This window comes from Metabacillus mesotrionivorans (genome assembly GCF_052171315.1).
In the GTDB taxonomy this organism is placed as follows: Bacteria; Bacillota; Bacilli; order Bacillales; family Bacillaceae; genus Bacillus_P.
Genome location: NZ_JBQMFF010000004.1, coordinates 221,624 through 316,232, shown reverse-complemented (window position 1 = coordinate 316,232; position 94,609 = coordinate 221,624). Strand labels below are relative to the sequence as shown.

The 94,609-nt window shown below is 45.8% G+C and carries 87 protein-coding genes, 1 tRNA gene, 1 riboswitch and 4 other annotated features; of the genes, 9 read left to right on the top strand and 79 right to left on the bottom strand.

Annotated elements, in window-relative coordinates:
- Positions 1–105: 105 nt before the first annotated feature.
- The 28 genes from obgE to ACTSEZ_RS13660 all read right to left on the bottom strand — a co-directional run bounded on the left by obgE (position 106) and on the right by ACTSEZ_RS13660 (position 28,805).
- On the bottom strand, positions 106–1,392 hold the full coding sequence (gene obgE, locus ACTSEZ_RS13795; RefSeq protein ID WP_029279391.1) for a GTPase ObgE: 1,287 nt from the start codon (positions 1,390–1,392) through the stop codon (positions 106–108).
- A 22-nt stretch (positions 1,393–1,414) separates the two neighbouring features.
- Entirely contained in the window at positions 1,415–1,963 is a 549-nt protein-coding gene (locus tag ACTSEZ_RS13790; RefSeq protein ID WP_369734735.1) for a Spo0B C-terminal domain-containing protein, read from the bottom strand.
- Between the two features lie 227 nt (positions 1,964–2,190).
- Complete coding sequence (gene rpmA, locus ACTSEZ_RS13785) at positions 2,191–2,484, bottom strand: 50S ribosomal protein L27 (RefSeq protein WP_029279387.1); 294 nt, start codon at positions 2,482–2,484, stop codon at positions 2,191–2,193.
- Between the two features lies 1 nt (position 2,485).
- The gene (locus ACTSEZ_RS13780) at positions 2,486–2,839 is read right to left on the bottom strand and encodes a ribosomal-processing cysteine protease Prp (RefSeq protein WP_369734733.1); all 354 of its coding nucleotides are present in this window, start codon (positions 2,837–2,839) and stop codon (positions 2,486–2,488) included.
- Positions 2,840–2,850: 11 nt separating this feature from the next.
- A complete protein-coding gene (gene rplU / locus ACTSEZ_RS13775; RefSeq protein WP_029279382.1) occupies positions 2,851–3,159 on the bottom strand; it encodes a 50S ribosomal protein L21 in 309 nt (102 codons plus the stop codon).
- Between the two features lie 15 nt (positions 3,160–3,174).
- Positions 3,175–3,258 (bottom strand) — a sequence feature (ribosomal protein L21 leader region).
- 52 nt (positions 3,259–3,310) lie between these two features.
- Entirely contained in the window at positions 3,311–4,741 is a 1,431-nt protein-coding gene (locus ACTSEZ_RS13770) for an Rne/Rng family ribonuclease (RefSeq protein ID WP_369734732.1), read from the bottom strand.
- Positions 4,742–4,800: 59 nt separating this feature from the next.
- Entirely contained in the window at positions 4,801–5,667 is an 867-nt protein-coding gene (locus tag ACTSEZ_RS13765; RefSeq protein ID WP_369734731.1) for a M50 family metallopeptidase, read from the bottom strand.
- Entirely contained in the window at positions 5,660–6,436 is a 777-nt protein-coding gene (locus tag ACTSEZ_RS13760; RefSeq protein WP_369734730.1) for a peptidoglycan DD-metalloendopeptidase family protein, read from the bottom strand. The genes ACTSEZ_RS13765 and ACTSEZ_RS13760 overlap by 8 nt, the downstream gene beginning before the upstream one ends.
- A gap of 283 nt (positions 6,437–6,719) precedes the next feature.
- Positions 6,720–7,526 carry a septum site-determining protein MinD gene (minD, locus tag ACTSEZ_RS13755; protein WP_029279375.1) on the bottom strand — a complete coding sequence of 269 codons (807 nt, stop codon included), beginning with the start codon at positions 7,524–7,526 and terminating at the stop codon, positions 6,720–6,722.
- 2 nt (positions 7,527–7,528) lie between these two features.
- Positions 7,529–8,212 (bottom strand): septum site-determining protein MinC, encoded by a 684-nt coding sequence (gene minC / locus ACTSEZ_RS13750; protein WP_369734729.1) that lies wholly within the window; start codon positions 8,210–8,212, stop codon positions 7,529–7,531.
- A 177-nt stretch (positions 8,213–8,389) separates the two neighbouring features.
- Entirely contained in the window at positions 8,390–8,911 is a 522-nt protein-coding gene (gene mreD, locus ACTSEZ_RS13745; protein ID WP_369734728.1) for a rod shape-determining protein MreD, read from the bottom strand.
- A complete protein-coding gene (mreC, locus tag ACTSEZ_RS13740) occupies positions 8,908–9,804 on the bottom strand; it encodes a rod shape-determining protein MreC (protein ID WP_029279369.1) in 897 nt (298 codons plus the stop codon). The genes mreD and mreC overlap by 4 nt, the downstream gene beginning before the upstream one ends.
- 110 nt (positions 9,805–9,914) lie before the next feature.
- Positions 9,915–10,937 (bottom strand): rod shape-determining protein, encoded by a 1,023-nt coding sequence (locus tag ACTSEZ_RS13735; RefSeq protein ID WP_369734727.1) that lies wholly within the window; start codon positions 10,935–10,937, stop codon positions 9,915–9,917.
- Between the two features lie 135 nt (positions 10,938–11,072).
- Positions 11,073–11,756, bottom strand: a complete 684-nt coding sequence (radC, locus tag ACTSEZ_RS13730; RefSeq protein WP_369734726.1) for a RadC family protein — start codon at positions 11,754–11,756, stop codon at positions 11,073–11,075.
- Between the two features lie 36 nt (positions 11,757–11,792).
- The gene (locus tag ACTSEZ_RS13725; protein WP_369734725.1) at positions 11,793–12,362 is read right to left on the bottom strand and encodes a Maf family protein; all 570 of its coding nucleotides are present in this window, start codon (positions 12,360–12,362) and stop codon (positions 11,793–11,795) included.
- Positions 12,363–12,519: 157 nt separating this feature from the next.
- A complete protein-coding gene (locus ACTSEZ_RS13720) occupies positions 12,520–13,548 on the bottom strand; it encodes an SPOR domain-containing protein (protein ID WP_369734724.1) in 1,029 nt (342 codons plus the stop codon).
- A 117-nt stretch (positions 13,549–13,665) separates the two neighbouring features.
- A complete protein-coding gene (locus tag ACTSEZ_RS13715; RefSeq protein WP_369734723.1) occupies positions 13,666–14,493 on the bottom strand; it encodes a hypothetical protein in 828 nt (275 codons plus the stop codon).
- Positions 14,474–15,091, bottom strand: coding sequence for a PilN domain-containing protein (locus ACTSEZ_RS13710; RefSeq protein WP_369734722.1), 618 nt, complete (start codon positions 15,089–15,091; stop codon positions 14,474–14,476). Before ACTSEZ_RS13710 ends, ACTSEZ_RS13715 begins: the two co-directional genes overlap by 20 nt.
- Complete coding sequence (pilM, locus tag ACTSEZ_RS13705) at positions 15,092–16,063, bottom strand: type IV pilus biogenesis protein PilM (protein WP_369734721.1); 972 nt, start codon at positions 16,061–16,063, stop codon at positions 15,092–15,094.
- Between the two features lie 16 nt (positions 16,064–16,079).
- Positions 16,080–16,829 carry a prepilin peptidase gene (locus ACTSEZ_RS13700; protein WP_369734720.1) on the bottom strand — a complete coding sequence of 250 codons (750 nt, stop codon included), beginning with the start codon at positions 16,827–16,829 and terminating at the stop codon, positions 16,080–16,082.
- A gap of 17 nt (positions 16,830–16,846) precedes the next feature.
- Positions 16,847–17,266: a type IV pilin protein gene (locus ACTSEZ_RS13695; protein WP_369734719.1), complete on the bottom strand. Its 420-nt coding sequence runs from the start codon at positions 17,264–17,266 to the stop codon at positions 16,847–16,849.
- Between the two features lie 106 nt (positions 17,267–17,372).
- Positions 17,373–18,578, bottom strand: a complete 1,206-nt coding sequence (locus tag ACTSEZ_RS13690; RefSeq protein ID WP_369734718.1) for a type II secretion system F family protein — start codon at positions 18,576–18,578, stop codon at positions 17,373–17,375.
- The gene (locus ACTSEZ_RS13685) at positions 18,578–19,618 is read right to left on the bottom strand and encodes a type IV pilus twitching motility protein PilT (RefSeq protein WP_369734717.1); all 1,041 of its coding nucleotides are present in this window, start codon (positions 19,616–19,618) and stop codon (positions 18,578–18,580) included. Before ACTSEZ_RS13685 ends, ACTSEZ_RS13690 begins: the two co-directional genes overlap by 1 nt.
- Before the next feature lie 5 nt (positions 19,619–19,623).
- Positions 19,624–21,291 carry a GspE/PulE family protein gene (locus ACTSEZ_RS13680; protein ID WP_369734716.1) on the bottom strand — a complete coding sequence of 556 codons (1,668 nt, stop codon included), beginning with the start codon at positions 21,289–21,291 and terminating at the stop codon, positions 19,624–19,626.
- A complete protein-coding gene (locus ACTSEZ_RS13675; RefSeq protein WP_369734715.1) occupies positions 21,284–22,591 on the bottom strand; it encodes a VanW family protein in 1,308 nt (435 codons plus the stop codon). Before ACTSEZ_RS13675 ends, ACTSEZ_RS13680 begins: the two co-directional genes overlap by 8 nt.
- Before the next feature lie 398 nt (positions 22,592–22,989).
- Complete coding sequence (locus tag ACTSEZ_RS13670; protein WP_369734714.1) at positions 22,990–24,702, bottom strand: sensor domain-containing diguanylate cyclase; 1,713 nt, start codon at positions 24,700–24,702, stop codon at positions 22,990–22,992.
- Positions 24,703–24,797: 95 nt separating this feature from the next.
- The gene (locus ACTSEZ_RS13665) at positions 24,798–26,090 is read right to left on the bottom strand and encodes a bifunctional folylpolyglutamate synthase/dihydrofolate synthase (protein ID WP_369734713.1); all 1,293 of its coding nucleotides are present in this window, start codon (positions 26,088–26,090) and stop codon (positions 24,798–24,800) included.
- 72 nt (positions 26,091–26,162) lie between these two features.
- A complete protein-coding gene (locus tag ACTSEZ_RS13660; RefSeq protein ID WP_369734712.1) occupies positions 26,163–28,805 on the bottom strand; it encodes a valine--tRNA ligase in 2,643 nt (880 codons plus the stop codon).
- Between the two features lie 75 nt (positions 28,806–28,880).
- Positions 28,881–29,110 (bottom strand) — a binding site (T-box leader).
- A 161-nt stretch (positions 29,111–29,271) separates the two neighbouring features.
- Between ACTSEZ_RS13660 and ACTSEZ_RS13655 the strand changes: the two genes are divergently transcribed.
- Entirely contained in the window at positions 29,272–29,463 is a 192-nt protein-coding gene (locus ACTSEZ_RS13655; RefSeq protein WP_029279333.1) for a YszA family small membrane protein, read from the top strand.
- Positions 29,464–29,567: 104 nt separating this feature from the next.
- Here ACTSEZ_RS13655 and ysxE read toward each other — a convergent pair whose 3' ends face one another.
- Positions 29,568–30,590, bottom strand: coding sequence for a spore coat protein YsxE (gene ysxE / locus ACTSEZ_RS13650; RefSeq protein WP_369734711.1), 1,023 nt, complete (start codon positions 30,588–30,590; stop codon positions 29,568–29,570).
- 108 nt (positions 30,591–30,698) lie between these two features.
- Complete coding sequence (gene spoVID, locus ACTSEZ_RS13645; RefSeq protein ID WP_369734710.1) at positions 30,699–31,715, bottom strand: stage VI sporulation protein D; 1,017 nt, start codon at positions 31,713–31,715, stop codon at positions 30,699–30,701.
- Between the two features lie 158 nt (positions 31,716–31,873).
- Between spoVID and ACTSEZ_RS13640 the strand changes: the two genes are divergently transcribed.
- Positions 31,874–32,062, top strand: a complete 189-nt coding sequence (locus tag ACTSEZ_RS13640; protein WP_029566802.1) for a CsbD family protein — start codon at positions 31,874–31,876, stop codon at positions 32,060–32,062.
- 83 nt (positions 32,063–32,145) lie between these two features.
- Entirely contained in the window at positions 32,146–32,313 is a 168-nt protein-coding gene (locus tag ACTSEZ_RS13635) for a SoxR reducing system RseC family protein (RefSeq protein ID WP_139015502.1), read from the top strand.
- Positions 32,314–32,352: 39 nt separating this feature from the next.
- Here ACTSEZ_RS13635 and hemL read toward each other — a convergent pair whose 3' ends face one another.
- Genes hemL through hemA form a run of 6 tightly spaced genes read right to left on the bottom strand, consistent with a single transcriptional unit; the run spans position 32,353 to position 38,597 of the window.
- Positions 32,353–33,639, bottom strand: coding sequence for a glutamate-1-semialdehyde 2,1-aminomutase (gene hemL, locus ACTSEZ_RS13630; protein ID WP_369734709.1), 1,287 nt, complete (start codon positions 33,637–33,639; stop codon positions 32,353–32,355).
- 19 nt (positions 33,640–33,658) lie between these two features.
- Positions 33,659–34,639: a porphobilinogen synthase gene (gene hemB / locus ACTSEZ_RS13625; protein ID WP_369734708.1), complete on the bottom strand. Its 981-nt coding sequence runs from the start codon at positions 34,637–34,639 to the stop codon at positions 33,659–33,661.
- A gap of 3 nt (positions 34,640–34,642) precedes the next feature.
- The gene (locus tag ACTSEZ_RS13620) at positions 34,643–35,425 is read right to left on the bottom strand and encodes a uroporphyrinogen-III synthase (protein WP_369734707.1); all 783 of its coding nucleotides are present in this window, start codon (positions 35,423–35,425) and stop codon (positions 34,643–34,645) included.
- Complete coding sequence (gene hemC / locus ACTSEZ_RS13615) at positions 35,425–36,357, bottom strand: hydroxymethylbilane synthase (protein WP_369734706.1); 933 nt, start codon at positions 36,355–36,357, stop codon at positions 35,425–35,427. Before hemC ends, ACTSEZ_RS13620 begins: the two co-directional genes overlap by 1 nt.
- Positions 36,358–36,389: 32 nt before the next feature.
- The gene (locus ACTSEZ_RS13610) at positions 36,390–37,223 is read right to left on the bottom strand and encodes a cytochrome C assembly family protein (RefSeq protein ID WP_369734705.1); all 834 of its coding nucleotides are present in this window, start codon (positions 37,221–37,223) and stop codon (positions 36,390–36,392) included.
- A gap of 18 nt (positions 37,224–37,241) precedes the next feature.
- Positions 37,242–38,597 carry a glutamyl-tRNA reductase gene (hemA, locus tag ACTSEZ_RS13605; RefSeq protein ID WP_369734704.1) on the bottom strand — a complete coding sequence of 452 codons (1,356 nt, stop codon included), beginning with the start codon at positions 38,595–38,597 and terminating at the stop codon, positions 37,242–37,244.
- Between the two features lie 268 nt (positions 38,598–38,865).
- On the opposite strand from hemA, the gene ACTSEZ_RS13600 reads away from it, so the two are divergent.
- Together ACTSEZ_RS13600 and ACTSEZ_RS13595 are read left to right on the top strand one after the other, a co-directional pair.
- Complete coding sequence (locus tag ACTSEZ_RS13600; protein ID WP_369734703.1) at positions 38,866–39,351, top strand: LiaI-LiaF-like domain-containing protein; 486 nt, start codon at positions 38,866–38,868, stop codon at positions 39,349–39,351.
- Between the two features lie 717 nt (positions 39,352–40,068).
- Positions 40,069–40,326, top strand: a complete 258-nt coding sequence (locus ACTSEZ_RS13595) for a hypothetical protein (protein WP_234703411.1) — start codon at positions 40,069–40,071, stop codon at positions 40,324–40,326.
- A 573-nt stretch (positions 40,327–40,899) separates the two neighbouring features.
- Here ACTSEZ_RS13595 and ACTSEZ_RS13590 read toward each other — a convergent pair.
- The gene (locus tag ACTSEZ_RS13590; RefSeq protein ID WP_369734702.1) at positions 40,900–41,148 is read right to left on the bottom strand and encodes a hypothetical protein; all 249 of its coding nucleotides are present in this window, start codon (positions 41,146–41,148) and stop codon (positions 40,900–40,902) included.
- 82 nt (positions 41,149–41,230) lie between these two features.
- Between ACTSEZ_RS13590 and ACTSEZ_RS13585 the strand changes: the two genes are divergently transcribed.
- Positions 41,231–41,866 (top strand): hypothetical protein, encoded by a 636-nt coding sequence (locus ACTSEZ_RS13585; protein ID WP_369734701.1) that lies wholly within the window; start codon positions 41,231–41,233, stop codon positions 41,864–41,866.
- 38 nt (positions 41,867–41,904) lie between these two features.
- Here the strand turns inward: ACTSEZ_RS13585 and yihA are convergent, their stop codons facing one another.
- From yihA to ACTSEZ_RS13455, 26 genes are all read right to left on the bottom strand, one after another.
- Positions 41,905–42,492 carry a ribosome biogenesis GTP-binding protein YihA/YsxC gene (yihA, locus tag ACTSEZ_RS13580; protein WP_029279293.1) on the bottom strand — a complete coding sequence of 196 codons (588 nt, stop codon included), beginning with the start codon at positions 42,490–42,492 and terminating at the stop codon, positions 41,905–41,907.
- Entirely contained in the window at positions 42,489–44,813 is a 2,325-nt protein-coding gene (lon, locus tag ACTSEZ_RS13575; protein ID WP_369734700.1) for an endopeptidase La, read from the bottom strand. The genes yihA and lon overlap by 4 nt, the downstream gene beginning before the upstream one ends.
- Before the next feature lie 495 nt (positions 44,814–45,308).
- The gene (gene lonB / locus ACTSEZ_RS13570) at positions 45,309–46,967 is read right to left on the bottom strand and encodes an ATP-dependent protease LonB (RefSeq protein ID WP_369734699.1); all 1,659 of its coding nucleotides are present in this window, start codon (positions 46,965–46,967) and stop codon (positions 45,309–45,311) included.
- Between the two features lie 271 nt (positions 46,968–47,238).
- Positions 47,239–48,504: an ATP-dependent protease ATP-binding subunit ClpX gene (gene clpX / locus ACTSEZ_RS13565; protein ID WP_029279286.1), complete on the bottom strand. Its 1,266-nt coding sequence runs from the start codon at positions 48,502–48,504 to the stop codon at positions 47,239–47,241.
- Positions 48,505–48,952: 448 nt separating this feature from the next.
- Positions 48,953–50,239: a trigger factor gene (tig, locus tag ACTSEZ_RS13560; protein WP_369734698.1), complete on the bottom strand. Its 1,287-nt coding sequence runs from the start codon at positions 50,237–50,239 to the stop codon at positions 48,953–48,955.
- Between the two features lie 242 nt (positions 50,240–50,481).
- Positions 50,482–51,489 carry a tetratricopeptide repeat protein gene (locus ACTSEZ_RS13555; RefSeq protein WP_369734697.1) on the bottom strand — a complete coding sequence of 336 codons (1,008 nt, stop codon included), beginning with the start codon at positions 51,487–51,489 and terminating at the stop codon, positions 50,482–50,484.
- A 71-nt stretch (positions 51,490–51,560) separates the two neighbouring features.
- Complete coding sequence (leuD, locus tag ACTSEZ_RS13550) at positions 51,561–52,148, bottom strand: 3-isopropylmalate dehydratase small subunit (protein ID WP_369734696.1); 588 nt, start codon at positions 52,146–52,148, stop codon at positions 51,561–51,563.
- Positions 52,120–53,559, bottom strand: coding sequence for a 3-isopropylmalate dehydratase large subunit (gene leuC, locus ACTSEZ_RS13545; RefSeq protein WP_369734695.1), 1,440 nt, complete (start codon positions 53,557–53,559; stop codon positions 52,120–52,122). Before leuC ends, leuD begins: the two co-directional genes overlap by 29 nt.
- A gap of 77 nt (positions 53,560–53,636) precedes the next feature.
- Positions 53,637–54,749: a 3-isopropylmalate dehydrogenase gene (gene leuB / locus ACTSEZ_RS13540; protein WP_369734694.1), complete on the bottom strand. Its 1,113-nt coding sequence runs from the start codon at positions 54,747–54,749 to the stop codon at positions 53,637–53,639.
- A gap of 43 nt (positions 54,750–54,792) precedes the next feature.
- Entirely contained in the window at positions 54,793–56,337 is a 1,545-nt protein-coding gene (locus ACTSEZ_RS13535; protein WP_369734693.1) for a 2-isopropylmalate synthase, read from the bottom strand.
- Complete coding sequence (gene ilvC, locus ACTSEZ_RS13530; protein ID WP_369734692.1) at positions 56,324–57,346, bottom strand: ketol-acid reductoisomerase; 1,023 nt, start codon at positions 57,344–57,346, stop codon at positions 56,324–56,326. The genes ACTSEZ_RS13535 and ilvC overlap by 14 nt, the downstream gene beginning before the upstream one ends.
- Positions 57,347–57,426: 80 nt before the next feature.
- Positions 57,427–57,942, bottom strand: coding sequence for an acetolactate synthase small subunit (gene ilvN, locus ACTSEZ_RS13525; protein ID WP_369734691.1), 516 nt, complete (start codon positions 57,940–57,942; stop codon positions 57,427–57,429).
- Positions 57,939–59,657 carry an acetolactate synthase large subunit gene (gene ilvB, locus ACTSEZ_RS13520; RefSeq protein ID WP_369734690.1) on the bottom strand — a complete coding sequence of 573 codons (1,719 nt, stop codon included), beginning with the start codon at positions 59,655–59,657 and terminating at the stop codon, positions 57,939–57,941. The genes ilvN and ilvB overlap by 4 nt, the downstream gene beginning before the upstream one ends.
- Before the next feature lie 154 nt (positions 59,658–59,811).
- Positions 59,812–60,069: a binding site (T-box leader), on the bottom strand.
- Positions 60,070–60,072: 3 nt separating this feature from the next.
- Positions 60,073–60,978, bottom strand: a complete 906-nt coding sequence (gene ilvE, locus ACTSEZ_RS13515; protein WP_369734689.1) for a branched-chain-amino-acid transaminase — start codon at positions 60,976–60,978, stop codon at positions 60,073–60,075.
- An 833-nt stretch (positions 60,979–61,811) separates the two neighbouring features.
- Positions 61,812–61,887, bottom strand: a tRNA-Arg gene (locus ACTSEZ_RS13510).
- Between the two features lie 125 nt (positions 61,888–62,012).
- A complete protein-coding gene (locus tag ACTSEZ_RS13505; protein ID WP_369734688.1) occupies positions 62,013–62,525 on the bottom strand; it encodes a metallophosphoesterase family protein in 513 nt (170 codons plus the stop codon).
- 19 nt (positions 62,526–62,544) lie between these two features.
- Complete coding sequence (locus ACTSEZ_RS13500; protein WP_369734687.1) at positions 62,545–63,132, bottom strand: XTP/dITP diphosphatase; 588 nt, start codon at positions 63,130–63,132, stop codon at positions 62,545–62,547.
- Between the two features lie 5 nt (positions 63,133–63,137).
- A complete protein-coding gene (gene rph, locus ACTSEZ_RS13495) occupies positions 63,138–63,896 on the bottom strand; it encodes a ribonuclease PH (protein WP_369734686.1) in 759 nt (252 codons plus the stop codon).
- A 167-nt stretch (positions 63,897–64,063) separates the two neighbouring features.
- A complete protein-coding gene (locus ACTSEZ_RS13490; protein WP_369734685.1) occupies positions 64,064–65,149 on the bottom strand; it encodes a GerMN domain-containing protein in 1,086 nt (361 codons plus the stop codon).
- Between the two features lie 746 nt (positions 65,150–65,895).
- Positions 65,896–66,693: a glutamate racemase gene (gene racE / locus ACTSEZ_RS13485; RefSeq protein ID WP_369734684.1), complete on the bottom strand. Its 798-nt coding sequence runs from the start codon at positions 66,691–66,693 to the stop codon at positions 65,896–65,898.
- Between the two features lie 9 nt (positions 66,694–66,702).
- A complete protein-coding gene (locus ACTSEZ_RS13480) occupies positions 66,703–67,155 on the bottom strand; it encodes a MarR family winged helix-turn-helix transcriptional regulator (RefSeq protein WP_369734683.1) in 453 nt (150 codons plus the stop codon).
- 188 nt (positions 67,156–67,343) lie between these two features.
- Entirely contained in the window at positions 67,344–67,568 is a 225-nt protein-coding gene (gene gerE, locus ACTSEZ_RS13475) for a spore germination transcription factor GerE (RefSeq protein WP_029279253.1), read from the bottom strand.
- Between the two features lie 134 nt (positions 67,569–67,702).
- Positions 67,703–68,170, bottom strand: coding sequence for an acyl-CoA thioesterase (locus ACTSEZ_RS13470; protein ID WP_369734682.1), 468 nt, complete (start codon positions 68,168–68,170; stop codon positions 67,703–67,705).
- Positions 68,171–68,242: 72 nt separating this feature from the next.
- Positions 68,243–69,007 carry a succinate dehydrogenase iron-sulfur subunit gene (gene sdhB / locus ACTSEZ_RS13465; protein ID WP_369734681.1) on the bottom strand — a complete coding sequence of 255 codons (765 nt, stop codon included), beginning with the start codon at positions 69,005–69,007 and terminating at the stop codon, positions 68,243–68,245.
- Positions 69,008–69,010: 3 nt separating this feature from the next.
- Positions 69,011–70,771, bottom strand: a complete 1,761-nt coding sequence (sdhA, locus tag ACTSEZ_RS13460; RefSeq protein WP_029279247.1) for a succinate dehydrogenase flavoprotein subunit — start codon at positions 70,769–70,771, stop codon at positions 69,011–69,013.
- A 30-nt stretch (positions 70,772–70,801) separates the two neighbouring features.
- A complete protein-coding gene (locus ACTSEZ_RS13455; protein WP_029279245.1) occupies positions 70,802–71,410 on the bottom strand; it encodes a succinate dehydrogenase cytochrome b558 subunit in 609 nt (202 codons plus the stop codon).
- 345 nt (positions 71,411–71,755) lie between these two features.
- Between ACTSEZ_RS13455 and ACTSEZ_RS13450 the strand changes: the two genes are divergently transcribed.
- A complete protein-coding gene (locus ACTSEZ_RS13450) occupies positions 71,756–72,172 on the top strand; it encodes a YslB family protein (RefSeq protein ID WP_369734837.1) in 417 nt (138 codons plus the stop codon).
- A 49-nt stretch (positions 72,173–72,221) separates the two neighbouring features.
- On the opposite strand, the gene ACTSEZ_RS13445 is transcribed toward ACTSEZ_RS13450, so the two are convergent.
- From ACTSEZ_RS13445 to zapA, 13 genes are all read right to left on the bottom strand, one after another.
- Positions 72,222–73,463: an aspartate kinase gene (locus ACTSEZ_RS13445; protein WP_369734680.1), complete on the bottom strand. Its 1,242-nt coding sequence runs from the start codon at positions 73,461–73,463 to the stop codon at positions 72,222–72,224.
- Positions 73,464–73,605: 142 nt separating this feature from the next.
- Positions 73,606–73,787: riboswitch (Lysine riboswitch) on the bottom strand.
- Between the two features lie 74 nt (positions 73,788–73,861).
- Positions 73,862–75,646: an excinuclease ABC subunit UvrC gene (gene uvrC, locus ACTSEZ_RS13440; RefSeq protein WP_369734679.1), complete on the bottom strand. Its 1,785-nt coding sequence runs from the start codon at positions 75,644–75,646 to the stop codon at positions 73,862–73,864.
- A gap of 281 nt (positions 75,647–75,927) precedes the next feature.
- On the bottom strand, positions 75,928–76,242 hold the full coding sequence (gene trxA, locus ACTSEZ_RS13435) for a thioredoxin (RefSeq protein WP_029279237.1): 315 nt from the start codon (positions 76,240–76,242) through the stop codon (positions 75,928–75,930).
- A 165-nt stretch (positions 76,243–76,407) separates the two neighbouring features.
- On the bottom strand, positions 76,408–77,385 hold the full coding sequence (locus tag ACTSEZ_RS13430; protein ID WP_369734678.1) for an electron transfer flavoprotein subunit alpha/FixB family protein: 978 nt from the start codon (positions 77,383–77,385) through the stop codon (positions 76,408–76,410).
- Positions 77,386–77,442: 57 nt separating this feature from the next.
- On the bottom strand, positions 77,443–78,216 hold the full coding sequence (locus tag ACTSEZ_RS13425) for an electron transfer flavoprotein subunit beta/FixA family protein (protein WP_029279233.1): 774 nt from the start codon (positions 78,214–78,216) through the stop codon (positions 77,443–77,445).
- A 72-nt stretch (positions 78,217–78,288) separates the two neighbouring features.
- Positions 78,289–79,062 (bottom strand): enoyl-CoA hydratase, encoded by a 774-nt coding sequence (locus tag ACTSEZ_RS13420; RefSeq protein WP_369734677.1) that lies wholly within the window; start codon positions 79,060–79,062, stop codon positions 78,289–78,291.
- 42 nt (positions 79,063–79,104) lie between these two features.
- Positions 79,105–79,689 carry a fatty acid metabolism transcriptional regulator FadR gene (gene fadR / locus ACTSEZ_RS13415; protein ID WP_029279229.1) on the bottom strand — a complete coding sequence of 195 codons (585 nt, stop codon included), beginning with the start codon at positions 79,687–79,689 and terminating at the stop codon, positions 79,105–79,107.
- Positions 79,690–80,412: 723 nt separating this feature from the next.
- Positions 80,413–82,101, bottom strand: coding sequence for an AMP-binding protein (locus tag ACTSEZ_RS13410; RefSeq protein ID WP_369734676.1), 1,689 nt, complete (start codon positions 82,099–82,101; stop codon positions 80,413–80,415).
- Positions 82,102–82,663: 562 nt separating this feature from the next.
- Positions 82,664–83,068, bottom strand: coding sequence for a DUF350 domain-containing protein (locus ACTSEZ_RS13405; protein WP_029279225.1), 405 nt, complete (start codon positions 83,066–83,068; stop codon positions 82,664–82,666).
- A gap of 17 nt (positions 83,069–83,085) precedes the next feature.
- Positions 83,086–85,443, bottom strand: a complete 2,358-nt coding sequence (locus ACTSEZ_RS13400; RefSeq protein WP_369734675.1) for an endonuclease MutS2 — start codon at positions 85,441–85,443, stop codon at positions 83,086–83,088.
- Positions 85,444–85,487: 44 nt separating this feature from the next.
- Positions 85,488–87,212: a DNA polymerase/3'-5' exonuclease PolX gene (gene polX, locus ACTSEZ_RS13395; protein ID WP_369734674.1), complete on the bottom strand. Its 1,725-nt coding sequence runs from the start codon at positions 87,210–87,212 to the stop codon at positions 85,488–85,490.
- A gap of 114 nt (positions 87,213–87,326) precedes the next feature.
- Complete coding sequence (locus tag ACTSEZ_RS13390; protein ID WP_029566831.1) at positions 87,327–87,869, bottom strand: CvpA family protein; 543 nt, start codon at positions 87,867–87,869, stop codon at positions 87,327–87,329.
- A gap of 8 nt (positions 87,870–87,877) precedes the next feature.
- Positions 87,878–88,150 carry a cell division protein ZapA gene (gene zapA, locus ACTSEZ_RS13385; RefSeq protein WP_369734673.1) on the bottom strand — a complete coding sequence of 91 codons (273 nt, stop codon included), beginning with the start codon at positions 88,148–88,150 and terminating at the stop codon, positions 87,878–87,880.
- A gap of 102 nt (positions 88,151–88,252) precedes the next feature.
- Between zapA and rnhC the strand changes: the two genes are divergently transcribed.
- Complete coding sequence (gene rnhC, locus ACTSEZ_RS13380; RefSeq protein WP_369734672.1) at positions 88,253–89,191, top strand: ribonuclease HIII; 939 nt, start codon at positions 88,253–88,255, stop codon at positions 89,189–89,191.
- A 53-nt stretch (positions 89,192–89,244) separates the two neighbouring features.
- On the opposite strand, the gene pheT is transcribed toward rnhC, so the two are convergent.
- From pheT to ACTSEZ_RS13365, 3 genes are all read right to left on the bottom strand, one after another.
- A complete protein-coding gene (gene pheT / locus ACTSEZ_RS13375) occupies positions 89,245–91,659 on the bottom strand; it encodes a phenylalanine--tRNA ligase subunit beta (protein ID WP_369734671.1) in 2,415 nt (804 codons plus the stop codon).
- Between the two features lie 14 nt (positions 91,660–91,673).
- Positions 91,674–92,708, bottom strand: coding sequence for a phenylalanine--tRNA ligase subunit alpha (gene pheS, locus ACTSEZ_RS13370; protein WP_369734670.1), 1,035 nt, complete (start codon positions 92,706–92,708; stop codon positions 91,674–91,676).
- A 67-nt stretch (positions 92,709–92,775) separates the two neighbouring features.
- Positions 92,776–93,019: a binding site (T-box leader), on the bottom strand.
- 60 nt (positions 93,020–93,079) lie between these two features.
- Positions 93,080–93,832 (bottom strand): TrmH family RNA methyltransferase, encoded by a 753-nt coding sequence (locus ACTSEZ_RS13365; protein ID WP_369734669.1) that lies wholly within the window; start codon positions 93,830–93,832, stop codon positions 93,080–93,082.
- Between the two features lie 475 nt (positions 93,833–94,307).
- Here ACTSEZ_RS13365 and sspI point away from each other — a divergent pair, with 475 nt between their 5' ends.
- Positions 94,308–94,520 (top strand): small acid-soluble spore protein SspI, encoded by a 213-nt coding sequence (gene sspI, locus ACTSEZ_RS13360; RefSeq protein WP_029279208.1) that lies wholly within the window; start codon positions 94,308–94,310, stop codon positions 94,518–94,520.
- Positions 94,521–94,609: the final 89 nt, after the last annotated feature.

Genomic DNA, 94,609 nt, shown 5'->3' with positions numbered 1-94,609 from the left:
TCTTACTAAAAAAAAGGTTTCTTCTTTCATGACCTTCTCCTTTATGAAAACTGCACTTTTTTCCTTTTGAAAAAAGAAGAGCAGGCAATCGCTCTTCTTTCATGACTATTCAACAAATTCAAATTCAAAATCAAGCAGACGAACAATATCGCCGTCTTTCGCTCCGCGCTGACGCAGGGCTTCATCGACACCAAGTCCGCGAAGCTGTCTTGCAAAGCGGCGGATTGATTCTTCGCGCTGGAAGTTTGTCATTTTGAAGAGATATTCGACTTTCTCTCCTGTTACGTTGAACGTACCGTCGCTGTCACGGTTGATTTCAAACTCCGCTGCCTCTTTATCGAATTTGTAAAGGACACGGTGATCAGACAGATCCTCTTCCTCATAAAGAGGGAACTCAGGCGTCTTCTCTATCGTATTCATCACTTCATAAAGCAGTTCGCGAACACCTTCGCGGGTAATGGCTGAAACAGGGAAAATCGGAAGGTCGTCCTCAAGCTTCTCTTTGAAGATCTTCAGATTTTCTTCTGACTCAGGCATGTCCATTTTGTTGGCTACAATAATCTGCGGTCTTTCAGTCAGACGCAGGTTGTATTCCTTCAGCTCTGCATTGATCGTCAGATAATCCTCATAAGGATCACGGCCTTCGCCGCTCGACATGTCGATCACATGCACAATGACGCGTGTGCGTTCGATGTGACGGAGGAACTGGTGGCCAAGTCCGACACCTTCATGCGCCCCTTCAATCAGACCCGGAAGATCTGCCATGACGAAGCTTCGGCCATCGCCCGTTTCAACCACTCCAAGGTTTGGAACAAGAGTTGTAAAGTGGTATTCTGCAATTTTCGGTTTTGCCGAACTGACAACAGAAAGAAGCGTTGATTTTCCTACGCTCGGAAAACCGACCAGTCCTACATCGGCAAGAAGCTTAAGCTCCATGATAATGTTGCGCTCCTGACCTGGCTCACCGTTTTCAGAAAGCTCCGGTGCCGGGTTTGCAGGAGTGGCAAAACGGCTGTTTCCGCGTCCTCCGCGTCCGCCCTTTGCAATAACAGCCTGCTGGCCGTGCTCTGTTAAATCAGCAATAACCGTTCTTGTTTCTTCTTCCATCACAACGGTACCCGGCGGAACTTTGACAATCATCGCTTCCGCATTTCGCCCGTGCTGGTTTTTGGACATGCCGTGCTGTCCGCGGTCTGCTTTAAAGTGGCGCTGATAACGGAAATCCATCAGTGTGCGCAGTCCTTCTTCCACCTGGAAAATGACATCTGCGCCTTTACCGCCGTCTCCGCCTGCAGGTCCGCCCTTCGGTACGTATTTTTCTCTGCGGAACGCGACAAGGCCATTGCCCCCGTCTCCGCCTTTCACATATATCTTCACCTGATCTATAAACATGGTAATCCTCCGTCCAAGCCAATTATGCAAGTTCAACCGCAACGGTCAATTCATTCGGGGAAAGCTCATAGTGCTTCACTTCAACCCCGCTTTGCTCATTTGCCTTCAGCCAGTTTAATAACAGTGCTTTATCTGTTATTATGCCGTTAAAGTCAAAAAAGAACCGGGCTTGTCTTTGATTGGCTTCTGTTTCTATTGTAATGCTCATATGATTTTCAGCGCAGCGGTCCGCAGCATCATCAAGAATCTGAAAGAACTGTCCGCACCACTCTGCTGCTGTCTGATCGAGTTCAGACAAATCACACGCAGTGCCAAGCACCTCGTATTCGAGGGCATAGTGATGCCTGTGCCAGTTAAATGTCATCAGCATGCTTGCAAACGAAAGCATTTTCAGATTGCAGAGCTTTGATTCATTCTGGGATTCAATCACAATTTCTTCGATTATCTGCTGTACGCGGTCATATTTATTCAGCGTTATGTTTCCTTTTAGTAACTGAAGTTTATTCATCCAGTCGTGGCGGGAATGACTCAGCACCTCGACAATATTCCACTCTTCATTTGTTTTTTTCATGTCGGCACTCCTGCTCCCTTATCTTTCTCTATTCATTTCTCTAGGAGTTTCAACTTGGAAACTGAATGTCGTACTAAATTATAACAAACAATCCAGGGGAAAATAAGGGCAATTTGAAAAAAGCAGAAGGAATGAGCTTGATGGGGGTATTAAATGAGGCTTCCATCGTTTGCATCTATTAAACAAAAGAAAAACTCTAACCGTGGGCTAGAGTTTTCCTAAAGAAATTATGCTTCTTGTGCTACAGGATATACGCTAACTTTTTTGCGGTCACGTCCGAAACGCTCGAAACGCACAACTCCGTCCACTTTCGCGAAAAGAGTGTCGTCGCCGCCGCGGCCAACGTTTTCACCTGGATAAATTTTCGTACCGCGCTGACGGAAAAGGATAGAACCACCGCTTACGAATTCGCCATCTGCACTCTTAGCGCCAAGACGCTTAGAGATTGAATCACGTCCGTTCTTAGTAGAACCTACTCCTTTTTTAGAAGCGAAGAACTGAAGATCTAAAGTTAAAAACATTCTAGTCCACCTCCTGCTGGTTGTTATTTATAACAATGTGTATGAAATGTCCGTAGCTAAGTTCAATTGACTGCAGAGAAACAAGCATTCCCTCAAGCAGAAGCTGTGCCTTAGCGGCTGCTTCCTGCTCCAGTTCCTGCGGCAGCTGAAACGAAAGATATCCTCCGTCGCCGCCCTGCTCGACAATCGGCGTTATGCCTGTTAATTTATGTACTGCATTAACAGCGCCGAATGCGACAGCAGATGCTCCAGCACAGACAATGTCCTTGCCGTGAACATCAAAATCGGCATGTCCAGATAATGTAAACGATTCAATTAAGCCGCTGCGAGAGCGGTTAATGACTGCTTTTATCATCTTAAAAAGCCTTAAGCGTTGATTGCATCAATAACAAGTTTCGTGTATGGCTGACGATGACCTTGCTTTTTGCGGTAATTTTTCTTAGCCTTGTATTTGAATACAGTGATCTTTTTAGCGCGGCCCTGTTTTTCAACTTTCGCTGTAACAGTCGCACCAGCAACGATCGGGCTTCCAACTTTCACGTCATCTCCGCCGATAAATAATACTCGGTCAAAAGTAACAGTGTCACCTTGCTCACCAGCAAGCTTTTCAACGTAGATCGCCTGACCAGCTTCTACTTTGATTTGTTTGCCACCAGTTTCAATAATTGCGTACATTCCTATGCACCTCCTAATTAGACTCAGACTCGCCAGCAGACAGGTGTTCCGGATGATCCGAAAGGCTTTATACCTGCATCTGAGCGGTTGTAGCACGGGTGCTACAATCAATAACATAACAATACTATCAAAAGCGGGCTATCTGTGTCAATCACATTTTCTCTTTATTTTTCAGCAGGCGGATGATTTCATCCTCATCTCCCTGATGCACGATCCTGTATGTGCCTGTTTCTGAAGAAGGATTCAGGAAGATGCGAAAATGCAGAACGCTCTCAAGGCGCTTTACATGCTCGTCCTGTTCTCCCCTGAAAATCCGTGCCGCGTCCGCCGGGAGTTCGACTAAAACGGCTTCATGCTCCATATACTGCCGCTCCCACAGCTCCCGCTCAAGTCGGAACGCTGTCGTTTCCGCTGAAACGACCGTTCCGGTGCCGCTGCAGTGCGGGCAGGGGCTCATCAGCAGGGAGGCAAGATCTGGCCGGACTCTTTTTCTTGTCATCTGAAAAATATTCATCTGGGTAAACCCGATGATCCGTGACTGCACCTTATCCCGTTTCGCCTCTTTCAGCATTTCAGAGAGAACAGCCTGCCTGTCATCCTGCCTGTCCATATCAATGAAATCAATGATGATCATTCCGCTCAGATTGCGGAGCCTGATCTGGCGGGCGGCTTCCTTTGCTGCTGCAAGATTTGTCTTCAGCACCGTATCCTGAAGAGAGCTCTTGCCGGAAAATTTCCCAGTATTGACATCAATGACAGTCATAGCCTCAGTCTTATCGATCACAAGGTACGAGCCATTGGACAGCCAAACGATCCTCTTGAGGGCTTTCTCCATTTCCTGTTCAGCACCATACGCTTCAAAGACCGGCTGCTTAGACTGGTGAAAGATCACCTCCGCCCCTCTGCACCGCGCTTTAAGATCCAGAGCAAGCTCACTATCATCACAGACAATCCGGTCAGCTTCCCCCAGGTCATACTCCCGCAGCATCCGGTCAAAAAACGGTGTCCCCTCGGCAAGCAGGGATGGCACTTTTTCCGGTTTCTTCATTTTTACTTCTTCGTATTTCCCTTTTAAATAATCAAATTCACGCGTGAGTTCCTCTTTCTCTCTTCCGTTTGCCGCGGTCCTGAAAACAAGGCCTTCTTCTTCTTTGCAAAGAGAGGCTCCGATGGCAAGCAGCCTCTCTCTTTCAGCGGAGTCTTCAATTTTTTTAGAGACGGCTGTATATCCGGAATGGGGCATATAAACAAGATACTGTCCGCCAAACTCCAGTTTTGCTGTGAGTTTTGGCCCTTTATGCTCTGTTGCCTCTTTTGCCACCTGAACGATGATCTGCTGTCCTTCTCTTATTCTTTTTTCCATAGAGGAAGGAAGATCATGGACAGAAAGATAGCCGTTTTTCTCCGACCCGATATCAACAAACGCAGCCGCCATTCCCTTCAGAACATTTAAAACACGGCCCGCGTAAATGGCGCCGGCCGTTTCATGTATATGATGAATGTGTATCTCCTGAACATCTTTGTCTTCAAGCAGCGCGCAGCGGTTCTCACTGCCCTTTGCATTGAAAAGTAACGTACGCAATGAAACATCCTCATTTCTATAAGTGCTTTCTCTTATTTACTCATTTTATGAGGCCAGCGTCAATAGAGGTAGTTCAGCTCACCGACTGTCGACTGCACGCGTTTATCGGCAAAATAAGCATGCAGCAGCTCATTTTCATCAAGCTCAAACAGTTTTTTTCCGTCACGTTCTACAATAATCGGGTGCTTGCATCCCCTCCTGAACTTCAGGAGAGTCTGATAGATCATCTCATCCTCATCTACTACAATCGGCTCAAGGATCCCCGGGTCCTGTTTATTGCCGTAATACCTCTCAAGCAGAAAACGCATGCTTACAAAGCTTCGGTGTTTGTATTCAGTATATAAGGAGTAGATGAGAAACCCTGCAATGATCCAGACGTTCAGCTGCTGCGGAGAAAACAAGAGGAAAAACAGCAAATACACCCCAAGAAAAACAGCTGACACCATCAGCATCAATCGGTGGGCCTCCTGATAGGACCGCCTCACAGATACAAACAAAAACAGCAGCTTTCCGCCATCCAGCGGCCAGATCGGCAGCAGATTAAACAGAAAGATCATTCCGTTGTAAAACGTAAAAAGCTGAAACGTTTCCGGACTCATATAGCCTGCTGAAAACAAAAGAAAGGCAGCTCCCTGCAGAGGAAGATGCTGAAACGGTCCCGCAGCAATCGTAATAAGTTCTTCCTTCAGCGGCCTGTTCCCATGCTCCTCAACTTCTGCCACCCCTCCAAATGGAAGGAGGACAATTGATTTCAGCCTCCAGTCAAAATGTCTTGCAGCCATTGCATGCCCAAGCTCATGCACAAGAATGATCACAAGCAGAATCAGCAGTGACTGAAAGTGGGCAGTCATGACTGAGATTCCCATGATTAGCCATAGAATGGGGTGAATATGAATGTGAAGAAACACAGACAAATATTTATTCAAAGGAGATCACCTGTATCGGGTCTATAAATTGCTCACCCTTTTTAATAGCAAAATAATACGTTCCCTTTTGATCTTCTGCTGCTTTGATTTTGCCGATTTCTTTGCCGTTCTCAACAAAGTCATACAGGGAAACCTGCACTTCTTCGAGGTTTCCGTACCAGCTTTCTGTTGAATCGTCATGCTGGACGACTACCGTCAGACCTGACTCTTCCTTTTTTCCGATTTCAATGACGATACCCTCATTCATCGCTTCCACAAGCGTGCTGCTTGTTTCTACCATCACACCCTGGCCATTGTCTTCAAACGTTTCAAGCACCTTGCCTGATGCAGGAGCGGTATACTGGTCTGAAGCAGGCTGTTTGTCAGCAGCAGGCTTTATCAGAGCCAGCGGGTCACCGAACTGTTCCCCGTACCATTTCGATATTCTCGCAAACTGGAACTCTTCTTCAAACGTGCTTGTGACAACATGCTGAACCTTTTCAAACGGAGGCGAATCATTTTTAAACACGATTGCTGATACCAGCACAAGACAGGCGCCGATCAGCAGCTTGAACATAAACACATCCGGCTTAAACAGCGGATGCTGTCCTTTCCCGCCGTCACTGCCGGGATCGTACGAATGATACGCAGCGCCGCTGTATTTCTCCTCATCATCCGTGTAAGGAAGAGCTGAAAACGGTTTGGGATCCCGTTTAGAAGCATCCCCCAAACGGAGCTCCCGTTTTCTCTTCGCCATTTTTTTCCGCAGATCATCCGCACGATTCCCCATTGCAGCTCCCATCCCCTCATAGCACATTTACTGCATCATATGCCTTGTCCGACGGGATTATGACAAGCCCTGATACAAAAGCGCAAGCGCCAAGGCCCTCTCCGATAGGCAGATAAGAATCCGGCAGAAAAGTCCGGTTCCCGCCTTTTTTGACGGATTTGTTCTGACAGAGGATCTAGGCGCTTCCGCTTGCCGATGATGACTTTGTTTTGTTAGCCTATTATTTTTTATAATTTACTTAACAACGAAAAAAACAGCCTCCCTGAATAAGGAGACTGCCCGTTTATACTCTTACACCAAAAAAGCGTTTGATTTTTGTAAACATGCCCGGATTCGCATCCTCAAGCGACTGAAGAGGAACGGCTTCGCCAAGGATCCTGCGCGCGATGTTCCGGTAGGCAATGGATGCGCGGTTTGAAGCGTCCATTGCGATCGGCTCGCCTTTATTGGAAGCTTTAATCACATCATCGTCATCCGCTACAATCCCAATGAGGTCAATCGACAGATGAGCAACAATATCATCTATATCAAGCATGTCGCCGTCTTTTACGAGATGATTCCGTATCCGGTTAATCACAAGTTTCGGAGGCTCAATGCCTTCTTCACGTTCAAGCAGTCCGATAATTCGGTCTGCATCCCTCACCGCAGATGTTTCGGGAGTTGTTACAACAATTGCCTTGTCAGCCCCTGCGACTGCGTTTTTAAAGCCCTGCTCAATGCCTGCCGGACAGTCGATCACGATATAATCGTAGTCCTGTTTCAGCTCATCAACAAGCTTTTTCATCTGGTCGGGATTCACAGCCGACTTGTCGCTCGTCTGAGCAGCAGGAAGCAGGTAAAGCCTGTCTTCAAAGCGTTTATCTTTAACCAGAGCCTGATGAATTTTGCAGCGGCCTTCTACAACATCCACCAGATCATAAATGATCCGGTTTTCAAGTCCCATTACAACATCGAGGTTGCGAAGACCGATGTCAGTATCAATGAGACATACCCGTTTTCCTAAAATCGCCAATGATGTTCCTAGATTGGCAGAAGTCGTTGTTTTTCCAACTCCGCCTTTGCCAGAGGTAATAACGATTGCCTCACCCACGGTTAAATTCCTCCCTCAAACCTTGTCAATTCAGGTCGTAAATGAGTTAACTGCTGCAGCCGGTCAATGACGATCGACTCGCTTTCATCTATGTACGCACATTCCATCTCATGCGTTTCTTCCCGGTCATAATCAGGCGCTCTGCCGACTGTTGAGCCAATCCGGATTTGCGACGGCATCATCACGGATGCGGCTATGACAGCTGAGCTCTTCCCGTTATATCCGGCATGAGCAATTCCTCTGAGTGTTCCCATAATGAAAATGTTGCCCCCGGCAATCACAGTGCCGCCGGGATTCACATCTCCTATCAAAAGAAGATCTCCGTCAACCTTAAGAACCTGGCCTGAACGGATGACCTTTGCCACAGAAACGATTTCCGCTTCTTTCTTCATGCGTGCGGCATGTTCTTTTGTAACAACATTGCTTTCAAATGTTTCAACAACCAGATTACGCTTTTTCTGAATCACAGCCTCAATTTGTTCCTGATGGCTTCTGTGAAGCAGGCGGTTGCCCGCTTTTACGTTAACGGTGATCGTTGGCCCATCTTCATGTATATACTGTTTTAGAGACAGCATCTGCTCAAGATCATTCAGCAGTTCTTCAAACGAACACGAATCATCAAGATGCAGGGTTAAGCCGTCTTTCGTGCCTTTTATTGTGACATAATGCTGTTTTTGAGCCTTCATGACGTTCACCTCAACGACTATACAATTTCGACAGATCGATGCATTCTTCCTCTTTTTAAAACGCAATTTCTCAAACTTTGTCCGTTTCCTGATTCAGGAAGAATGGCTCACAAGCAGTACTCATTTCACCCGGCCATATCTGTCTGCACAGGCAGTAATCTGCTGTCAGATTACAGTCTACAGATCATCCATGTAGTCCCTTTTCACTTTTGAAATAAAACGGCTCATCGGATAGATCAGGACGATGGCGCCAACTGAGTTTGCAAGAATCGTCGGAAGAAGCCTCAGATTTGTAAAGTCATAGAATGGCAGATTCGAATAGCCGATCAGCATCTGAATGCCGTAAGAATAAAACTCCAGAAGAGTAACTGCCAGCAGAGACAGGAAAAGCACAACAAGCATGTTCCCCTGAAGAGCCTTCAGCGCTTTTGAGATCAGGTAGGCAAACAGCGGATAGGCAAACAAATAGATGCCGAGGATTTCGGTATACACAATATCATGCAGCAAACCGAAAACCATTCCATAGATAATCCCCATCTTCTGGCTGTAGTAAGCCGTAATAAAAACGACGGAAAGCATCACAAACCTCGGGATAATCACTTGATCTTCAGATGTGAACGGAAGCTCAATCAGATCGGTAAACGTGCTTTCCGAGATAAAAACGAACAAAATGAAAAGAGGAAGGAGGATACGGTTCATGATTCCTCCTCCTCCTCTGGATCCATATTTGTAATATCGATCGTTTCTTTTACTCTGTCTGTTACAAATACCCGGTCAATATCATAGAGATCTGCTTCCGGCTTAATGTAGGCCATTTGCGATAGTCCGTAGGAATCGGGTTCAACCTCGAGCACTTCACCGATGACAAGACCTTCCGGGAAGATTCCGCTGCTGCCGGAAGTCACAACTTTCTGCCCTTTTTCGATTTTGACGTCCGATTCAATCTTCTTAAGCAGAAGAGCTTTTTTCTTCTCGTCATATCCTTCGATCAGACCGAAAATATTCGGCTGTCCGTCTTTGCCCTGAATTTCAGCAGCGATCCGATTTTTCCGGTCAGGGGAACTTAAAAGCTGAACGGTGGAGTTGAATTTAGAAGTGCTTTTCACTTTTCCGATCAGGCCTTTATTTGTGATAACGGCCATATCCTTTTCAACGCCGTGCTGTGATCCTTTATCAATGGTAATCAGATCAAACCATCTGCCCGGGTCCGGGTTTCTCGCAATCAGCGCTGCCGGAATCGGATTGTATTCTCTCAGTGATTCCTGTGCACCCAGCTCTTCGCGCAGCTTTTCATTATCGCGTCTGAGAGCCTGCAGCTCTGTTTCAATTTTCATATGCTCATCGATCTTGCTTTTGAGGAGCTTGTTTTCTTCATACGTATTTTTAAGATCGCCGACATTCTCAAAGAAGCCCGCTACATATTGTGCGGGCTTATGAAAGACTGTCTGAAATAATCCTGTTGAATCTTTGACAAATTGCTCCGGCCAAGTAAGCTCTCTGTCTTCTTTTAGCGAATAGCCGATCAATGCCACTAAAAAGATAATACTGACCAGGAGCAGGATAAGACGTTTATTCAAGAAAAACTGCGGCATGTGACTTTACACCCTCTTACTGTTTGCTGCTGTTCGCAGGGATTTGCCCGTTGCAAATCACTCCGTGCGAATGCAGCTGTTATGGAGCGGACCTTCTGCAGGTACCTGTATTATCTGCTGTCTTTTGCTTTTGTTTTGAAAAGATGAATATGTTCAAGAGCTTTGCCGGTGCCGATTGCTACACAGTCAAGAGGATTCTCGGCAATAAGGACAGGCATGTTCGTTTCTTCACTAATCACTTTATCAATATTGCGGAGCAAAGCGCCGCCGCCGGTAAGGACGATGCCGCGGTCCATAATGTCCGCTGCAAGCTCAGGCGGAGTCTTTTCAAGTGTGTTTTTAACAGAATCGACAATTGAATTTACCGTATCGCGAAGAGCTTCTGCAATTTCTTTCGCCGTAATTTCAATTGTTTTCGGAAGACCTGTCAGAAGATCACGGCCGCGGATGTCCATGTTCTCAACGCCCTCAGGAGATCCTGCTGAACCGATTTCCATTTTAATGGATTCAGACGTGCGGTCACCGATCATTAAATTGTATGTTTTGCGGATGTAGTTGACGATCGCATCATCCATTTCATCTCCTGCCACGCGGATTGACTGTGATGTGACAATTCCGCCAAGAGAGATGATGGCTACTTCAGTCGTACCGCCGCCAATATCAACAACCATGCTTCCAGTCGGTTCCCAGACAGGAAGATTTGCACCGATCGCAGCTGCAAACGGCTCTTCTATTGTATAAGCATCACGTGCACCAGCCTGTCTTGTTGCGTCGATCACTGCACGTTCTTCTACTGCTGTAATGCCGGAAGGAACACAGACCATAACGTAAGGCTTGCTTGAGAAAATGCCTTTCCCTTTTGTTGCTTGTTTTATGTAATACTTCATCATTGCCGCTGTTGTTTCATAGTCGGCGATAACGCCGTCTTTCATCGGGCGGAGCGCCACTACATTGCCGGGTGTGCGTCCGATCATATTTTTCGCGTCGTTTCCTACTGCCACGATCGACTTCGTATCCGTCTGCATCGCTACAACTGAAGGCTCGCGCACAACAATTCCTTTTCCTTTAACAAATACCAGTGTATTGGCCGTACCCAAATCTATACCAAGGTCTCTTGTCCCAATTCCAAACATTAATTGTATCTCCCTTTCTGAAAACCGAATTACTTATTTTAAAAGCAGTCAAATGCGACGGCGAAAAAACTCATAAACATTATTATAGCGTAATTACACACATTATTATAGCGTAATTACATAAAAATAAAAGTGTTACAAATATCCTTTTTCTTTTAAACTCACATATTTTTGCTCGCCGATAATAAGATGGTCCAAAAGCTCTATCCCTAACATTTTACCACACTCTGTTAATCTTTTAGTAACTTCAATATCTTCTCTGCTCGGGGAAGGGTCGCCTGACGGGTGGTTGTGGATGCAGATAATTGAAGCGGCAGAACGTTTCAGCGCTTCTTTAAATACTTCGCGGGGATGAACGATCGAGGCATTCAGGCTTCCGATAAAAACGGTTTGTTTATGAAGCACCTGATTTTTCGTATTTAAATAGAGGCAGACAAAATGCTCCTGTGACAAAAAGCGCATTTCCTCCATGACATAATTGGCGCCGTCCTGAGGGGATTTAATGACATATCTGTCTTCATAGGCAAGACGGTTGATCCGTCTGCCGAGCTCAAGCGCCGCCAGAACCTGAACGGCCTTAGCCTCTCCGATTCCGGAAATGCTCGTCAGCTCGGCGACTGATGCTTCCTTTAAAAACCGCAGGCCTTCAAAATGGTTGAGCAAACGGTTGGCAAGCTGCAGAACAGACTCTTTTTTTGAACCTGTTCGAAGCAGGATGGCAAGCAGCTCATGGTTTGCGAGACTTTCAGGACCGTCATGAATCAGCCGTTCACGCGGCCTGTCTTCCAACGGGAAATCATGGATTTTCAGCACGTCCAATCTGTTTCTCCTCCTGATTCCCTCTCTGCCTTTCTCTTAACGGATATAGCCCGCTTTTTTCAGCTCTCTCGCTGTCCTTGACAAAGGAAGTCCTACGACAGAAAAATAATCGCCGCGGATTTCTTTTACAAACAGCGATCCAAGACCCTGGATGCCGTAGGAGCCCGCCTTGTCCATCGGCTCTCCTGACAGCACATACTCTTCAATGTCTTCATCTGTAAGCGGCCAGAATGTCACATCTGTCTGCTCGTAAAAAACGATTTTCTTCTCCTGATGCAAAATGGCAACACCTGTGAGAACCTGATGTGTTTTGCCAGAAAGCTTGGCAAGCGTTGTCTTTGCATCCTCTTCGTCTGCAGGTTTCCCGAGAATTTCGCCGCCGTAAACGACTACTGTATCCGAGCCAAGAACAACGGAGTCTTTGAAGCGCTCTGCAACAGCAGCGGCCTTCTGCTCAGCGAGCGACATGACAATGTCAGAGGGCGAAAACGCCTGGTCTACTTTCTCTTCCACATCACTGACAACAACAGTAAACGGGATGCTGACTTTTTCAAGAAGCTCTTTTCTGCGCGGAGATCCTGAAGCTAAAATAAGATGATGTTCCATTCTTCAACATCCTTTCATTCGGTTTAAAGGGAGATACACTCGTATCTTAGCAAACACCGGCAGGATGCACAAACGGCCAAAATAGAATTTTGCACGAAAAACAGCAGCTTTTTCCCGCAAAAAAAGCACCTCTTTTCATAGAGATGCCCCTGGAAATTCAGTTAAGCGAAACGAGCAGGTCCATCAGCTTCTGCTGTGCGGCCCATCCTGTCTTTTCATCCGCGCCTTCAGCAAGCAATGACGACACATCCGTTAATTCTTTTTTCATCGAAACAAGACGTTCATCCTTCGGTTTAAGCTTTCCAAGCTCTGAAAGAACAGCTTCAGATTTCGATTTTACCTCTTTGCCGTTTCCTTCCACCGCGGCGGATGAGAGGGTAACAAGTGTTTTGAAATGGCCGATGAATGCTGACGGATCTTCATTTGATTTCACAGAGAAGTCAGCCGTTTTTCCGCTCCATGTATCAATGGAGCTGGACTTATAGACATTGCTCAGCCCGTCTGCCTCCTGTTTTTCATTGCCGACTCCCCCGTAAACGAAGTAGGAGCCGTCTTCCTCAACTGCTGCAGCAGGAAAACCTTTAGCTTTTAAGTCGGCAGCCGTGGCATCGGCACCCTCCTTAGAAGAGAACTTTCCGATTTGAGCGAAGTAAAGCTGAATCGTTTGCTCTGCAGCTCCGGCGCCCGCATCCCCGCCTGCTGCCTCAGGAGCCGCCGCTTCTCCCTCCGCCTGTCCCGCGCCTGTCTGAAGAGCGGCAGGCAGATCCTCATCTGACATGAAATTCAGGGCAAGAAATCCGAAGCTTACGCCCAGCACAATCGCAAGAACAATGGTGATGGCATATTGCTTAAATGGATACGCACTTAGATGAACCTTTTTCCCAGTACTGAAGTATGGAGAATGCTTGGATTTAGAGGATACCTTTTTAACGGCGACAACCTTGGGATCATCCTGGAAAACCTCCCCGTCATCCTCCGGGAGGACCCATGTGAACTCATCTTCTTTTTCCGCATCGGACGCGGCCGCCTCCTGCTCTGCCATCGCTTTCTCATTCCAGCTCGTTACAGGAATGTCAGGCTTTACTGCCTCTTCCTCTTTCTTTCCTTTTTTTCGATTATTCTTCCCCTTCCAATTCCGTTCCTCGCCATTGATCTTAACCTTCATTGCATGTGCACGCTTGTCCACCTCTACACCGCCTATCTGTACGAATCGAGTATTTGGTTTTCATGCTAGCACAGCAAAAATAAAAAAGAACAAGACATTTGTCGTCTTGTTCAGAAAGGTTTTCGTCAAATACCCGCTCTATTCGCCATCTTCTTCCTTTACGAGGGAAGTGTTGAGGGGATTAAGCTTGCCTCCGGGCTCCGGGGCTGCCACTTTTGGCGTTTCATCCTTAAGGTCCTGAAGGGCATCCATATAAAAAGCAGAGACCTGCAGCGAATACTTCAGCGGCTCTGCTTCCTGATCAAGGGAAGTCAGCTCTTTCACACCGTTGAATGTCAGTAGATCCACTTTCGAAATGCGCTGCTGCGTTTCAAGCTCCGCTATAAACGCCTCCATATCAAAATAGTGGCTGGACGTCACTTCAAGGGAAATGAGGATTCGCTTTAGTCCATCAGGTGCTGCTGGCAGCTCTGCCGTCTCCTGCGCATTTACAGGCTGTGCAGGCGGCGCGTCCGCTGATTCTGACGGCACCTCTGCATTTCCGGATTGATCTGCCGGTACCTCTGGACTATCAGCCCCATCAGCCGGAGCTTCACTTTGGACAGCTTCCGGTTCTGCCGGCGGCAGGAATGCATCTTCGCTTTCAGCGAACGTGACGCTATCTATTTTACTGTTAGAAACCGTTTCCGCCTTTTCAAGGTCGAGCACAAGCTGTTCCACCATCGGGGAAACCGGGACTTTTCGCTGTAATTCTACAGAATGGACAGGCGCCTTCGTTTCTGTCGAAGGATTTTCACCTAAAGTTCCAATTTGGTTCAGATACATGTCCCTTGAACTCTCAAGCGTGCTGATCTCTGCCTTAACAGGCTTTATAAAGAGATAGTACGCACCAAAATAGAGCAACCCGAGAGTGAAGGCTGCCGCAAGCAGGAGGAAAAGATGTTTTTTATGAAGATGAATCGTCATCAGCTGGTTCCCCGCTCTCTGATTGTAAATAATCCGGATTCAACGTTAGAATATACTGCGCTTCTGACCGCGGGATCCCACCTGATTCTTCTTCCTCAGCAGCCTCTGTTCCCTCTTCTTTGACAGCGGTGATGCTGATTAAATCAGCTTTTGTGAAGTAGGCGGATTCTTTTAATCTCGCAAGATAGTACGCCGCTTCGCGGTTTGTATCAAATTGAACGGAAAGCGTCAGCTCTCCTGCATCATTGTAGGAGAAGGTTTTGAAGAAGCCCCGTTCAGGAAGCTTCCCTGCGAGTTCTTTCACCACCGGAACAGAATCGAGCGATACGCCGTCAGCGTATTCAACAGCGCTTTGAAGAGAGGAAACCGAAGAGCCTGAATTGCTCTTTGTTCCTTTCTCAGCGGCGAGCCGTTCATGCTCTGATTCAAGTGCCGCAACCTGACTCTTCACCTCTGCTTTTTCTCCATTGGCAGAAGTCAGCTGTATGATAAAAAGCCCCGCAAAGATGACGGCGACAAAAGCAAGAAGAAGATAGAGAGTGGCATTGGCCACATTCCTGGGATCTTTTTTCGGCAGCAAATTAATATCAGCCAGCATTTAACGCACCTCTTTTAATGCCAGACCGGCAGTCAGATAAAACGAAGCAGGCAGCGGAGTTTTATTCAACGTTTCAGCTTGCGCATTCTTTAATGAATCAACAGGATAGTCAAACCGTTCAGCCAGAAGCCGCTCTGCTTCATGGAGCAGCGGGTGATCTCCCGTCAGGATGAAGGATGAAACTTCATCATTCCCCTGATTCAGTGAAAATCTGTAGAAATTGAGGACATGGTCGATTTCTTTCATGATTTCGTTTGCCTGAAGCCGAAATTCTTCAGCTGTCAAGGTCCCGCTCATTCTGTCAGATTCACGGACATTCTTCTCAACCTCTATGTTCCGCATAAATACAGGCTGCTCCTGCTGAAAGATGCTCAGGTTTACGCCTGAAAGATCATACTGAATGAGCATAACAGAGGATGCATGATCAACTTTTGTTTTTTGATTCAGATAAAAGCGGTACTGGCAAAGGGGAGAGATATCGGCGGCATCCGGTTTAAGGCCCACGGTGTCAAACAGGTCGGAATAGCTCCTGACAAGCTCTTCGCTCGACGCAAACAGCAGCAGATGAAGCTCTTTGTCCGTCCGGCCTGTCACGATGTAATCAAAAACAGCCTCATCAAAAGGCAGATGGATCGACGAGCCGATTTCCACATAAAGATGCCCCCGAATCTCATCGTCGATTAAATCACCTGGGACACTCACCTTCCGGATGACTACATGGGAATCAGGAACCGTAAACCGTACTTTCCTGCCCTTTATGCCCCATTCACTTATACACTCATCCAGTATGAGTGAAAGGGTGTCAAAATCCTGGATGACCCCTCCGCGGATAAGCCCTTCAGGAAGCAGGCGCTCTTCGCACATTCCCATCATCAATGGTTCTGACTGCTTTAGTTCCGCGTAGCGAATGGCATCATCTTTAATCGTAAAATTTCCTGTCTTTTTGCTGAAACGAAATCCGGAAAGCCTCAATACGCCCCCTCCTTTCCTAATAACCGATCAAACGGATATACCAGTCTATTAATTGTTCTCCGAAAAAGTAGGCTGCAAGAGTCCCCGCCATGATAGAAGGTCCGAACGGCATCGGCTCCTTCCGCTTTGCTTTTCCAAGAAGCATCGCAATTCCTCCGGCAAACGAGCCAACGAGACATGATAGAAAGAAGGCAAGCAGCACAAGCTTCCATCCAAGTGCAAGGCCAAGAACGGCAAAGAGCTTGATATCCCCGCCGCCCATACCTTTGCCCCTTGTAACGAAAGCAATCGCATAAAGCAGTGAAAATCCGGCTGCAGCGCCTGCCAGCGGATTCCACCATGGCGAAAGGGGAATGAGAACTCTTTCGAAAGCCAGAAGGCCACCGAAAAACAACAGCACTTTATCAGGGATCACCATGTATTTCACATCAGACACAAAAATAATCATAAACAGCGAAATCAGCGTCAGGGCAACAGCTAGTTCCCCTGTCCAGCCTAAAAGCAGGAAGGCCGCAGCAAACAGCAGGGCCGTCAGCGCTTCCACAAACGGATACAGCGGAGAAATGCGGACTTTGCATTTTTTGCACTTACCGCCCTGTAAAACATAAGAAACAACAGGAATAAGCTCGCCTGCTGTTAATGTATGTCCGCACCCAGGACACGCGGAACGGGGTGCGACTATGGATTGTTTCAGTGGAACGCGGAGGCCGACTACATTGTAGAAGGAGCCTAGTAGAAGGCCGTAAAATGTGATAATGACTGTCATTTTTTCATCTCAGCCACTTAATCTTCATTTGCATCTTTTGCTCTTAATTTAGTAACAGTTGGGTACGTTCGTGTAATTCCGTCTTTAATGACCTGAATATTGGAATAAGTATATTTGCCTCCAGAATAACTGATTGTAATCGTGTATGCTCCACCGCCCTCACCATCTAAATATTCATTTAGAGCGTCGCTAGTTGTAGCAGAAGCGACCTTTGTGTATGTTTTATTAGCATCAGTCGGATTGTTTGATGAAACATGTAATTTTGCAGCCTCATATACTGAAACAGCCTCAGAATGAACAGCATCCTCCTTAGAATTCTGTATCACATTCCCAATAGCTGGCACAGCAATAGCCGCAATAATCCCCAAAATGACAACAACAGCAAGCAATTCAATAAGTGTTAATCCCCGTTCGTTCTTAAGCATTTTTTTAAACATGTCTCTTTCTCCTCATCTAGTAAATTAGAAGTATAGGTCTTTGTGCTTAGTCTATCGTCATTATAGCATACAAAATTGGTTTTTACTGCTAATTTTTTCGCGAAAATTAATTTATTTTGTTGAAAATATCAAGCATAGGTACTAGGATGGAAGTCACGACTACACCGACAATTCCTGCAAGAAAGACAATCATCAGCGGTTCGATCAGGGACTTCAGTCTGTCTGTCGCCTGCTCGACCTCATCTTCGTAGAAATCTGCGACTTTTGAGAGCATTTCATCGAGTGATCCGGTCTCTTCGCCAATGGCAATCATCTGTGTAACGAGCGGCGGAAACACCCAGTGATCTCTCATTGGCTCTGTGAGAGAATGACCTTTTTCAAGTGCATTTCTCGACTCTTTCAGCACCCGGCTGATCACTTCGTTTTCTACGATGCTTTCTACAATGGAAATCGCCTGCAGGATCGGAACGGAGCTTGAGAACAGAGAACTGAGTGTCCTTGTCATTCTGGCAAGCGCCGCCTTCTGAAGCATTTTTCCGAAGATTGGCATTCTCAGTGCAGCCGCATCCAGATAATACTTCGTTGAAGGCTGTGATTTCATGGCTGCAATCCCTAAGAAGAACAGAAGGAGAAAGATAATCACAAGCCACCAGAACGACTGCATCCATTCACTTGCCCCAAGCACAAACTTCGTGATGAGGGGAAGCTCTGCCCCGAAGTCCTGGAACATATCCACAAACGTCGGCACAACGGCCACTAAAAGAAAAATGACGACCGCTATGGCAACAATTCCGACAACTGCCGGATAGGCAAGAGCGGAAATAATTTTCTGCTTTGTTTTATGCTGCTTTTCATAGTGCAGCGCCAGCCTGTCGAGTGTTTCGTCCATATTTCCTGCAGCTTCACCGGCTTTGACCATGTTCGTAAACATAGTGGAGAAGATTTTCTTATGCTTTGCCGCTGCGGCAGACAGCGGATTTCCAGACTTGAGCTCTTCTTCAACGTCAAAAAGCGCTTTTCCGAGTGCTTTGCTTTCTGTTTGTCTGGCAAGAATATTTGTCGCATCAACAACAGATATTCCTGCCTTCAGCAGCGTGGAAAACTGCCGCAGATAAATGACAAAATCCTGAAGCTTAACTGGATTGCCTATGCTGATTTCTTTTGTCAGCAAGGTTTCCTGCAGCTCTTCAATCTTTGTAATTCTAAGGCCTTTTTCCTGCAGTTTCACCATGGCATCCCGTTTTGAAGTGCCGGCGATTACGCCGCTTGTATGGCCAGCTTTTCCCCGGCCTTCATATTTGAACCGCGCCATTACCGTATCGTCTCCTGCAGGAAGGGCTCTGCCATTTCCCTCAAAATTACGCCGGATTGAACAAGCTCTCTTATTGACCCTTCAAGCGTCATCATTCCCTGATCACGGCTTGTCTGCAAGATGTTATGAATCTGGTGGATTTTCTCATTTCGAATTAAATTCGCAATGGCAGGGTTGTTCACTAAAATTTCCGTGGCTGCTCTTCTTCCTCTAAAGTCCGCCGTCTGAAAAAGGCGCTGAGACAGAATGCTGGTCAACACGGATGCAAGCTGAATTCTTACCTGTGCCTGCTGATTCGGAGGGAAAACATCTATGATTCTGTCAATCGTTGAAGGCGCGCTGGATGTGTGAAGCGTCCCAAGAACAAGATGACCTGTTTCAGCAGCAGTAATCGCCGTATGAACGGTCTCCAAATCTCTCATCTCCCCGACGAGGATTACATCCGGGTCCTGCCTTAGCGCCGCCCTCAGACCATTGGCAAAGTTCAATGTATCAAATCCCACTTCCCGCTGATCAATGATGCACGAGCCATGCTTATGAAGATATTCAATCGGATCTTCAAGTGTAATAATGTGCTTTCTCGCTGACTGGTTCATATGATGGATCATTGCTGCAAGGGTGGTAGATTTCCCGCTGCCTGTCGGGCCTGTCACTAAAATAAGCCCCTGAGGTTTATGGGACAGTGATTTCAGGACTTCCGGAAGATGCAGGTCCTCAAGTGTCGGGATGGACGTTGGAATAATCCGGATGGCAAGCGCTGTACAGGAGCGCTGCTTATAGGCGTTCACTCTGAATCTTGAAACGCCTGATATGCCGTATGAGAAATCCAGTTCCCCTTTTTCCTGAAACTTTTCCCACATCGCCTTGGGAAGTATGGATTTCGCCATTTCCTCCGTATCCTCCGGCAGCAGAGCGACACCGCTGTAGCTTCTCAATTCACCGTTGATTCTCAGCATAGGCGCTATCCCTACGGTAAGATGGATATCTGACGCCTTATGTTCAAAGGCCTCTCTCATAATTCCTTCAAGTTTCATTTTCATCATCATCACTCCGATAGGGCGACGCGCAATATTTCTTCTGTCGTCGTCAGTCCCTGCTTTACTTTCAGCAATCCGTCGTCTATCAGGAAAAGCGTTTTGTTTTTCATGGCAAGCTCGCGTATTCCCGAAAAGGATTCACCATTCATAATCACTTTTTTCATTTCATCCGTGACAACAAGCAGTTCATGGATGGCAAGGCGGCCTTTGTACCCTGTCATATTGCATGTTCCGCAGCCTCTTCCCCGTACAATGGATTCAACCGTCAAGCCCCGCTTGGCGAAAATCTCTTTTTCCCGGACAGTAGGCTGAACGGTCTCCGCACAATCGCGGCATACTTTTCTGACAAGCCTCTGGGCAACGACTCCGGAAAGAGAAGTAGCAACGAGAAACGGCTCTACTCCCATATCAATGAGACGGGTGATTGTACCGACCGAATCGTTTGTATGGAGAGTACTGAGTACAAGGTGCCCTGTCAAAGACGCACGTATGGCCACTTCCGCCGTTTCTTTATCTCTTATTTCACCGACCATGATGATGTTCGGATCCTGCCTTAGGATGGATCTGAGCCCTTTAGCAAACGTCATGCCCACAGTCTGATTGACCTGAATCTGATTGATTCCTTCAAGCTGGTATTCAACCGGATCTTCGATGGTGATGATGTTGACTTCCTCTGAATTCAGCTTGTTTAAGGTCGCATAAAGCGTAGAAGATTTCCCTGAACCAGTCGGGCCGGTAATCAGCACAATGCCCGACGGCCGATCAATCAGCTGCGAGAACCGCTCCAGATTCCTTGGATGGAAGCCGAGCTTCGTCATATCATTCAGCGCACTGCTGAGGTCAAGCACCCTGAGAACAATTTTCTCCCCGTAAACAGTCGGCAAAGTGGCGACACGAAGATCAATCGGATGAAAATCAAGCGTCAATTTAATTCTTCCGTCCTGAGGCACCCGCTGCTCCGTAATATCGAGGTTGGACATAATTTTAATCCGGGCGGTAAGAACGCTCTGCATGTGTTTGGGTAGAATCCGCTCCGTTTTCAGGACGCCGTCTATTCTGTAGCGGACAGCGAGCTTTGTCTCCTGCGGATCGATATGAATATCGCTCGCCCGCTGCTGGACCGCATTTTGAAGCAGCTGATTGACAAGCCTGACAATCGGCGAATCCGCTTCAGTAGCTTTCTCATCCTGCACCGCCTCCTGAGGCGCCCCGATCAGCTGGTCAATGTCTTCTTCCATATCAAAATACTTTGTGATCGTTCTTAAGATATCATCCTTCGTGGCAATGGCCGGTTCTACCTGAAAACCTGTGGAAAGTCTGAGATCTTCAATCGCGTAGTAATCCATCGGATCCGCCATTGCGACATACAGCTTGTCCCCCTCTTTTTTCAGGGGGATCATATAATTGCGTTTAGCCGTTTCTTTTGGTATCAGGGTGAAAAGCTTCGTATCGAAGGGATATCTGAACAGGCTCACATGCGGAATGCCAAGCTGAAACTCTAGCACTTCAATCAGCTGCTGCTCCGTTATATAGCCGCGCTGAAGGAGCGCATCCCCAAGCTTCTGCCGTTCGCTTTTTTCTTTCAGCGTTACCTTCAGCTGCTCATCGGTTATAAGGCCCGTTTCCACAAGGAGATCTCCTAGTCTTTTTCGCGTCTGCTTCAAAGCGTTATTCATCTCCTTTCTCAAATGCAGGTTCTTCCCAAAGCTCCTGGTCACGATCAGTCTGAGGACTATTCACTGGCTCGTTTTCTGATGAAGGGTTCTCCGTACTTGCCGGAGCATCATTTTGGTCAGATTCAGCGCCCTGCTGAACTTCTTCACCTGGAGCAGCCGGAACGGACCCCTGCAGTTCTTTCTTGAGCGGCTTCACTTCCACTCTGTGAACGGGGGCGTAATAGTCATCTGAGATCAGGGTGCTTGAAAGAAGCTTTCCAGCACGGTCCAGTTCGTTTCTGTAAACGGCAGCCGACTGGCCGTTTCTTCCTACTTCTATGACTCTGGTTGTATTGTCATTAAGAGCCGCATCGTATTGTATGATTTTTTTGGGCTTGTAGCTCTTTTCATTTTCCATCGTTAAACTATATGTGTTCTCAAATGCGGCACCTTCAATGCTGATGTTTAGAGAAGCGCCGTCCTGAGCAAGCTTCAGCTCATATGCAGCATCATTCGGATTGTAAAAAACAAGGTCCCGTTTTCCTTTTGCAAATGCCGCTTCTTTTCCCAGTTCTGCATAATCCGGGAGTTCTGCACTGATGTGCCGTTCCAGTATTTCAAAATCAGTCAAAAGGACCGTCTGATAGATTCCTGTTGCCAACAGGCTCAAAGCATCATCATCCAGCTGAAGAGAATTTTCTTCCATATAAGCTTCTAAAGAAAACGATCCCAAGGGTTCGATGCTGATAACAATCGGCTGCTGAAGAAGAACTGAATCCGCAGGAATGGCCGAGCCTGCAAGCAGCGTTTTAGGCAGCTTTTCTTTCACAAGGTAGTTTTCAAGAGACAGGGTGAAGATTCCCTCCGTTAATTCGGACGCTGCAAGCTCAATTTCCGATGCAAGTGCTTTCTGATCAACAGCCGGTAATATGTCCGGTTTAAGCTCGTTTTCCAGAAAAACGCCAAGAGCTTCTGCATCAACAGAGGCAATCAGCTTGTTCGTTCTGTTTGCAAGTGCAAGCTCTGCCGTTTTCTTCAGATCAAATGAGACTAGATTTAAATCAAGGCCAAGTTCCCGGTCTGCCTGAAGAAAATAAAAGCTGTTTTCTTTCCAGCCTGTGACAGCCTGATTCAGCTTCGCTTCCGCTTCTGCCTCTGTTAAACCCGATAATAAGATTCCGCCGGCCATCACACCTTCCGGAACCGTTTTTTCATTAAAAAGCGCCCCATACGCTTTCACACCGAAAAAAGAAAATCCAAAGAGAATAAAAACACATCCGAACAAAACAAGAAACACTTTCCCTTTTGATGATGTACCCACTTCATGCCCCCCCTTTTGTCACAACACGCTCTCTGCTAGTTAAATAAACCTAAGTCATTCGAATTATCATTTTCCAAATACTAGACAAAAATCGACTAGTTTTATTGTATAATAGCTCCAACCAGAAGAAAAGAAAGATTTTCCACATTGCCCATAAATTATAATAGAAAGTGCAGATTCCTTGTTGATCAGACAATATTGAGCCCTGCTCAACAATTGAATGATCCTCCTTCCCTTTATGCGTCACTGCTGCTGCAGCAATTTCCATATATAGTACTTCTTACTCAAACGCATTTCGACAAACTCCATCATTGCACCAAAAAAAGGTGAAAATCTGAGTTTTCTCAGACTTTCACCTTTTTGTTGGATCAGGACTGAATCCATTTCAGCCTTTGATCTTACTTCACATATTCCGCAACCCTGTTCCGCCCCGCCTGCTTTGCACCGATGTACATGGCGCGGTCTGCATGCCGGATGAGGTCGAGCGGTCCTTCTGCATCTTCCGGGGCTGTAGCATAGCCGATGCTTGCCGTAATGGATACAGGCTGCCTCTTTCCGTGATGCTGGATGCTTTGTTCGACGATAAAGGGACGGTTTGCAATGCTTTGGCGGATGCCCTCGGCGGTTGCAAAGCACGATGGCTTGTCCATGTTAGGAAGAAGGATCACAAATTCTTCCCCGCCGTACCTTGCCACCGTACCTCTGTCACCTATGAATCTCGTAAGCCGCTCGGCAAGCGAGATCAGAATTTCGTTTCCTGCCTGATGCCCGTATGTATCATTCACCTTTTTAAAATGATCAATGTCGAGCAGGATCATGGAAAGCTGCTGGCCCTTAAGCTGAACCAGTTCATTGTATTCATATTCAAGAAGCTTTTCCATATAGCGGTAATTGTAAAGGCCCGTCAATGGACATCTTTCACTTTGTTTTTTCGTCTCTTCGTAGCTTTTTGCGTTCTCTATTGCCACACCAAGATAAGCGGTTAACAGATCGGTGATCATCAGCTGTGCCCGGTCATAGAAGCGTTTTTTGTTTGAAGCAAGGATGACAATCCCCACTGCCTTCTGGTTTCTGACAATCGGAACCGCAATCACGCTCTCTATGCTTTGCGGCAGCAGCGTTTTCTCAAGTTTCGCCCATTGATCCCGCTTTGTGTACAGCATGCTTTTTTTGGTTGCATAGACCAGACCGCTGACACCATGGTGAACTGATATGGATTCCTGTACGTTTTTGACGATACGGCCGTTTTCAAGTTTGCGGATGACCTTCAGCTCATTGTCCTCAATCACATCAATAATATATGCATAGTCCACTTTGATCATGGAGGTCAGTTTCTCCAGATACACTTCTACGACTTCTTTTACCTCAAGTCTTTCTGTCAGCTGATGACCGATTTCGCTTGCCTGCTGTAGATACGTATTGAGGCGCTGGCTGCGAGACAGCAAAATAAGGATATAGGAGGTTCCCACAAATGGAATGCCCACATAAAACAATGCCTCAAATCCAAGGTCAAGGTACAGAATGTAGAGCAAAATGCCCACCGGCAAAAACATGAGCGTTGTGAGAATTTCCCACAGAAAATCCCTCGAGAAAAATTTTTCTTTCTTCTTATAAAAATACCCTCTGATCACATGCTGGAGAAAGAAGTGATTAACAAGGCAAATGGTAAAGGAATAGGCAATCACTTTGAGAATAAATGGAAAGGTGAGAGCCTCCCGTTCATGTGTACCGCCAATCGCATAATAAACGGCTGCCCCTGCTGCTGATACGATCAGAAACATCAGGGAGTTCGTCGGAAAGCGGTAAATTTCCCGTTTTCCAACTCTGAGCTTCAGCAGAAGCACAGTGAGGGCTGCCTGCATAAGAATCATTTCAACGAAGGGCCCGAAAAGGAGAAAAACGGATATTGAAACACCTTGAGCGAAAAAGACAGGAGTTTCATTGACAATGATCGGGAAAATCGAAACAATGCACATGAAAACCAGAAAAGCGGCAATCGTCCATTCATTTCCTGAAATTTTTACCGGCCAGAGAGTGTACGCTGCAAATAGTGATGAAGGAAATACGATGGCCCAGACGGCCCACAAAATGGACTTCAGCTTTTTTTCCATGGATTGTCCCCCTCTCCCGCCGTGCTGTTATTAATATTTTAACAAAAATTCAGATTTTTGTCATTTATTTCGGGACTATCAGCCTAATTTTCATGTTATATTTTTCGACAATAAGGCCTAACCTCAGAAATAAAGTAGAGAGAACCTGTTATTAAAAAGATGTCTCCCCCTTCGCCCGCTGCAATCATTTCATCAATCGCCGCTTTCCAGTCTTCATGGAACGATTTTACCGGATGCGTGCATGCTTCATACAGTTCTGATGCTCCAGCAGCTCTCGGAAAATCAAAGGTTGTGAAATGCATGCTGTCTGCAATAGCGGAAAGAGTTGAAATCATCGGGCTGTATTCCTTGTCTTTCAGGGCTGAAAAAAGAACATGAATCCGTTTGCCGGCATAGTGCCTTCTCATCACTGCCGCAAGACTTTCTGCTCCCTCTTTATTGTGCGCGCCGTCAAGGATGATGGCAGGAAACTCGGAAACCTGTTCAAACCTTCCGCTCCAATTTGTCTGATGAAGGCCTTTTCGAATGTGCTCATCTCCGGCAGCAAACAAGCCGTGGACCCGTAAATAATCCAGAGCCATAACAGCAAGCGCGGCATTTTGCACCTGATGCTCTCCCCTCATGGAAATCTCAAGCCCTTCGAATGAGTGATACGGTGTTTTCATATCAAACCTTTCCCCGCCCATAAGCGGTTCGTGTTTCAGAACAGGAAAAGAATCGTGGAAAAGATCAGCATTTTTTTCTGCCGCTCTTCTTTTTATAACATTCAGAGCGCGCTCATCCGTTACTGCCGTAAGCATTGGTACACCATGCTTGATGATGCCCGCTTTTTCACCGGCAATTTCCTCTATGGTGTTCCCAAGGATATGCATGTGATCATATCCGATGCTAGTAATCATGGTCAGGACCGGCTCTGAAATATTCGTTGAATCAAATGTGCCTCCAAGCCCTGTTTCAAGCAGCAGCACATCTGTTTTTTCATGGTTTCCGAAATAATAGAAAGCCATAGCGGTGATGATTTCAAACTCGGTCGGCCCTCCAAGCTCTGTTTGCTCAAGCTCGTCTGACAGCGGTTTTATCGTATTTGCCAAAAACAGCATCTCCGCATCCGGAATAGGAATTCCGTTCATGCTGATCCGCTCGTTGAAGGTTTCAAGGAACGGGGATGTAAAGGTGCCGGTTTTATAGCCTGCTTCTGTAAGCACGTTTCTCATGTAGGCAATGGTTGACCCTTTTCCGTTTGTGCCTGCCACATGGACGGTTTTCACTTTTTTATGGGGATTACCGAGTCTGTTCATCAGCCATTCCATACGCTTCAGGCCGGGTTTGATGCCGAATCTGAGGCGGGAATGTATCCATCCGACAGCTTCTTCGTACGTTTGAAACATATTATCTGCCCCTTCTTTTTTTATACATGAAAACTCGGGCATGATCATAAATCACACCCGAGTCTTTGCAGGTCAGCCTTTCAGCTCTCCGATTCTTGAGAGAACGGCTTCTCTTTTTTCTGTATAATCTTTTTCTTTCGCGCGTTCTTCTTCTATAACCTTCTCAGGCGCTTTTTTAACGAAGCCTTCATTGCTCAGCTTTTTCTGAACACGTTCAACTTCTTTATTTAATTTATCAAGCTCTTTCTCAAGGCGTGCTATTTCTTCATCGAGGTTGATCAAGCCTTCAAGAGGGAAGATCAATTCCGCTCCTGTTACAACAGATGTCATCGCTTTGTCGCCTGTTTCAGCATCCGTGCCGATTGAAAGACTGGACGTGTTGCAGAAACGCTCGATGTAGGCGCGGTTCTGCTCTAGCTGATTTTGGATATCTGCTGATTTTGCCTTAATCATCATTGGAATTTGCTTGCTCATCGGCGTGTTCACTTCAGCTCTTACATTTCGAACCGAACGGATCACTTCAACTAGAAGCTTCATATCTGCCGCTGCTGCTTCATCAGTCAGAGACGCATCGGCAACCGGCCATTTTGCGATTGTAATGGATTCCCCTTCGTGCGGAAGGTTCTGCCAAATTTCCTCGGTAATAAACGGCATGAACGGATGAAGAAGTCTCATCGTGTTATCCAGTACGTATGCAAGGATTGAACGTGTTGTCTTTTTAGCCGCTTCATCGTCGCCATATAGCGGAAGCTTCGCCATTTCAATGTACCAGTCACAGAAATCATCCCAGATGAAGTTGTACAGATGACGGCCGATTTCACCGAATTCGTATTTATCGGCAAGCTTTGTCACGTGCTCAATTGTTTCATTGAGTCGTGTCAGAATCCACTTGTCAGCCACTGATTTTTCACCGGTCAGATCGATTTCATCAAATTTCAGTCCGTCCATGTTCATCAGTGCAAAGCGTGAAGCGTTCCAGATCTTATTGGCAAAGTTCCATGTTGCTTCTACTTTTTCGTAGCTGAAACGCAGATCCTGGCCAGGCGAGCTTCCTGTTGAAAGGAAGTAGCGAAGAGAATCCGCTCCGTATTTATCAATCACATCCATCGGATCAACGCCGTTTCCAAGCGATTTACTCATTTTGCGTCCCTGCTCATCGCGTACAAGTCCGTGGATCAGCACGTCTTTAAATGGTCGCTTGCCGGTAAATTCAAGACCCTGGAAAATCATGCGGGAAACCCAGAAGAAAATGATGTCATAGCCTGTTACAAGTACATCTGTCGGATAGTAGCGCTGGTAGTCAACGGAATCTTCATCCGGCCAGCCCATTGTAGAAAACGGCCACAGTGCGGAACTGAACCACGTATCGAGTACGTCTGTATCCTGCTCCCAGTTTTCAAGGTCTGCAGGCGGTGCGTGATCAACATGCACCTCGCCAGTTTCTTTATGATACCAGGCAGGAATGCGGTGTCCCCACCAAAGCTGTCTTGAAATACACCAGTCGCGGATATTTTCCATCCAGCGCATATACGTGTTTTCAAAACGGTTTGGAACAAAGTTGACTTTGTCTTCTTTGTCCTGAAGCTCAATCGCTGCATCTGCAAGAGGCTGCATCTTAACGAACCACTGCGTAGATAGGTACGGTTCAACAACCGCTCCGCTCCGCTCGCTATGCCCGACTGAATGCATGTGCTCTTCAATTTTGAACAGAACATCCATTTCCTGAAGATCCTTCACGATCTGCTTTCTGCACTCAAAACGGTCAAGGCCGCTGTAGATTCCTGCTTTTGCATTCATCGTTCCGTCCTCATTCATCACAAGAACACGTTCAAGGCTGTGGCGGTTTCCAATTTCAAAGTCATTCGGATCATGAGCCGGCGTGATTTTAACAGCTCCTGAACCAAATTCCATATCCACATAGTCATCTCCGACAATCGGAATTTCGCGTCCTACGATTGGAAGAACAACGGTTTTGCCGATCAAATGCTTGTAGCGCTCATCTTCCGGGTGAACAGCAACCGCTGTATCGCCAAGCATCGTTTCAGGACGTGTAGTCGCAACTTCAATTGCACCTGAACCGTCTGACAACGGGTAGCGCATGTGGTAAAATGCGCCCTGAACATCTTTATAGATAACTTCTATATCAGAAAGAGCTGTTTTTGTCTGCGGATCCCAGTTGATTATATATTCGCCGCGGTAGATGAGTCCTTTTTTATAAAGAGAGACAAATACCTCGTTAACCGCTTTAGAAAGTCCTTCATCAAGCGTAAACCGCTCTCTTGAATAATCAAGGCCAAGGCCAAGCTTTGACCACTGCGCGCGGATATGGGATGCGTATTCTTCTTTCCATTTCCAAGTTTCCTCAACAAACTTTTCGCGGCCAAGGTCATAGCGCGACTTGCCTTCCTCGCGAAGCTTTCCTTCCACTTTAGCCTGAGTGGCGATTCCGGCATGGTCCATTCCCGGAAGCCAGAGAACGTCATAGCCCTGCATGCGTTTCATGCGCGTTACGATATCCTGAAGCGTCGTGTCCCAGGCATGGCCAAGATGAAGCTTTCCTGTTACGTTCGGCGGAGGGATTACAACCGTGTACGGCTGCTTTTCCTGGTCGTTTGAAGCTTCAAAAAACTTTCCCTTCAGCCAGTAGTCGTAGCGATCGCGCTCAATTGCCTGCGGATCATATTTTGTAGAGAGTGTCTGCTCCTTGTTCTCCATGTTTCTTCCTCCTTAAAATCTTCAAATCAGTTCATTTCCGCACTTTTCGGAAAATAAAAAACTCCCCTCGTCCGGTAAAAGGACGAAAGGAGTTGATTTCGCGGTGCCACCTTTTTTCACAGGCAAAAAAGAACCTGTGCTCTCAAATGGGATAACGGCGTTCATGCCGATTCTCTCTACTTCATGGTTCAAGAGAATTACTCCAGGGCGACCTTCAAGCACGCTTGTTTAAGAAATCTCTCAGCAGGCGATTTCTCTCTCTGAAAACAGCTTTCCGCTTTACTCTTCCCTATCACGGTATGTGTTCGATTATGAAAACATGATATATGTTGTATTGTATACAATCCAGTCATTTCACGTCAATCATCTTCTCCATTTTTCACAGCCTTTATTCCCGAAAAGGCACAAAACTGGGTAAATGCACATATTCTTTATACAAGAAGGATTCAGTGAGGAGAGTTTTAGGATGCGCAGAAAAATAAACGATTATAACTTGTCGCCTTATGTAAAGCAATTCAAGCTCATTGCCGGACAGTTCATCGTGCCGATTACCATCTTTCAGACCGTCCGGACCCTGATTTTCCCGTCGCCCGTCGACCTTGTCCTGCTGGCGCTGCTGATTTTGCTTGGTGTGGCTTTGTATATGGAGTGGATATAACGAAATGCGGAGCTGGACACTGCGAAATACAATTCAGACGGTTAAATATTGTTATACTGAGCTGCATTTGCATGTAAAAAACCCAATCACCGATTGGGTTTTGTTTATGTCGACTGCTCAGCAGCCAGTTTTTTGTTTTCTTCGATCTGCGTCACCTTCATGACGAAGTACTCGATGTTTTTAAAGGTCCAGTAAGATTTGATCAGGTCCTGATTTTTCTGAAGCTGCGACGCGCTTCTGCCGTTCAGGTTCATGTGCTTTTTCACTTGTTTGTAGACAAAATCCGGATAGGCAAGATAGCAGATGAACAGCTGCATTTCCTCTTCTCTGTATGGAAACGTCTGCTGATAGGTGTAAAACCAGTCGGCACAATTATCATCTGCAAATGGGTACGTATGGAACGTCCTGTGATAAAAGAGAAGCGCATCATCAATGGGCGATGAATACCTGGCATGTTCAAAATTGGTGAAATACCCCGTTCCCTGTTCATCATACAAGTAATGATGAATGGACGCTCTGCCGTGAATCATGACTTGCCGCACATCCTCTTTTTCCTTCATCATTTCGTACCACTCATCAAGTTTTTTGCGGGCAAATTCTGTCGCACGTGCGGTTTCAAAGTAATAGGTGACGGCCTGCAGTTCAAACGGGGAGAGATACCACTTCTTCTCGCATTCCTCCACGTATTTTTCATACAGGGCTTTGTTGTCATCCCATTGCTTGGCAAGGGTATCGTAATGAATTTTCAGTGCATTCTGATTCAGCTTTTCCTCAGCAGCCGTTCTCTGATGAAGCGCTGCAAGTTCCCTGAACATATTTTTATGCCGCTCATCCCGCTCTTCTTCTGTTTCGTTCGTGAGCCAGGGCATAATGTAATACCAGTTCTCTCCGTCTGAGGTGAAAAACTGCCGGTGCCTGTTTCTGAAGATGGGCACATACCCTGAATACCCTTTCTGATGAGCACCGTGAAGCGTTTCGATGAATTGGCCATTCCGGTTCGATGACATCTTTTTTAATGCGTAGGAGGCACCTGAACTGGCATAGACCTTCGTCAGTTTATCTGTAACAGACTCCGCATATTCCGCTTTCAGCTCATACTCTTTTAAAACCTCCGCAAGTTTATCCATATTTTCTCTCATCATTTTTTGTCTCACTTCCTTTTAACCAGGTCTCATGTAAAGAGACTTACAAAAAAAACAGCTGAGGAACTCTCCTCCCCAAGCTGCTTTCTTTTCTTAATGAGTATTTGCGTAAACAGGAATGTAGAGTGTCTGGCCTTCATGCACATCTGCGCTTGAATTCAGCTGATTGACTCTGTGCAGCTGCTGAACCGTAATCCTGTATCGGTCGCAAATGCTGTCAATTGTGTCACCCTGCTGGACAAGGCAGATCTTAAGCTTTGTAAACTCCTCTTCTTCATCTCGTTCAAAAAGCTTCGTTAAGTAGAGGGAGTTTTCCGTATGCTTTGGTTCATCCTGCTTTCTTGCTTCTTCTTCTTTTCTTGCTTTCGGACTTTGCTTTTGAGGCGCCTTATACGTTTCCTCATACTGCGGCCTGCTTGCAAAATAAGAAATGTCCGGTGCAGCGGCTTCTTCCTCTGCAGCCTCTTTTTTCACTTCTACATGAAACGGTTCATAAAGATCCGCATGATTCTGGCTGCCTGCATGCGCAAAAGCATCATACTCTTCTACTTGCGTTTCCTCTTCATAAAGTGCCTGAGGTGAGCGGAACAGCGGCTGGAGCTCCGGTTCCTGCTCCTGCTCAAACACATATGCCTGCTCCTGTTCCCGTTCTTCTTCAGCTTCTTCAGCCTCAACAGCCGCATCCCCGCTTGCAATTCCGCTGATTTCAAGGTCAGCTACAAGCCTCAGGTTTCTGCTTTCTGACAGATCATAATCAAAAGATTCAATCGTTACATAAACTTCTTCCAAGTTTCCAATGCGGTTCCTCGGAATCGTGATATCTACAGGAAAACCGTGAACAAGCTGCGATATGCCGTCTTCTCTCGTTTCTACATTGCTGATAAAACGGAGATTGGCATATTCAAATTCCTCTTCGCTATAATCCTCATCTATTTTGTACTCACCCGTAAGCTTAAGCGCACCCCGAATCGAGATGTACTGGTCAAACTCCTGGATGGTGATGTCTGGATCTAATGAGATGGATAACAGCTCACCCACTTCCTGTCCCTTTTGAAACCAAACGGATTCCTCAACAGAGAACCGCAATGATGATTGTTGATCCTGTGACAACTTGAACTCCTCCTTTCAGGTGTCCTTACGAAAATACCTGTGACATTAAAGGAATATGCCGCACGGTGAAGGTTTATGATTTTTTTGATTAAATGCCTGGTTTAAGCTCTGTAAATGCAGGGAACATGAAAGATACAAGAAGAAAGGAGTGTTTGATGATGTCAAAAGATCATGGCATGAGCGACAAAGTAAAAGGCAAGGTAAATCAGGCAAAAGGCGAAGTGAAAGATCAGGTGGGCAATGCAGCAAACAATCCTGAGCTTCAGCGTGAAGGAAAGAAAGACAAACTGAAAGGGAACCTTCAGGAAGGCGCCGGAAAAGCCAAAGAAGGTTCAGCTAAATACTGAGTACATAGAGAACCTGCCGTCTGCAGGTTCTCTTTTTTCCGCCCCATTTGCTATACTAAAAGAAAAACATTCAGGAGATTCGTATGAGACCCCTATTCTTTGTTATCATCGGCGCAATTTTTCTGCTTCAGATTCCGTTGTGGATCACGATCGTATCTGATTTGCTTATGATTGCCGTCGCCATTATTGGACTGACCATTATCCTTGCCAGCAAATGGCTGAGCCGGAAATCAGGATATACACCCAAATAATAAAACCCCCTGCACATTGACGCGCAGGGGGTCTTCATCTTATTTAAGGGCAGCGAATGCTTTATCTGCCGCTGCAATCGTTTTTTCAAGATCTTCATAACTATGGGCAGTAGAAAGGAACAGACCTTCGAACTGTGAAGGCGGCAGAAACACACCTTCATTTGCCATTTCGCGATAGAACTTCGAGAAGTACTCAAGATTGGATGTTTTCGCTTTTTCGAAATTGATGACGTTCTCGTCTGTAAAGAAAAAGCCAATCATTGATCCCGCACGGTTCACTGTAATCGGAATGCTGTGTTTTTCAGCAGCCGCTGTTAATCCTTCTTCAAGGATGTCCGCTTTTCTGCCGAACTCTTTATAAGTATCCGGAGTAAGCTGGCTGAGCGTTGCATAGCCAGCTGTCATCGCAAGAGGGTTTCCGGACAGGGTGCCTGCCTGGTAAATCGGTCCGCTCGGCGCAACCTGTTTCATAATGTCGGCACGGCCGCCGTATGCACCTACAGGAAGTCCACCGCCAATAACCTTTCCGAGGCATGTCAGGTCAGGCGTAACGCCGAAGTAACCTTGAGCACAGCCGTAATCAACCCGGAAGCCTGTCATCACTTCATCAAAGATAAGCAGTGAGCCGTACTCCTGTGTGATGCTGCGCAGGCTTTCGAGGAAGCCTGGAAGCGGAGGAACAACTCCCATGTTTCCTGCAACCGGCTCCACAATCACACCGGCAATGTCATCACCGAACTGTTCAAAGGCGTATTTTACGCTTTCCATGTCGTTGTATGGAACAGTTATCGTGTTCTTGGCTACTCCTTCGGGAACTCCCGGGCTGTCAGGCAGTCCCAGCGTAGCAACGCCTGAACCTGCTTTGATCAGAAGAGAATCCCCGTGTCCGTGATAGCAGCCTTCAAATTTCAAGATCTTGTTTCTTCCAGTAAATCCGCGTGCAAGTCTCAGAGCACTCATCGTTGCTTCTGTTCCCGAACTCACCATCCGGATGATTTCAATAGACGGCACGCGGTCAATCACAAGCTTGGCAAGCTCATTTTCAATTAAAGTCGGAGCCCCGAAGCTTGTACCGGATTCTGTCACCTTTTTAATGGCTTCAACAACAGCGTCATTTGTATGGCCCAAAATTAGCGGTCCCCATGAAAGCACATAATCAATATATTCATTTCCATCAATATCGTAAATTTTAGAGCCTTTTCCACGCTCCATGAAGATAGGATCCATGGCGACTGATTTAAAGGCGCGAACAGGACTGTTCACTCCGCCCGGCATCAGCCCTTGAGCTTCTTCGAAGGCCCTGCCTGATTTTTCATAACTGCGCATTTGACTTCTCCTCCTGCGTTTAGTGTTGTTCCTTCAGCCAGCGTGCACAATCCTTGGCATGATACGTCAAAATCATATCAACACCGGCGCGCTTCATGCTGATCATCATTTCCATCACGATTGCCTTTTCATCGACCCAGCCGTTTTGTGCGGCTGCCTTGATCATGGCATATTCGCCGCTTACGTTATAGGCAACAATCGGCACGTTAAAGTTGTTTTTCACATCGCGGATGATATCAAGGTAAGACAAGGCAGGTTTCACAATCAGGAAGTCCGCCCCTTCCATCATGTCCGATTCTGCTTCTCTGAGTGCTTCAAGACGGTTGGCAGGATCCATCTGATACGTTTTCCGGTCTCCGAACTGGGGAGTGCTGTGGGCAGCATCCCTGAAAGGTCCGTAAAAGGCGCTTGAGTATTTAATTCCGTATGACATAATCGGCACATCTTCAAATCCGGCTTCATCCAGGCCATGGCGGATAGCAGCCACAAACCCGTCCATCATGTTTGAAGGAGCGATGACATCAGCACCCGCTCTTGCCTGGCTGACCGCAGTGCGCGCCAGCAGATCAAGCGTCGGGTCATTGAGGACTTTTCCCTCTTTCACAATTCCGCAGTGGCCGTGGTCTGTATACTGGCAAAGACACGTGTCGGCAATCACAACAAGCTCAGGGAAATTTTCTTTAATCTGTGCAATCGCACGCTGAACAATGCCGTGGTCATGGTAAGCCTGTGTGCCAAGCTCATCCTTTTGATCAGGCACTCCAAAGACGATGACAGATTTTATTCCAAGATCGCTTACCTCCTGCATTTCTGCATTCAGGTAATCAAGCGAAATCTGCTCAACGCCGGGCATTGATTTTACCTCATTGCGTTTTTGCTCGCCTTCTACAACGAAGATCGGATAAATAAAGTCTTCTGCGTGCAGATGTGTTTCGCGGACAAGTGATCTCATGCTGCCTGTGCTTCGCAGTCTGCGGTGTCTTGTAAATTGAATGTCCATAGCTTATTCCTTCCTTTCAGCGTGTGTTTGGATACGGTCAATCATGGCATCGATGGTGTACGGATCTGATACAATGCCGTCATAGCCGTACTTCTTAAGTGTTTTATGTGTAATCGGTCCAATGCTCACAAGCGTAACGCCCTCAAGCAGAGTATCCAGATTTTTGTTTTTCATGACCTTCATGAAGGCATCAACTGTGGATGAGGAGGTAAAGGTAATGTAATCGAGTTTTTGTTCCTGAAGCAGCTGCTCAATCCTGTTTCCATCCTCTATATTATGTATTGTTTCATATAGCGTAAGGTCTGTCACGGAGAAGCCCTTGAGAGTCAATTCTTTCATAAGAATTTCCCTGGCAAGATTCCCCCTGAAGAGATAAACATGCTGGTCATGCCTGATGCTCCCCGCGATTTCTTCAGCCAGCCTTTCTGCTACATACTCCTTCGGCATGATTCTGACTGTATAGCCCCTGTCTTCAATCAGCTGCCTTGTTTTCCGCCCCACGGCGGCAAACGTGCAATCAGACAGGAAATCAGAAGAGATGCCGTGCTCTTTCAGAAAATCAAAAAAGAAAAGCACGCCGTTCATGCTTGTAAAGACAAGGCAGTCCTCCGACTTTATCCCACGGATTTCCTTTTTAAGATTATGTATATCCTTCGCTTTTTCAAAACAAATCAGCGGAGCAGTAACAGGAACTCCGCCGGCTTTTTTAATTTTCGCTGCAAAAGTGGTTGCCTGCGTCTCTTCTCTCGTAATCAGAATGTTCTTTCCTGAGAGACCGCCGGCCATTAAAGGTCAAGCTCCTCTTTCACCTTGTCGATCAGCTGCTTTGCCCCCTGAGCTATCAGTCTTTCAGACACTTCTTTTCCCATGGCTACGGGATCTTTGCCTGTGATTCTTTCTTTATAGATCTCTTTTCCGTCAGGAGAGGCAATCAGTGCGGTAAGCGAAATTTCTTTGTCAAAAGCGACTTCTGCATACCCTGCAATCGGCACCTGGCATCCGCCCTCCATCACGTGAAGGAAGGTGCGCTCTGCCTGTACGGCAAGCTGTGTCGCTTCATCCGTAAAATGGGACAAAAGAGTAAGCAGCTCATGATCGTCTGCACGGCATTCGATGGAAAGCGCGCCCTGGCCGACTGCCGGAACGCAGTCTTTCGCATCAAGAAATTCTGTCACAACGTCCTGGCTCCAGCCCATTCTCGCAAGACCGGCTGCTGCAAGGATGATCGCATCATAATCTTCATGCTGAAGCTTTGCCAGGCGCGTGTCGATATTGCCTCTGATCCACTTGATATCAAGATCAGGCCTCATGGCAAGGAGCTGGGCGCTTCTTCTTAAACTGCTTGTTCCCACCACTGCACCTGCAGGGAGGTCAGCAAGACTGACGTGATTTTTAGAAATAAAAGCATCCCTTGCATCTTCACGGTGCGGAATGCAGCCGATTGTCAGCCCTTCCGGCAGTACAGCCGGCATATCCTTCATGCTGTGAACAGCCATATCAATCTCGCCGTCAAGCATGGCCTGTTCAATCTCTTTTACAAAAAGGCCTTTTCCTCCCACTTTTGAGAGGGTGACATCAAGAATCTGATCGCCCTTTGTCACGATTTCCCGGACTTCAAAGTCAAAAGGCAGCCCGATTTTTTTCAGCTGGTCAATCACCCAATTCGTCTGGGTCAAAGCCAGTTTGCTTCGTCTGGATCCTACAATGATTTTGCGCATAATGAGTTCCTCCAACTAGGATGTATCTTGCATTAAGAGTCCCAAATATGAAACCTTGAAAGGCTTCCGAATAAAAAGAAATTAATTAATAAAATTAAAAAGGCTGCTGCGTTATAATAAGCCACCTGTTTTCCATGCCATTCCTTCACAATCCGGCTGTATAAATAGTAGCCGTACACAAGGAGCATCATGAACGAACCGGTTACCTTCGCGTCGTACCAGTGGAAGTTCGGGATTTTCAGATAGGCCCAGATCGTTCCGAGAATTAAGCTCAGTAACAGCATCGGTACACCAATCACATTTAATACATATGACATGTGATCAAGCTTGGCCAGATCGTCAATCCGAATCAGCTGCTTTCCCCATTTTTTCTTCTTCAGCAAATTGTACTGAATCAAATACAAAATAGAAAAAACGAAAGACAGAGTAAAAGCCCCGTAAGACAGGATGGCCATTGTGATGTGGATAAACAAAAGCTCCGAAATCAGCTGTCCGGAAACCGCTGCCGACTCATATTGTGACGGCGCGAATGTGTGGATGCTCAGCATGATAAATCCGAGCACATTTGTAAAAAAGATGATAAAATCCGCTTTCAAAAAACGGTTTAAGACGACTGACAGCGTCACAAGCACCCACGAATAAAAATAAAGCCCTTCTGATATGTTCAGGACTGGAAATCTGCCGGTTTCAAACATTTGATAAAACAAAAAAATTGTTTGCAGCAGCCAAACAATAGAAAGCAACCAGAAGGCAATTTTGCTGGCCTTCCGGTTGTTATGAATAAAATCTATGAAAAAAAAGAGAACACTGAATGCATAAAGAATAATAATCAGTTCATTTATTCTAGGTAAACTCATTTCTGGCATACATCAAATTCCTCTCACTTACGTTTGAAGTGAAGCTCTTGCCTGCCCAGGCACCGCCTGAGAGCTGCTTAAAGAAACCGAGTTTTCTCTGCGTTTTTGCTCTTCAACTGCTTCTTCAATATCAAAGATCTTCATGAAAAGCTCCAGATTCTGTTCTGCGTCCGAATCAGCAGCAAGCTCTTTAACCTTAAGAATCGGATCGCGGAGCATCTGGTTAATAATGCTTTTTGTGTGCTTGTTCAGAAGCTTCAGTTCACGGTCAGTCAGGTTAGGCATTTTGCGCTCGAGGCTTTGCATCGTTTCCGCCTGAATGCCAAGCGCTTTTTCGCGAAGCGCCGAAATGACAGGAACAACTCCGAGTGTGCCGAGCCATTGCTTGAAAGCGACAATCTCTGCCTCTAGCATCAATCCGATTTCCTCCGCTGCTTTTTGGCGCTCCTGAAGATTGGCGTCCACAATTCCCTGAAGATCGTCAATATCATACAGAAACACACTTTCAAGTTCATCAAGAGCAGGGTCAAGATCACGGGGAACCGCAATATCCACCATAAACAGCGGCTTGCCCTTTCTCATTTTTTCAGCAGGAGCCATCATTTCTTTTGTGATGACAAAATCACTTGAACCGGTTGAGCTGATCAGGATGTCCGCTTCGACCAGCGCGCACTGCAGTTCATTTATCCCTTTTGCATGGCCGCTGAATTTTCTGGCCAGAACCTCTGCTTTTTCAAACGTGCGGTTTACAACCGTCACTTTGCGCACTCCGCTGCCATGAAGGTTCTGTGCAGCAAGCTCGCCCATTTTGCCGGCACCTAGAATAAGGACGTGCTTGTTCGTCAGGTCGCCGAATATTTTCTTCGCAAGTTCAACAGCTGCATAGCTGACAGAAACTGCGTTAGCTCCGATATCAGTCTCAGAGTGTGCTTTTTTGGCAAGCGTCACTGCCTGTTTAAACAGATGGTTAAAAACCGTTCCGATCGTACCTTCTGTTTGTCCGAGCATGAAGCTTGTACGCACCTGGCCGAGAATCTGTGTTTCTCCGAGAACCATTGAATCAAGGCCACATGAAACGCTGAAAAGATGCTCAATGGCACCGTCGTTTTCGTACATGGTCAAAAAAGGAGAAAATGTGTCCTTATCAAGGCCGAACCACTCGGCTAAAAATGCTTTAATATAATAACGGCCAGTATGAAGCTGGTCCACAACTGTATAAATCTCTGTCCGGTTACAAGTCGAAACAATGATGTTTTCAAGAATGCTCTTCTGCTCTTTCAGTGCTTTCATAGCATCTCCGAGTTCATTCGGCTGAAAGGTCAGTTTTTCACGGATTTCGACAGGGGCAGTTTTATAATTTAAGCCTACAGCTAAGATATGCATAATGTCATACACCCCACATACAAGAATTCTACTACTATTATACCATGTCTCGATTTTTTCTCTTTTTACAAATGTGAACAGTTCTTGAAAGCTTGCCGGACTGTGATATCATACTAGATAAACAGCCGGCATGATTCCGCATGATGATGCGGTTTCGTGCTGATTTGTATTTTAAACAGCAAAAGCTGCAGCAAATTCGTCCACCTTGAACAATACCAAAAAAAGTGCTTACAATCAAGGTAATCGTCTTAATTAAGAGGTGACTGAAATGAAAAAATCGACAAACTTTTCTGCCTACGCCCTGCTTGCGATCGGTTTTTACTATGCGCTGGAAACCTTTCAGATCAAGCTATTTGACCAGCAGCAGTCATGGCAGACCCTGCTCATTCTTTTTGGGCTTGCTTTTCTGATCGGAGGCCATTTTGATCAGGATGAAAATGCCATACTTCCCGGCGTCCTGCTTGGAGGACTCGGCGTGCATTTTCTTTGCTTCGGACAGTTTCCCGACTGGCCTGAACACGCGCCTGCCATCACTTTTATCATCGGACTCGGCATCATACTCCGGTCAGCCAAAACGAAAACAGGATCCGTACAAGGAATCATTCTACTCCTGCTCGCCGCATTTCTCCACTTTTTCGACTCGATCATAAACGGGCTTGGATGGGTTGAGCAAGGCGTTCAGGTCGTCCAGAAATTCTGGCCTGTTCTGTTAATTCTTGGCGGTTTTTACTTATTGTTTCTTAAGAAGAAGTAAGTTATGTACGAAAAGCGGAGCCGACCGTTTAGCCCTGACAGGCAGAAAAGAAATCACCGGAAAAGTCCGGGTTTGACTTTTTCGGGGATTTTGTTCTGACGGAAGGGCTGGGAGGCGAAGCTAGACACTAAGAAAAGCGGAATCGCTTGTTTAGCTCCGCAGGACAAAAACAAAACCATCCGTAAAGTCTTCAACTTGCTTTACTGGTGGTTTTTTTGTCATGAGTGACTTTCCTTTATGCTCATTTGTAAATGCTGAAGGGTCATTAACTCCTTGCTTTTAACTCTTCAGGCTGATCCTCAAACGCTGAATGGTCATTTCACTTTTGCTTTTAACCCTTCACGCTCTTCCGCAAGCACTGAACGGTCATTTCACTCCTGCTTTTAACCCTTCATGCTCTTCCGCAAGCACCGAACGGTCATTAGCACCTTACTTTTAACCCTTCATGCTCATCCGTAAGCGCTGAAAGGTCATTTCACTCTTGCTTTTGACCCTTCACACACCTCCGTAAACGCCGAACGGTCATTTCACTCTTGCTTTTGACCCTTCAAACACCTTCGTAAACGCAGAACGGTCATTAGCACCTTGCTTTTGACCTTTAACGAAAGGTCATTTTCCACTTATATCGCTTCGCACCCCCCAATCCAGCCGCGTTTAACCAAACAAGTTCACACTACCATCATCCAACACATATACTAACGTATTACAGAAGGAGAAATGGAGGATTGGATTGTGCCGGTATCTGTCGTATTCAATATGATCAATGTTGTAAGCATGGCTGCAAATTCCATCATTTCTTCGGGGCAGAACAGCCAGCCGGACTGGAATGCCCAGGGGAAATTCAACTCAGGAAACGGGAACTTCATCAATTCGGGTGCAATTGGCTGCACAAATATTATCAACGATCAGGATCTGGCCGATATGGCGATTGCCCAGCCTGAAAATATCAACCCTCAGCCGGTTTCACAAATTTAGATGAAGAGTTTATCTATACAGTTCACCAATATTAATGTGACCTCCCTGTCGGGAAATTCCGGAATTTTCACGGGGACGAATACTCAATATGACTGGACAGTGAGCATGAAGAGCAATTTTGGATTCGGGAAAATCATGGGAGCGAATAACTTGGCCGTAGATACGGTGAATATTATCCATGATGATGATTTTATGGATTCGGATTTCACTCAGAATCAGGGCTCCAATGATCAGCCTGTCTACCAAAGCTGACTGAAAACCACCGCAAACAGTGGTTTTCTTTTTGCTGTGGTCATACTTCATCAGAGATTCTATATACATGTAATAGGGGAAAATAGTGTGCAGAGTTTGAGAGAGGGGCTTGGAATTGGCAAACATCCATTTTCATTCAATAAATGTATACCAGATAAAGCATAGCTCCGGGATGTTTTATGGGGAGAACTTTCAGTACAAATGGACAAATCGATCCGGCGCCCATGAAGGATTTGGACGAGTACGCGGAAATTCCAATACAATTCACCATACAATCACATCGGCGAACGTTCAGAAAAAGAAAACAGACGGTGAACAGAATTAGGGTGCCACGCTTCCTTTGTCCGCCTGCTGAGACCCTTTTTCTTTTTTTACTTGCTCATGCAGGACAAGATGTATCGTATGAGCGATTTCATTTTCATTGCCGGAGACTCTGCCGAAGCCGGAGTGGCAGCCGGCCGCAGTATTCCACTTGACCTGCCTGTTTCTGCCTATAAAAACCCCAGAGTTATTTGCTATTTCAAGAACATTAAGGTCTGAAAAAGAAATTTTAGAGGATCTGATTTTCATTGCATCTGCCTCCATTCAAAATTCCGGTTTGCCTCCTATTTTATTCATCAATCGGGCGAACGTGCTAAAGGGGTGAAACGGTATGACGCTTGAGGAAAAGTCTTTCCTGACACTTCTTCGCAAAATGGAAAAAAGACTGTATGCATTAGAGGAAGCGGTTAACGCTCAAAATCAGAGCCGCCAAACCTTTCACATAGACCGGGTACAAACGATGAATGTCCATGAACTTGTTTACAGGCTTGAAAATGTAGATGTAAAACAAGTAAACGGAACGATGAATATAGGAAATACCTTTCTTTCAAAATCACGTCATCAGCCAAAACGCGAAAAGGACATTTCAATTATCGTCAATGGCAAACACATTCCTTACGAAATAAACGAAAAGAAAAACAGCCAGCCTCTGCCGGATCATAAACAGGCCCTGTCCTCATCTTTTAGAATCGGAGATATACACATCGGCACAGTGGAAGCTGCTTCAGCCGTGAACTTCGGCAATAACTTTCCTTCCAATTTCAAAAACAGCAGCAAGCTGAATCAGGGGTTCGGCAACATCCTCGGAAATGGAAACGATATCCACGATATCTTTTCGCATCAGGATGAACGGGATACGGTTAAAGTTTTCAGCGAGGGTCCTGATCAGCCTCTGCCCGAATGGCTGAAATTGCTGAAAGAGGATCAGAATGATGACACCGATGATGAGAAAGAGGAAGAACAATAAAAAAACCTGTGCAGATCGTTCTGCACAGGTTTTTGCGTTTAGACGCCAGTGTACTGTCTGATGACAGCCCACGATTCTTCTTTGCCGAGCCCTGTTTCGGATGAGAAGCAGATCATCGGGTCTTCAGGGTCTTTGTTCAGCGTTTCTCTTACGACTTTCATGTGTTTTTGCCATTTGCCTTTAGGGATTTTATCTGCCTTTGTAGCAACGACCATAACAGGAATATCATAATGCTTTAAAAACTCGTACATCATGACATCGTCTTTTGACGGTGCGTGGCGCAAATCGACAAGGAGGACGGCTGCACGAAGCTGTCTTCTTTTCGTAAAATACGTTTCGATCATTTTCCCCCAGGCTTCGCGCTCGGTTTTTGAAACCTTTGCATACCCGTAGCCAGGCACATCCACAAAATGCATGATTTCATTGATAATGTAGAAGTTCAGGGTCTGGGTTTTGCCGGGCTTTGATGATGTTCTGGCAAGGTTCTTCCTGTTAAGCAATTTGTTGATAAACGATGATTTTCCTACGTTTGAACGTCCTGCCAGCGCAATTTCAGGTAAATCAAGATCAGGATACTGATCCGGCTTTACTGCACTGATGACGATCTCGGAACTTGTGACTTTCATTTATTCTCTCCCGTTAATGCATGCTGCAGCACTTCATCAAGATGTGATACAGGCACAAAAGTTAATTCACTCCGTACACTTTCCGGAATATCTTCAATATCCCGTTCGTTGTCTTTTGGCAGGATGATTTTCGTCAGTCCTGCACGGTGAGCGCTTAGCGTTTTTTCTTTTAACCCGCCGATCGGCAGCACTCTGCCTCTAAGGGTAATCTCCCCTGTCATGCCTACTTCTTTTCTGACCGGCCGTCCGGTAAGAGCTGAAATTAGGGCAGTTGCCATAGTAATCCCTGCAGATGGCCCATCCTTTGGCACAGCGCCCTCCGGCACATGAATATGAATATCATTTTTTTCGTGAAAATTCTCATCAATGTTCATTTCTTTAGCGCGCGAACGGATAAAGCTGAAGGCTGCCTGTGCAGATTCTTTCATGACATCGCCAAGTTTCCCGGTCAAAATCAGCTTTCCTTTTCCCGGGGAAAGCGACACTTCGATGGAAAGGGTATCTCCGCCGACAGTCGTATAAGCAAGGCCTGTCGCTACTCCGACCTGATCCTCAAGCTCTGCCTGCCCATACCTGAATTTATTCTTGCCAAGATAATCGGACAGGTTTTTGTCTGTGATAATCAATTTCTTTTTCTCTTCGGATACAATTTGCTTCGCAGCTTTTCTGCAGATCGATGCGAGCTGGCGTTCAAGGCTGCGGACTCCTGCCTCGCGCGTATGGTAGCGCACGATGTTTCGGATTGCAGACTCTCTTATTTGAAGGTGGGACTTTTTCAATCCGTGATCTTTCAGCTGCTTTGGCAGCAAATGATCTTTGGCAATATGAATTTTCTCAAGCTCTGTGTATCCGGCGATTGTGATAATTTCCATCCGGTCACGAAGAGGGCCCGGGATTGTGGCCAGATTATTGGCTGTTGCAATGAACATGACCTTTGACAGATCATACGTCTCTTCAATGTAATGATCGCTGAATGTATGATTTTGTTCAGGGTCAAGCACTTCGAGCAGGGCTGAAGAAGGGTCCCCCCTGAAATCGTTGGACATTTTATCGATTTCATCAAGCAAAAAGACCGGATTAATCGTTCCTGCTTTTTTCATGCCCTGAATAATGCGTCCCGGCATTGCTCCTACGTAGGTCCTGCGGTGGCCGCGAATTTCTGACTCATCCCGGACTCCTCCAAGGGAAATACGGACAAAATGCCGGTCAAGGGATTTTGCCACTGATTTCGCAAGGGACGTTTTCCCTACACCGGGTGGTCCTGACAGACAAAGGATCGGGCCTTTAAGCGAATTGGTCAGCTTCTGAACGGCAAGGTATTCCAGCACGCGGTCTTTCACTTTTTCAAGGCCGTAATGGTCCTCATCAAGAATTTTCTCGGCGCGCTTTAGATCAAGACGGTCTTCTGTCGCATTTGACCAAGGCAGTGAAATGAGCCAGTCGAGATAATTGCGGATGACCGAGCTTTCAGCAGAAGTAGAAGGTACTTTTTCGTACCTCTCAAGCTCTTTAAGTGCTGTAAGCTTTACATGGTCAGGCATTCCTGCTTCCTCAATCCTGCTGCTCAGGATGTCCACTTCTCCGGTTTTGCCTTCTTTATCGCCAAGCTCTTTTTGAATGGCTTTCATTTGTTCGCGGAGATAGTATTCCTTTTGCGTCCGTTCCATTGACCTTTTAACACGCTGGCCGATTTTCTTTTCAAGCTGAAGAACTTCTTTTTCATTGTGAATAATCTCAATGACCTTGTTCAGCCGCTCTTTAATGTCCAGGGTTTCAAGAACTTCCTGCTTTTCTTTGAGCTTAAGCGGCAGGTGAGAAGCAATGATGTCAGCCATTCTGCCGGGTTCATCAATATCAGAAACGGTCGAGAGGGTTTCACCGGAGATTTTTTTTGACAGCTTTATGTACTGATCAAAATGATCAAGCAGTGTTCTCATCAGCGCTTCATCTTCAGCATCCTTGCCGTCTCTTTCATCCAAAGGAAGAGCGCTTACTGAAAAATAGTCGCCTTCGTCTGTATATTTGGTCATTTCTCCGCGCTGCATGCCTTCGACCAGAACTCTGATTGTTCCATTTGGAAGCTTCAGCATCTGTTTTATTTTTGTGAGCGTACCTACTTTGAAGATATCCTCTTCAGCAGGTTCATCAATTGAAATATCCCGTTGTGTCGTTAAAAAGATTATGTGATCATCCATCATCGCTTTTTCCAGCGCCTGTACGGATTTTTCGCGTCCTACATCAAGGTGAAGTACCATTGTCGGGTACACTAACAATCCTCTAAGAGGTAGGAGGGGGACGATTTTCTCTTCTTTTTTCGCCAACTTTAAAAGCACCTCCATGACTAAGTATCAATCATTATAATATAAGAGCTTCGTTCTTGTACAATCCTATTCTGCCGGCAGAGTCATCTGTAAAGCATATAGGTTTACCTTATGTAGTATACCCTTTCCGTGACCAGAAGACTAAAGAAATTACTTCTTAATCGCAAATTAGCGTAACTTCAAATCGTACCCGTTCCCTTTCGCTCCAGTCACAAGATTACCGCGGGGAGAACCGGGAGCCTCCTCACTCCGTTTGCGGGGTCTCCCGTGCCCTCTTCATCCTGTAGAAAAGCGGAAGCGCCCGTTTTGCTCCGGCAGTCAGAACAAAATCACCCGAAAAGTCCGGGTTTGACTTTTTGGGGGATTTTGTTCTGACAGAGGAGTTGGGCGCTGCAGCTGGACAAGGAGTCAAGTGCCTTCCGCTGCAGTCCACTGGAATTTTATAGTGAACACGAAAATCCCAGCATATTTTTTCCATAAAAAAACCCCGAGATATTACCCGAGGTCCTGTTTTATAAGTGTAACCGGGGTTTCCTGCTCAGTAGGCGGGTTGACAAGCGCAAGGTCAAAGACTTCCTGCAAATGAGCGACCGGTATAATGCTGATTCCTTCAATGGTCTTTAAGATGGACTGCATGTTTTCAGCCGGAATAATCACGGTTTTTGCCCCTGCAAGCTTGGCTGCTTTAATCTTAGGCACCACTCCGCCTATCGGCTTTACGCTTCCGTGAATGCTGATTTCCCCTGTCATGGCTACTGTGTGATCGACCGGTATTTTATGAATGGCGGAGAAAATTCCGGTAGCCATTGCAATGCCGGCTGATGGTCCGTCAACAGGAATGCCGCCGGGGAAATTAACATGAATGTCATAGTCATTGGCGTTGATGCCCATTGAGCGAAGGACCGTTATGACATTTTCAATGGATCCCTTTGCCATACTTTTTCTTCTGACTGATTTTCCTCTGTCGCCGATGCTTTCTTCTTCAACAATGCCTGTTATGTTTATTGTGCCTTTATCCTTTGCATAAATAACGGTTACCTCGATCTCAAGCAGAGAGCCTGAATTTGGGCCGTGTACAGCAAGGCCGTTTACAAGACCGACCCTCGCGTCTTCATAGATTTTTTTATCATGACGCGGCGTCAGCTGGCTTGAACTGACAACCCATTCAATATCCTGCATGGTGATTTCGCTGCGGTCTTCCGTCATGGCCATCCCGGCTGCAATCTGCATCATATTGACAACTTCGCGCCCGTTCCGCACATAAGACGTCAACGTGGCAATGCTCTTGTCGCTTACGTTCATATTCACTTTTACTGCTGCTTTTTTGGCAACAACGGCCAGTTCCTCTGACTCCAAATCCCTGAAAAAGACTTCAAGGCAGCGTGAGCGGATGGCCGGCGGAATTTCATTCGGTGTTCGTGTTGTCGCACCAATCAGCCGGAAATCAGCAGGCAGCCCATTTTGAAAAATGTCATGAATATGGTTTGGAATTTGTGTGTTTTCTTCACTGTAATAGGCACTCTCCAAAAAGACTTTCCTGTCTTCAAGCACCTTTAAAAGCTTGTTCATTTGGATTGGATGAAGCTCTCCGATTTCATCAATGAACAGCACACCGCCATGTGCATTCGTGACGGCTCCCTGCTTCGGCTGGGGAATCCCCGCTTGTCCCATCGCTCCTGCACCCTGATAAATAGGATCATGAACAGAACCGATTAAAGGATCTGCAATGCCCCTCTCATCAAACCTCGCCGTTGTGGCGTCCAGTTCAATAAATACCGCCGAAGGCTTAAACGGGGACTTGGCATTGCGTCTTGCCTCTTCTAGAACCAATCTCGCAGCCGCGGTTTTCCCCACTCCGGGTGGACCATATATAATCACGTGCTGCGGGTTGGGTCCGCAAAGGGCGGCTTTAAGGGCCTTAATGCCATCCTCCTGCCCCACGATATCTGTAAAGCTTTTAGGACGCACTCTCTCAGATAAAGGCTCTGATAACTTAATTGATCTCATTTTCTTCAGCTGTTCCATTTCTTTTCGTGATTCACGGTCAATTGAAACTTTCTGCGTACGCTGATTTTTTAATAAGTTCCAAAAGTACAAGCCAATGATGACCCCGAAAAAAAGTTGTACAAACAAGGCAATGCCAGTCCAGCTCATAGTGGTCCCTCCTACTGCGATGTCATTTTATCCCGCATAAACGTGCAGTAATCACCCGCCGGCTTTCCTGTCCGCACATGCCCGGTCTGTTCCACTCGTCATCTATTGATGAAAGTTTCACTGTACAAGCTAGTATCTCCGAGGGGTAATTTTAATAAACGTAAATATGCCAACTATAATTGCGCCGTTTATGTATAAAACAAATGAAAACGAAAAAGGAAAAAACACCAAAAACCCCTGGAATCCAAATTCCAGGGGTGAAAAATAAAGGTTATGCAGATGTTTTCGTATCTTCTACGATAACCGTCCCATCTGTCAGCACAAGCTTCGGAGGAACTTTATCTGTTACTGTTTCTGCCGTGATGACACACTTCGTAATGTCGTCGCGGGACGGCAGCTCAAACATTACTTCAAGCATGATTCCCTCGATAATTGAACGGAGTCCGCGTGCGCCTGTTTTGCGTTCAATCGCCTTTTTGGATATTTCCATAAGGGCGTTGTCTTCAAATTCAAGCTCTACGCCGTCAAGATCCAGCATCTTTTGGTACTGCTTGACAAGCGCATTTTTAGGCTTCGTCAAAATTTCAACAAGGGCTTCTTCATCAAGCGGCTGAAGGCTTGCAATTACCGGCAGACGGCCAATGAACTCCGGAATAAGCCCGAAGCGGAGAAGATCCTCCGGAAGAACTTTAGAAAGCAGCATTTTTTGGTCCAGATCGTCATCCTTCTTATCAGAACCGAAGCCGATAACCTTTTGGCCAAGACGGCGTTTTACGATTTGCTCGATGCCGTCAAACGCTCCGCCGCAGATAAAGAGAATGTTTGTTGTATCAATCTGGATGAATTCCTGATGAGGGTGCTTGCGTCCGCCCTGCGGCGGAACACTTGCAACGGTTCCTTCAAGAATTTTAAGAAGAGCCTGCTGTACACCTTCACCTGACACATCGCGTGTGATGGACGGGTTTTCGGATTTGCGGGCCACTTTATCGATTTCATCGATATAGATGATCCCTTTTTCAGCCTTTTCTACATCATAATCAGCAGCCTGGATCAGTTTCAGAAGGATGTTTTCAACATCTTCCCCTACATATCCGGCTTCTGTAAGCGATGTTGCATCGGCGATGGCAAACGGTACATTCAGGATGCGCGCCAGAGTCTGGGCAAGAAGGGTTTTACCGCTTCCTGTAGGCCCGATCATGGCGATGTTGCTTTTTGAAAGCTCAACTTCATCAATTTTGCTGTTGGAGTTGATGCGTTTATAGTGGTTATAAACCGCAACTGCCAGGCTTTTCTTCGCCTGTTCCTGACCGATGACATATTCGTCAAGAATTTCACGAATCTCCTTCGGCTTTGGAACATCCTTAAATTCTACTTCTTCCTCTGTTCCAAGCTCCTCTTCAACGATTTCTGTGCACAGCTCTATGCACTCGTCACATATATAGACACCCGGTCCAGCAACTAATTTACGGACTTGGTCTTGTGTTTTACCGCAAAACGAACACTTAAGCTGACCTTTTTCGTCGTTAAATTTAAACATGTCTTCACCCCTTATTTCTTTGTATCATCAGCGGGCCACACCTTTACCTGCCGGGACAGCAGCATCATGGATGCTTATCCTCAGGCAGAAAGGAGATGGGGATGACGATTGCGCAACTGACTTGCCGCAAGAAGCGGAAAAAGTCTGAAAAAATTGGTATGTATTGCATTGTACCATAAGTATGTAGACTACTGGAAATAAAACAGCTTTACCTAAAAGAGGAGTATATTATAGTATTCGCTCTTTCCGGCCAAAATCCTTGCTGGGGTAAAAAATGAGTTCATTTCTTACCTCTATATGTATGTAGCATGCAGTAATTATATAGTACCCAAAGAGCGGAAAAATAAATCCGGCTGAGCACATCGATTTGCGCTGCAGCGGATCATAGCTCTTTATTTTGCAAAACAAGGCACGAATGAACTCGCGCCTTGTTTCTTTTTTATCATTATTAAGCTGCTTCTTTGCTGTTTTCAACAAGGAAGTCGATTGCTTTGCGTACTTTAAGATCTTCTTTCAGTCCTTCAAGAGATCCAAGAGCCTGCTTGATGTTTTCAACCGGCATGTTGTACATTTCTGCCATCTTAGCAATTTCAGCTTCCACTTCTTCATCAGTAGCTTCGATGTTTTCAGCTTTTGCGATTGCTTCAAGAGTCAGATTGTACTTCACGCGTTTAGATGCATCTTCTTTCATTTGTTCTTTAAGTGCATCCTCATCCTGGCCTGAGAACTGGAAGTAAAGTTCAAGGTTCATGCCTTGAGCTTGAAGACGCTGTTCAAACTCTTGCATCATGCGGTTTACTTCATTGTCGATCAGCACTTGAGGGATATCAACTTCTGCATTGTCAGAAGCTTTGTCAACAAGTGTGTCGCGAAGAGTATTTTCAGCTTCAGCTTTTTTAGCTTCTTCCAGGCGTGTTCTTGTTTTAGCTTTAAGAGCTTCAAGGCTTTCAACTTCTTCGTCCACATCTTTAGCGAACTCATCGTCAAGAGCAGGAAGTTCTTTCGCTTTGATTTCGTGAAGCTTCACTTTGAATGTTGCAGGCTTTCCTGCAAGGTTTTCAGCGTGATATTCTTCAGGGAATGTTACTTCAACATCCTTTTCGCCGCCAGCTTCCAAACCTACAAGCTGATCTTCAAAGCCAGGGATGAATGAACCTGAGCCGATTTCAAGCGTGTAGTTTTCAGCAGTGCCGCCTTCGAATGCTTCGCCGTCAGCGAATCCTTCGAAATCAATAACAACTGTGTCGCCGTTTTCAACAGTGCCTTCTTCTTTTACAACTAGCTCTGCGTGACGCTCTTGAAGTGTTTTAAGTTCTGCATCAACATCTTCATCAGATACAGATGCGTCCATTTTTTCAACTTCAAGGCCTTTGTATTCGCCAAGTTTCACTTCAGGCTTTACAACAACTTTAGCAGTGAAAATAAGGTTTTTGCCTTTTTCAATTTGCTCAACGTCAATCTCCGGACGGTCAATTGGGTCGATTCCAGCTTCTTCAACCGCTTGAGGATAAACCTCAGGAAGAAGGATGTCAAGAGCATCCTGGTAAAGTGATTCGATGCCAAAGCGCTGTTCAAACATTGCGCGAGGCACTTTTCCTTTACGGAATCCAGGTATATTTACTTGCTTTGATACTTTTTTGAATGCTTCGTCAAGGGCTTTGCCGAACTTTTCAGCTTCAACTTCTACTGTAAGAACGCCTTGGTTGCCCTCAAGCTTTTCCCATTTTGCAGACATTAGTTTCCCTCCAAAAAATCTATTTGAAATAGTGACATAATCTAGGTTAGGTTTTGACAGAGGATCCCTGTCCATTGTTGACAAACAGATTCTCTGCTATACCCCTATGTAGATGACTTACTAAATCGTCCAGTGTATGGCTGATGTCTGCACGCACAGGGATCTGTTCCCTCATGTACGGCTGATCATCAATTTACAACCATTTTATTATAACATAGAAAAAATTCCTTTCAACATATACGTTAGATTTGCAAATAAGAAATTTCTTCTATTTCGTAGATTTTTTTCACAGCCTGCACTAGCTCATCCTGCACGATATCATATGAATCACATACCTCTTCTGCAGGTGCCGAGATCCCGTGCATCTCATAGCCTGTATAATGAAGGGCTGCGGCCCAGAGCCTTGCTTCTGACGGTTCCGGCAAAAATGGAAACAGCACATACAGGTGCCTGATCCAGATTTCTTTCACCGCTTCATAAAGCGACGGGTTTTCCTGTCCGAGGATATCATCAAGGGCATTCAGCACTTTTTTCGTAAAAGGCATCTCGGATAAGTCCTCGAGCTCTGAAGGAACAACCGCCATCATATGGCCGAATTTTGCAACTTTCACTTCTTTTGCAGTCTCATTTTCCATGAGGAGATGCAGAATCATGGACTGTACGACAGGATGGCTTTCAGGATTCTTCAGAATCATCTGCAGCTTCTGCATATGCCTTGATACATTCCGGTCCTTAAGCGACTGTACATAAGCTACCTGCTGGTTAATCGTATCAAGCAGAAGTTTAGGTTCTTCGGGTTCGTCTTCATCATCGTCCTCTTCAAAAATGGACCCTTCATCTTCATTCATTTTCCTGCTGAAATCAAGAAGCTTATAAAAATGCTCCGCCTGATCATGAGGAAGATGATTCTCCTGAAGGACAGCCTCGATTGTCTGCTGCACTTCTTCGTACTGTCTCAGCTGAATTAAGATGGTCAAGTAGACCTGCAGGACCGTAAAATAGTCCCCGATATCTTCATGAAGCATTCTTTTGCAGACCGTCTTTGCTTCATTCAAATCGCCAAGCTCCATCAGACAGAGCGCAATGCCGAGATGAATTTCCGCCCTGTCCTCGCCAAGCTCAAGCACTTCATAAAAGAGAGGCAGTGCCTCTTTGAACCGTTTATTTTTTAAAGCGTCCAGTCCTTTATCAACCAAGCGCTCACTTAAGTTAGGGAATGGAATGACTTTTCTCTGTTTCTTCTCGCTCATTCAATCATCTCCGCTGTGCATTTGCCTTCAAGTGTACCAATGGAAATTAAAGAACACAAGAAAAGCCTGGATTATCTTAACCAGGCTTTTCTTGTGTTTTCGTAATTTGAAATCTGCTCTTCATACATAAAGGTGAGGGAAATTTCATCATGTCCGTTTAAAAGCATATCCTTCCAGTATGGATCAATGTCAAAATGGCAAAGAACGTCTTCACCTTCTCGGATTTCCTGCTTTTCCAGATCGACCGTACACTCGAAGGCTCCCTTTTCAACCAGCTGCTGATGAATCTTTTCTTCTATTTTAATAGGAAGAAGACCGTTCTTCAGACAGTTCTGATGGAAAATGTCGGCGAATGAAGGCGCAATAATCACTCTGAAGCCGAAGTCTGAAAGCGCCCACGGAGCATGCTCTCTTGAAGATCCGCATCCGAAGTTCTCCCCTGCAATCAGAACGCTTGCCCCCTTTGCCTCAGGCTTGTTTAATTCAAATTCTGGATTTTCGGTATGATCGCTTGTATAGCGCCAGTCAAAAAATGCGAAGCGTCCGTATCCAGTGCGTTCAATTCGTTTCAGAAACTGTTTGGGGATAATCTGATCGGTGTCCACATTTGATCTGTTCAGTACCGCCGTTTTACCCTTGTGCACTTGAAATGCTTCCACTTGCAGCCCCTCCTATCCATTCTCTTACATCAACAAATTTCCCGTTAAGCGCGGCTGCTGCAGCCATTGCAGGACTGACAAGGTGCGTTCTTGCCCCTTTTCCCTGACGGCCTTCAAAGTTCCGGTTGGAGGTAGAAGCACAGCGCTTTCCTTCCGGCACGACATCATCATTCATGCTCAGGCACATACTGCACCCTGATTCCCGCCACTCAAAGCCTGCTTCTTTAAAAGTATGGTGAAGCCCTTCCGCTTCCGCCTGGAGCTTTACATTTTGAGAACCGGGAACTACGATTGCCCTTACGGAAGGTTTTACTTTATGGCCTCTGATTACTTCTGCCGCCTGACGCAGGTCTGTGAGTCTTGAGTTTGTGCAGGAGCCAATAAAGACATAGTCTACTTCTATCTCTTTTATAGCTGTATCCGGCTCTAGGCCCATATAGAAATAGGCCCGCTCTGCCTCCTGTTTTTCCTCCTGTTTTGAGAACATGCCTGTGTTAGGCACTCTCTCATCTATCGACACAGCCATTCCGGGATTTGTTCCCCATGTGACCATCGGGGCAATGTCAGATGCCAAAACGATAATCTGATCATCATATTCCGCACCCGGGTCACTGTGGAGTGTTCGCCAGTATGCAACAGCTTCTTCAAATTCCTCTCCCTTTGGAGCGTAAGGTCTTCCCTCAATATACTTGAACGTTGTTTCATCAGGTGCAATCAGTCCAGCTCTGGCGCCGGCTTCAATTGACATGTTGCAGACCGTCATTCTCTCATCCATCGACATATTTTCAATGGCTTCACCTGTAAATTCGATCACATACCCTGTGCCGAATCTCACTCCGAAGGAACCGATAATGGAGAGAATGACATCTTTAGCCGTCACGCCTTTTTTCAGGGATCCCTTTATGTGAACATTTAATGTTTTCGGCTTCTGCTGCCAAAGCGTTTGAGTGGCCAGGACATGTTCCACTTCACTCGTTCCAATGCCGAATGCAAGAGCTCCGAAAGCTCCGTGTGTTGATGTATGGCTGTCCCCGCATACGATGGTTTTGCCGGGCAGAGTCAGGCCAAGCTCTGGTCCGATGACGTGAACAATTCCCTGATCTGAGCTGTTAAGATCAGCAAGCCTGATGCCGAATTCTCTGCAGTTTGTTTCAAGGGCGCTCACCTGAAGCCGCGCTGTTTCGTCTTTTATTTCAAACCTGTTGACGGTTGGAATGTTATGATCCATTGTAGCAAAGGTGTTTTCAGGCTTTCTCACCTTTCTCCCGTTTTGTCTTAAGCCTTCAAACGCCTGGGGAGACGTTACTTCATGAATCAGGTGCAAATCAATATATAATAGATCAGGCTGATGATCTTTTCTGTATACTACGTGATCATCCCAAATTTTTTCGACGATTGTTCTTGCTTTCAAGACTGATACCTCCCTGCACGTATTTATATAGAAGGAAAAGAGGGGCGCTTTTCATCGAAATGAAAAGCGCCGGTTTTTTATGCGTAAGCTTCCATAATGTTAAAGATGGCGTGGTCGTCAGCCAATGCAGCTTTCACTTCTTCAACCAGAGCCGTTGTAGACAGAGGAGCTTCTCCTTTTTTCGCAAGGTCTGCTGTGCGCTTACCTGAATCAAGCACATGTTTTACGGCATTTTCAACGGCTTCTGCCTCTTCATTCATACCAAAGGAGTGTCTGAGCATCATCGCGGCTGATAAAATCATGGCCACCGGATTTGCTTTATCTTCTCCTGCAATGTCAGGTGCAGAACCATGGACCGGTTCATACAGATGAAGGCCTGATGAGCTTAAGCTCGCGGATGGCAGCATGCCGAGCGAGCCCGTCAGCATCGAAGCTTCGTCACTTAAAATGTCGCCGAACATGTTCTCTGTTACGATGACATCAAACTGTTTAGGATTATGAATGAGGGCCATGGCTGCATGATCGACAAGCATGTGCTGCAGTTCAACATCAGGATACCTTGCAGCTACCTCTTCAGCGACTTCCCTCCACATTCGGCTCGATTCTAAAACATTGGCCTTATCAACTGACGTCACCTTTTTCTGCCTGCCCAGGGCAAGCTCAAATGCCTGTTCAATGATCCGCACCATCTCATCACGCTTATAAAAAAGGGTATCAACAACCGTCTCTTCACCGCCATCAACCTTGCGCTCGCTCGGTTTTCCAAAGTAAAGACCGCCCGTAAGCTCCCTTACAATCATGAAGTCGACGCCTTCCACAAACTCCCGCTTCAAAGGGGAAGAATCAAGGAGGCTTTCTACTGTCTCCACAGGACGGAGATTCGCATACAGATCAAGCTCCTTCCTGAGAGCCAGAAGCCCCCTTTCAGGCCTTAAATGCGAAGGATTCTGATCCCATTTCGGACCTCCTACAGATCCAAGCAGAACTGCGTCCGCCTCTTTGCACATGTTGAGCGTTTGTTCAGGAAGCGGAGAATTGGTTTCATCAATTGCCGCCCCGCCGATCAGTCCATACTGAAAGTGAAAACGATGGTAGTAATGCTCTTCAATGGCTTTCAGAATCTCTACAGCACCGTTCATCACTTCTAATCCGATGCCGTCTCCCGGCAATAATGCAATTTTCTTCTCCATTTTTTCTGCCTCCTTCATGATTTTTAATCTGGTTTTTCTTCTATTAGACAGTCGCTTTTAATTGTTCCTGAGCCTGTGCATTCAGAATGAGAATCCGGTTTACAGCGTTCAAGTAGGCTTTTGCTGATGCCTCAAGAACATCCTGCGCCATTCCCCTTCCGCTTGATTCCACTCCTCCAACGGTAACTCTGACAAAAACCTGGGCAAGAGCATCCCGGCCGCTCGAATTTGATTGGATCCGGTAGTCTAGAAGCTTGATCGTAAAGCCGGTGCAGCGCTCAAGCGTATTGTAAATCGCCTCTACGCTTCCTCCTCCGGTAGCAGCCTCCTGTACAAGGACCTGCTCCTGGTTTTTGAGAGTCACAGTGGCAGTCGGCACTTGTGAGGTTCCGTACTGAACCTGAAGGGATACAAGTTCAAACATATCCTCGCTCTTTTCCACTTTTTCCTCGATGACAAGTGCTGCAATATCCTCATCCGTGAATTCTTTCTTTCTCTCAGAAAGGGTTTTGAATGTTTTAAAGATTTTATGTGTCTCTTCTTCTGTTACATTGAAGCCAAGCTCAGCTACTTTGCTCTTGAAGGCGTGGCGGCCTGAATGTTTGCCGAGTACCATCGCATTTGATCCGACCCCTACGAGTTCAGGAGAAATAATTTCATAGGTTGTTTTTTCTTTCAGGACCCCGTCCTGGTGAATACCGGATTCGTGCGCGAATGCATTTTTCCCGACAACCGCTTTGTTTGGAGGGATCATCATGCCGGTCAATTTGCTGACCAGGTCACTCGTTTTTTTGATTTCATCAAGCTTCATGTTTGTTTTGGCGCCAAAATAATCTGAACGGATGTGAAGAGCAACGCCGATTTCTTCAAGTGAAGCATTTCCTGCCCGCTCTCCGATTCCGTTGATCGTTCCTTCGATCTGTCCCGCCCCGTTTTCGATGGCGGCAAGCGAGTTGGCTGTTGCCATTCCAAGGTCATCGTGGCAATGGGCAGAAAGAATAACATTTTCTATGCCATTTACATTAGATTTTAAGTACTGAAAGATTTCCCCGTATTCTTTCGGGTTAATATAGCCTACCGTGTCTGGAATGTTAATGACATTTGCGCCCGCTGCGATGACCTGCTCTACAATCTTCGCCAGAAACGGCAATTCGCTTCTGCAGGCATCCTCTGCAGACCACTGAATAAGCGGAAAGAATTTAGATGCGTATTTAACTGATTCAACCGCTGTCTCAATGACCTGGTCGGGAGTCTGTTTCAATTTGTATTGCATGTGAATCGGCGATGTTGCCAAAAACACATGCAGCCTTGGATGCGCACCGTCCTTTAAAGCTTCCCACGCTGCATCAATATCTGTTTTGACCGAACGCGCAAGACCTGTAACGGAGCAGTTTTTAATCGTTCTTGCAATCTCCTGCACTGCTGAAAAATCACCCTTTGAGGAAGCCGGGAAACCGGCCTCCATAATATCAACGCCAAGACGTTCAAGCTGAAGGGCAATCTGCAGTTTTTCCTTTGCGTTCAAGTTCACTCCGGCTGATTGTTCCCCGTCTCTCAGTGTTGTATCAAAAAGGTTAATTTTTCGCACTGGCGACCACTTCTTTCCGTTTAGGTTTTACAAACGGCATCATTTCGCGCAGCTTTCTGCCGACTGTTTCAATCTGATGCTCGCTTTCTCTGTTGTTGATCGCATTGAACTGCGGGCGGTTGACCTGATTTTCTATGATCCAGTCTTTAGCAAATTTTCCTGATTGAATATCATTAAGCACTTCTTTCATGGATTCTTTTACTCTTGCATCTACTACTCTAGGTCCTGACACAAAGTCTCCCCACTGGGCTGTATCAGAGATGGAGTATCTCATGCCCGCCATTCCGTCTTCATACATAAGGTCTACGATGAGCTTCAGTTCGTGCAGACATTCGAAGTAGGCAAGTTCCGGCTGATATCCCGCTTCCACCAGCGTTTCAAATCCAGCTTTCACAAGGGATGTGAGTCCCCCGCACAGAACAGCCTGTTCTCCAAATAGATCTGTTTCGGTTTCTTCTTTAAATGTTGTTTCAAGAACTCCCGCACGCGCTCCTCCGATTGCTTTTGCGTATGCTAGAGCAAGATCTTTCGCCTGGCCTGTTACATCCTGATAGACCGCAAACAATGCTGGAACACCGGCACCATCTTCAAAGGTTCTTCTTACAAGGTGACCCGGACCTTTAGGAGCTACAAGGAATACGTCAACAAATTCCGGAGGAACGATCTGATTAAAGTGAACATTAAATCCGTGTGCAAAAACTAACGCATTTCCCGGCTGAAGCTGATCTTTGATTTCTTCTTCATATACTTTCTGCTGCTGCTCATCCGGCAGAAGCACCATCACGACATCAGCCTGTGCTGCAGCTTCTTTAACGGTTGTTACCTCCACTCCATCTGATGCTGCTTTATTGAAGGATTTTCCTTTGCGGACACCTACTACAACATCTGCTCCGCTTTCTTTTAAGTTCAGTGCATGTGCATGGCCCTGTGAGCCGTAGCCGATTACTGCGATTTTTTTGCCTGATAGTACTTCCTCATTTACATCACCGTTATAATAAACTTTTACCATGTTCATTCTCTCCTTTTAATTTCCATTTTTTATTTGATTTGTAATTGTATACGTTCCATCCGTTCATTGCCATCTTCTCTTTATACAATTGAATATGTTTTCGAACTAGACGGCCGCTGTGTTCCTCTTGGGAACGCTGTTGTGCCGGTTCTGGCTATTTCTTTGATTCCATAGGGTCTGAGGAGATCGATGATGGCTTCTATTTTGTCTGATTCTCCGGTTACTTGAACGACCAGGCTGTCCCGGCTGACATCTATGATGGAGGCCCGGAATGGTTCAATGACTCCCTGCACTTCCATTCTCACTGCCGGTGCAGCGATTACTTTGATCAGCGCGAGTTCTCTTGCAACGATTGATTGATTGGTAATGTCCTGAACCTTCAGCACATCGATTTGCTTGTTGAGCTGTTTTGTAATTTGTTCTACTTCTTTTTCGTCTTCCACATGGATGACAAATGTCATACGGGATATGCCTTCAATCTCTGCGTGCCCCACTGTGATGCTTTCAATGTTATAGTGTCTTTTCGTAAACAGCCCGGTAATTCGGTTGAGTACGCCCGACCGGTTGTTTACGGTTAATGTTAATATTCGCTTCATGCCTTAACACCCACCATTTCATGCAGTCCTTTTCCTGGTGCAATCATTGGATACACATTTTCCATCTGGCTTACATTAACGGAAATCAGGACAGGCTCCTTGGATCTAAGCGCTTCTTTAAAGGCAGGGAAATCACTTTCAGTCTGAATATTCAGTCCTTTCATGCCGTACGCTTCCGCAAGTTTCACGAAATCAGGCTGTGATTGAAAGACGGACTGGGAATATCTTTCTTCATAGAAGATTTCCTGCCACTGTCTGACCATTCCAAGCACGCCGTTGTTTAAAATAATGACTTTGACAGGAAGGTTCAGTTCGTGAATAACAGAAAGTTCCTGTAGGGTCATTTGGAATCCGCCGTCACCCAGTACAGCAACTACTGTCGAATCCTTTTCAGCAAGCTGCGCTCCAATCGCCGCCGGAAGTCCAAACCCCATTGTTCCAAGCCCTCCGGATGTGACCCACCTGTTTGGCTGCTGCATCCGGTAATACTGCGCCGCCCACATTTGATGCTGTCCTACATCAGTTGTTACGATTGCTTCTCCATCTGTCCACTCATGGATCAGTTCAATCATGTGCTGCGGCTTCAGCTCTTCATTTGAAGGCTTATACCAGAGAGGAAGCGTCTTTTTGTTCGTTTGAAGAGCTGTATACCACTCATCATGCTCGCTTCTTTTCCCGTTTTGATGAATGAGCTGTTCAAGAACCAGCTTCGCATCTCCGACAACCGGAATCTGCGTTTCGACCACTTTGCCGATTTCGGCTGGATCTATATCGATATGGGCAATGACAGCCTTCTTTGCAAAGTGGTTTAAGTTCCCTGTCACCCTGTCGTCAAAGCGCGCTCCCACGCTGATCAGCAAATCGCAGTCATACAGCGCCATATTGGCGGTATATGTACCGTGCATCCCTGCCATTCCGAGGAACAGCGGATGGTCTGCCGGGAAACTGCCAAGCCCGAGAAGGGTGCTTGCAACCGGTATTTGCTGCTGTTCTGCATATTCTTTCAGCTTGTCGCTTCCTTTAGCGTGAATAACACCTGCACCTGCGAGAATGACTGGTTTTTTAGCACGGCTTACAGCTTCTACAAGCTTTCTGATCTGGAGGTAATTTGGCTCTGTCTTCGGCTGATATCCAGGCAGGTGTACAGGTTCGTAATAGTTGAAAATGCCTTCGGCTACAGCGATATCTTTCGGCACATCAATCAGTACTGGTCCCGGTCTGCCGGTTGTAGCAATATGGAATGCTTCTTTGATGATACGGGGAAAGTCGTTGACATCCCGTACTTGAAAGTTGTGCTTTGTAATCGGCATTGTAATTCCGAGTATATCCGCTTCCTGAAAAGCATCGGTTCCAATCACAGAAGTCGCAACCTGTCCGGTAAAGACAACGAGCGGAAGGGAATCAATCATCGCGTCTGTGAGTCCGGTAATTAAGTTTGTAGCTCCCGGTCCAGAGGTGGCGATTACGACTCCGGGTTTGCCTGAGACCCTTGCATAGCCTTCTGCTGCATGAATGCCTCCCTGTTCATGTCTCGTCAAAACGTGAAACATGCCTGAGCTGTACAGTTTGTCGTAAATCGGAAGGACAGCTCCTCCGGGATAGCCGAAAATCACCTCTGTCTTTTCCCGTTTAAGAGCTTCAATCATCATCATGGCACCGGACATCGTTTTCGTACACTTGGCAGATTCAGCGTCCAATTGTACCTTCATATTCATCGATTTTTGCCTCCTTTTTTCCCGCTATCATCTAAAAAGCCCTGCTCGATCGAAAAGAACTGATCGAGCTTTATCCAGCGAAGTACTGGTCTTTTTGCCTTTAAAATCCACATAAAAAACCTTCCCGCCCCAATATTGCCCACTAGTTGTGAGTCAAAGGGGCGAAAAGGTTTGAAAACACTTTTCGCGGTACCACCCTTGTTCATGGCCTAAAATCAGGCCACCTTATGAAAGCTTAAAGCTTTCTTTTGGTAACGGGTGGTGTGAAAAATAGCACCCGGCTGATCCTACTCCATTTCAAATCAGCACTCAGAGGCGAGTTCACGTTGGAAGGGAACACCGGCTTTCAGCAGCCGCCGGCTCTCTGTGGATCCTTGTTTCCATTGCTACTTATCCTCTTCAAAGTTTTCACTTATTAACTTACACTTAAGCTTGAATTGCCTGTTTCAACTTTCACGCCGTCTTCAATGACTTTTTTCCTGAATTGCTCAAGCAGGCGGTTTGTGTGCTCGCCCGGCTTGCCTTCACCAATCTCCCTGCCGTCTACCTTTACAACAGCAATGACTTCTGCTGCTGTTCCTGTCAGGAAGACCTCATCAGCTGTATACACATCGTGGCGGGTAAATGGTTCTTCCCGCACATCATAGCCAAGTTCTGCCGCAATTTCGATGATGACGTTTCGCGTAACTCCTTCAAGGGCGCCAAGGTATCCCGGCGGAGTCAGAAGTTTGTTATTTTTATAGATAAAGACATTGTCTGCAGATCCTTCTGCGACATAGCCCTGATCATTCAGCATGAGCGCTTCGCTTACATTCGCCAGATGAGCTTCAATTTTTACAAGAACGTTATTTAAATAGTTGAGTGATTTTACTTTCGGACTGAGAACGTCCGGGCGGTTCCTTCTTGTAGGGACTGTCACAATATCAATTCCTGTTTCATAGAGATGCTTAGGAAAGATTGAGAGCGGCTCTACTATAATGACGACGTTTGCCTCTTTGCATTTATATGGATCAAGCCCAAGATCACCGACTCCCCTTGAGACTACCAGTCTGATATAAGCATCATCCAGCCCGTTTTTCTCGACCGTTTTTACCGTCAGGTCTGTCAGCTCTTCCTGTGTGTACGGCATAGTGAGCAAAATGGATCTTGCTGATTCATACAGTCTTTTCATGTGCTCTTTTAAACGGAAGATGTTGCCGCTGTAGACTCTGATTCCTTCGAAAATCCCGTCTCCATACAAGAATCCGTGATCATACACCGAAATCTTCGCATCTTCTTTTCTTACAAATTCTTTGTTCAAAAAAATCCATTGGTCACCCATAAAGAGCACACCTTTCTTTTAAAGTCTAAACGCGTTAATCAGCTGAATTCCAGTGTGTAAAAAAAATCCTTATAACGTTAGTTATGGACTCTTTTAAAAGATATAAAGTGATCTTCCTGCCGCAGCTAAACGGCCTGTTATGTTTTTCTTTTAATGAACCTCACATGTTCATGTAACTTATATTTGAGCCTATCTTACGCCCATTAAAAAGCGGTGTCAACCGTCTTTTTTTGAATTGTTAGATAATTTAGATTTGTTTGTTAATTTGTATACGCTTACATGCCTGTCATTATAGGAATTGTGTTTTTGAAAAATTTTTTTTGAAGTTTTTTTCTGTGAGATTGTCTGACAGGGTTTTGGGTGATTTCTGCTGGGGAAAAGGAACTTTTTGAGGGTGGATCCGGAATCGGATTCTTGATTAAAACGGATAAGATCCAGAGGAAAAATTATGAACATTTTTCGAACAAATGAGAGATGGCATGTTTGCAACTGTACCCGTTCCCTTTCGCTCCAGTCACTTGCTTTCCGCGGGGAGGACCGGGAGCTTCCTCAGCTGCGCTTGCGGGATCTCCCTCGTCCTCTTCATCCCGTAGAAAAGCGGAAGCGCCCGTTTTGCTCCGGCAGTCAGATAAAAAATCACCCGAAAAGTCCGCTTTTGACTTTTTGGGTGATTTTGTTCTGACAGAGGAGTTGGGCGCTGCAGCTCGACAAGGAGTCAAGTGCCTTCCGCTGCAGTCCACTGGTGTTTTACGGATAAATCAGCGAAATGCAGTGACGAAAAAAAACAAAAAAACTTCTTTCATTTTCAGAAAGAAGTTTGTATGTATATAGTATGGCGTCCCAGGAGAGATTCGAACTCCCGACCAACGGCTTAGAAGGCCGTTGCTCTATCCACTGAGCTACTGGGACATGTTTTTTTGTGACAATCGCGATTATGTATCAGCGACATTTTTTATTATATGTGTGATCAGCTATAAAGTCAATAACTTTTTCTAAAAAGTTTTGAAAGAGGGAAAAAATTCCCCCTTTCCTTTTTAAGACAGCTCAAACCTCTGCGCCATGCCTTTTACAGGCGTTCCGTCCTGCTGATAAAATGTAACAGTTGCCGACCCGTTTTGTATTTCTAATATAACATATGTTTTTTCGGTGCGCACCCTCGGCAGCCTGATGCTGCCAGGATTAATGAAGAGGATGCCGCCGGCAGATTCTGCACCAGCAATATGAGAATGCCCGAAACAGACAATCTTCGCAGCGTGATCTTCAGCAGCATATTTCAAGTTCATCAGAGTGGACTTCACGTTATGCATGTGGCCATGAGCAATGAAAAAACGGAACCCGCCTGCTTCTTCAATCAGTGCCTCCGCATATTTCTGTTCATAATCGCAGTTTCCCCGCACTGAAACAAAGCCCTGCATAGAAGGGTGATCGGCAGGCAGTTCTGAATCGCCGCAGTGAAACATTGCTTCTGTTTCGGATTCATGCCTGTTTCTGATCTCCTGAAGCTCGTCTGTCAGCCCGTGACTGTCGCTGATAATAAGAACCTTCATGACTCAAAACTCCCTGTAATCAGGCTTGGAGCAGCTCTGACAGCTTCTTTAGCGCCGCTGCCCTGTGACTGATTTTGTTTTTTTCTTCTTTCGACAGCTCGGCCATTGTTTTTGCTTTATCCTTGACGAGAAAAATCGGGTCATATCCGAACCCATTTTCTCCAGCCGGCTCTTCTGTTATATACCCTTCGACAGATCCTTCAACCGTTACCGTTTCGCGGCCGGGCTCAGCAAGGGCAAGTGCGCAGCGGAATCTCGCGGTGCGCTCTTCCTTTTCTGCGCTCTTCAGCTCGGCAAGCACCTTACGGATATTGGCTGCGTCATCTTTTTCCGGGCCTGCATATCTTGCGGAAAAAATACCCGGCTCTCCGTTCAGGTAGTCAATCGACAATCCTGAGTCGTCAGCGATCGCCATTTTTCCGTAAAGCCTGGATATTGCCTCCGCTTTTAAAATGGCATTCTCTTCAAAAGTCGAACCCGTTTCCTCCACATCAGGTGCATCGTCAAAATCAAGCAGCGAGATGCAGGTCAGATTGTAGGCAGAAAGAATCGTCTGAAATTCAAGAAGCTTTCCTGCATTTTTTGTGGCAATAATGACTTCCTTCATCAGGTTCATCCCTTTCCGTTTTTCTGATCCATAATTTTAAGCGCTAAATCACCCAGCGCTTCCATTTGGATTGTAACCAAAGATTGAATCCCTTTTTCTGCAAGGTTTAAAAGTTCATTCAGCTCTTCGCGAGAGAATGTTGCCTCTTCGCCTGTTCCCTGCAGCTCTACAAATCGTCCTGAGCCTGTCATGATGACATTCATGTCCACTTCAGCAGATGAATCTTCAATATAGTTTAAATCGAGAATCTCTCCTAGCTTTGAATCCATGCCGACAGAAGTTGCAGCAAGGAAATCTGTAATCGGAAGCGAACTGATTTTCTTTTCAGATACAAGCTTTCCAAGAGCAATCGTCATGGCCACAAATGCACCTGTAATGGATGCTGTTCTTGTACCTCCGTCCGCCTGAATCACATCACAGTCGATCCAGATTGTACGCTCGCCAAGCTTGTCCAGGTCTACCACTGCACGGAGAGCACGGCCGATTAATCGCTGAATTTCCATCGTTCTTCCGGTAATCTTTCCTTTTGACGATTCTCTGATGGTTCTCTGTTCCGTTGCGCGCGGCAGCATGGAGTATTCTGCTGTAATCCAGCCTTTTCCTTCTCCGCGCATAAACGGCGGCACACGGTCTTCAATGCTCGCATTGCAGATGACCTTTGTATCTCCCACACAGATCAGAACCGATCCTTCCGGGTGTTTCACATAATCTGTCACTATTTCTACTCGTCTGATTTCATCTTGCTTTCGTCCGTCATGTCTCATTATGATTCCTCCGATCATTCCTGATCCTGATTGATTTGCGTTTTCGTTATATGTATAGGGCTTGTCCCGGCTTCCTTTCAAAGACAAAAGGTCCGGAGGCAATAAAGAAGAGGCAGTGCCAATGACTACCTCTTCGTTTCACTTTATAGTATATCAAAAATCACCGATTAAAAACTACCTGTGTTGACATTCACTGGACGCGCAACAGGTTCTGTCATCTTTTTGCCGTCCTCATTTACAAGGTCTGCCTTGCCGTCCACTGTCAGCACAACGTTTTCAATTCCCGGCTGCTCTGTCAGAGACAGGACAAGTGAATTAACGATATGAGATGAAACCATCTTCTTCTCTTCATCCGCACTTCCGTAAATCGATTCGTTAAAATTAAGCGTGACCGTTCCGTCTTCAAGCTTAGGCTCTTCAAGAAGCTTCACATCCTGTGAAAAATCACTGAGGAGCGCTGTATCAGCAGACGGCCCTTCTGTCAGTTTTTTAACAACAGCGGAAATCGGATCTTCCTCATCATTGCTCACACGTGTTGTGACAGGCACATAATACGTCTTGTCATCGTGCTGCGCTGTATAATAAACCGTAAGCGGTTTTGTATCAGTAATATCCATGACACCTGCTGTATCCAGGTTGATGCCGTCAGCCCTGCTCAGCTCGCTGCTGATCGGCGTGCCCCCGACAGGCATTTCGTTTTGCTCATGGCCGTTGATCATAATTTTGACCGTTTTGACTGAATCAAACTGAGTAAGCGTCCATGTGATTGACTGAAGAATCTTCAGCTCATCTTCTTTTTGATAGTTTTTAAATTCTTTGGAAAAATCGACTAAAGCAACGCCGTCTTTCACATTGACGCTGACCTGTGTATCCTGCGGAATAACCGCTCTGAATCCATCAGGCAGCATATTTGTTACAGGCCCGCCTTCAACAAGGTAGTCAAGCACCTGCTTCGCTACGCCTTCCTGCTTTGGCAGATCAAATGTCTGGGCGACCACAAGTCCATTGCTGTCAATTAAGTATAACTGCCTGGAGTACGTTTGCCCCGACTCTTCCCCTTTTTCACCTTCTGCTGTTGTTTTTTCCTCATTTACTGTTTCTTCAGCAGCTTTATCTCCTTCATCCACATACGATACGTCTTGTGGAGGATCGATTTCCTTGGCCTTCTCCCCGCCGAACAATCCGCAGCCGGACAATAACAGCGCCGAAGTCATTACAGTAGCAGCAATCTTCACGTTTCTCTTTTGAGACATACATTTCCCTCCTAAGGCAGTTTGTACTACTATGTATACGAGCTGTAGATTGAATTAGACCGAAATCAGGAAGAAATTTTTAATAGAGCGTGAGAGGGAAGAAATTGACTGCTGTAAAACGAGTTCTTGATGGAATGAGCGGAAAGAGGCTGGGATAAAACATGTTATTAAGGGGAGTCGGAAGTTAATATAGAATATTTGTTGATGTCACTTCTGGAGATGACGCCACAAATGAAGACTTACCTCTGATAAAAGTGGCAGCACTCTGACGAATGGCGCCACAAATGAACATTCACCTCATATAAAAGTGGCAGCACTTGGGCGAATGACGCCACAAATGAGGACTCTCTTCTGTTAAAAGTGGCAACACTCATGAGAATGACACCTCAAATGAGGACTCACCTCTGATAAAAGTGGCAGCACTTAGTGAATGGCGCCACAAATGAGGACTCTCTTCTGTTAAAAGTGGCAGCACTCAGGCTGTGACAGCATAATTAATGATCCATTGCTATTCCAGTTGGAAGTGTCCAATAACATAAACAAAAGGATGAGACAATGCAGAAGTTATCTCGTAGGAAACACTTGTATCTTATGCCATTTGAGCACTTGCCGCTGATTATACCGGACAAAAAAGTATAAATGAAAAAGGGTGAATTTGAGTAGTTTATGCTCAAATTCACCCTAATTTATTTCTGTCCCATTCTCTTTTCGATGGCGATCATATTCATGTAAAAGTCTCTACTTAATTAAAGCGCAATGGACTGAACATTTTTCACCGGCTCTTCAAACAGCTGCGAAGCGATGCGCTGGAAGAGATCCTTCGATCCGGTTGTCAGGAAGAGGTGATGGTTTTCTTCCTGCGATTCATTCAATGCCTTCTTATAAGACAGGATCGTACTTACCTCACGGGCTGTTTCGTCTCCTGAGCTGATAATTTTTACTCTTGGTCCCATATAGTTCTCAATCAGGTCTTTCAGAACCGGATAATGCGTGCAGCCGAGAATCAGTGTATCGATCGGATGGTCCTTCAGCGGAAAAAGGGAATCCTCCACAATTGAAACCGCATAGTCATTATCAAAGTCCCCGCTTTCAACAAGCGGAACAAACGCAGGACAGGCAAGACTTTCAACCGTCACTGACTTCTTGATGGTCTTCAGTGCCTTTTCGTACGCGCCGCTTGCGACCGTATTGACCGTTCCAATGACGCCGATGCGGTTGTTTCTAGTCACTTTAATGGCTGTTCGGGCACCCGGGAACACAACGCCGACAACAGGGATATCAAGCTCATCCTGAATTTCCTGAAGGGCAATGGCCGTTGCCGTATTGCACGCAATCACAAGCATTTTAATATGATGGTTAGAGACGAGGTAATTCGTCATTTGCCATGTAAAAGCCCGAACCTCTTCAATCGGTCTTGGACCATAGGGACATCTTGCTGTATCACCTAAATAGATGATGTCTTCATTTGGTAACTGCCTCATAATTTCCCGCGCAACGGTCAGGCCGCCGACACCGGAATCAATGACGCCGATTGCTCTGTTCAAAAAATCGCCTCATTCTTCTCTCATTTCTAGGTGCAGTTTCGTCAATGAGCTTTCAAGCTGAATTATTTCCTGCATATCAAAATTTCTGATTACGTTTTTTAAGTATTGTTGCCGCTTATGAATGACTTCTTCGATGATGCGCTGCCCTTCTGCAAGAAGGTGCACTCTTACCACTCTGCGGTCATTTGGATCTTTCACGCGCACGACAAGTTTGTTTTTCTCCATCCGGTCAACCAGATCAGTCGTAGTGCTGCATGCTAGGTACAATTTGTTGGATAATTCACCGACTGTCATGTCGCCGTGTTCTGAAAGCCATTGCAGCGCCACAAACTGAGGCGGTGTAATCGGGAATTGACTCAGGATCTCCCGGCCTCTCTGCTTCACCATCACAGAAATATGCCTTAAGGATTTTTCCAGGTCAGCCACCATTTTATCACTTAATACATCATTATGAACTGTCATCAGCAACCCTCACTCATTCAATCTGACCGCACGGAGCAGAATATACACTAGTAGTGTGCGTATCATATCCATTTTCTATGTTTTCACACAAAAATGCAAGTTTGATATTTTAGCTGACAGTCATTACAAGAAAAAATCCCGGCAGAAATAATAACCGGCCAGCCTAAAATAAGGTCAGCCGGTACGTATTAGAGCTCAAGTTCACCCATACGAAGAAGCTCAACAACTGCCTGTGATCTTCCTTTTACTCCAAGCTTTTGCATCGCATTGGAAATATGGTTCCGAACTGTTTTTTCACTAATGAAGAGCTCGCCCGCTATTTCTTTCGTCGTTTTATCCTGTACTAATAATTCGAAAACTTCTCTCTCTCTTTTCGTGAGTAGTGGCTTTGATTGAAACTCTTTCTCTTTCAAGAATGGTAACCCTCCTTGCTAGGTGCGAGCCGGTCTAACGAATGGGTATAAGATTAGTCAACATATAGTATGTGCACTCTGTATTGGCGGTGACTGTTACTTTAGCTGATTCGTGAAATTCGGTGTCTATTTTTTTATGTGGCAAAGACCTCAGAACCTATGAGCATTTTCTTTTCCGCATTCAGAAATGGTACACTTTTTCCATTGTATTTCGATATCTGCACAACGGTTCCTCGTCCTGTAAAGCAGACTTCCCTTTTTTTATTTACGGCGCAGTAATGGAGCTCGGCAGACGAATTTCCAACAGATGCAGCTTTGACATACAGCAAGAGCTCCTCATCAAAAAACACCTGCCTGATGTAATCGCACTGGATGTCGGCCACAACAGGAATCAGTTCCCCGTCCTTTTTCAGCCAGTTCTCCATAAGGCCTGCATGTTTAAAAAATTCAATCCGTGCTTCTTCAAAGTATGCAATTGGTGCCGTGTTGTTCATATGACCGAACATATCTGTTTCGGAAAAGCGAACCTTTAGCGGGTGATGAAAGGCAAATGTATCCTTCCATTCCTGCAGCGGCATTGTGATATAGGGAATTTTGTTCATGGCTGTTCCTCTTTTCTTTGATGATATGTAAAAAACACCTCTTATTTAAAGAGGTGTTTTCGTTATTACTGCTTAGACTTGATCGCTTCCGAAGAAATTGCGGAATGCCTGGAACGTTGTATCTCTGTTCAGCGCAGCAATAGAAGTCGTTAAAGGAATTCCTTTAGGACATGATTGCACACAGTTTTGAGAGTTTCCGCAGTTTGCAAGTCCTCCGTCACCCATAATCGCTTCAAGACGCTCGGATTTGTTCAATGAACCTGTTGGATGAGCGTTAAACAAACGAACCTGTGAAAGAGGAGCCGGTCCGATGAAATCAGAATTGCTGTTAACGTTCGGGCATGCCTCAAGGCATACTCCGCACGTCATGCATTTTGAAAGCTCATATGCCCATTGGCGTTTTTTCTCAGGCATACGCGGGCCAGGTCCAAGGTCGTATGTTCCGTCAATCGGAATCCACGCTTTTACCTTCTTAAGGGAGTCAAACATTCTGCTGCGGTCAACCTGAAGGTCGCGCACAACAGGGAATGTTTTCATCGGCTGAAGGCGGATCGGCTGTTCAAGCTGGTCGACAAGTGCTGTACATGATTGGCGCGGCTTGCCGTTAATAACCATAGAACAGGCTCCGCATACCTCTTCAAGACAGTTCATATCCCAAGTGATCGGTGTTGTTTCTCTTCCCTCAGAATTTACAGGATTCCTTCTGATCTCCATCAGCGCGGAGATCACGTTCATATTCGGACGGTAAGGAATTTCAAATGTTTCATCATAAGGGGCAGCACCGGGCTGATCTTGGCGAGTAATAATAAAACGAACTACTTTCTTTTCACTGTTCATTTCTTATTCCCCCTTTTTCTTCTTCGAGTAGTCGCGTTTGCGCGGTTCGATTAAGCTGACGTCCACTTCTTCGTAGTGGAATTTAGGAGCAGCAGTCAAACCGGCAAACGTAGCCATCGTCGTTTTAAGGAAGTCTTCATCATTACGTTCAGGGAATTCAGGCTTATAATGCGCTCCGCGGCTTTCGTTGCGGTTGTAGGCGCCCAATGTCACGACGCGGGACATTTGAAGCATGTTCTGAAGCTGGCGGGTAAACGTAGCACCCTGGTTGCTCCATTTCGCCGTATCATTAATATTGATATTCTGATAGCGTTCAATCAGCTCTTGGATTTTCTCATCGGTTTTCAGAAGCTTGTCGTTGTAGCGGACAACCGTTACATTGTCAGTCATCCATTCGCCAAGCTCTTTATGAAGCACGTAGGCGTTTTCTGTTCCGTCAAGGTTCATGATGTTCTGCCATTTTTCTTCTTCCTGCTTCACATGAGCGTCATATACAGCAGATGAAAGATCTTCTGCAGAAGCATCTAGGCCGCTGATATAGTCAACTGCTTTTGGTCCTGCCACCATTCCGCCGTAGATGGCTGAAAGAAGGGAGTTCGCACCAAGACGGTTTGCGCCGTGCATGGAGTAATCACATTCTCCCGCAGCAAATAAGCCCGGAATATTCGTCATCTGGTTATAGTCAACCCACAGACCGCCCATTGAGTAATGAACAGCAGGGAAGATTTTCATTGGAAGCTTGCGCGGGTCATCACCCATGAATTTTTCATAAATTTCGATGATGCCTCCAAGCTTAATGTCAAGCTCTTTCGGATCTTTATGAGACAGATCCAGATAGACCATGTTCTCTCCATTGATGCCGAGCTTTTGAGAGACACACACATCGAAGATTTCACGTGTTGCGATATCACGCGGAACAAGGTTTCCGTATGCAGGATATTTTTCCTCAAGGAAATACCATGGCTTCCCGTCTTTGTACGTCCAGACGCGTCCGCCTTCACCGCGAGCTGATTCACTCATCAGGCGAAGCTTGTCATCTCCCGGAATAGCTGTCGGGTGAATCTGAATGAACTCGCCGTTAGCATAGTGAACGCCCTGCTGATAGACGATGGAAGCTGCTGATCCCGTGTTGATGACAGAGTTTGTTGATTTTCCAAAGATGATTCCAGGTCCGCCCGTTGCCATGATGACAGCGTCTGAACGGAATGATTTGATTTCCATGCTTGTTAGATCCTGTCCGGTAATGCCTCGGCACACACCGTCGTCATCGACAACCGCTCCAAGGAATTCCCAGCCCTCGTACTTTGTCACAAGACCTGCCACTTCATAGCGGCGGACCTGCTCATCAAGCGCATAAAGAAGCTGCTGCCCTGTCGTTGCACCGGCAAATGCCGTGCGGTGATGCTGCGTTCCTCCAAAACGGCGGAAGTCAAGAAGCCCTTCAGGCGTACGGTTGAACATGACACCCATGCGGTCAAGCAAGTGAATGATTGACGGAGCCGCTTCGCACATCGCTTTTACAGGAGGCTGGTTGGCAAGGAAATCCCCGCCGTAAACCGTATCATCAAAATGCTCCCACGGAGAATCGCCTTCTCCTTTTGTATTAACAGCGCCGTTGATTCCGCCTTGTGCACAAACGGAATGAGAGCGCTTAACTGGTACTAATGAAAATAAATCTACATGAACGCCGGATTCTGCTGCTTTGATGGTTGCCATCAGGCCTGCCAAACCGCCTCCGACGACAATAATTCTACCTTTACTCATCTGGCCCACTCCCTTTGATTCTAGTACTCATCAAACAAATGCAAAAATAGTGCTGACTCCAACGTAGGACAATGCAAGGAAAAGTGCGATTGTCACGTAAGTGGAGATCAGTTGTGATCTAGGAGTGACTGTAATTCCCCAGCTCACAGCAAATGACCACAGGCCGTTTGCAAAGTGGAAGATTGTTGATACAACACCAACTACGTAGAAAACAATCATGAATGGATTGCTGAAAATAGAGGCCATCATGTCAAAATTCACTTCTGCGCCAAAGGCAGCTGCAATTCTAGTTTCCCAGACGTGCCATGAAACGAAAATAAGCGTAATAACACCTGAGATTCTCTGAAGCATGAACATCCAGTTGCGGAAGTATCCGAACTTGCTGACGTTGTTTTTTGCTGTAAACGCAATGTAAATTCCGTAGATTGCATGGTATAAAAGCGGGAGGAATATAATAAATGTCTCCAGAACAATTCTAAACGGCAAGCTTTCCATAAAATGTGCAGCATTGTTAAATGCTTCTTCTCCTCTTGTTGCAAAGTTATTTACAACAAGATGCTGAATTAAGAAGACGCCAACCGGAATCACTCCAAGCAAGGAATGAAGTCTTCGGTTCAAATACTCTCTGTTTCCAGCCATCTCAACATAACCCCCTAGTAATCTTAAAATCTTTTTTTTAATGTTTCTCCTATTCCCGGCAATCTTTTAAAAAAATAAACATTGTATGATAAAATGTGACAAATTTATTGTACTCCTCACGCGTTACAGCGTCAAGAAAACGTGTTCATAAATTTTAATTTTGTGACAAATCTCGTTTTGGAACAATTTTTATTTTCTTAAAATACTAATCTGGTGCTGACCCGGCAGATAATTTACTTTTATTGCATGTGCCTCATGCCGCATCTTGATATATAATAAAATCAGAAAGAGGGGAAGAATGTGAAAAAAACGAAAGAACAAATTGACACGGCACAGCTCAGAGATATGCAGGTGCCTGCGTTTGCATATGAACTCCTTAGAGAAGTGCTTATTCCTGACATTCTGGGGAACGAGTCCGCTTCCATGATGTACTGGGCAGGCAAAAGCCTTGCGCGGAAATATCCGGCAGATTCCATCGACGAGCTGATTGCTTTCTTTTCGCTCGCAGGCTTTGGAAACCTTTCACTTGTACATAAGAAAAAAGACGAAATGGAATTTCAGCTGCAGAGCGAACTGATCGAGACAAGATTTAAAACGATGAAAGAACCGTCGTTCCAGCTTGAAGCAGGCTTTATTGCCCAGCAGGTGCAGCGCATGAACAAGCAGATCACCGAAACCTATGAGCATGTTAAAAAACGTGCGGACAAAGTTCACTTTACTGTGAAATGGGACTACAAAGACATGGAGTTTGAAAACGAATAAAGGACGGGTACTCATGATACCCGTCCTTTTTTCATTTTCATTAAAGCCCTCAGTTGGCGCCAAGGACGCCTGCCGGCTGCTCGGATAATTCAAATGCGTCGTGCAGCGCTTCTACTGCTTTCACCATATCAGCATGGCCGACTACCGTTGAAACTTTTATTTCTGATGTGCTGACCATTTTCACTTCAATTCCTTCCTTTGCAAGAACATGGAACATTTCCGCCGCAACACCCGGGTTTGAGACCATTCCGGACCCCACGATTGACACTTTGGACAGGCCGTTTTCAAACTCGATCCGTTCAAATCCGAGTTCCTCTTTATACGTTTCAAGAACGTGAACGGTCTCTTCGACCTCCCCTGTTTTTACAGAGAATGAAAGAGAAGCGATCTGTGCGTCTGCTGTACTTTGAATAATAATATCCACATTTATTCCATGGCTTGCGAGTGTTTTGAAAATAGTGGAAAGAGCCATCAATCCGTTTTGCAGCCCGCAAACCGTCACTTTTGACACCTGATCTTCAAATGCAATGCCTCTTACGACTAAATTCTGTTCCATATCTGTTTCCTCCTCAATAAGCGTGCCCCGTTCGGCTTCTGTGCTGGATCTGACTTCAAGCGGTACTCCGTAATTTTTTGCAAATTCAACAGCTCGCGGATGCAGGACACCCGCTCCGAGGTTAGCGAGCTCAAGCATTTCATCATAGGAAATTCCTTCAAGCTTTCTTGCACCTTTTACAAAACGCGGGTCGGTTGTGAATACACCCGTCACGTCTGTATAAATATCGCATTTGTCCGCTTTCAGCGCTGCTGCAAGTGCAACTGCGGTTGTATCGGAGCCTCCGCGTCCAAGAGTCGTGATCTCGCTGCCGTCTGCAAAGCCCTGAAATCCGGCAACAACGACGATTTTCCCTTCAGAAAGCCGTTTTTCCATTTTCTCTGTATCGATTCCGGAAATTCTCGCATTTCCGTGGACGTGCTCTGTGCTGATCCCGGCCTGCCAGCCTGTATAGGAAACAGCGTCATAGCCTTTCGCCTGCAAAGCCATTGTCAGAAGAGATATGGTCACTTGCTCTCCAGTTGAAAGAAGCATGTCCATTTCTCTCTTGCTTGGCTTTTGAGTGATTTCAGCTGCAAGTGAAACTAAATGATCGGTTGTTTTCCCCATTGCCGATACAACGACAACTACGCTGTTCCCCTTTTGTCTTTCCTCCGCTGCACGGTTTGCAGCATTCATGATCTTCTCAGGTGAACCAACGGATGTGCCTCCGAATTTTTGTACAATTAAACCCATATCGCCTCTCGCCTTTCAAGTCTTATTTAAAGTCTTATTTGATCGTCAGCAAGTAAAAGGGAGAATCCCGGAAAACGCAAAAAAAGCAATGAGATTCTCTATCTCATTGCTTGCATAAACGAATAATGGAACTTCATTCATACAATGAGATAGCGCTCCAAGAAAAATATCTTCTTGACAATCCTGCGTCTCTTAAACGCAAAACCAGCAAAGAGAAGAAATGGCTCTTTCTTTGCTTCGGCGGCGCTCCCCTTTCACGCGTCTTCAAAGGAATCCATTTTCCTCTGACGCGCTACTCTTGAAGTCCGCACCTCTACCGTCATTTAACGAACTAAACGATCTGATTTATGAAATTAGTTAAAATTTTAGCAAACCTTACTGCTTAAAGCAAGAACATTTTATGCTTCTTCTTTTTCCTGCAGTTTCTCATAGATTAATTCTGCGGTATTTGAAGGCATGCCTGCAGCGATAATGTCATCTACACTTGCCTCTTTCATTTTTTTCACAGACCCGAAATGTTTCAGCAGGACCTTCCTGCGTTTTTCGCCAACACCGGGTATGTCATCCAGAATGGATTGAAAAGCGGTCTTTCCCCGAGTTTGCCTGTGGAAAGTAATCGCAAACCGGTGAACCTCATCCTGAATGCGCTGGAGGAGATAAAACTCCTGGCTGTTTCGTTCAAGTTCCACAATTTCAGGCGGACTGCCGACCATGAGGTTGGATGTTCGATGTTTGTCGTCCTTTACAAGGCCTGCTACAGGTATGGTCAAGCCAAGCTCATTTTCAAGCACATCCTGAGCTGCTGCAAGGTGGCCTTTCCCCCCGTCAATAATAATTAAATCCGGAAGCGGAAGTTCTTCTTTCAGGACGCGCGTATAGCGTCTGCGGACAACTTCACGCATCGATTCATAATCATCAGGGCCTTTAACAGTTTTAATTTTATACTTTCTGTATTCCTTTTTGGCAGGCTTCCCGTCAATGAAAACAATCATGGCCGATACGGGATCTGTACCCTGAATGTTTGAATTATCAAAGGCTTCAATTCTTGCAGGAGTATAAATGCCCATTTTTTCACCCAGCTGGTCAATCGCTTTTATCGTTCTCTCTTCATCGCGCTCAATCAGCGAGAATTTTTCCTTAAGAGCAATTTTCGCATTTTCATGTGCCAGCAGCACGAGATCCTTTTTCTTTCCCCGCTGAGGCTGTGTCGCCGTAACTCCAAGAAGCTCAGCTGCCATTTCGCGGTCAACGCTGTCCGGAAGCAGAATTTCTTTCGGCAGAATATGATTGCTCTTTGAGTAAAACTGGCCGAGGAAGGTCAAGAATTCTTCTTCAGGTTCCTGATAAAGCGGGAACATAGCTATATCCCGTTCAATCAGCTTGCCCTGTCTTACAAAAAACACTTGAACGCACATCCACCCCTTGTCGAACGAATAGCCGAACACATCACGGTCAACAAAATCATTCATCGTCATCTTTTGCTTTTCCATCGTGGCGTCGATGTGGGCGATCTGGTCCCGGTATTCTTTTGCACGTTCAAAATCAAGATTCTCTGATGCAGCCAGCATTTTCTTTGAAAGTTCCTCTTTAATCTGCTTAAATCCGCCTTTAAGAAAGCGCGTCATTTCGTCCACCATCTGCCTGTTCTGTTCCTGCGTCACATTGTAGACGCAGGGTGCAAGGCATTGTCCCATGTGGTAGTAAAGGCATACTCGATCAGGGAGTGTGGAGCATTTTCTTAAAGGATAGAGACGGTCAAGCAGCTTCTTCGTTTCCCTTGCTGCCTGCACGTTCGGGTATGGCCCGAAGTATTTTCCTTTATCCTTCTTAACATTCCGGGTAACGATCAGCCGCGGATGTCTTTCACCGGTGATTTTGATAAACGGATAAATTTTGTCATCCTTCAGCATGATATTGTATTTTGGATCATGCTTTTTTATCAGGTTCAGCTCTAAGATAAGCGCTTCTATATTTGAAGAGGTTACAATGTATTCAAAATCTCTGATTTCACTTACAAGCCGCTGCGTTTTCCCGTCATGGGAGCCTGTAAAATAAGAGCGGACACGATTCTTCAGCACTTTTGCTTTTCCGACATAGATAACGGTGCCGAAACGGTCCTTCATTAAATAGCAGCCCGGCTGATCCGGCAAAACGGCCAGCTTTTCTTTTATCAATTGCTCCATTGCGGACACTCCATTAATAAGGTTTATTCCAATATTGTACCATTATCCTGTCTGTGAGTCGTGCGGAGATATGCGCGCTTTTTTGCAGACACCGTCAGAGGTGAATTTTTACATACTTTACAGGCAGAGGGGCAATCATTTCCTGAGCAATAATTGACATATTTTTTGTTTCGGAGAGGAGCGCTTTCTCCTGCATGAAAGAGAAATGAAAAACCCAAGCTCGCAAGCCTGGGTTTTGTTTTTGAAAAATCCAGCCGAACGATTTGCGGCAGGTTTTCGAATTATGCGTGTTTATTAAGAAGTTCAGCTAAAGCTTCTTTAGGCTGGAAGCCAACTGTTTTGTCTACAACTTCTCCGTTTTTGAATACAAGCAAAGTAGGAATGCTCATAACTCCGTATTTGCCTGCTGTTTCCTGATTTTCATCAACATCAAGCTTAACCACTTTCACTTTGTCGCCCATTTCCTGATCAAGTTCTTCAAGAACCGGAGCAATCATTTTACAAGGTCCGCACCATGGAGCCCAAAAGTCAACGAGGACTACGCCTTCGCTAGTTTCTGCTGTAAATGTTTGATCTGTTGCATTTGTAATTGCCATTGTAATTTCCTCCTAAAAATCGAGTAATAACTGAAGTATAGCATTAAAGAATTGGGTCTGCGAATTTTTTGCTCACGTTTACTTTTCCCCAACTTTCTGAGGAAAAACATATCCGGACTGGAGAAAATAAAAACACGACGGGTGAGGTCGTGTTTTTATGGTCTTTTAAGAATGAACTTTAAGCTTTTTGAACTCTTCTGTCAGAAGCGGAACGACTTCAAAGAGGTCGCCGACAATACCGTAATCGGCCACTTTAAAGATATTGGCTTCCGGATCTTTGTTGATGGCAACAATGATTTTCGAATTGGACATACCTGCTAAATGCTGAATGGCTCCGGAAATACCGCAGGCAATGTACAAGTCAGGAGTGACAACTTTTCCTGTCTGGCCGATCTGCAGGGAATAATCGCAGTAATCCGCATCACATGCACCGCGGGAAGCGCCAACCGCTCCGCCAAGAACATCCGAAAGCTCTTTAAGAGGGTTAAAGCCGTCTGTGCTTTTCACTCCGCGTCCGCCTGCAACAATCACTTTGGCTTCTGAGAGATCCACGCCTTCAGTTGCTTTTCGCACCACTTCTTTTACAACTGTGCGAAGATCCTTGATATCAGCTGTGACTGAAGAGACTTCCCCGCTTCTTGATTCATCCTTCTCAAGAGGAGCAATGTTATTTGGACGGATTGTAGCAAAAATGGTTCCGTCAGTCACAATTTTCTTTTCGAACGCTTTTCCTGAGTAAATTGGTCGAGTGAACACGGCATTTCCGCCTGTCACTTCTAAATCCGTTGCATCAGAGATCAGGCCTGAACCGATTTTCGCAGCGATTTTAGGCGATAAATCTTTTCCAAGAGCTGTGTGGCCAAAAATCAGTCCTTCAGGTTTTTCCTGTTCAATCACAGCCAGGAGAGCCTGTGAATAACCGTCAGGCGTATATGTTTTCAGCTTTGCGTCTTCTACCGTAATTACGCGGTCTGCACCGTAGTAGATCATTTCCTGTGCAAGTGAAGCAACGCTTTCCCCTAAAAGAACAGCTGTTACTTCCCCGCCTTCTGAAATCGTTTTGCCTGCAGCAATTGCTTCAAAAGAAACATTGCGGAGTGATTGATCACGTACTTCTCCGAGTACCAGTACTTTTCGTGCCATTATAGAGTCCCCCTGTTATACGTTTGATAGAAAGTAATTCCGTGCTGGGCCAGATTGTCAGATGACTTTCGCTTCGTTGCGAAGAAGTGATACCAGTTCTTTTACCTGGGCATCAAGCTCGCCCTGAAGCACTTTTCCTGCTTCTTTCTTTGGCGGCATATAAATTTCGATTGTTTTCGTTTTCGGTTCAACGTCATCTTCCTCTAGATCCAGATCATCCAGTTCCAGCTCTTCAAGCGGCTTTTTCTTTGCTTTCATGATTCCAGGCAAAGAAGGGTAGCGCGGCTCGTTCAGTCCCTGCTGTGCTGTCACAAGCAAAGGAAGTGATGTTTCGATTACTTCTGAATCACCTTCTACATCACGGACAACGGTAGCCTGATTTCCATTGATTTCAAGCTTTGTAATTGTCGTAACATAAGGAATATCAAGAAGTTCTGCAAGACGCGGGCCTACCTGGCCTGAACCGCCGTCAATCGCAACGTTTCCGCCGAGAATCAAATCTGCATCCTTGTCTTTAAAATATTCAGCAAGGATTTTTGACGTTGTAAACTGATCTCCGTCTTCAAGATCGTCTTCCGTATTAATAAGAACAGCCTTGTCACACCCCATGGCAAGAGCTGTGCGCAATTCCTTCTCAGCCTCTTCGCCGCCGATTGTCACAACTGTTACTTCCCCGCTGTTTGCGTCGCGGATCTGAATTGCTTCTTCAATTGCATATTCATCGTAAGGATTAATAATGAACTCGGCGCCGTCTTCGTTGATCTTGCCGTTTTGAAGCGTGATTTTTTCTTCCGTATCAAACGTTTTTTTCATGATTACATAAATATTCATGTCCATCCCCCTATTTACGTTAAGCATTCAAATTGTATAGAAAAAACGTATGTAACGTTTAATCAGTGACGTTTATTCGCCTTTAAACTGCGGCTGTCTTTTCTCAAGAAAAGCACTTATGCCTTCTTTGGCATCCGCACTTTCAAAAACGGTGCCGAAATATCCGGCTTCCTTCTTTACTCTTTCATGGTAAGGAAGCGTTTTAGAAGCGTTGATCAAATCAATGGCTGCCGCAACGGCTATCGGACTTTTCGCTGCAAATTTCTTTGCAAGCTTCATTGTCTCTTCAGCAAGAGAGTCTTCAGGGAAAGCATGATTTGCAAGTCCATACGACACAGCTTCCATTCCTGAAATCGGTTCGCTCGTCAGCAGCATTTCAAGCGCTTTCGCTTCTCCTACATATTTAGGCAGGCGCTGCGACCCTGCAAATCCCGGGATCAGGCCGAGCTGCAGTTCAGGAAGTCCAAGCTTGGCGTTTTCAGTGACAAGCCTTACGTGGCAGCTCATTGCAAGTTCGAGACCGCCGCCTAGGGCTGCTCCATGAATGGAAGCGATGACCGGCTTTGGAAAAGTCTCGATTCGTTCAAAAAGCTCCTGGCCGTTTGCGGCAAGCCCTGAAAATTCTTCGCCGTTTTTCACTGCCGTAAATTCCTTAATGTCAGCTCCTGCCGAGAAGAAACGTCCTTCTCCGTGAATGACAATAACTCTTACTTCTTTGTTTGATTCAAATTCATCCATCAGTGATGAAAGCTCTTTCAAAACATAGGACGATAATGCATTTGCGGGAGGTTGGTGAATGGTTACGTCCGCAACATAATCTTCTACTTTGACTTTTAAATAACTCACAGCGCAGGCCTCCTTTTGTGCATGTTGGCGCAGAGGGTGACGCTACACCCTGCCGCAGCCGTTGATTAAGAGTTTGTGAACATTTCCTGCAAGTGCAGGGAGGTCAAACTTCAGGTCGTTCATAACCCAGGTTGTGACTGTTTCGTCAATTGTTCCGAAAATCATCTGCCTTGCAAGTCTTGCATCGAGATCCTCGCTGAATTCAGAGGTATCTTTCCCAGTCTGAATAATGGAGTCAAGGATATTCAGGTAACCTTTGAGTATCTCGTTGATTCTCAGGCGAAGCTCCTTATTGGACTGCCTGAGTTCAAGCTGGGTCACAACAGCCAGGTGATGGTCTTCTGCTAATAGAGAAAAATGCTTTTCTATCAACATATATAATTTCTCCGCAGCCGTGTCTTTTCCTGCTATTTCTTGTTGAATTTTTTCGATGAACACGCCCATCTTTTCCTGAAAGAGGGAGATAAGGATATCTTCCTTGTTCTTAAAATACAGATAGATGGTGCCATCAGCTACTCCAGCCTGCTTGGCAATCTTTGATACCTGTGCATGATGGTAGCCGTTTTCGGCAATCACGATGACAGCTGCATCAATGATCTGGAGGTATTTTGGTCGTTTTTGCTTCAATGTCCATTCTTCCTTTCAAATAATGAATGAATCATCATTCATATTTTCATCATAAAATGACAAAGCTCTTCTGTCAAGAAAAAGATGCACCCCGGCAAAAGCTTATAGAAGTGTTTCTCCATCATAGCGTGAAAAGACCCCCGCAGCAACTCGGGGGGCCGTTTCAAGTTATTCTTGCTTGTTGCAATGTACCCGTTCCCTTTCGCTCCACTGGTGTTTTCAACTTATATATTTGGGAAACCAGTACGAACGCTTTCGTTCCCTTCGCACTGGTTTCTTCTCGTTGAAGGGAACAATCCAACTGCTTTTGTGCCCTTCGCACTCGTTTCCGCCCGCTGAAGGGAACAATCCAACTGCTTTTGTGCCCTTCGCACTTGTTTCCGCTCGCTGAAGGGAACAATCCAACTGTTTTCGTTCCCTTCGCACTTGTTTCCGCTCGCTGAAGGGAACAATCCAACTGTTTTCGTTCCCTTCGCACTTGTTTCCGCTCGCTGAAGGGAACAATCCAACTGTTTTCGTTCCCTTCGCACTTGTTTCCGCTCGCTGAAGGGAACAATCCAACTGTTTTCGTTCCCTTCGCACTTGTTTCCGCTCGCTGAAGGGAACAATCCAACTGTTTTCGTGCCTTCCGAGGTCTCCCACTCCCTCTTCATCCCGCAGGAGTCAAGTGCCTTCCGCAGCAGTCCACTGGAATCTAAAAAATAATACGGAGCTGATGATAACTCAATTCGCATTCTTCAGCTTCTCTTTTTCCTCTTCAACAAGAGATCGTCTTAAAATTTTCCCGACAGCTGTTTTCGGGAGTTCTTGGCGGAATTCATAGATTCTTGGAATTTTATAAGCTGCCATATGTTTGCGGGCAAATTCGTCAAATTCCTGCTCGGTTGCCTCTTCTCCCTCTTTCAGGACGATGTAGGCTTTGACCGTTTCCCCTCTGTAAGGGTCAGGAATGCCTGCGACGACCACTTCCTGCACTTTTTCATGCTCGTAAAGCACTTCTTCAATCTCGCGGGGATAAATATTGAATCCGCCGGCTATAATCATATCTTTCTTTCTGTCGACAATATAAAAATAGCCTTCTTCATCCATATAGCCGATATCACCTGTAAGCAGCCAGCCATCCTTGATCACAGCAGCCGTCTCTTCAGGTTTTTTCCAATATCCTTTCATGATCTGAGGACCTCTGACAGCAATTTCACCGAGTTCGTTAAATGCGGCCGGTTTTCCGGTTTCAAATGAGAGGATCACAGAATCCGTGCTAGGCCAAGGCACTCCGATGCTTCCTTTTTTTCTGTGCGACCAGAGGAAGTTGGAATGTGTAACGGGAGATGCTTCTGAAAGACCGTATCCCTCTACAAGTTTTCCTCCGGTTTCCCGTTCAAATTGCTCCTGAACCTCAACCGGAAGCGGAGCGGATCCGCTTATGCAGGACTCAACGGAAGAAAGGTCATATTTTTTAAGATCGGGATGATTCAAGAGGGCAATATAAATAGTCGGAGCGCCCGGAAACAGGGTTGGCTTCAGCTTGTCGATTGCTTTCAGCGTATCCGTCGCATCAAACTTCGGCAGCAGAATCATCTTATATCCCTGCATGATGGACAGGTTCATGACAGCAGTCATTCCGTAAACGTGAAAAAATGGCAGGATGCCGAGAACAGATTCTTCGCCGCGCCTGCACTGATACATCCAGGATGTGCACATGGACGTATTGGCCACCAGATTTTCATGCGTCAGCATTACACCTTTTGGAAACCCTGTGGTGCCGCCTGTGTACTGAAGAAGAGCCACGTCCTCTTTTGCATTCACTTCAAATGCTTCTACTTCTGTATTCTCTCTTTTCATAATTTCTTTAAATTGGTGTGTATGTCCGCCATGCTCAATTTTGACGACAATCTGGTTCTGTTTTTTCTGCACGAGCGGATAGAGCAGATTTTTAGGAAATGGAAGATAATCTTTGATGCTTGTTGCGATGATGTGTTCAAGCCCTGTTAACGCTTTCATTTTTGAGACCCTTGGATAGAGAAGATCGAGCGTAATGATATATTTGGCGTCAGAGTCATTCAGCTGATATTCAAGCTCTCTTTCCATATACAGTGGATTTGTCTGAACAACAATTCCTCCGGCAAAAAGGACGCCGTAGTAGGCAATGACTGCCTGAGGACAGTTCGGAAGCATAATCGATACGCGCTCATCTTTTTTCAGTCCCAGCTCCTGAAGGTAGGCTGCAAGTTTCAAAGACTGTTCATGGACTTCCCTGAACGTCAGCTCCTTTCCCAAGAAGTGAATGGCGGTTTTTGCGGGAAATTCATCTGCTGCTTTTGTAAGATAGGCTTGTAGAGGCAGGTTGTCAAATTCTGTGTAGTGGGGTATTTCGTCAGGATATAGATGAAGCCATGGTTTTTGCACTTCCATTTTCATTCCTCCCTTTGCTGCCATTATGACTTTTGGCTTATATAGAAAGTATACCAAAGATATATTCAGAAAATAGAATATTTTTTATTAATTTAACTATATGAAAAAAACCCGGATTCATGTTATGAAATCCGGGTTCTCTTCTGGGACTGATTGTTTGGGCGCGCTTTTGTACGAATGACCAATATCAGAAGTTTGCAGCCGCTCCCTTCCGCTCCAGTCACAAGACTACCACGGGGAGGACCGGGACCTTCCTCGCTGTGCTTGCGGGATCTCCCTTGCCCTCTTCATCCCTTAGAAAAGCGGAAGCGCCCGTTTTGCTCCGGCAGTCAGATAAGAAATCCCCCGAAAAATCCGTTTTTGACTTTTCGGGGGATTTTGTTCTGACAGAGGAGCCTGAGCGCTGAAGCTGGACATGGAGTCAAGTGCCTTCCTCTGCAGTCCGCTAATATTCGATTTCACAAATTTAAGCAAAAAAGACCAGAAAGATAATTCCAACTGCGATGAAAAGGCCGCATACGGCAAGAAGTACTTTTGCTAATGTTTCCACTGTTTTCTCCCCTTATATCCCTGCGCCGATCACGTAGGACAATCCGATGGAAATGACCATTGAGATAAAGCCCACAGCACGGTTGTCCTTTTGGATTTCATCATCGATTCTGAATTTCGGCGTTAAAAATTCATAGATAAAATACCCAAGAAGCAGCAGGACGAATCCAAACATCCCCCAGCCGATCATTTCAAACAGCGAATCATGCTGCCCAATGGAAAAGCGGAAGACGTTGGCTATTCCGAAGATTTTTCCTCCTGTTGTCATCGCAACCGCCAGATTCCCTTTTTGAATTTCATCCCAGTTGTTGTACTTTGTCACAATTTCAAAGATCGCCAAAAAGACAACAATGCATAAGATGACCACGCTGTAATACGCAGCTGTTTGAACGAATTCATTCTCCCAAAATTGATTCATCGAAGATCTCCTAATGTCTATTTTAATTCAACAATCGTTACACCCGTTCCGCCTTCTCCTGCTTCTCCGTAGCGCGCGCTTTTCACGTTCCTGTGTTTTTTCAGGTATTCCTGCACTCCGGTGCGAAGGGCTCCGGTACCTTTTCCGTGGATAATGGAAATCCGCGGGTAGCCTGCAAGAACAGCATCATCCATATACTTCTCCACCCTCATGAGGGCATTTTCATAGCGCTCTCCCCTTAGGTCAAGCTCAAGTGATACGTGATAATCCTTACCCTTAACCACAGCAAGCGGCTTTGTTTCAACCGGTTTTGGCCTGCTGATGTACTGAAGGTCCTTTTCATTCACTTTCATTTTCAAGATGCCGATCTGAACCTGCCATTCGCCCTCTCCTACTTTGGAGAGAAGATGGCCTTTTTGATTAAAGCTGATGACCTTGACTTCGTCGCCTTCTTCAAACCGGTGTTTCTGAGGAGCGGTTTTCACAGGTTTTTTGCTCTTTTCAAATTCCGGAACAGCATCTTCCAGGCGTTTTTTTGCATCAATCAGCTCATGCTCTTTAATGCCCGTACGATGTTCTTTCTGCATTCTTCTCAGCTCGCGGATAATCGATTCTGCTTCCGCTTGTGCAGCTTCCACTTTTTCAGCTGCTTTTTTTTCTGCTTTTTCAAACAGTTTATCACGTTCTTCATTAAAATCGAGTATTTGTTTTTGCAGTTCAGCATGCAGATCCTCTGCATCTTTTCTCAGCTGCTCTGCCTCTGTAAGCTCAAAGTCCGAACGTTTTTTGCTCTCTTCAAGCGAGGCAATCATAGAATCGACTTCATTGCTGTCTTCGCTCATATGGGATTTCGCCCGCTCAATCACTGAATTCATGAGTCCGAGGCGCTTTGAGATTTCAAATGCGTTGCTTCGTCCCGGCACACCAATCAGCAGCTTGTATGTCGGGCTCAGTGTTTCCACATTAAACTCGACACTTGCGTTCACGACGCCTTCGCGGTTGTATCCATAAGCTTTCAGCTCAGGATAATGAGTCGTTGCGATGACCCTTGACCCCCTGTGATGAACTTCATCCAGGATGGAAATCGCAAGTGCTGCGCCTTCCTGCGGATCTGTTCCTGCACCAAGCTCATCAAACAGCACGAGACTTTCAGAATCAACCCGTTTTAAAATATCCACGATGTTGACCATGTGGGAAGAAAACGTACTCAAGCTCTGTTCAATCGACTGCTCGTCCCCGATATCGGCGTACACATTTTCAAAAACAGCCATCTCCGAACCGTCAAGCGCAGGAATCTGAAGCCCTGACTGGGCCATCAGCGTAAACAGGCCGACGGTTTTAAGCGTAACGGTTTTACCGCCTGTGTTCGGTCCTGTGATGACGATTGTTGAAAAATCAGTCCCGAGCTCAATGTCGTTTGGGACTACTTCCTCAGGGTTTAAAAGAGGATGGCGCGCTTTGAACAATTTAATTCTTCCGCTGCCGTTCATTTCCGGCTTGGATGCTTTGATTTTTTTGGCATAGCCAGCTTTTGTAAACATAAAGTCCATTTCGCTTAGAGCTTCGACATTGACTAAAAGCGCTTCAGATTCTTCCGCGACTTTAAGAGAAAGATTTGTTAAGATCCGGTCAATTTCTATTTTTTCTTTCATCCGCGCCTGCTGCAGCGTGTTGTTCAGATCAACAATGACCTGAGGCTCAATGAAGAGCGTAGCTCCTGATGATGACTGGTCATGGACAATTCCGCCGTAAGCGGAGCGGTATTCCTGCTTAACCGGAATTACATACCGCTCGTTCCGGATTGTAATGATCGCATCAGAAAGCATCTTTTGGGCAGATGACGACCTGATCATCGATTCAAGTTTCTCTCTTATCCGCGATTCAGTTGTTCTAAGGGAGGTTCGGATCGACCGCAGTGTATCGCTTGCACCGTCAAGCACCTCTCCATTATCTCCAATGCAGTGCGAAATTTCCTGTTCGAGTTCCTGCAGAGGTTGTATTTGGGCCGCAAACCCGTCAAGATGAGGCAGTTCAATTCCGCTTTCAATCATATCCTCAATAAACCGCTTCATCTGTTTGCCGGCATAGAGGGTCCCGGAAATCTCTGTCAGTTCATGGGGATTCAGCATGCCGCCGATTTGAGCGCGCTTAATGCTGCTGCGGATATCGGTCAGCCCGCCAAGCGGAACATTCCCTTTAAGCCTCAGCACTTTAGCTGCTTCATCGGTTTGCTCCTGCCATGTTTTCACTTCTTCTACATTTGTTGAAGGAACCAGCTTTTCTGCTTTTTCTTTCGCCAAAGATGACGATGCATGCTTCACAAGCTGTTCTTTTACTTTGTGAAATTCCAATACGTTCAACACTCGCTGCTGCACGTTATACAGCCTCCTTGCTGTCTTTTAGACCCTTTAGTCCGTGTCTATCTGCTGTCTTCTTTTTTCAAAAAGGATTGGAGCTTTTCCAGGTTCCATGTATTTATCACATTTTCAGCTTTCACCCAGCCTTTAATGGCCGTTGAAACGCCTGTTTTCATATCTTCAAGCATGTCCAGGTTATGGGCGTCCGTATTGATGGCAACCTTGACTCCTGCCTCATGCGCTTTTCTGATGTGTTCTGCACTCAGATCCAGTCTGTTTGGGTTGGCGTTCAGCTCAAGAACCGTATCCGTCTCTTTTGCAAGCTGAATCAGCATTTCCACATCAGGTTCATATCCGCTGCGTTTGCCGATCAGTCTCCCGGTAGGATGTGCAATCATATGGACACGGTGGTGGTCCAGCGCCGTTCTCAGCCGTTTCATAATCACATCCTGGGGCTGAGAAAAACTTGAATGGATGGAAGCAATCACAAAATCCATGCCCTCAAGCACATCATCGCTGTAATCAAGCGTTCCGTCCGGCAGAATATCCATTTCTACACCTGCAAGAATCTTAAAATCATCATACTGTTCATTCAGCTTATCAATTTCCTCCCGCTGTGCTTTTAAACGTTCGGGAGTCAAGCCGTTTGCAACCTTCAAATACTGGGAATGGTCTGTAATGGCCATATATTGATAGCCCCGGAGCCTGCAAGCTTCCGCCATTTCACTGATGGTAAATGCACCATCGCTCCATGTGGAGTGCATATGGAGGTCTCCTTTTATATCTTGGAGTGAAATAAGCTTCAAGTCTTTGCGGTATTTTTCAACTTCTGTCCCGTCCTCCCTGATCTCAGGCGGAAAGTGGGGCAAATCAAAGTGTGCATAAAACTCTTCTTCCGTTGAAAACGTCTTGATTTCGCCTGTTTCGATATTTTCAACTCCGTATTCGCTGATTTTTTCTCCGCGCTCTTTTGCAAGCTGGCGCATTTTCACATTGTGATCTTTTGATCCTGTGAAATGATGCAGCGTTGAGGCAAATTCCTTTAATGTGACTAAACGGAAATCGACGCCAATTTCATATTCATATAAAAGCTCGACAGATACCTTCGTATCTCCGCTTGCAATCACTGAGGAAATGTTCGGCATCTTTAGCAGCTGCTCTCTGACAAACTGCGGATGATCTGTCGCGATGATAAAGTCCAGATCTTTTACTGTTTCTCTCATGCGTCTTAAGCTTCCGGCCCTGCTGTATTTCAGAATTTCCCCGCACGACTCAAGGTATGTCTCAATTTCATCTGCGATCGGCAGAACAAAAGAAAGCGGCAGTCTTTCAGGACGGGAGCCCATTTCCTCGATTGCATCAAGGATTTTTTCCTCTGTTTTCTTCCCGAAGCCTGCCAGCGCCTGCACTTTTTCCTCTTCACACGCCTGTTTAAGAGAGTCAGCGTCCGTTACGCCGAGCTCCTTATACAGCTTCGCTATTTTCTTTCCGCCGAGTCCCGGCAGCTTTAATAGCGGGATAAGCCCTTGAGGAACCTCTTCCTGCAGCTGCTTCAGCGTTTCTGATTCTCCGGCTTCCATATACTCTTTAATGACAGCAGCCGTCCCTTTTCCGATACCTGCAATCTTTGTAAAATCATCAATCGCAGAAAGACTGCGATCGTCTGTTTCCAGGGCGTTAGCCGCTTTTCTGAATGCTGCGGTTTTAAACGGATTTTCTCCTTTAAGCTCCATATGAACGGCAATAAGCTCAAGCAGTTTAATGACATCTTTTTTATGTATAGTCAACGTTTTTCACCTCATGAACGTGATAGATCATCTAGTTAGAATGATACAAATAATTGAAGCAAATGTACAATCGTCTACTTGCGCCAAAAAAACTTCTCCTGTTTGGAGGAGAAGTTATTTTGGTGCATATTGAATCCACAGTTCCTGAACTTTATCTGAAAAATACGGGGTATGATGAACAATCACTTTGGCAATTCCCGAATCCCCCATCGCCGACTGGACTTCAGGGATTGGCAGAAGTCCTCCGATAAACAGGAGAATGAATAAAATCAAATAGACTTCAAGAAAACCAAGAATGGCACCGGCCCATTTATTCAGCTGCTTTAATACAGGAAGGTATGTAACAAAATCAAGCATAGATCCGACAATCTGAAGCACGATCTTTGTTCCGATGAACAAGATGACAAATGCAACAGCGCGGTAGTAGGCATTCTCAAGGTTTCCGCCTGTAAAGAACGAAATACTGGAGCTGCTTTCCCCAAAGCTCGGGTATGGCACCCACAGCTCAAGCTTCGGCGCCAGAACCCCGAAGTATTTATAGGCTACAATGTAGGCGATAATGAATCCTGCAAGGTGAATGAACTGAAGAATGAATCCCCGTTTCAGTCCGACGAGCAGACCCATTATCAAGATAATTAAAAGGGCAATATCAAGCATTAACTGCGTCAATCCTTTTCTATAATTTGTCTCTCTAGTTTTTCAAATTCATCTCTTAATTTCAGGTAGTCATGAACGACATTGACCGCCGTCAGAACGGCAAGTTTATTTATATCAAGGTTAGGACTTTTACTGCTGATTTCCCGCATTTTATCATCAACAATAGAAGCCACCAGACGCACATGGCTTGTGCTCTCTGTGCCTACTATTGAAAATTGCTGTCCATATATATCAACTGTCGTTTTCTTTTTTGAGTGGTTATCCAACGAAAAATCCTCCATTCTTGAGAATCCTAATCTTTATCATAACATGATATTTAGTATAATGGAAAGATAATGCCAATCAATCCCGTACCACTACTACTATAGAAGAGGTGTCTTCTCTTGTCCAATGCCGTTATAAAAATTGATCAGCAGACCATGCTGAAAATGAAAACCTATTATTCTTCCGGACTCGGTTCAAAACTGCCTCCCGGCGCCGTTTTTACGGCAAAAGCAAATGGCTGCTCCATCACTGCCTACAAATCAGGAAAAGTTCTTTTCCAGGGAAATTTTGCAGCAGAAGAGGCTTCCAAATGGTCCGAACCCGAGAAAAAGGCTACTAAGAAACCTTCGCAGCCAAAGACCGTTTTCAGTCCGCCGCCAAACATTTCATCTCTTTCGATCATCGGTTCAGATGAAGTCGGCACGGGTGACTTTTTCGGCCCTATTACGGTCGTTGCCGCCTATGTAAAAAAAGAGCAGATTCCGCTCCTTCAAGAGCTTGGAGTAAAGGACTCAAAACACTTGAATGACACTCAGATCATAAGCATTGCGAAGGACCTTCTTAAAGTCATTCCATACTCTCTGCTGATCCTGCACAATGAAAAATACAACCAGCTCCAAAGCACAGGAATGTCCCAGGGAAAAATGAAAGCCATTTTGCATAACCAGGCGATAAACAAACTCTATGACAAAATCGCGCCGGAAGAACCTGAAGGCATATTGATTGATCAATTTGCAGAGCCTTCTCTGTATTTCAAGCATTTATCTGGAAAATCCTTCAAAAGAGAAAAAACATTTTTCAGTACAAAAGCAGAAGGAATCCACCTTGCTGTAGCGGCCGCCTCAATTCTTGCACGCTATGCCTTTTTAAAGGAAATGGACCGCCTGTCAGAAAAAGCAGGAGTTACCCTTCCAAAAGGAGCAGGAGCTAAAGTAGACGAGGCTGCAGCAGCCATCATCCTGAAAAAAGGCAGCCCGGCACTGAAAGAACTGACGAAGTTTCATTTTGCCAATACCGATAAGGCTGAAAAAATCGCCGCAAAAAAAAGAAAAAGATAAAAAGAGCAGCCGGACCTTAATGGTCAGCTGCTCTTTTCCTGTTGTCTCTGCGATTAACCTCTCAGCACGGCGGCAAATTTTTCCTCGACCGTACGGAGTACTTTTTCATGCGCTTTTGTTACTTCTTCGTCTGTAAGCGTACGCTCAGGGTCGAAATAGCGCAGTGAGAAGGCCAGTGATTTTTTATTTTCATCAAGCTTATCGCCTTCGTATAAATCAAAAATGGAAACGTCCTTCAGCAGCTTTCCTCCTGCCTCTGAAATAGCGCTATGCAGATCGCCCGCTACAACGTCTTTATCAACAACAAGGGCAATGTCCCTCGTCATAGACGGAAAGCGCGGAATAACAGAGAATGTTAATGGTTCTGCTTCTGTTTGAAGAAGCTCTTGAAGAGCAAGTTCAAACACATATGTCTCAGTCAGGTCCATTTGCTTTTGAAGCTTCGGATGCACCTGTCCGATAAATCCTGCAGAAACGCCGTTAAGAAGAATTTCTGCCGTACGACCCGGGTGAAGTCCGTCGCGTTTTGTCTGCTGATAAGTGATGTGTTCGTTTAATCCTAAACGATTGAACAGGCCGTCAAGAATTCCCTTTACCACATAGAAGTCGACCTGTTTTTTCTCAGCCTGCCACTGGTTCAGATGCCACAGCCCTGTTACAGCTCCGCTTAACCGTTCTTTTTCCAGAGGCTGTTCACCTGGTCCGTTTGAAATGAACACAGAGCTCATTTCATAAAGAGCGGCCTGGTCATTTTGACGGGCAAGATTGTATTTCAGCGTCTCAAGCAAGTGAGGGATTAAGCTCAGGCGAAGAACACTGCGCTCTTCACTCATCGGCATGGACAGGCGTGTAAGATCAGATGCTTCAAGCGCAAAAAGGGAAGCTTTGTCTTCGCTCGTCAGCGAGTATGTGATCGCCTGATGCAAACCGGCTCCTTCTAAGAAGCGGCGGGCCATTCGGCGTTTTTGCTGATAATCCGTTAATTTGCCCGGTGCGGATGCGCTAACAGGGAAAGTAGACGGAATGTTGTCATAGCCGTACAGTCTTGCAACTTCTTCAATCAGGTCTTCCTCAATTGTAATATCTCCGCGTCTTGTAGGCACAGTTACCGTGAAGGCGCCGTTATCCTCCTGCACTTCAAATCCAAGACGTGTAAAGATGGACTGCATCTCCGAACCTGAAATGTTCATGCCGAGCACACGGTTAATTTTATCGATGTGAACGGTCACGACCGCAGGTTCAGCTTCAAGATAATTCACCTCAGCCGATCCCGAAAGAACTTCTCCTCCCGCAAGCTCCGCCATCAGCTGGGCTGCGCGCTCTGCTGCTGCGCGGACCCGGTTCGGATCGACGCCTTTTTCAAAGCGCGCACTTGCTTCACTTCTTAATCCGTGATCTTTGGACGATTTTCTTACTGTCTGACCGTTAAAGTACGCAGACTCAAGAAGAACAGTCGTTGTATCAGAATGAACTTCTGAATTCTCGCCGCCCATCACACCTGCGAGTGCAACCGGCTCAGTTCCGTTTGTAATAACAAGGTGCTCCGGAGTAAGCGTTCGTTTTTGTCCATCAAGTGTCACGATTTCTTCGCCGTCTTTTGCCATGCGGACAAGAATTTCTTTTGAGCCTAAACGGTCATAGTCAAAGGCATGAAGCGGCTGTCCGTACTCGAGGAGTACATAGTTCGTGATATCCACCACATTGTTGTGCGGACGGATGCCGGCAGCCATCAGTCTTGTCTGCAGCCAGAGCGGAGACGGAGCGACCTTTACATTGCGAATTACTTTCGCTACATATAGCGGATTTTCTTCTTTTGCTTCAACAGCGACAGAAATACTATCAGATGCCTTCTCTGAACCTTCATCGTGCGTCAGGTCAGGGTACGTTACGCTTCGGCCCAAAATAGCCGCTACTTCATGCGCAACGCCAAGCATGCTCAGGCAGTCTGAGCGGTTTGGGGTAAGACCAAGCTCAAGAATCTGGTCATCACGCCCAAGTTCTGCAAGAGCATCTTTTCCAGGCTCAGCATCGTTTGGAAAGACAAAGATGCCTTCCGAATACTCTTTTGCAACGGTTTTCGCTTCAAAACCAAGTTCCTGAAGAGAACAGATCATTCCGTTTGACTCTTCGCCGCGAAGCTTTGCTTTTTTGATTTTAAAGTTACCCGGAAGCACCGCGCCTACTGTTGCTACTGCTACTTTTTGCCCTTTATCGACATTTGCAGCTCCGCAAATGATTTGAACAGGGTTCTCGCCGCCTGTATCGACCAGACATTTGTTGAGCTTATCTGCATTAGGGTGCTGCTCTTTTTCAAGCACATGCCCGACGACTACACCGCTCATCCCTTCATTTAAAACCTCTACACCCTCTACTTCAATTCCGCTTCGGGTGATTTTCTCTGCCAGTTCTTCTGCCGGGATTCCGCTGAGATCCACGTAATCCTGCAGCCATTTATAGGAAACAAACATTTGGAACCCTCCTTTTATGCTCTTTTAAATTGTTTCAGAAAACGCATGTCGTTCGTGTAAAAATGACGGATGTCATCGATGCCGTATTTCAGCATGGCAATTCGCTCCGGTCCCATACCAAAAGCAAATCCGCTGTATTTCTTTGAATCAAACCCGGCCATCTCAAGCACATTCGGATGAACCATTCCTGCACCGAGAATTTCAATCCAGCCAGTCTTTTTGCAAACACTGCAGCCTTTGCCGCCGCACACGAAGCATGAAACATCGACTTCAACTGAAGGCTCTGTAAACGGGAAAAAGCTTGGGCGCAGACGGATTTCGCGCTCTTCGCCGAACATCTTTTTAGCAAAAGCCTCAAGTGTTCCTTTCAGATCACTCATGCTGATGTTCTCGTCAATGACAAGTCCCTCAATTTGCGTGAACTGGTGTGAATGTGTCGCATCATCATTATCTCGGCGGTATACTTTGCCCGGACAAATGATTTTCACTGGTCCCTGACCTTTGTATTTCTGCATCGTTCTTGCCTGAACAGGTGACGTATGAGTACGAAGCAGCGTTTCTTCCGTTATGTAGAAAGAATCCTGCATATCACGCGCCGGGTGTCCTTTTGGAAGATTCAGCGCTTCAAAGTTGAAATAATCCGTCTCTACCTCAGGGCCTTCTTCTACGGAATAACCCATGTTAAGGAAAAGGTCTTCGATTTCCTCAATGACAGACGTAATCGGATGATGATTGCCCGTGCGTACAGGACGCCCCGGAAGTGTCACATCGATCGTTTCAGCTGCAAGCTTCTCTTCAACTGCCGCTTCCTCAAGTCCTTCCTGTTTAGCCGAAATGCTTGTGGCAATGCTCTCGCGCACCTCGTTGGCCAAAGCTCCCATCAGCGGGCGCTCTTCTGCAGAAAGTTTGCCCATCCCGCGAAGAACTTCTGTAATTGGCCCTTTTTTACCCAAATATGATACACGGATCTCATTCAGGCTCTTTAAATCATTTGCTGCCTGAATTTTTTCAAGCGCTTCAAGCTGAAGCTGTTTTAATTGCTCCTGCATCGTTTTTTCCTCCTTTTATTTCAGATGATTCCTGATTTTTTTTGAACAAAATAAAAAACCCGTCCAAAAAAGGGACGAGTTGACAGTCGCGGTACCACCCTTGTTAACAGCAAAAAAACATGCTGTTCACTTCGTTCATAAATAACGGATAGGATCCGGAGCACCTTTACACCCGGGATTTTTCCGGATGGTCCTGGTGTCAGCTAAAGAGGTGAATTCATCTGCTGCTGTCAAAAAAATGCTCACAGTCACCGGCATTTTCTCCCTGATTGACGCTTTCGCAGACTACTCTTCTCTGTCAACGCTGTTCATGGTATGTAACTGTCTTTTATTATAATGAATTCATGATGGCGATGCAACCACGCTTTTGCCTATTTCACAAGGTGATACATCAGGATCCCGGCAGCAACTCCGGCGTTTAAGGATTCAGCTTTTCCAAGAATCGGGATGTACAGGTTCTGGTCGGTAAGGGACAGCCATTCCTCCCTTACCCCGCTGCCTTCATTGCCGATAAGCAGGGCAAAATGTCCGGAGGTTTCTGCTTTTCTGTAATCGGATCCGTTCTGCAGGGAGGTTCCGTAAATGGACACTTCATTCTGCTTCAGTTCTGAAATGGCTTCATCTATTTTTTTTCTTACAACCGGTATATGGAAAATGGAGCCCTGTGAGGAGCGCACTGCTTTTGAGTTATACGGATCAACTGTCCCATCCCCGAGAATGACGCCGTCAAGACCTGCTGCATCGGCAGTCCGGATAATGGTTCCAAGGTTCCCCGGATCCTGAAGCGCATCAATCAGAATGACTTTTTTCCATGTGCTTATGCTTCCGCTGTCCTTCTGGATGCAAACGGCTGCAGCACCCTGGGGGGTTTCTGTTTCGGAAATGGCTTTCAAGATTTCTTTTGTTACGTAAATGATGGACAGACTGTCTAGATCCCAGTGTTTTGGGATGGCTGTTTCTTCTGACAGGATCAGTTCTTTTATATCTGATTTATTTTTGATGGCTTCTTCCACGAGATGCATGCCTTCTATTAAAAATGTGCCTGATGCATCACGTTCTTTTTTTGTGTGAAGTTTGCGCCATTGTTTAACTTTTTGATTTTGTACGGATTCAATTCGCTTCAATTGTCCTGCTCCTTTTGCTGTTGGGTTTTCCTGCCCATTTTTTTCTTTTGTTTTTATCACAAGCTTTAGAAGAACTTCTGGTTCTAAACTTATACCCGTTCCTTTCCGCCCCAGGAACTTACTTCTCATGCTAAAGAGGACGCGGGCTCATTCCCCTCTTTTTTATTTTTCGGCTGTTTTTATGCTGAATATAAATCTCAAATCATACCCGTTCCCTTTCGCCCCAGTCACTTGCTTTCCGCGAGGAGTGCCTGAAGCTTCCTCGCTGCTCTTGCGGGATCTTCAGTGCCCTCTTCATCCCGCAGGAGTCAAGTGCCTTCCGCTTCAGTCCACTGGAGTGTAACGTACCTATGTAAAAGCAGCTGCAAATTTTACAATAAAGGCTTTTCTTATTATTTTAACGGAAGATACATAAAATAAGCAAAGTGATGCACGATAAACAGAGATCAACTATTTTAAAAATGGAGTGAGTCAGATGGATTTAAATTTACGAAATGCCATTATCTCAAATGTTTCGGGCAATGACCAGGGGCAGCTTGAGGATACAATTGTCGATGCGATCCAAAACGGCGAAGAAAAAATGCTTCCGGGACTTGGCGTTCTGTTTGAAGTGATCTGGCAGAATTCAAGCGAAGATGAAAAGAATGAAATGCTCACAATTCTTGAAGAAGGCTTAAAAAAGAAATAAATGCCGGGCGGCTGCCCGGCATTTTTTTATGGGATCTTGTGCTTTTCTCAGTCAAACGTAATAGCTTTTACAGTATCTTCATCTAAACG

What these genes read in the sequence shown, in the direction of transcription:
- ACTSEZ_RS13655 (WP_029279333.1), top strand. Translation starts at nt 29,272, where the DNA reads ATGCGCAGAAAAATAAACGATTATAACTTGTCGCCTTATGTAAAGCAA.
- rpmA (WP_029279387.1), bottom strand. Translation starts at nt 2,484, where the DNA reads ATGTTTTTAACTTTAGATCTTCAGTTCTTCGCTTCTAAAAAAGGAGTA.
- hemC (WP_369734706.1), bottom strand. Translation starts at nt 36,357, where the DNA reads ATGCGCAAAATCATTGTAGGATCCAGACGAAGCAAACTGGCTTTGACC.
- ACTSEZ_RS13760 (WP_369734730.1), bottom strand. Translation starts at nt 6,436, where the DNA reads ATGGGGAATCGTGCGGATGATCTGCGGAAAAAAATGGCGAAGAGAAAA.
- pheT (WP_369734671.1), bottom strand. Translation starts at nt 91,659, where the DNA reads ATGTTTGTTTCCTATAAATGGCTGCAGGATTACGTGGATCTCAGCGGA.
- rph (WP_369734686.1), bottom strand. Translation starts at nt 63,896, where the DNA reads ATGAGACATGACGGACGAAAGCAAGATGAAATCAGACGAGTAGAAATA.
- ACTSEZ_RS13695 (WP_369734719.1), bottom strand. Translation starts at nt 17,266, where the DNA reads ATGTTTAAAAAAATGCTTAAGAACGAACGGGGATTAACACTTATTGAA.
- ACTSEZ_RS13600 (WP_369734703.1), top strand. Translation starts at nt 38,866, where the DNA reads ATGAAAAAATCGACAAACTTTTCTGCCTACGCCCTGCTTGCGATCGGT.
- ACTSEZ_RS13685 (WP_369734717.1), bottom strand. Translation starts at nt 19,618, where the DNA reads ATGAAAATGAAACTTGAAGGAATTATGAGAGAGGCCTTTGAACATAAG.
- ACTSEZ_RS13700 (WP_369734720.1), bottom strand. Translation starts at nt 16,829, where the DNA reads ATGACAGTCATTATCACATTTTACGGCCTTCTACTAGGCTCCTTCTAC.
- obgE (WP_029279391.1), bottom strand. Translation starts at nt 1,392, where the DNA reads ATGTTTATAGATCAGGTGAAGATATATGTGAAAGGCGGAGACGGGGGC.
- ACTSEZ_RS13780 (WP_369734733.1), bottom strand. Translation starts at nt 2,839, where the DNA reads ATGATAAAAGCAGTCATTAACCGCTCTCGCAGCGGCTTAATTGAATCG.
- zapA (WP_369734673.1), bottom strand. Translation starts at nt 88,150, where the DNA reads ATGGAGGATTTTTCGTTGGATAACCACTCAAAAAAGAAAACGACAGTT.
- pheS (WP_369734670.1), bottom strand. Translation starts at nt 92,708, where the DNA reads ATGCAGGAGCAATTAAAACAGCTTCAGCTTGAAGCGCTTGAAAAAATT.
- trxA (WP_029279237.1), bottom strand. Translation starts at nt 76,242, where the DNA reads ATGGCAATTACAAATGCAACAGATCAAACATTTACAGCAGAAACTAGC.
- yihA (WP_029279293.1), bottom strand. Translation starts at nt 42,492, where the DNA reads ATGAAAGTCACAAGTTCCGAGATCGTCATCAGTGCAGTAAAGCCGGAT.
- hemL (WP_369734709.1), bottom strand. Translation starts at nt 33,639, where the DNA reads ATGCGCAGTTATGAAAAATCAGGCAGGGCCTTCGAAGAAGCTCAAGGG.
- sdhA (WP_029279247.1), bottom strand. Translation starts at nt 70,771, where the DNA reads ATGAGTAAAGGTAGAATTATTGTCGTCGGAGGCGGTTTGGCAGGCCTG.
- leuB (WP_369734694.1), bottom strand. Translation starts at nt 54,749, where the DNA reads ATGGAGAAGAAAATTGCATTATTGCCGGGAGACGGCATCGGATTAGAA.
- ACTSEZ_RS13585 (WP_369734701.1), top strand. Translation starts at nt 41,231, where the DNA reads ATGACGCTTGAGGAAAAGTCTTTCCTGACACTTCTTCGCAAAATGGAA.
- ilvE (WP_369734689.1), bottom strand. Translation starts at nt 60,978, where the DNA reads ATGGGTGACCAATGGATTTTTTTGAACAAAGAATTTGTAAGAAAAGAA.
- ysxE (WP_369734711.1), bottom strand. Translation starts at nt 30,590, where the DNA reads ATGGATAAACTTGCGGAGGTTTTAAAAGAGTATGAGCTGAAAGCGGAA.
- lonB (WP_369734699.1), bottom strand. Translation starts at nt 46,967, where the DNA reads ATGAGCTGGACTGGCATTGCCTTGTTTGTACAACTTTTTTTCGGGGTC.
- ACTSEZ_RS13595 (WP_234703411.1), top strand. Translation starts at nt 40,069, where the DNA reads ATGGAGGATTGGATTGTGCCGGTATCTGTCGTATTCAATATGATCAAT.
- ACTSEZ_RS13480 (WP_369734683.1), bottom strand. Translation starts at nt 67,155, where the DNA reads ATGACAGTTCATAATGATGTATTAAGTGATAAAATGGTGGCTGACCTG.
- mreD (WP_369734728.1), bottom strand. Translation starts at nt 8,911, where the DNA reads ATGAACCGTATCCTCCTTCCTCTTTTCATTTTGTTCGTTTTTATCTCG.
- ACTSEZ_RS13555 (WP_369734697.1), bottom strand. Translation starts at nt 51,489, where the DNA reads ATGAGCGAGAAGAAACAGAGAAAAGTCATTCCATTCCCTAACTTAAGT.
- tig (WP_369734698.1), bottom strand. Translation starts at nt 50,239, where the DNA reads ATGTCTGCAAAATGGGAAAAGCTTGAGGGCAACCAAGGCGTTCTTACA.
- ACTSEZ_RS13620 (WP_369734707.1), bottom strand. Translation starts at nt 35,425, where the DNA reads ATGGCCGGCGGTCTCTCAGGAAAGAACATTCTGATTACGAGAGAAGAG.
- ACTSEZ_RS13680 (WP_369734716.1), bottom strand. Translation starts at nt 21,291, where the DNA reads ATGAATAACGCTTTGAAGCAGACGCGAAAAAGACTAGGAGATCTCCTT.
- mreC (WP_029279369.1), bottom strand. Translation starts at nt 9,804, where the DNA reads ATGCCGCAGTTTTTCTTGAATAAACGTCTTATCCTGCTCCTGGTCAGT.
- ACTSEZ_RS13610 (WP_369734705.1), bottom strand. Translation starts at nt 37,223, where the DNA reads ATGCCAGAAATGAGTTTACCTAGAATAAATGAACTGATTATTATTCTT.
- hemB (WP_369734708.1), bottom strand. Translation starts at nt 34,639, where the DNA reads ATGGACATTCAATTTACAAGACACCGCAGACTGCGAAGCACAGGCAGC.
- ACTSEZ_RS13490 (WP_369734685.1), bottom strand. Translation starts at nt 65,149, where the DNA reads ATGTCTCAAAAGAGAAACGTGAAGATTGCTGCTACTGTAATGACTTCG.
- ACTSEZ_RS13505 (WP_369734688.1), bottom strand. Translation starts at nt 62,525, where the DNA reads ATGAAGGTTCTTATTATCAGCGACAGTCACGGGCTGACAGACGAGCTT.
- sspI (WP_029279208.1), top strand. Translation starts at nt 94,308, where the DNA reads ATGGATTTAAATTTACGAAATGCCATTATCTCAAATGTTTCGGGCAAT.
- ACTSEZ_RS13405 (WP_029279225.1), bottom strand. Translation starts at nt 83,068, where the DNA reads ATGAATCAATTTTGGGAGAATGAATTCGTTCAAACAGCTGCGTATTAC.
- ilvC (WP_369734692.1), bottom strand. Translation starts at nt 57,346, where the DNA reads ATGGTAAAAGTTTATTATAACGGTGATGTAAATGAGGAAGTACTATCA.
- rplU (WP_029279382.1), bottom strand. Translation starts at nt 3,159, where the DNA reads ATGTACGCAATTATTGAAACTGGTGGCAAACAAATCAAAGTAGAAGCT.
- ACTSEZ_RS13725 (WP_369734725.1), bottom strand. Translation starts at nt 12,362, where the DNA reads ATGGAACATCATCTTATTTTAGCTTCAGGATCTCCGCGCAGAAAAGAG.
- minC (WP_369734729.1), bottom strand. Translation starts at nt 8,212, where the DNA reads ATGAAGGCTCAAAAACAGCATTATGTCACAATAAAAGGCACGAAAGAC.
- ACTSEZ_RS13410 (WP_369734676.1), bottom strand. Translation starts at nt 82,101, where the DNA reads ATGGAAGTGCAAAAACCATGGCTTCATCTATATCCTGACGAAATACCC.
- ACTSEZ_RS13790 (WP_369734735.1), bottom strand. Translation starts at nt 1,963, where the DNA reads ATGAAAAAAACAAATGAAGAGTGGAATATTGTCGAGGTGCTGAGTCAT.
- clpX (WP_029279286.1), bottom strand. Translation starts at nt 48,504, where the DNA reads ATGTTTAAATTTAACGACGAAAAAGGTCAGCTTAAGTGTTCGTTTTGC.
- ilvB (WP_369734690.1), bottom strand. Translation starts at nt 59,657, where the DNA reads ATGAATATGAAGGTACAATTGGACGCTGAATCTGCCAAGTGTACGAAA.
- ACTSEZ_RS13660 (WP_369734712.1), bottom strand. Translation starts at nt 28,805, where the DNA reads ATGGAGAACAAGGAGCAGACACTCTCTACAAAATATGATCCGCAGGCA.
- ACTSEZ_RS13590 (WP_369734702.1), bottom strand. Translation starts at nt 41,148, where the DNA reads ATGAAAATCAGATCCTCTAAAATTTCTTTTTCAGACCTTAATGTTCTT.
- ACTSEZ_RS13735 (WP_369734727.1), bottom strand. Translation starts at nt 10,937, where the DNA reads ATGTTTGGAATTGGGACAAGAGACCTTGGTATAGATTTGGGTACGGCC.
- ACTSEZ_RS13450 (WP_369734837.1), top strand. Translation starts at nt 71,756, where the DNA reads ATGCAGGTGCCTGCGTTTGCATATGAACTCCTTAGAGAAGTGCTTATT.
- uvrC (WP_369734679.1), bottom strand. Translation starts at nt 75,646, where the DNA reads ATGGAGCAATTGATAAAAGAAAAGCTGGCCGTTTTGCCGGATCAGCCG.
- ACTSEZ_RS13500 (WP_369734687.1), bottom strand. Translation starts at nt 63,132, where the DNA reads ATGAAGGAAGTCATTATTGCCACAAAAAATGCAGGAAAGCTTCTTGAA.
- ACTSEZ_RS13390 (WP_029566831.1), bottom strand. Translation starts at nt 87,869, where the DNA reads ATGCTTGATATTGCCCTTTTAATTATCTTGATAATGGGTCTGCTCGTC.
- ilvN (WP_369734691.1), bottom strand. Translation starts at nt 57,942, where the DNA reads ATGAAGCGAATATTAACATTAACCGTAAACAACCGGTCGGGCGTACTC.
- ACTSEZ_RS13665 (WP_369734713.1), bottom strand. Translation starts at nt 26,090, where the DNA reads ATGTTTCAAACGTACGAAGAAGCTGTCGGATGGATACATTCCCGCCTC.
- ACTSEZ_RS13425 (WP_029279233.1), bottom strand. Translation starts at nt 78,216, where the DNA reads ATGAATATTTATGTAATCATGAAAAAAACGTTTGATACGGAAGAAAAA.
- ACTSEZ_RS13635 (WP_139015502.1), top strand. Translation starts at nt 32,146, where the DNA reads ATGAGACCCCTATTCTTTGTTATCATCGGCGCAATTTTTCTGCTTCAG.
- ACTSEZ_RS13470 (WP_369734682.1), bottom strand. Translation starts at nt 68,170, where the DNA reads ATGAACAAAATTCCCTATATCACAATGCCGCTGCAGGAATGGAAGGAT.
- ACTSEZ_RS13710 (WP_369734722.1), bottom strand. Translation starts at nt 15,091, where the DNA reads ATGCTGGCTGATATTAATTTGCTGCCGAAAAAAGATCCCAGGAATGTG.
- ACTSEZ_RS13445 (WP_369734680.1), bottom strand. Translation starts at nt 73,463, where the DNA reads ATGGGTTTAATTGTACAAAAATTCGGAGGCACATCCGTTGGTTCACCT.
- ACTSEZ_RS13670 (WP_369734714.1), bottom strand. Translation starts at nt 24,702, where the DNA reads ATGGAAAAAAAGCTGAAGTCCATTTTGTGGGCCGTCTGGGCCATCGTA.
- ACTSEZ_RS13640 (WP_029566802.1), top strand. Translation starts at nt 31,874, where the DNA reads ATGTCAAAAGATCATGGCATGAGCGACAAAGTAAAAGGCAAGGTAAAT.
- ACTSEZ_RS13690 (WP_369734718.1), bottom strand. Translation starts at nt 18,578, where the DNA reads ATGGCGCGGTTCAAATATGAAGGCCGGGGAAAAGCTGGCCATACAAGC.
- ACTSEZ_RS13430 (WP_369734678.1), bottom strand. Translation starts at nt 77,385, where the DNA reads ATGGCACGAAAAGTACTGGTACTCGGAGAAGTACGTGATCAATCACTC.
- ACTSEZ_RS13715 (WP_369734723.1), bottom strand. Translation starts at nt 14,493, where the DNA reads ATGACGATTCATCTTCATAAAAAACATCTTTTCCTCCTGCTTGCGGCA.
- hemA (WP_369734704.1), bottom strand. Translation starts at nt 38,597, where the DNA reads ATGCATATCTTAGCTGTAGGCTTAAATTATAAAACTGCCCCTGTCGAA.
- sdhB (WP_369734681.1), bottom strand. Translation starts at nt 69,007, where the DNA reads ATGAACAGTGAAAAGAAAGTAGTTCGTTTTATTATTACTCGCCAAGAT.
- ACTSEZ_RS13455 (WP_029279245.1), bottom strand. Translation starts at nt 71,410, where the DNA reads ATGGCTGGAAACAGAGAGTATTTGAACCGAAGACTTCATTCCTTGCTT.